The sequence below is a fragment of the Xanthobacter sp. SG618 genome (genome assembly GCF_012932745.1).
Classification (GTDB): domain Bacteria; phylum Pseudomonadota; class Alphaproteobacteria; order Rhizobiales; family Xanthobacteraceae; genus Xanthobacter; species Xanthobacter flavus.
In genome coordinates this window covers 169754-282256 of the sequence record NZ_JABBHL010000007.1, presented here as the reverse complement: position 1 = coordinate 282256, position 112503 = coordinate 169754, and the positions used below count along the sequence as shown (strand labels likewise).

Annotated in this window: 103 protein-coding genes, 3 tRNA genes and 1 pseudogene (1 of these 107 running past the window's edge); 39 read left to right on the top strand and 68 right to left on the bottom strand. The window is 68.8% G+C overall.

Going from position 1 to position 112503, the window contains the following annotated elements:
* Positions 1-686: the 5' portion of a 4-(cytidine 5'-diphospho)-2-C-methyl-D-erythritol kinase gene (locus tag FHT36_RS19295; RefSeq protein ID WP_169124095.1), read on the bottom strand. Its footprint begins 184 nt before the window's first position; the window shows 686 of its 870 coding nt (coding positions 1-686); it begins with the start codon at positions 684-686; its stop codon lies beyond the left edge, outside the window.
* A gap of 178 nt (positions 687-864) precedes the next feature.
* Here FHT36_RS19295 and FHT36_RS19290 point away from each other — a divergent pair, with 178 nt between their 5' ends.
* From FHT36_RS19290 to FHT36_RS19280, 3 genes are all read left to right on the top strand, one after another.
* A complete protein-coding gene (locus FHT36_RS19290) occupies positions 865-2604 on the top strand; it encodes a tetratricopeptide repeat protein (RefSeq protein WP_169124094.1) in 1740 nt (579 codons plus the stop codon).
* Between the two features lie 132 nt (positions 2605-2736).
* A complete protein-coding gene (locus tag FHT36_RS19285) occupies positions 2737-4434 on the top strand; it encodes a formate--tetrahydrofolate ligase (protein WP_169124093.1) in 1698 nt (565 codons plus the stop codon).
* Positions 4435-4521: 87 nt separating this feature from the next.
* Positions 4522-5694, top strand: coding sequence for an acetyl-CoA acetyltransferase (locus FHT36_RS19280; protein WP_169124092.1), 1173 nt, complete (start codon positions 4522-4524; stop codon positions 5692-5694).
* A 53-nt stretch (positions 5695-5747) separates the two neighbouring features.
* Here the strand turns inward: FHT36_RS19280 and FHT36_RS19275 are convergent, their stop codons facing one another.
* Entirely contained in the window at positions 5748-6503 is a 756-nt protein-coding gene (locus FHT36_RS19275) for a thioredoxin family protein (RefSeq protein WP_169124091.1), read from the bottom strand.
* 115 nt (positions 6504-6618) lie between these two features.
* A complete protein-coding gene (locus FHT36_RS19270; protein WP_169124090.1) occupies positions 6619-6996 on the bottom strand; it encodes a gamma-butyrobetaine hydroxylase-like domain-containing protein in 378 nt (125 codons plus the stop codon).
* 246 nt (positions 6997-7242) lie between these two features.
* On the opposite strand from FHT36_RS19270, the gene moaA reads away from it, so the two are divergent.
* Complete coding sequence (gene moaA / locus FHT36_RS19265) at positions 7243-8277, top strand: GTP 3',8-cyclase MoaA (protein WP_169124137.1); 1035 nt, start codon at positions 7243-7245, stop codon at positions 8275-8277.
* Between the two features lie 271 nt (positions 8278-8548).
* The gene (locus FHT36_RS19260) at positions 8549-9550 is read left to right on the top strand and encodes a DMT family transporter (protein ID WP_169124089.1); all 1002 of its coding nucleotides are present in this window, start codon (positions 8549-8551) and stop codon (positions 9548-9550) included.
* 33 nt (positions 9551-9583) lie between these two features.
* On the opposite strand, the gene FHT36_RS19255 is transcribed toward FHT36_RS19260, so the two are convergent.
* From FHT36_RS19255 to FHT36_RS19215, 9 genes are all read right to left on the bottom strand, one after another.
* Complete coding sequence (locus FHT36_RS19255; protein ID WP_169124088.1) at positions 9584-9769, bottom strand: hypothetical protein; 186 nt, start codon at positions 9767-9769, stop codon at positions 9584-9586.
* Positions 9770-9862: 93 nt separating this feature from the next.
* Positions 9863-10906, bottom strand: coding sequence for a sulfate/molybdate ABC transporter ATP-binding protein (locus FHT36_RS19250; RefSeq protein ID WP_169124087.1), 1044 nt, complete (start codon positions 10904-10906; stop codon positions 9863-9865).
* Positions 10903-11829 carry a sulfate ABC transporter permease subunit CysW gene (gene cysW, locus FHT36_RS19245; protein ID WP_169124086.1) on the bottom strand — a complete coding sequence of 309 codons (927 nt, stop codon included), beginning with the start codon at positions 11827-11829 and terminating at the stop codon, positions 10903-10905. Before cysW ends, FHT36_RS19250 begins: the two co-directional genes overlap by 4 nt.
* Entirely contained in the window at positions 11826-12680 is an 855-nt protein-coding gene (gene cysT / locus FHT36_RS19240) for a sulfate ABC transporter permease subunit CysT (RefSeq protein WP_169124085.1), read from the bottom strand. Before cysT ends, cysW begins: the two co-directional genes overlap by 4 nt.
* Before the next feature lie 111 nt (positions 12681-12791).
* Positions 12792-13808, bottom strand: a complete 1017-nt coding sequence (locus FHT36_RS19235; RefSeq protein WP_169124084.1) for a sulfate ABC transporter substrate-binding protein — start codon at positions 13806-13808, stop codon at positions 12792-12794.
* 115 nt (positions 13809-13923) lie between these two features.
* On the bottom strand, positions 13924-14634 hold the full coding sequence (locus tag FHT36_RS19230; RefSeq protein WP_169124083.1) for a phosphoadenylyl-sulfate reductase: 711 nt from the start codon (positions 14632-14634) through the stop codon (positions 13924-13926).
* A 6-nt stretch (positions 14635-14640) separates the two neighbouring features.
* Positions 14641-15153: a DUF934 domain-containing protein gene (locus tag FHT36_RS19225; protein ID WP_169124082.1), complete on the bottom strand. Its 513-nt coding sequence runs from the start codon at positions 15151-15153 to the stop codon at positions 14641-14643.
* Positions 15140-16792 (bottom strand): nitrite/sulfite reductase, encoded by a 1653-nt coding sequence (locus FHT36_RS19220; RefSeq protein ID WP_169124081.1) that lies wholly within the window; start codon positions 16790-16792, stop codon positions 15140-15142. Before FHT36_RS19220 ends, FHT36_RS19225 begins: the two co-directional genes overlap by 14 nt.
* Positions 16793-16852: 60 nt before the next feature.
* Entirely contained in the window at positions 16853-17179 is a 327-nt protein-coding gene (locus tag FHT36_RS19215; protein WP_169124080.1) for a DUF2849 domain-containing protein, read from the bottom strand.
* A gap of 270 nt (positions 17180-17449) precedes the next feature.
* Between FHT36_RS19215 and FHT36_RS19210 the strand changes: the two genes are divergently transcribed.
* The 3 genes from FHT36_RS19210 to FHT36_RS24910 all read left to right on the top strand — a co-directional run bounded on the left by FHT36_RS19210 (position 17450) and on the right by FHT36_RS24910 (position 19588).
* Positions 17450-18244: an enoyl-CoA hydratase/isomerase family protein gene (locus FHT36_RS19210; RefSeq protein ID WP_169124079.1), complete on the top strand. Its 795-nt coding sequence runs from the start codon at positions 17450-17452 to the stop codon at positions 18242-18244.
* Between the two features lie 82 nt (positions 18245-18326).
* Positions 18327-18899 (top strand): DUF1214 domain-containing protein, encoded by a 573-nt coding sequence (locus FHT36_RS19205; RefSeq protein ID WP_169124078.1) that lies wholly within the window; start codon positions 18327-18329, stop codon positions 18897-18899.
* A gap of 155 nt (positions 18900-19054) precedes the next feature.
* Positions 19055-19588, top strand: a complete 534-nt coding sequence (locus tag FHT36_RS24910) for a DUF1254 domain-containing protein (RefSeq protein WP_210257876.1) — start codon at positions 19055-19057, stop codon at positions 19586-19588.
* 18 nt (positions 19589-19606) lie between these two features.
* On the opposite strand, the gene FHT36_RS19195 is transcribed toward FHT36_RS24910, so the two are convergent.
* The 5 genes from FHT36_RS19195 to pdxY form a co-directional block, all read right to left on the bottom strand.
* Positions 19607-19807, bottom strand: a complete 201-nt coding sequence (locus FHT36_RS19195; protein ID WP_169123891.1) for a hypothetical protein — start codon at positions 19805-19807, stop codon at positions 19607-19609.
* Between the two features lie 142 nt (positions 19808-19949).
* Positions 19950-20684 carry an NUDIX hydrolase gene (locus FHT36_RS19190; protein WP_169124077.1) on the bottom strand — a complete coding sequence of 245 codons (735 nt, stop codon included), beginning with the start codon at positions 20682-20684 and terminating at the stop codon, positions 19950-19952.
* On the bottom strand, positions 20681-21775 hold the full coding sequence (locus tag FHT36_RS19185; protein WP_169124076.1) for an alkene reductase: 1095 nt from the start codon (positions 21773-21775) through the stop codon (positions 20681-20683). Before FHT36_RS19185 ends, FHT36_RS19190 begins: the two co-directional genes overlap by 4 nt.
* A gap of 180 nt (positions 21776-21955) precedes the next feature.
* Positions 21956-22861, bottom strand: coding sequence for a PhzF family phenazine biosynthesis protein (locus FHT36_RS19180; protein ID WP_024280518.1), 906 nt, complete (start codon positions 22859-22861; stop codon positions 21956-21958).
* Between the two features lie 73 nt (positions 22862-22934).
* Positions 22935-23783 (bottom strand): pyridoxal kinase PdxY, encoded by an 849-nt coding sequence (gene pdxY, locus FHT36_RS19175; RefSeq protein WP_169124075.1) that lies wholly within the window; start codon positions 23781-23783, stop codon positions 22935-22937.
* A gap of 258 nt (positions 23784-24041) precedes the next feature.
* Here pdxY and FHT36_RS19170 point away from each other — a divergent pair, with 258 nt between their 5' ends.
* Positions 24042-25013: a polysaccharide deacetylase family protein gene (locus FHT36_RS19170; RefSeq protein WP_169124074.1), complete on the top strand. Its 972-nt coding sequence runs from the start codon at positions 24042-24044 to the stop codon at positions 25011-25013.
* 354 nt (positions 25014-25367) lie between these two features.
* Positions 25368-26930, top strand: a complete 1563-nt coding sequence (locus tag FHT36_RS19165) for a 2-isopropylmalate synthase (RefSeq protein WP_169124073.1) — start codon at positions 25368-25370, stop codon at positions 26928-26930.
* Positions 26931-27020: 90 nt separating this feature from the next.
* Here the strand turns inward: FHT36_RS19165 and FHT36_RS19160 are convergent, their stop codons facing one another.
* A complete protein-coding gene (locus tag FHT36_RS19160) occupies positions 27021-29069 on the bottom strand; it encodes a DUF6600 domain-containing protein (protein WP_169123890.1) in 2049 nt (682 codons plus the stop codon).
* Positions 29070-29350: 281 nt separating this feature from the next.
* Between FHT36_RS19160 and FHT36_RS19155 the strand changes: the two genes are divergently transcribed.
* From FHT36_RS19155 to FHT36_RS19140, 4 genes are all read left to right on the top strand, one after another.
* A complete protein-coding gene (locus tag FHT36_RS19155) occupies positions 29351-30325 on the top strand; it encodes a tripartite tricarboxylate transporter substrate binding protein BugD (RefSeq protein ID WP_169124135.1) in 975 nt (324 codons plus the stop codon).
* Between the two features lie 210 nt (positions 30326-30535).
* Positions 30536-30997 (top strand): tripartite tricarboxylate transporter TctB family protein, encoded by a 462-nt coding sequence (locus tag FHT36_RS19150; protein ID WP_169124072.1) that lies wholly within the window; start codon positions 30536-30538, stop codon positions 30995-30997.
* Positions 30998-31007: 10 nt separating this feature from the next.
* Entirely contained in the window at positions 31008-32507 is a 1500-nt protein-coding gene (locus FHT36_RS19145; protein ID WP_169124071.1) for a tripartite tricarboxylate transporter permease, read from the top strand.
* A gap of 125 nt (positions 32508-32632) precedes the next feature.
* Positions 32633-32708 (top strand) — tRNA-Lys (locus FHT36_RS19140).
* 505 nt (positions 32709-33213) lie between these two features.
* On the opposite strand, the gene FHT36_RS19135 is transcribed toward FHT36_RS19140, so the two are convergent.
* From FHT36_RS19135 to FHT36_RS19120, 4 genes are all read right to left on the bottom strand, one after another.
* Positions 33214-33597 carry a lipopolysaccharide assembly protein LapB gene (locus tag FHT36_RS19135; protein ID WP_246702314.1) on the bottom strand — a complete coding sequence of 128 codons (384 nt, stop codon included), beginning with the start codon at positions 33595-33597 and terminating at the stop codon, positions 33214-33216.
* 71 nt (positions 33598-33668) lie between these two features.
* Complete coding sequence (locus FHT36_RS19130) at positions 33669-34454, bottom strand: ABC transporter ATP-binding protein (RefSeq protein ID WP_169124069.1); 786 nt, start codon at positions 34452-34454, stop codon at positions 33669-33671.
* A 20-nt stretch (positions 34455-34474) separates the two neighbouring features.
* Positions 34475-35326 (bottom strand): ABC transporter permease, encoded by an 852-nt coding sequence (locus FHT36_RS19125; protein WP_169124068.1) that lies wholly within the window; start codon positions 35324-35326, stop codon positions 34475-34477.
* Between the two features lie 86 nt (positions 35327-35412).
* Positions 35413-36516 (bottom strand): ABC transporter substrate-binding protein, encoded by a 1104-nt coding sequence (locus FHT36_RS19120; RefSeq protein ID WP_169124067.1) that lies wholly within the window; start codon positions 36514-36516, stop codon positions 35413-35415.
* Positions 36517-36744: 228 nt separating this feature from the next.
* On the opposite strand from FHT36_RS19120, the gene FHT36_RS19115 reads away from it, so the two are divergent.
* Together FHT36_RS19115 and FHT36_RS19110 are read left to right on the top strand one after the other, a co-directional pair.
* A complete protein-coding gene (locus FHT36_RS19115) occupies positions 36745-37530 on the top strand; it encodes a transporter substrate-binding domain-containing protein (RefSeq protein ID WP_246702327.1) in 786 nt (261 codons plus the stop codon).
* Between the two features lie 23 nt (positions 37531-37553).
* Positions 37554-38600 carry a cytochrome c peroxidase gene (locus tag FHT36_RS19110; RefSeq protein ID WP_348644514.1) on the top strand — a complete coding sequence of 349 codons (1047 nt, stop codon included), beginning with the start codon at positions 37554-37556 and terminating at the stop codon, positions 38598-38600.
* Positions 38601-38603: 3 nt separating this feature from the next.
* Here the strand turns inward: FHT36_RS19110 and FHT36_RS19105 are convergent, their stop codons facing one another.
* The 5 genes from FHT36_RS19105 to FHT36_RS19085 form a co-directional block, all read right to left on the bottom strand.
* Entirely contained in the window at positions 38604-39416 is an 813-nt protein-coding gene (locus FHT36_RS19105; RefSeq protein ID WP_169124064.1) for an ABC transporter ATP-binding protein, read from the bottom strand.
* Positions 39413-40237, bottom strand: coding sequence for an ABC transporter permease (locus tag FHT36_RS19100; RefSeq protein WP_169124063.1), 825 nt, complete (start codon positions 40235-40237; stop codon positions 39413-39415). The genes FHT36_RS19105 and FHT36_RS19100 overlap by 4 nt, the downstream gene beginning before the upstream one ends.
* Positions 40227-41108, bottom strand: a complete 882-nt coding sequence (locus FHT36_RS19095; RefSeq protein ID WP_169124062.1) for an ABC transporter permease — start codon at positions 41106-41108, stop codon at positions 40227-40229. Before FHT36_RS19095 ends, FHT36_RS19100 begins: the two co-directional genes overlap by 11 nt.
* A 244-nt stretch (positions 41109-41352) precedes the next feature.
* Positions 41353-42477 carry an ABC transporter substrate-binding protein gene (locus FHT36_RS19090; RefSeq protein ID WP_169124061.1) on the bottom strand — a complete coding sequence of 375 codons (1125 nt, stop codon included), beginning with the start codon at positions 42475-42477 and terminating at the stop codon, positions 41353-41355.
* A 73-nt stretch (positions 42478-42550) separates the two neighbouring features.
* Positions 42551-43519 (bottom strand): TauD/TfdA family dioxygenase, encoded by a 969-nt coding sequence (locus FHT36_RS19085; protein WP_169124060.1) that lies wholly within the window; start codon positions 43517-43519, stop codon positions 42551-42553.
* Positions 43520-43711: 192 nt separating this feature from the next.
* On the opposite strand from FHT36_RS19085, the gene FHT36_RS19080 reads away from it, so the two are divergent.
* Together FHT36_RS19080 and FHT36_RS19075 are read left to right on the top strand one after the other, a co-directional pair.
* Positions 43712-45337 carry an FAD-binding protein gene (locus FHT36_RS19080; RefSeq protein ID WP_169124059.1) on the top strand — a complete coding sequence of 542 codons (1626 nt, stop codon included), beginning with the start codon at positions 43712-43714 and terminating at the stop codon, positions 45335-45337.
* Complete coding sequence (locus FHT36_RS19075) at positions 45334-45657, top strand: ferredoxin family protein (RefSeq protein ID WP_169124058.1); 324 nt, start codon at positions 45334-45336, stop codon at positions 45655-45657. Before FHT36_RS19080 ends, FHT36_RS19075 begins: the two co-directional genes overlap by 4 nt.
* A 64-nt stretch (positions 45658-45721) precedes the next feature.
* On the opposite strand, the gene FHT36_RS19070 is transcribed toward FHT36_RS19075, so the two are convergent.
* The 6 genes from FHT36_RS19070 to FHT36_RS19045 all read right to left on the bottom strand — a co-directional run bounded on the left by FHT36_RS19070 (position 45722) and on the right by FHT36_RS19045 (position 50752).
* On the bottom strand, positions 45722-46549 hold the full coding sequence (locus tag FHT36_RS19070) for an ABC transporter permease (RefSeq protein ID WP_169124057.1): 828 nt from the start codon (positions 46547-46549) through the stop codon (positions 45722-45724).
* Complete coding sequence (locus tag FHT36_RS19065; protein ID WP_169124056.1) at positions 46546-47748, bottom strand: ABC transporter substrate-binding protein; 1203 nt, start codon at positions 47746-47748, stop codon at positions 46546-46548. Before FHT36_RS19065 ends, FHT36_RS19070 begins: the two co-directional genes overlap by 4 nt.
* 24 nt (positions 47749-47772) lie before the next feature.
* Positions 47773-48540, bottom strand: a complete 768-nt coding sequence (locus FHT36_RS19060) for an ABC transporter ATP-binding protein (protein WP_169124055.1) — start codon at positions 48538-48540, stop codon at positions 47773-47775.
* Complete coding sequence (locus tag FHT36_RS19055; protein ID WP_210257861.1) at positions 48537-49616, bottom strand: acyl-CoA dehydrogenase family protein; 1080 nt, start codon at positions 49614-49616, stop codon at positions 48537-48539. Before FHT36_RS19055 ends, FHT36_RS19060 begins: the two co-directional genes overlap by 4 nt.
* Positions 49613-50179 (bottom strand): carboxymuconolactone decarboxylase family protein, encoded by a 567-nt coding sequence (locus tag FHT36_RS19050; RefSeq protein ID WP_169124054.1) that lies wholly within the window; start codon positions 50177-50179, stop codon positions 49613-49615. Before FHT36_RS19050 ends, FHT36_RS19055 begins: the two co-directional genes overlap by 4 nt.
* 126 nt (positions 50180-50305) lie before the next feature.
* Positions 50306-50752, bottom strand: a complete 447-nt coding sequence (locus tag FHT36_RS19045; protein ID WP_169124053.1) for an Rrf2 family transcriptional regulator — start codon at positions 50750-50752, stop codon at positions 50306-50308.
* Between the two features lie 228 nt (positions 50753-50980).
* Here FHT36_RS19045 and FHT36_RS19040 point away from each other — a divergent pair, with 228 nt between their 5' ends.
* On the top strand, positions 50981-51238 hold the full coding sequence (locus FHT36_RS19040; RefSeq protein ID WP_169124052.1) for a hypothetical protein: 258 nt from the start codon (positions 50981-50983) through the stop codon (positions 51236-51238).
* Between the two features lie 157 nt (positions 51239-51395).
* Here FHT36_RS19040 and FHT36_RS19035 read toward each other — a convergent pair whose 3' ends face one another.
* Entirely contained in the window at positions 51396-53003 is a 1608-nt protein-coding gene (locus tag FHT36_RS19035; RefSeq protein WP_246702313.1) for an ABC transporter substrate-binding protein, read from the bottom strand.
* 128 nt (positions 53004-53131) lie between these two features.
* On the opposite strand from FHT36_RS19035, the gene FHT36_RS19030 reads away from it, so the two are divergent.
* Both FHT36_RS19030 and FHT36_RS19025 read left to right on the top strand, forming a co-directional pair.
* Entirely contained in the window at positions 53132-53959 is an 828-nt protein-coding gene (locus FHT36_RS19030; protein ID WP_169124050.1) for a class II aldolase/adducin family protein, read from the top strand.
* A gap of 58 nt (positions 53960-54017) precedes the next feature.
* On the top strand, positions 54018-55616 hold the full coding sequence (locus FHT36_RS19025) for a rhodanese-like domain-containing protein (protein WP_169124049.1): 1599 nt from the start codon (positions 54018-54020) through the stop codon (positions 55614-55616).
* A 30-nt stretch (positions 55617-55646) separates the two neighbouring features.
* Here the strand turns inward: FHT36_RS19025 and FHT36_RS19020 are convergent, their stop codons facing one another.
* The 14 genes from FHT36_RS19020 to FHT36_RS18955 form a co-directional block, all read right to left on the bottom strand.
* Entirely contained in the window at positions 55647-56393 is a 747-nt protein-coding gene (locus FHT36_RS19020; protein WP_169124048.1) for an SDR family oxidoreductase, read from the bottom strand.
* 54 nt (positions 56394-56447) lie between these two features.
* Positions 56448-58058: an ABC transporter substrate-binding protein gene (locus FHT36_RS19015; RefSeq protein WP_169124047.1), complete on the bottom strand. Its 1611-nt coding sequence runs from the start codon at positions 58056-58058 to the stop codon at positions 56448-56450.
* Positions 58059-58087: 29 nt separating this feature from the next.
* Positions 58088-59239 carry an LLM class flavin-dependent oxidoreductase gene (locus FHT36_RS19010; protein WP_169124046.1) on the bottom strand — a complete coding sequence of 384 codons (1152 nt, stop codon included), beginning with the start codon at positions 59237-59239 and terminating at the stop codon, positions 58088-58090.
* A gap of 49 nt (positions 59240-59288) precedes the next feature.
* Positions 59289-60299, bottom strand: coding sequence for an ABC transporter ATP-binding protein (locus FHT36_RS19005; RefSeq protein ID WP_169124045.1), 1011 nt, complete (start codon positions 60297-60299; stop codon positions 59289-59291).
* Positions 60296-61318 carry an ABC transporter ATP-binding protein gene (locus tag FHT36_RS19000; RefSeq protein WP_169124044.1) on the bottom strand — a complete coding sequence of 341 codons (1023 nt, stop codon included), beginning with the start codon at positions 61316-61318 and terminating at the stop codon, positions 60296-60298. The genes FHT36_RS19005 and FHT36_RS19000 overlap by 4 nt, the downstream gene beginning before the upstream one ends.
* Positions 61315-62232: an ABC transporter permease gene (locus tag FHT36_RS18995; RefSeq protein ID WP_169124043.1), complete on the bottom strand. Its 918-nt coding sequence runs from the start codon at positions 62230-62232 to the stop codon at positions 61315-61317. Before FHT36_RS18995 ends, FHT36_RS19000 begins: the two co-directional genes overlap by 4 nt.
* On the bottom strand, positions 62229-63230 hold the full coding sequence (locus FHT36_RS18990; protein ID WP_169124042.1) for an ABC transporter permease: 1002 nt from the start codon (positions 63228-63230) through the stop codon (positions 62229-62231). Before FHT36_RS18990 ends, FHT36_RS18995 begins: the two co-directional genes overlap by 4 nt.
* Before the next feature lies 1 nt (position 63231).
* A complete protein-coding gene (locus FHT36_RS18985; protein WP_169124041.1) occupies positions 63232-64845 on the bottom strand; it encodes an ABC transporter substrate-binding protein in 1614 nt (537 codons plus the stop codon).
* A gap of 62 nt (positions 64846-64907) precedes the next feature.
* Positions 64908-66149: an acyl-CoA dehydrogenase gene (locus FHT36_RS18980; protein WP_169124040.1), complete on the bottom strand. Its 1242-nt coding sequence runs from the start codon at positions 66147-66149 to the stop codon at positions 64908-64910.
* 413 nt (positions 66150-66562) lie between these two features.
* The gene (locus FHT36_RS18975; RefSeq protein WP_169124039.1) at positions 66563-68551 is read right to left on the bottom strand and encodes a family 2A encapsulin nanocompartment cargo protein cysteine desulfurase; all 1989 of its coding nucleotides are present in this window, start codon (positions 68549-68551) and stop codon (positions 66563-66565) included.
* Entirely contained in the window at positions 68526-69473 is a 948-nt protein-coding gene (locus FHT36_RS18970; protein ID WP_169124038.1) for a family 2A encapsulin nanocompartment shell protein, read from the bottom strand. The genes FHT36_RS18975 and FHT36_RS18970 overlap by 26 nt, the downstream gene beginning before the upstream one ends.
* Positions 69466-70578, bottom strand: a complete 1113-nt coding sequence (gene epsC, locus FHT36_RS18965; protein ID WP_348644512.1) for a serine O-acetyltransferase EpsC — start codon at positions 70576-70578, stop codon at positions 69466-69468. The genes FHT36_RS18970 and epsC overlap by 8 nt, the downstream gene beginning before the upstream one ends.
* Positions 70579-70699: 121 nt before the next feature.
* Positions 70700-72079, bottom strand: coding sequence for an LLM class flavin-dependent oxidoreductase (locus tag FHT36_RS18960; protein ID WP_169124037.1), 1380 nt, complete (start codon positions 72077-72079; stop codon positions 70700-70702).
* Between the two features lie 230 nt (positions 72080-72309).
* On the bottom strand, positions 72310-73758 hold the full coding sequence (locus tag FHT36_RS18955; protein WP_169124036.1) for an LLM class flavin-dependent oxidoreductase: 1449 nt from the start codon (positions 73756-73758) through the stop codon (positions 72310-72312).
* Positions 73759-73891: 133 nt separating this feature from the next.
* On the opposite strand from FHT36_RS18955, the gene FHT36_RS18950 reads away from it, so the two are divergent.
* Positions 73892-75529, top strand: a complete 1638-nt coding sequence (locus tag FHT36_RS18950) for a rhodanese-like domain-containing protein (protein ID WP_169124035.1) — start codon at positions 73892-73894, stop codon at positions 75527-75529.
* Positions 75530-75589: 60 nt separating this feature from the next.
* Here FHT36_RS18950 and FHT36_RS18945 read toward each other — a convergent pair whose 3' ends face one another.
* The 11 genes and pseudogenes from FHT36_RS18945 to FHT36_RS18895 form a co-directional block, all read right to left on the bottom strand.
* The gene (locus FHT36_RS18945; RefSeq protein WP_169124034.1) at positions 75590-76315 is read right to left on the bottom strand and encodes an SDR family NAD(P)-dependent oxidoreductase; all 726 of its coding nucleotides are present in this window, start codon (positions 76313-76315) and stop codon (positions 75590-75592) included.
* Positions 76316-76353: 38 nt separating this feature from the next.
* Positions 76354-77736 (bottom strand): MmgE/PrpD family protein, encoded by a 1383-nt coding sequence (locus tag FHT36_RS18940; RefSeq protein ID WP_169124033.1) that lies wholly within the window; start codon positions 77734-77736, stop codon positions 76354-76356.
* A gap of 17 nt (positions 77737-77753) precedes the next feature.
* Positions 77754-78773: a nitrate ABC transporter substrate-binding protein gene (locus tag FHT36_RS18935; RefSeq protein ID WP_169124032.1), complete on the bottom strand. Its 1020-nt coding sequence runs from the start codon at positions 78771-78773 to the stop codon at positions 77754-77756.
* Positions 78774-78797: 24 nt separating this feature from the next.
* Complete coding sequence (locus FHT36_RS18930) at positions 78798-79823, bottom strand: PhnD/SsuA/transferrin family substrate-binding protein (protein ID WP_210257860.1); 1026 nt, start codon at positions 79821-79823, stop codon at positions 78798-78800.
* Between the two features lie 34 nt (positions 79824-79857).
* Positions 79858-80583, bottom strand: coding sequence for an ABC transporter ATP-binding protein (locus FHT36_RS18925; RefSeq protein WP_203196329.1), 726 nt, complete (start codon positions 80581-80583; stop codon positions 79858-79860).
* A 58-nt stretch (positions 80584-80641) separates the two neighbouring features.
* On the bottom strand, positions 80642-81532 hold the full coding sequence (locus FHT36_RS18920) for an ABC transporter permease (protein ID WP_169124029.1): 891 nt from the start codon (positions 81530-81532) through the stop codon (positions 80642-80644).
* A gap of 40 nt (positions 81533-81572) precedes the next feature.
* Positions 81573-83030 carry an FAD-dependent oxidoreductase gene (locus tag FHT36_RS18915; RefSeq protein ID WP_169124028.1) on the bottom strand — a complete coding sequence of 486 codons (1458 nt, stop codon included), beginning with the start codon at positions 83028-83030 and terminating at the stop codon, positions 81573-81575.
* 29 nt (positions 83031-83059) lie between these two features.
* On the bottom strand, positions 83060-84301 hold the full coding sequence (locus tag FHT36_RS18910; protein ID WP_169124027.1) for an acyl-CoA dehydrogenase family protein: 1242 nt from the start codon (positions 84299-84301) through the stop codon (positions 83060-83062).
* 31 nt (positions 84302-84332) lie between these two features.
* Positions 84333-85685, bottom strand: a complete 1353-nt coding sequence (locus FHT36_RS18905; RefSeq protein ID WP_169124026.1) for an LLM class flavin-dependent oxidoreductase — start codon at positions 85683-85685, stop codon at positions 84333-84335.
* A 187-nt stretch (positions 85686-85872) separates the two neighbouring features.
* A pseudogene (locus FHT36_RS18900) lies at positions 85873-86254 on the bottom strand (DUF932 domain-containing protein); the annotation flags it as partial.
* Positions 86255-86568: 314 nt separating this feature from the next.
* Positions 86569-86643 (bottom strand) — tRNA-Gly (locus FHT36_RS18895).
* Positions 86644-86773: 130 nt separating this feature from the next.
* Here FHT36_RS18895 and FHT36_RS18890 point away from each other — a divergent pair.
* Together FHT36_RS18890 and FHT36_RS18885 are read left to right on the top strand one after the other, a co-directional pair.
* A complete protein-coding gene (locus FHT36_RS18890) occupies positions 86774-88672 on the top strand; it encodes an aminopeptidase P family protein (RefSeq protein ID WP_169124025.1) in 1899 nt (632 codons plus the stop codon).
* Positions 88673-88799: 127 nt separating this feature from the next.
* Positions 88800-88952, top strand: coding sequence for a DUF3309 family protein (locus tag FHT36_RS18885; RefSeq protein WP_168460109.1), 153 nt, complete (start codon positions 88800-88802; stop codon positions 88950-88952).
* 207 nt (positions 88953-89159) lie between these two features.
* On the opposite strand, the gene FHT36_RS18880 is transcribed toward FHT36_RS18885, so the two are convergent.
* Entirely contained in the window at positions 89160-90515 is a 1356-nt protein-coding gene (locus tag FHT36_RS18880; protein WP_169124024.1) for an aspartate aminotransferase family protein, read from the bottom strand.
* A gap of 262 nt (positions 90516-90777) precedes the next feature.
* Between FHT36_RS18880 and FHT36_RS18875 the strand changes: the two genes are divergently transcribed.
* Together FHT36_RS18875 and FHT36_RS18870 are read left to right on the top strand one after the other, a co-directional pair.
* Positions 90778-92652, top strand: a complete 1875-nt coding sequence (locus FHT36_RS18875; RefSeq protein WP_169124023.1) for a tetratricopeptide repeat protein — start codon at positions 90778-90780, stop codon at positions 92650-92652.
* Positions 92653-92780: 128 nt separating this feature from the next.
* The gene (locus FHT36_RS18870) at positions 92781-94166 is read left to right on the top strand and encodes a sigma-54 dependent transcriptional regulator (RefSeq protein WP_169124022.1); all 1386 of its coding nucleotides are present in this window, start codon (positions 92781-92783) and stop codon (positions 94164-94166) included.
* A 6-nt stretch (positions 94167-94172) separates the two neighbouring features.
* On the opposite strand, the gene hslU is transcribed toward FHT36_RS18870, so the two are convergent.
* Genes hslU through FHT36_RS18855 form a run of 3 tightly spaced genes read right to left on the bottom strand, consistent with a single transcriptional unit; the run spans position 94173 to position 96914 of the window.
* A complete protein-coding gene (hslU, locus tag FHT36_RS18865; protein ID WP_169124021.1) occupies positions 94173-95480 on the bottom strand; it encodes an ATP-dependent protease ATPase subunit HslU in 1308 nt (435 codons plus the stop codon).
* A gap of 36 nt (positions 95481-95516) precedes the next feature.
* On the bottom strand, positions 95517-96062 hold the full coding sequence (gene hslV, locus FHT36_RS18860) for an ATP-dependent protease subunit HslV (protein ID WP_024280452.1): 546 nt from the start codon (positions 96060-96062) through the stop codon (positions 95517-95519).
* Positions 96063-96122: 60 nt separating this feature from the next.
* Positions 96123-96914, bottom strand: a complete 792-nt coding sequence (locus tag FHT36_RS18855) for an alpha/beta fold hydrolase (RefSeq protein WP_169124020.1) — start codon at positions 96912-96914, stop codon at positions 96123-96125.
* Between the two features lie 168 nt (positions 96915-97082).
* On the opposite strand from FHT36_RS18855, the gene hisB reads away from it, so the two are divergent.
* From hisB to FHT36_RS18815, 8 genes are all read left to right on the top strand, one after another.
* Complete coding sequence (gene hisB / locus FHT36_RS18850) at positions 97083-97676, top strand: imidazoleglycerol-phosphate dehydratase HisB (protein ID WP_169124019.1); 594 nt, start codon at positions 97083-97085, stop codon at positions 97674-97676.
* Positions 97677-97710: 34 nt separating this feature from the next.
* On the top strand, positions 97711-98196 hold the full coding sequence (locus tag FHT36_RS18845; protein WP_169124018.1) for a DUF2628 domain-containing protein: 486 nt from the start codon (positions 97711-97713) through the stop codon (positions 98194-98196).
* Between the two features lie 60 nt (positions 98197-98256).
* A complete protein-coding gene (gene hisH / locus FHT36_RS18840) occupies positions 98257-98856 on the top strand; it encodes an imidazole glycerol phosphate synthase subunit HisH (protein WP_246702325.1) in 600 nt (199 codons plus the stop codon).
* Positions 98844-99581, top strand: a complete 738-nt coding sequence (gene hisA / locus FHT36_RS18835; RefSeq protein WP_169124016.1) for a 1-(5-phosphoribosyl)-5-[(5-phosphoribosylamino)methylideneamino]imidazole-4-carboxamide isomerase — start codon at positions 98844-98846, stop codon at positions 99579-99581. Before hisH ends, hisA begins: the two co-directional genes overlap by 13 nt.
* 7 nt (positions 99582-99588) lie before the next feature.
* Positions 99589-100362: an imidazole glycerol phosphate synthase subunit HisF gene (gene hisF, locus FHT36_RS18830; RefSeq protein ID WP_169124015.1), complete on the top strand. Its 774-nt coding sequence runs from the start codon at positions 99589-99591 to the stop codon at positions 100360-100362.
* Between the two features lie 135 nt (positions 100363-100497).
* On the top strand, positions 100498-100824 hold the full coding sequence (locus FHT36_RS18825; protein WP_024280445.1) for a phosphoribosyl-ATP diphosphatase: 327 nt from the start codon (positions 100498-100500) through the stop codon (positions 100822-100824).
* A gap of 16 nt (positions 100825-100840) precedes the next feature.
* Positions 100841-101812 carry a type I pantothenate kinase gene (coaA, locus tag FHT36_RS18820; protein WP_169124014.1) on the top strand — a complete coding sequence of 324 codons (972 nt, stop codon included), beginning with the start codon at positions 100841-100843 and terminating at the stop codon, positions 101810-101812.
* 273 nt (positions 101813-102085) lie between these two features.
* On the top strand, positions 102086-103432 hold the full coding sequence (locus tag FHT36_RS18815; RefSeq protein WP_169124013.1) for a carbohydrate porin: 1347 nt from the start codon (positions 102086-102088) through the stop codon (positions 103430-103432).
* Between the two features lie 288 nt (positions 103433-103720).
* Here the strand turns inward: FHT36_RS18815 and FHT36_RS18810 are convergent, their stop codons facing one another.
* On the bottom strand, positions 103721-103870 hold the full coding sequence (locus FHT36_RS18810; RefSeq protein WP_169123889.1) for a hypothetical protein: 150 nt from the start codon (positions 103868-103870) through the stop codon (positions 103721-103723).
* Between the two features lie 158 nt (positions 103871-104028).
* Positions 104029-104105: transfer RNA gene (locus FHT36_RS18805), tRNA-Arg, on the bottom strand.
* Positions 104106-104324: 219 nt separating this feature from the next.
* Here FHT36_RS18805 and FHT36_RS18800 point away from each other — a divergent pair.
* The 5 genes from FHT36_RS18800 (at position 104325) to FHT36_RS18780 (ending at position 110019) form a co-directional block, all read left to right on the top strand.
* Positions 104325-105212, top strand: a complete 888-nt coding sequence (locus tag FHT36_RS18800) for a thermonuclease family protein (RefSeq protein ID WP_169124012.1) — start codon at positions 104325-104327, stop codon at positions 105210-105212.
* An 8-nt stretch (positions 105213-105220) separates the two neighbouring features.
* On the top strand, positions 105221-106783 hold the full coding sequence (locus FHT36_RS18795) for a M48 family metalloprotease (protein WP_169124011.1): 1563 nt from the start codon (positions 105221-105223) through the stop codon (positions 106781-106783).
* 102 nt (positions 106784-106885) lie between these two features.
* Entirely contained in the window at positions 106886-107410 is a 525-nt protein-coding gene (locus FHT36_RS18790; protein ID WP_024280440.1) for a universal stress protein, read from the top strand.
* 329 nt (positions 107411-107739) lie between these two features.
* Positions 107740-109458, top strand: coding sequence for a 30S ribosomal protein S1 (gene rpsA, locus FHT36_RS18785; RefSeq protein ID WP_169124010.1), 1719 nt, complete (start codon positions 107740-107742; stop codon positions 109456-109458).
* Positions 109459-109614: 156 nt separating this feature from the next.
* Positions 109615-110019 carry a hypothetical protein gene (locus FHT36_RS18780; protein WP_169124009.1) on the top strand — a complete coding sequence of 135 codons (405 nt, stop codon included), beginning with the start codon at positions 109615-109617 and terminating at the stop codon, positions 110017-110019.
* Between the two features lie 119 nt (positions 110020-110138).
* On the opposite strand, the gene FHT36_RS18775 is transcribed toward FHT36_RS18780, so the two are convergent.
* The 3 genes from FHT36_RS18775 to FHT36_RS18765 all read right to left on the bottom strand — a co-directional run bounded on the left by FHT36_RS18775 (position 110139) and on the right by FHT36_RS18765 (position 112483).
* Positions 110139-110891, bottom strand: coding sequence for a carbonic anhydrase (locus FHT36_RS18775; RefSeq protein WP_169124008.1), 753 nt, complete (start codon positions 110889-110891; stop codon positions 110139-110141).
* 165 nt (positions 110892-111056) lie between these two features.
* Positions 111057-111656 (bottom strand): thiamine phosphate synthase, encoded by a 600-nt coding sequence (locus FHT36_RS18770; RefSeq protein ID WP_348644519.1) that lies wholly within the window; start codon positions 111654-111656, stop codon positions 111057-111059.
* Between the two features lie 35 nt (positions 111657-111691).
* Positions 111692-112483, bottom strand: coding sequence for a thiazole synthase (locus tag FHT36_RS18765; RefSeq protein ID WP_169124007.1), 792 nt, complete (start codon positions 112481-112483; stop codon positions 111692-111694).
* Positions 112484-112503: the final 20 nt, after the last annotated feature.

Genomic DNA, 112503 nt, shown 5'->3' with positions numbered 1-112503 from the left:
GCCACGGCCACGGCCGGCGGCTCCAGATCGTTGGCTACGGCGGCGATGGCGGCCACCAGCTCCGCACGGCCAGAGGGGAGGACGGCGGGCAGGGATGGCCCGTCTAAAGCGACGCCGGGCGCAAGGCCAAGCTGGCGGAACACGGCGGCGGTGGGCACCGCCACCCCGCAATTCACCAGCACCCCGGCGAGCGGCGGCAAAGCAAGCGGCGGGGAGAGCACATCGCCGACGCCTTCCATCAGCCGGGCGCGCGGATCGAGGCACACCGGCACGTCGGATCCCGTGGCGCGAGCTGCGGCGAACAGGCGCGGGTCATCGGGGGCAAGGCCATTGAGGCGGCCCAGCAGCCGCAGTGCCGCTGCGGCATCGGACGAGCCGCCGCCGAGCCCCGCCGCCACCGGCAACCGCTTCTCCAGGAGGAACGCGCCGAGCCGCGCCCCCGGCACTTCGGCGGAAAAGGCGCGCGCGGCGCGCAGCACCAGATTGTCCGCATCCGGCCCTGCTGCCGCTGCGGTACGCCCTTTCACGGTCAGCGAGAGCGCGGCATCGGGCGTGAGCGAGAGCAGATCCGCAGCGCCGGAAAAGACCACGAGACTCGCGAGATCGTGAAACCCATCCGTGCGCCGTCCGATGATGCGCAAGGTCAGGTTGATCTTCGCCGGAGCGCGCGTCCGCAAGGTTTCCATGGGGCGGCTTATGCCGCGCCGCACACGCCGCCGCAACCGGCCCTTGGGAACACCGGTGATTCATGACTCCCACGTAACTTGCGGTGCCACAGGAAAGCCGCCATCCTCACGCCATCTCGCCCCGCTTGGATTTCGCGCGACAACGCCCGCAGGGCCCGGCTTTCAGGACAGATCATCGGTGACGACACGACGCCCCACCTTCTCCGCGGCCCTGGCGGCCGGCCTTGCTGCGGTGCTCACTCTGTCGCCGGGCCTCGCCCGGGCCGAGGCTGTGCCTGATTTCGATACCTCGCTCGCGGGCAACTATCTCGCCGCCCGGCTGGCCAGCACCGAGCGCGACCAGGACGCCGCCGTCGTCTATCTGCGCAACCTGATGAAGCTCGATGCGCGCAACGAGGAGATCCTGGAGCGGACCTTCTTCGCGATGCTCATGGACGGCCAGATCGACGACGCGATGAAGCTCGCCGACCGCCTGGTGAAGATCGACCGCACCCATCGCGTCGCCCGTCTCGCGCTCGCCGTCCGCTCCATCAAGAAGGGCCATTACCAGACCGCCCGCACCAACCTCGCGCTTTCGGTGCGCGGTCCCATCGGCGATCTCACCGCCACGCTGCTTGCCGCCTGGACCTTCTTCGGCTCCGGCAACACCAAGGGCGCGGTGGAGCTGATCGACCGCCTGGACGGGCCGGACTGGTACGCGCCCATGAAGGAGCTGCACGCCGGCCTCATCCTCGACGCCGCCGGGCAGAAGAAGGAGGCCGGACGCAGGCTTGAGGCGGCCATGAAGGCCGATCCCGGCTCCCTGCGCGCCATCGATGCCTATGCCCGCTGGGCCTCGCGCAATGACAATACCGAGGCGGCGCTCGCCGCCTATGCCGCGTTCGACAAGCAGCTGCCGAACCACCCCATCGTGCTCGCGGCCATCAAGGAACTGAAGGCCGGAAAGCAGCTGCCGCCGCTGGTGAAGACCGCGCAGGAGGGCTCCTCCGAGGTACTCTATGGCCTCGGCGCGACGCTCGGGCGGCAGGGGGGCGAGGATCTCGCCCTCGTCTATCTCCAGCTCGCCATCTGGCTCTATCCCGAGCACCCCTTCGCCAGCCTGACGCTGGCCGACCTCTACGAGCAGCTGAAGCAGCCGGCGAAGGCCATCGAGGTCTACGAGACCGTGCCCGATTCCTCGCCCCTGAAGCGCAACGCCCAGGTGCAGCTGGCGGTCAACCTGGACGCGACGGACCACTACAAGGAAGCCCGCGCCCAGCTGGAGAAGATGATCGCGGCCGATCCCAAGGACATCGAGGCCATCATCGCGCTCGGCAAGATCCAGCAGACGCGCAAGATGTTCTCCGAGTGCGCCGGCACCTATTCCAAGGCCATCGCCCTCATTCCCCAGCCCACGCGCGGCAACTGGGCCCTGTTCTACTTCCGCGGCGTGTGCAACGAGCGCTCGAAGAACTGGCCGGCCGCCGAGGCAGACCTGAAGAAGGCGCTGGAGCTCAATCCCGACCAGCCCCACGTGCTGAACTATCTCGGCTATTCGTGGGTGGACCAGGGCACCAACCTGGACCAGGGCCTCGACATGATCCGCAAGGCGGCCAAGCTGCGGCCTGATGACGGTCCCATCGTCGACAGCCTCGGCTGGGCCTATTACCGCCTCGGCCGCTACGACGATGCCGTGGTGCAGCTGGAGCGCGCCATCGAGCTGATGCCGCAGGACCCGGTCATCAACGACCATCTGGGCGACGCCTACTGGAAGGTGGGCCGCAAGCTCGAGGCGGGCTTCCAGTGGAACCACGCCCGCGACCTGAAGCCCGAGCCGGATGATCTCGCCAAGATCGTGCAGAAGATAAACAAGGGCCTCGATTCGGTCGACCAGCCGGCCCCGGTCCGCAAGGCCGAGGAGCAGCAGAAAGGCGGCTGAGGCCGCCTGAACCTCCGCAAAATGGCGCTGCGAGGCTTCCCGGAGCGCAAAAGCAAGGCAATTTTGCCCCGGCCCGCGCTTTTCAGCCGCGGGCCGAGCCGCTAGGGTCGGCGCCCGTTCGGGAACCAATCCATGCATGACAGAAGCGCTCGACCGCTCGATCCCACATCCGATGCGGCCATCGCCGCGAGCGTCACGCCGCGCCCCATAGAGGACGTGGCGGGGGACCTCGGCATTCCGGCGGATGCGCTCTATCGCTACGGCCCGCACAAGGGGAAGATCAGCCTCGATTTCGTGGCCGAGGCCGAATCGCGGCCGCGCGGCCAGCTGGTCCTCGTCACGGCCATCAATCCCACCCCGGCGGGGGAGGGGAAGACCACCACCACGATCGGCCTCGGCGACGCGCTTTCGCAGCTCGGCACCTCAACGGCCGTCTGCCTGCGCGAGCCCTCCCTCGGCCCGGTATTCGGCGCCAAGGGCGGCGCCACCGGCGGCGGGCGGGCGCAGATCATCCCCATGCAGGACATCAACCTGCATTTCACCGGCGACCTGCATGCCATCACCGCCGCGCACAACCTGCTGTCGGCGCTGATCGACAATCACATCCACTGGGGCAATGCCCTCGATCTCGACGCCCGGCGCATCAGCTGGCGGCGGGTGATGGACCTTAACGACCGGGCGCTGCGCCAGATCACGGTCGGTCTCGGCGGCCCCGCCAACGGCTATCCGCGCGAGGACGGCTTCGACATCACCGTGGCGAGCGAGGTGATGGCCATCCTGTGCCTCGCCGACAGCCTCTCCGATCTCGAGGCGCGCCTGTCGCGCATGGTGATCGGCCAGACCCGCGGCCGCCGCATGGTGCGCGCCGAGGAACTGGGCGGCGTCGGCGCCATGTTGGCGCTGCTCAAGGATGCGTTCCAGCCGAACCTGGTGCAGACGCTGGAGGGCACCCCGGCCCTCGTCCATGGCGGCCCGTTCGCCAACATCGCCCACGGCTGCAATTCGGTGATGGCGACGCGCACCGCCCTCGGCCTCGCCGATGTGGTGGTGACGGAAGCCGGCTTCGGCGCCGATCTCGGCGCGGAGAAGTTCCTCGACATCAAGTGCCGGCAGGCCGGGCTCGTGCCCTCGGCTGCGGTGGTGGTGGCGACGGTGCGCGCGCTGAAGATGCATGGCGGCGTCCCGCTCAAGGAGCTCGGCACGCCGGATGCGGCGGCGGTGACGCTCGGCTGCGGCAACCTCAAGCGGCACGTGGAGAACCTGAAGAAGTTCGACCTGCCGGTCGTAGTGGCGCTGAACCATTTCACCGGCGATACGCCGGAGGAACTGGAAGCTGTGCGCGCGGCGCTGGCGACCGAGGGCGTCGATGTCTTCCCGTGCGGGCACTGGGCCCGGGGCGGGGAGGGGGCGCTGGACCTCGCCCGCGCCGTCCTCGACCTTCTCGCCCGCCGGCCGAAGTTCGAATATCTCTATCCCTCCGAACTGCCGCTGAGGGACAAGATCGAGACCATCGCCCGCGAGATCTACCGGGCGGAGCGGGTCGATTTCTCCTCCGCCGCGACGGCGAAGCTCAAGGAATACGAGCTGGCGGGTTTCGGCGACCTGCCGGTGTGCATGGCGAAGACGCAATATTCCTTCTCCGCCGATCCCACCGCGCGCAACGCGCCCACCGGCCACACGCTGCCCATTCGCGAGGTGCGTCTGTCCGCCGGTGCCGGCTTCGTGGTGGCGCTCGCCGGCGACATCATGACCATGCCGGGCCTGCCCTCCGCGCCGGCCGCCCAGGACATCTTCGTCATGCCGGACGGCTTCATCGCCGGCCTGTCGTGAACCCAGCGCGGCGGTGGCATAAGGCGCCGCGCATCCCTATCTGAACGCCATCAAAACCAAAGCGGTGTCACGCCGCGGGAGACGAACATGGACAGCAAGGCCGCCATCGTAGGCTGGGCGCACTCGCCCTTCGGCAAGCTCGAGGATGCGGACACCGAGGCCCTGATGGGCCGGGTGGCCGGCGCCGCCATCGAGCATGCGGGCCTTTCCCCGCAGGACGTGGATTCGATCCACGTGGGCGTGTTCAACGCCGGCTTCCAGAAGCAGGATTTCCAGGGCGCCATGCCGGCCCTCTCCGTGCCGGAGCTCGCCCATGTGCCGGCGGTGCGCGTCGAGAACGCCTGCGCCACCGGCTCGGCCGCCATCCATTCCGCGCTCAACTACATCGAGAGCGGGCAGGGCCGCATCGCCCTCGTGGTCGGCGCCGAGAAGATGACGGCGAAGCCCACCGCCGAGGTGGGCGATATCCTGCTCAACGCCTCCTACCGCAAGGAAGAGGCGGACATCGAGGGCGGCTTTGCCGGCGTGTTCGGCCGCATCGCGCAGACCTATTTCCAGCGCTACGGCGACCGCTCGGAAGAGCTCGCGCGCATCGCCGCCAAGAACCACAAGAACGGCGTTTCCAATCCCTATGCGCAAATGCGCAAGGATTTCGGCTTCGAGTTCTGTAACACCATCTCGGAGAAGAACCCCTACGTCGCCGGCCCCCTGCGCCGCACCGACTGCTCGCTGGTGTCCGACGGCGCCGCGGCGCTGGTGATCGCCTCGGCCGACGTGGCGGAGACGCTTGGCCGCGCCGTCGCCTTCCGCGCCCGCGCCCATGTGAACGACATCCTGCCCCTGTCGCGCCGCGATCCCATCGCCTTCGAGGGCGCCCGCCGCGCCTGGGTCAAGGCGCTGGAGAAGGCCGGCCTGACACTCGACGACCTCAGCCTTGTCGAGACCCACGACTGCTTCACCGTGGCCGAACTGATCGAGTACGAGGCCATGGGCCTCGCCAAGCCCGGCGAAGGCTACAAGGTTGTGCGCGAGGGCATCACCGAGAAGACCGGCAAGCTGCCGGTGAACGCCTCGGGCGGCCTGAAGTCCAAGGGCCACCCCATCGGCGCCACCGGCGTCTCCATGCACGTCCTCTCCGCCATGCAGCTCATGGGCGAGGCCGGCGACATGCAGATCGACGGCGCCAAGGTGGCCGGCGTCTTCAACATGGGCGGCGCGGCCGTGGCGAACTACGTCTCCATCCTCGAACGGGTGAAGTGAGACGCAGCTTTCAGGTCTGACGAATGCGACGGGCGGCCTTGAGCCGCCCGTTTTCATTCGGTGGCGGCTGCGAGGATGGGGCCGCCGGAAGGCGCCTGCACCAGGATGGCGGTGCGCAAGCCCGGCGCCGCATCCGGCCTGAGGTAACGGGCGCGCGTGCCGGTCCAGGCGCCGAGCCGCTCCAGACGTCGCACCACGCGGGCATGGGGCAGGGTGCGGCCGGCATTCTCGCCGCGTCGGACGGGTACCTCGATGACGCCGGGTTCGTATTCCGCGAGCCAGACGTCCGCGGCCGCGGCGGGGGCGGTCCCGGGCCCCACCGCCACGTCATGCGCGCCGATGGTGACCTCGGGACCGACGACGGGACCCGCGGAGGAGATCGCCCGCTCGATGTCCGTCAGGCTGTAGCCGACGCGGCTGAGGCGGCCATTCACCACCATTTGAGGCGTAAACGGCCCACGCTCGCCCAGCATCGGCTCGTAGGTGTACTGGCGGGCCGTAAATTCCGGCTTGCCGAAGGTGTCGCGCCAGCCGAGCCGATCCCAGTATATCACGCTGAAGCTCAAGGCCAGCACGTCGGGCCGGCGGGTGAGGGCGATGAGGTTGGCATCCGCCGGCGGGCAGGAGGAGCAGCCCTGGCTGGTGAACAGCTCCACCACCGTGAGCTTCTGGCGCGGTTCGGCGGCGGCGGGGTCGACCGGAAGGGACGCCAGAATGGCCGCGCCTGCGGCGAAGGCAGACCATTTTGCGTGCGGTGGACGGCGCGGTTCGCGCGGGGGTGGCGAGGAGGCGGACGGGGTTTCGGCCATGGCGCGGGGCTCCTGCGGGATGCCGCCCGCATGAGGCTTCCACCGGGCGCTCCCGGTCCTCCTTCGTCCTGCGGCGCGCGCGGGTTACGCGCTCACGCCATCGTGCGGGCGGCTTTCACCCGCGCGCGAGCCCCTGCGCTTCCAGCGCCTTGAGATAGGCGCCGAACTTCTCCTCCTGGTGCACGCCGTAGCTGTAGAGCAGGTCCCAGGTGTAGAGGCCGGTGCCGTGGCCGTCGTCGAAGATGAGGCGGACGGCGTAGTTGCCCACCGGCTCCACCTGCGCGATGCGCACCTGCCGCTTGCCGGGCACCGTGATCTTCTCTTCCGGCTGGTGGCCCTGCACCTCGGCGGAGGGGCTTTCCACCCTCAGATACTCGGCGGGGAGGGTGAATTTTGCCCCGTCCTCGAAGGTGACGGAGAGCGTGTGGCGGTCATCGATGACGCGCAGCTCGGTTGGCCAGGGGGCGGCGGCGGGGGCAGACGCGGGAGCCATTTCGTGATGTCCTTTTTCGATCGGGCGAAAGGCCGAGCCTTTTGATTTCACACGGCATCGTGTTCGGGCGGCGACCCTATCCATCTCGCTCTTGCATACGATATATAGGGCGAGCGTCGAAGCCCGCCGTCTGCCGCATCCGGGGCGCTGGGCTGCCTCAAGACCGGCACAAGTCGGCGGACGGGGAAGGCGCGGGAGACGCAAGGCTGGTTCGGGAGTGGCGTGGTGAGTGATCTTCTCAGGGATCTGATCGACCGTCCGGGTGTCGCCGCCGCGCAGCAGGCCGGCCCGCTCGTGGACACGTTCGGCCGCGCCGTCACCTATCTGCGCGTCTCCGTCACCGATCGCTGCGACTTCCGCTGCGTCTATTGCATGTCCGAGCACATGACTTTCCTGCCCAAGCAGGATCTCCTGTCGCTCGAGGAGCTGGACCGTCTGTGCAGCGCCTTCGTGCTGCGCGGCGTGCGCAAGCTGCGCCTCACCGGCGGTGAGCCCCTGGTGCGGCGGGACGTGATGACCCTGTTCCGCAGCCTCTCCCGCCACATCGAAAGCGGCCGGCTGGACGAACTGACCGTCACCACCAACGGCTCGCAGCTCGCCCGCCATGCGGCCGACCTCGCCGCCTGCGGGGTGAAGCGCATCAACGTCTCCATCGACACGCTGGACCCGGCCAAGTTCCGCGCCATCACCCGCTGGGGCGATCTCGCCCGAGTGCTGGAAGGCGTGAAGGCGGCGCAGGCAGCCGGCATCCGGGTGAAGATCAACGCCGTCGCGCTCAAGGACGTGAACGAGCACGAGATCGCCTCCATGATGGAGTGGGCCCATGGCGAGGGCCACGACCTCTCTTTGATCGAGGTGATGCCCCTCGGCGAAGTGGGCGAGGAGCGGGTGGACCAGTATCTGCCGCTCTCCACCGTCCGCGAGCAGCTGGCCGAGCGCTTCACCCTCACGGACATCGCCTACCGCACCGGCGGCCCCGCCCGCTATGTGGAGGTGAAGGAGACCGGCGGGCGGCTCGGCTTCATCACGCCGCTGACGCACAATTTCTGCGAGGGCTGCAACCGGGTGCGCGTCACCTGCACCGGCACGCTCTATATGTGCCTCGGCCAGGAGGACGCCGCCGACCTGCGCGCGCCGCTGCGTGCCTCTGCCGATGATGCCCTGCTGCACCGGGCCATCGACGACGCCATCTTCCGCAAGCCCAAGGGCCATGACTTCGTGATCGACCGCAAGACCCGCCAGCCGGCGGTCGGGCGGCACATGAGCACCACTGGCGGCTGAAGCGGGGCGGCTTGGGCTGCCGAGAATGAGGCGAAGACGTGGCCGCGCCATGCCGCAGGCGAGGGGCTTACGCGCGAGAGCCGGCGCAAAGCGCAGGGCGTCTTTACCCGAAATCAGCTACATCTGGTCGAGAAGATAAATCAACGGCCTGAAGCCGGTTTTGGGGCGCGCCCCGCCGCCCGCCATCTACGAGGTTTGACGTGAGACTGCACCGGGATTGCGCCGGCGCCATCGTTCGTTCCCTTCGCCTGTCCGGCGCGGGAGCGAGGGCATGAGCATCCAAGCCGCCGCGCAGCGCCCTGCCGCCCACCTGCCGGTCTCGGCGGTGAAGGGCCTCATCGCCATGGTCGGTTCCATGGCCCTGTTCATCACCAACGACACCTTCATGAAGCTGGCGCTGCGCGAGGTGCCCCTCAGCGAGGGCCTCGGCCTGCGCACCGCGATGGTGAGCTTCCTGTTCCTCGGGCTGATCGTGGCCTCGGGTGATCTCCTCGCGCTGCGCTACATGTTCCGGCGCAGCGTGATCGTGCGCTCGTCGCTCGATACCTTCACCACCTTCCTCTACATCGCCGCGCTGGCGGTGATGCCCATCGCCTCCACCACCACCATCTACATGGCGACGCCGCTCATCACGACGGCCCTCGCCGTGCCGCTGCTCGGCGAGAAGGTGGGCTGGCGCAGCTGGTCGGCCATCATCGTCGGCTTCTGCGGGGCGGTGATCGTGACGCGGCCGGACCCCGCCACGTTCAGCCTCATCGCCCTGTTGCCGCTCATCGCTGCCTTCACCGGCGCGGCGCGCGACATCTCCACCCGCAGCATCGGGCCGGAGATTCCCGGATCGGTGGTGGGCCTCACCGGAACGCTGGCCTTCTGCCTCGCCGCCGCGCTGCTCGCGCCGTTCGAGAGCTGGCAGGTGCCGTCCACGACGGTGCTGGCCTATCTCGTGGCGTCGGCGGTGTCGTTCGGCGGCGGCACGCTGCTGCTGGTCTTCGCCTTCCGCAACGCGCCCATCTCGTCCCTCTCGCCGATGCGCTACCTCCTCGTGTTCGGGGCGCTCATCTCCGGCTATCTCGTGTTCGGCGATCTGCCGGATGCCTGGACCAGCATCGGCATGCTGCTGGTGGTGGGGGCGGGCCTCTATGCCATCCAGCGCGAGCATGCGAAGAGCCGCGCCGCGCGGCGGGCAGCGCGCGACGACCGGAACACGGGTGCCGTCGGCCTCGCCACGGGCACCTGCCCGCCAGCCGCGGCGTGTGCGCCCTCTCGGGACTGAGATCAGATCGGGATGGGATGACGGCGGGGCGTGTCAGCCCCGCGGGCGATATTCGCCCGTGGCGGGATCGCGCTCCAGCCGCACCGTCTTCAGGTCGCCGGCCTCCGCCTTGCGGCGGCGGTCCAAGGCCTCGTTGACCCGACGCGTCTCGGACGAGATCAGCTTGGCGAGCGCCACGGCGCCCATGGCACCCAGGGCAACGACAACGAACGGCGGCACGGCGGCAAACTCCGGTCAGCGGAGCGCGATGGCGCGCCCCATGCACGGTAGGTCAGCACGCCGTGATGGCGAAAACGTGCCGCGGCCGCCTGCTCAGGCGGCGAACACCTTGTAGCGGCGCGGCTTGAGGCCGACTTGGGTGCCCGGGGCGAGATCCTGGCCGTGGGGCACGGCGGCTTCCACCACCACCGGACCGGAGCTGCCGTTGAGTTCCACGTCGGCCCGCCGCGTCGGGCCGAAGGTGCGCACGGAGAGCACCTTGCCGGAGATGGCGGTGGAGGAGGGGTCGGCGAGATCCACATCATGCGGCCGGGCGAGAATGCGGGCCGGCCCGTCGGCCACGCCCTGCGGATCGAGCCCCAGCGGACGGCCGCCGAGATAGAGCGCGCCGCCCTTCACCTCGCCGGGGAGCGCGATGGTCTCGCCGATGAAGTCATGGACGAAGGCGGTGGCCGGATTGTCGTAGACCTCGCCGGGGGAGCCCACCTGCTCGATTTTGCCGTGGCCCATCACCACCACGCGATCGGCCAGCTCCAGCGCCTCTTCCTGATCGTGGGTGACGAGCACGGAGGTGACGGGCAGTTCCTCGTGCAGGTGGCGCAGCCAGCGGCGCAGTTCCTTGCGGACCTTGGCGTCGAGGGCGCCGAAGGGCTCGTCCAGCAGCAGCACCTTGGGGGAGATGGCGAGCGCGCGGGCGAGCGCCACGCGCTGGCGCTGGCCGCCGGAAAGCTGGGCGGGATAGCGCTCGGCCAGCCAGTCGATCTGCACGAGATGCAGCAGCTCGTTGACCTTCGCGCGGATGGCCGCCTCGGGCAGCTTGTCCGCGCCCCGGCGCACGCGCAGGCCGAACGCTACGTTCTCGAACACGTTCATGTGCCGGAACAAAGCGTAGTGCTGGAACACGAAGCCCACGTTGCGCTCGCGCACGGAGCGGGAGAGCGCATCCTCCCCATCGAACCGGACTTCGCCGGAATCGGGCCATTCGAGGCCGGCGATGATGCGCAGGAGCGTGGTCTTGCCCGAGCCCGAGGGGCCGAGCAGGGCGACCAGCTCGCCGGTGCGGATGGTGAGGCTCACATTGTCGAGCGCGGCGAAGGTCTTGAAGCGCTTGGTGACGCCGACGACGTCGATGGTCATCTGTCTTCCTCGGCGAGGCGGTGTTCGAGAATGGTCTTGGCGATCAGCGTGACGAGCGCCAGCAGCGCCAGCAGGGACGCCACCGCGAAGGAGGCGACGAACTGGTATTCGTTATAGAGGATCTCGATGTGCAGCGGCATGGTGTTGGTGAGCCCGCGAACGTGGCCGGAGACCACCGACACGGCACCGAATTCGCCCATGGCGCGTGCGTTGCAGAGCAGCACGCCGTAGAGCAGCGCCCATTTCACGTTGGGCAGCGTCACCCGAAAGAAGGTGGAGAGGCCCGAGGCGCCGAGCGAGATGGCCGCCTCTTCCTCCGCCGTGCCCTGCTCCTGCATCAGCGGGATCAGTTCGCGCGCCACGAAGGGGAAGGTGACGAAGATGGTGGCGAGCACGATGCCCGGCAGGGCGAAGATGATCTTGATGTCCCACGCCTGCAGGTAGGCGGCGAACAGGCCCTGCGAGCCGAACAGCAGCACGTAGATGAGGCCCGCCACCACCGGCGAGACCGAGAAGGGCAGGTCGATGAGGGTGATGAGCAGGCTCTTGCCGGGAAACTCGAACTTGGCGATGGACCACGCCGCCACCAGCCCGAACAGCAGGTTCGCCACCACCGAGATGGCCGCGACGATGAGGGTGAGCTGGATGGAGGCCAAAGCATCCGGCGAGACGAGCGCCGCCACATAGGCCTGCCAGCCGCGCTTGAAGGCTTCGTAGAACACCGTCACCAGCGGCAGGCCGATGAACAGGCCGACGAAGGCGAGGGCGATCACCGTCAGGATGATGCGCACGCCCCGCGGCTCCGTGCGTACCGGCCGGCCGCGGTGCGCCGCATAGGTGTGCGACTGCTCCAGCGCCGAGGGCAGGCCCTCGCTCGCGCCGTGGGCAATGGGATGACCGGGCGTCTGGTCGAGGGCGTTCATCCGTGCTTGCTCCCGCGCAGCTCCGCCCAGCGCTGGAGGCGGTTGATGATGAGCAGCAGGACGAAGGAGGCCACCAGCATCACCGTCGCGATGGCAGTGGCGTCCGCATAGCGGAACTCCTCCAGCCGGATGACGATGAGCAGCGGGGCGATCTCGGACACGCCGGGCAGATTGCCGGCAATGAAGATGACGGAGCCGTATTCACCCACCGCCCGCGCGAAGGCGAGGGCGAAGCCGGTGAGCAGCGCCGGCCACACCGAGGGCAGCACGACGCGCACGAGGGCCTGCGTTCGCGTGGCGCCGAGGCTGGCGGCGGCGTCTTCCAGCTCCTGATCGAGGTCCGCCAGCACGGGCTGCACGGTCCGCACAACGAAGGGCAAGCCGATGAAGACGAGGGCGACGAGGATGCCGAGAGGCGTGAACGACACCTGGATGCCCAGCGGCGCGAGCAGCGAGCCGACCCAGCCGTTCTCGGCATAGAGCGAGGTCAGCGCGATGCCGGCCACCGCCGTGGGCAGCGCGAAGGGGATGTCGATGAGCGCATCGACGATCTTCTTGCCGGGGAAGTCGTAGCGCACCAGCACCCACACCACGATGGCGCCGAACACCATGTTGATGAGCGCGGCGCCGAAGGCGAGGCCGAACGACACTTGCAGCGCATGGAGCGTGCGCGTCGCCGTGACGATGGTGATGAAGCGCTCCAGCGACAGTTCGCTCGTCTTGATGAACAGCGCCGACAGCGGCAGCAGGACGATGAGCCCCAGCCACGTCAAGGTGAGGCCCAGCGTGAGGCCAAAGCCGGGGATCACGCTCGGCTGCCGGAATGTGAGGCGGGACGGTGAGGCGCTCATGGAAGGTTTATAGTCCGGCGACGCTTCTGCGTCGCTCGCTCTAAAGGCCGCGGCCACCGCCATCAGGAAGGCTCCCGAGGGCGGCGGCCGCAGGATGGATGGACGGCAGGATCAGTTGCCGGTGATCTGGTCGAACACGCCGCCGTCGGCGAAGTGGGTCTTCTGCGCCTTCTGCCAGCCGCCGAAGACCTGATCGATGGTGAAGAGGTCGACCTTGGCGAACTTGTCCTTGTACTTGGCCGCCACCTGCTCGTCGCGGGGACGGTAATAGTTCTTCGCCGCGATCTCCTGGCCGATGGGGGTGTAGAGGAACTTCAGATAGGCTTCCGAGATGGCGCGGGTGCCCTTCTTGTCCACCACCTTGTCCACCACCGCCACCGGCGGCTCGGCGAGGATGGAGACGGAGGGGGTCACGATGTCGAACTTGTCGGGGCCGAGCTCGTTCACCGAGAGATAGGCCTCGTTCTCCCAGGCGATGAGCACGTCGCCGATGTTGCGCTCGACGAAAGTGACGGTGGCGCCGCGGGCGCCGGTGTCGAGCACGGGGGCGTTCTTGTAGAGCGCCTTCACGAAGTCCTTGGCCTTGGCCTCGTCGCCGCCGTTCTTCTTCAGCGCGTAGCCCCAGGCGCCGAGATAGTTCCAGCGGGCGCCGCCGGAGGTCTTCGGATTGGGGGTGACCACCTTGATGCCGGGCTTCACCAGATCGTCCCAATCCTTGATGCCCTTGGGGTTCCCCTTGCGGACCAGGAAGACGATGGTGGAGGTGTAGGGCGAAGCATTATCGGGCAGGCGCTTCTGCCAGTCGGCGGCGAGGTAGCCCTTCTCGGCGATGGCATCGATGTCATAGGCGAGGGCGAGCGTCACCACGTCGGCCTCGAGGCCGTCGATGACGGAGCGCGCCTGCTTGCCCGAACCGCCATGGGACTGGTTGATCTTCACGGTGTCGCCGGGGTGCGCCTTCGCCCACTCGGCCGCGAACGCCTTGTTGACGTCCACATACAGCTCGCGGGTCGGGTCGTAGGAGACGTTCAGCAGCGTGATGTCGGCGGCGGCGACAGCGCCGGCCGAAAGTGCGAGCGCCGTGGCGGCGGCAATGCCCGTGCGCAGGAACGTGCGGCGAGACGACATGGGAAGACCTCCGGCAAATTCGTTCGTCATTCAGAATAATCGTTCGATGAAACGAACGATTGCATCAGCCCGACGCTCGGTCAACCCATATATCATAAATTCGATGGAATTAAATCTAAATCCCGTCCCCGAAATGGATACCGCATTCGGTCTTGGCCTTGCCGCGCCAGCGGCCGGCGCGCGGGTCTTCGCCGGGCTGGACGCGGGAGGTGCAGGGCATGCAGCCGATGGAGGCGAAGCCGTGCTTTTCCAACGGGTGCCGAGGCAGGCCGTGGGCGTCCATGTAGCCGACAAGTTCATCCCGGCCCATGGCGGCGAGGGGATTGAACTTCACCCGCTCCCCGTCCTGCTCCACCAGCGCGATGGCGGTGCGGGTGGAGGCCTGGTAGCGCTTGCGGCCGTTGAACCACGCGCCGTAGGGGGCGAGGGCGCGGGCCAGCGGCTCCACCTTGCGCAGGGCGCAGCAGGCGTCCGCATTGTCGGACCACAGGCCGCGCTCCGGATCGCGCGCGGCCAAAGCTGCGGGATCGGGCGAGAAGGTCTGCACGTTGGTGAGGCCGAGATGGCCAGCCAGCGTGTCGCGATAGGCCAGCGTCTCCTCGAACAGGTGGCCGGTATCGAGGAAGAGGATCGGCGTTGCCGGATCCACTTGGGCGATCATGTGCAGGAGCACGGCCGATTCGGTGCCGAAGGAGGACACGGCGGCGATGCGGCCGGGAAAGGCCGCGAGGCCGGCGGCGATCACGTCCAGCGGGGAGGCGTTCTCCAGCCGCGCGTTCAGCGCGTCGAGATCGAGGCGGGGAGCGGCCCGCTCAAGAGCGTTCATCTCAGGTCATCCCTCCACGGGCGCAACGCCCGCATGCGCGACCCGCACGTCCCGGGCCGTGGCCCGTCCGTCGCCGGTCGGCTGGTAGAAGTGGGAATAGGTGGCGAGGGCCTTGTTGAAGGCCTCGGCATCCGCCGCCTTCTCGAAGGCGAAGGCATCGAAGCCGGCGCGCGCCATCATCAGCGCCTGGTCGCGCAGCACGTTGCCCACCGCCCGCAGCTCGCCCTTGAAGCCGTAGCGCTCGCGCAGCAGGCGGGCCTGGCTGTAGGCGCGGCCGTCGCGGAACTTGGGGAAGGTCAGCGCCACCACGGAGAGGCGGGAAAGGTAGGGCTTCAGCTCCGCCACGTCCCTGGCGTTGGGCCAGAGGACGCCGATCTCGTCGTTGCGCGCGACGAGGGCCTCAGCCTCCTTCAGGAAGCGCTCGGCGGTGACCAGCACCGGCCCGTCGGGCAGGGCCGCGTCGTCGGCGACGGCGGTGAAGATGTCCTCGGCGGGCGCGCCGTTCTTAACGAGGGGCATAGGCGCGCTCCTTGAAGGGGTCGGTGCCGAGCCGCTGGACCGCGGCGATGAAGGTTTCGGCGGGCGAGGTGCGCAGGTCGAGATAGGTCTCAACCAGTCGCTCCACCACGTCCACCACCTCGCCCTCGGACACGGCCGGGCCGATCAGCTCGCCGATGCGGGCCTTGGAATTGCCCTTGCCGCCGAGGGTGATCTGGAAGAACTCCTCGTCCTTCTTCTCCACCCCGAGGATGCCGATGTGGCCCACATGGTGGTGGCCGCAGGCATTGATGCAGCCGGAAATGTTGAGGTGCAGCCGGCCGATGTCGGCGATACGCGCGTCGTCCGCGAACCGTTCGGTGAGCTTCTGCGCGACGGGAATGGAGCGCGCATTTGCCAGCGAGCAATAATCGAGGCCAGGGCAAGCGATGATGTCGGAGATGAGCCCGACATTGGGGGTAGCGACGCCGATGGCCTTCAGCTTCGCCCACAGGGCCGGAATATCCATCTGGCGCACATAGGGCAGGGTGAGGTTCTGCTCGTGGGCGACGCGAATCTCGCCATAGGCATATTCGTCGGCGAGGTCGGCGATGGCGTCCATCTGGTCGGCGGTCGCGTCGCCGGGCGGGGCGCCCACGGGCTTCAGCGACAGGGTGACGATGGCGTGGCCCTTCGCCTTGTGCGGGGCGACGGAATTGGCGTGCCAGCGGGCAAAGTCGGGATCGGCCAGCGCCGTGGCCAGCACGGCGGGGGCGTCTTCCAGATCTTCCAGCGCGGGGTTGAGGAAGCGGTCGCGGATGGCGTCGAGCGCCGCCTTGTCCAGCTTCAGCGCGCCGTCGCGGATCTCGGCCCATTCTGCCTCAACCTTCTGCGCGAAGGCCTCGGCGCCCATCTCGTGCACCTGGATCTTGATGCGCGCCTTGTAGATGTTGTCGCGCCGGCCGCCGAGATTGTAGGTGCGCAGGATCGCTTCCAGATAGGAGAGCAGGTCCTCCTCCGGCAGGAAGTCGCGGATGGTCTTGCCGATATAGGGCGAGCGGCCGAGACCGCCGCCCACCATCACCTCGAAGCCGGTCTTGCCGTCGCGCTTGTGCAGGCGCAGGCCCACGTCATGCACGCGGATCGCGGCCCGGTCGTGTTTGGCGGCGGTAATGGCGATCTTGAACTTGCGCGGCAGGTAGGTGAATTCCGGGTGCAGCGTCGACCACTGGCGGATCACCTCGGCATAGAGGCGCGGGTCCTCCACCTCGTCGGCGGCGGCGCCGGCCCAGGGGTCCGTGGTGGTGTTGCGGATGCAGTTGCCGGAGGTCTGGATGCCGTGGATGCCCACCTCGGCGAGGTCGGCCATGGCATCCGGCAGCTCGGCGAGCTTGATCCAGTTGAACTGGATGTTCTGCCGCGTGGTGAAATGGCCGTAGCCCCGGTCATACTTGCGGGCCACCGCCGCCAGCGCGCGCAACTGGCGCGCGGAGAGGGTGCCGTAGGGGATGCACACCCGGAGCATGTAGGCGTGGAGCTGCAAATAGACGCCGTTCATGAGGCGGAGCGGCTTGAACTCCTCCTCGTTCAGCTCGCCCGCGAGGCGGCGTTCCACCTGATCGCGGAACTCGACGACGCGCTCCTGAAGAAAGGCGCGATCGAACTCGTCATAGACATACATGATGGGGCTCGGGGCTCGATATCGGCAGATGCGGGCGGCAGGCGCGACGGGACGCCGGCCTCAGGCGGCCGCGGAGGCGCCGGCTGGTAGCGCGACGGTGGGGCCGCTCACACGGATGCGCTCACGCAGGTTCGCGGGCTCCGGCGTGCCGTTCGCACCGATGCGCACCGGGGCGGGGTAGGCGCCCACGGCGGTGTTCTCGTCGCCATGGGCGATGTCGAGCAGTCGCAGCACGTCCTCGCTGGTGGAGCCCACGGCCGCCGCGCCGATGCTGTCGGTCCAGCCGCCGGCGGGGCTCAGCCACACCACCGCGCCATCGGCGAGCCGATTGGCGGTGACGACGGTGGGGCCGGCGATCTTCAGCTTGCGCTGCAAAGGCGAGGTCATGGCGAGCTCCGTACGCCCATATTCCCAACTCACAGCGGGAGAGCGCTAATTATCCAGAAAACTTATGTCTTAATCTAAATTACCGCGTTTTGATGCGCAATAGGGAAATAACCCACACACGACATTGTAAAATCGACTGAATTAGTAGACTTAAAAGGTGGCGGGATCCGCGCCTCCGGGGCCGCTTGCTGCGCGCGGTTACCTTTGGCAGCTTGGCGCGCCGGCCCGCGTCCCTCGCGGCCTGACCACAGAAGCACCCGAGGAACGCCCATGACCCCCGAGAACAGCCCTGTCCGCCTCGACATCGCGGACGGGATCGCCCGCATCCGGTTCAACCGTCCGCACGTGTTGAATGCGCTGGACGAGGCCTCGGTGCTGGCCCTCGCGGCCGCCGTGGACAAGGTGAGCCGGGACGAGACCGTGCGCGCGGTGGTGCTCTCGGGCGAGGGACGGGCGTTCCTCGCCGGCGGCGACGTTGCCCGATTCCATGCGGCGGGGCCGGATGCGCCCAAGGTGGTGAGCGCCATCATCGATCCATTCCATCACGCGATCCTGGCTTTGGCCGCCATGCCGGCGCCGGTGATCGCCAGCCTGCACGGCGCGGTGGCCGGAGCGGGCGTCTCGGTGGCGCTGGCGGCGGACCTTGCCATCGCCGCCGACGACATGAAGATGACCCTCGCCTACACCCGCATCGGCACCTCGCCGGATGGCTCCTCCACCTTCTCGCTGCCGCGTGTGGTGGGGCTGCGCAAGGCCATGGAGATCGCGCTTCTCTCCGATACCGTGGAGGCCGACGAGGCGCTGCGGCTCGGGCTCGTGAACAAGGTGGTGCCTGCGGCCGAGCTCGCGGCGGAGACGGACAAGCTGGCGAAGCGCCTCGCCGAGGGACCGACTCTGGCCTATGGCCGCATCAAGCACCTGCTGCGTTCCTCCTTCGGCCACAGCCTGTCCGAGCAACTGAATGCCGAGCGTGACGCCTTCATCGCCAGCGCCCGCACCGAGGATTTCGCCGCCGGCGCGAAGGCCTTCGTGCAGAAGACGCCGCCCCGCTTCGAGGGAAAGTGAGGCCACGGGGGCCCTCCCGGCGCCGGCTTTTGCCCGCGCCGGCTTTGTGGGCTAGATAGAGGCGGATAGCTTCGGACCTCCCGTGCGCCTACTGCCGCTCGCCTTCACGCTTCTTATCGCCACCATACTCGGGCTGGGCGTCACATGGTTTTCCGTGACCCACTCGCGGGGGCTGGACAACGTGCGCGTGGGCTCCTGGGAAGGCTGGCCGCGGTCCGGCACCTCCAAGGCCGACCCCTATGCCCGCGCCTTCGTGGCGCGCTCGGGGGAATTGCCGCTGGAGCTGGCCGACGGTCTTCTCTTCCTCGCCACGACGGATGATGCCGGCAACCCGCTGGACGGGCGCTGCGAGACGCGCATCGTCGGCGTGCTGCCGCAGGCGCGGCTGTGGACGCTCACCATCACAGACCAGGACGGCAATCTCATTCCCAACGATGCCGGGCGCTTCGGCTTCACCAGCGCCGAGGTGGTCTATCGCGATAACGGCGCCATCGATGTGCGCCTCTCTCCCCGCGCGCGTACCGGCAACTGGTTGCCCACCGGCGCCCGGCCCCGGCTGAAAGTGGCGCTCCGGCTCTATGACGCGCCCTTCTCCTTCACCTCGGGCGCGGATGCCGCTGTGCTGCCCCGCATCACGCGGGAGGCCTGCCTGTGACCACCCTCGATGACCTGCGCGGGGAGGCGTCCGAGGTCGCGGCACGCGGCGGGCGGCTCGCGGGACGGCTTTGGAGCCGGTTCTTCGCGCGGCTGCCGCGTCCGCACGTGGCGCGGCCCCGCTTCGTGCGCCCGCGCTTGGGCACGCCGGGGCAGTTGCTGCTGTTCATCGCCTTTTCGGTGGTGCTGGGGGCCATCGCCCACATCGTGTCCATCTTGGCCATGCCGGCGCTGGCGGAGCGCAATGCCTATGCGCGGCTCTCCGAGCTGATGGATTCCAATGTGCTGACCCTGCTGCCGGACCCGACGCCGCTGGAGCAGACCCTGCCCATGACGGACCCGGCCTTCATCTCGGCCATCTGCCTCTATGATCTGTCGGGGGCGCCGCTGAAGGTGCGCGTGCCGGCGACCGCCGACTACACCTCGGTCTCCTTCTACACCTCGGAAGCGCTCGCCTTCTACGCGCTGAGCGACCAGGCGGCGGGCAAGGTGATCGAGCTGGATCTGATGACCAGCAAGCAAAAGGCGGCTTTGCCGGAAGACGAGGAAATCACCGCCGCCGACCGGCTGGTGATCGAATCCCCCTCGCGGGAGGGCATCGTGGCGGTGCGCGCCTTCGTGCGCGAGCGCGGGATGCGGGAACTCGTGCGCCGGCAACTCGAGGCGGCGACCTGCACGCCCTCGAACTGAACGCGCGTTCGCCTGAAATCAATGGCTGCGGCACGGCCGGAAAACGGCTTCCGCCTCGGGCGTCGGCCCGGGCAGGGCCGAAACATGCCGTTCGATCCGCACCACCGGCAGGATGACGATCTCCGCCCCTTCCGGCCGGCTTGCGCCGCGATCCGCACGGGACGATCCGCGCCGCGCCGGCTGGCGGGCCGTATCGGGAAACGCAATGACCGTGTTCATGCCCCTGATCCTCCGTCGAGAGCCGTGATCACAACGTCACTGTGGTCCTTATGGTTGCGTGAAGCTTAACGTTTGGTGAACCGGACGTTAATGCCGTGGGCGGACGAAGCTCCCGTTAGGGCACCGCCTGCGCTGTGCGCCCTCAGTTCCCCGCCCAGCGCCAGCGCATGTAGTCCACCGCGAAGGGAGCCATGGCGGGGGCGAGGTCGGCTTCGCTCTTCACCACCGCCACATCAGCGAGTTCCGGCTCTGCTTCCGCCGCGAGGAAAGTGCGGATGCGGGCGGCGAGGTCTTCGGCCGGGGCATCGAACACGAGGCGGCCCATGAGGGCCACGCGCGGCCCGTCGAACAGGCCGGTGAAGCCGTCGTCGCGCAAGATGTCGGCGGGCAGGAGCCCGGTCTCCTCGGTCAGCTCGCGCAGCATGGAAGCGTGAAGGTCCACGCGGTTGTCAGGCGTGATGTCGGACGGGTCGGGCGTGCCGCCGGGAAAATAGATGCGGCCGGCCGAGGCCGTATGCGGCCCCATGACACCCAGCACGAAGCCACCATCCGAGCCTTCGATGGCGGCGAGGGCGAAGGCGTTGACCATGCCCTCGTCCTTCCAGCCTTCGTCGCGCCAGAAGGTGAAGGCGGCGAAATCCGTTTGGCGGAAGGCGCCGGAGAGCACTCCGTCTGTGAAGTCATGGCGGGCGAGGAGCAGGATCGGCCCGTTCCACAGATGCGGATTGTCCGCCGCCCGGCGGGCGAAATGCGCCTCGATCTCGCCCCGGCGCGGCGCCATCTCGCTCCAGCCGCCCGGCTCGAAGGCAAGGCCGAGCCGATGGACCGGCACGATGCGCCGGTCCACGGTCCAGTCCTGGCCCCAGCCGCCGCTCACGCGGCGGCGTCCTTCAGGGTCGGGTAGTCGATATAGCCTTTGGCGCCGCCGCCATAGAGCGTGTCGCGGTCCAGCTCGTTGAGCGGCGCGTTGCGCTGCAGGCGTTCCACGAGATCGGGGTTGGAGATGAACGGCTTACCGAAGGCCACGAGGTCCGCCTTGCCTTCCGCCAGCACGGCGTTGGCGAGGGCGAGGTCGTAGCCGTTGTTCACCATCCAGGCGCCGCTGTAGCGCTTGCGCAGCTCCTCGAAGGAGAAGTCCGGCGCCACGTCGCGCGGACCACCGGTCGCGCCTTCCACCACGTGGATATAGACGGGGTGGCGCTTTTCCAGCTCGTCGATCACGTGGTTGAAGAGCGCCTGCGGATGGCTCTCGGTGATGCCGTTGGCCGGCGAGACCGGCGAGAGGCGCAGGCCGGTGCGGGCGGCGCCGATCTCGGCGATCACCGCGTCCATCACCTCCAGCAGGAAGCGGCTGCGGTTCTCGATGGAACCGCCATAGGCGTCCGTGCGCTGGTTGGACCCGTCCTTCAGGAACTGGTCGATGAGGTAGCCGTTGGCGCCGTGCACCTCGACGCCGTCAAAGCCGGCCTTGATGGCGTTGGCGGCGGCGCGGCGGTAATCCTCGACGATGCCGGGGATCTCGGACAGCTCCAGCGCGCGCGGCGCGGAGGTCTCGGCGAAGCCGTTGTTCACGAAGGTCTTGGTGGCGGCGGTGAGCGCGGAAGGGGCCACCGGCGCGCCGCCGTTCGGCTGCAGCGAGGTGTGGGAGACGCGTCCCACATGCCAGAGCTGGATGAAAATGCGCCCGCCCTTGGCGTGCACCGCGTCCGTAACCTTCTTCCAGCCTTCGACCTGGGCGTCGGAATAGATGCCGGGCGTGTCCTGATAGCCCTGGCCCTGCTGGGAGATCTGCGAGGCCTCGGTGATGAGGAGGCCGGCATCGGCCCGCAGGGCGTAATATTGCGGCGCGAGGTCGCTCGGCACGAAGCCGGCGGCGGCGCGGTTGCGCGTGAGGGGCGCCATGACGATGCGGTTCGGCAGCGTCAGCTCGCTGAGGCGGAAGGGTTCGAATAGGGACGTCGCGCTCATGAAAGGAATCCTCTGGCGTGGGGCCGGGAGTGCTGCGATGCGGCAGACATAGGCGTGATCACGCCACTGCCAAGCCCGGCCGCACGCGAAAGCAGGCTGGAATCCGGCTCACGAGCGTGAGTTGTTTCAATGCCACCTATTGGCTGCGCTCAAGTGTGGCGCCTTACCCATTGGCATCTTTCAAATATGCAGCACGCCCTCGGCGATCACCACCGCCCCGCCGCCGATGGTGGCGCCGGTGACCTGACCGCCCTTCACGGTGAAGCCGAGATCGACCCGGCTCGGCCGGCCCATCTCGAAGCCCTGGTCGATGCGCACCTTGTGGTGGCCGTCCACCCGGTTCTCGGCGTCCAGCAGCACCCAGGGGAAGGCGGCGGCGGCGGAGCCGGTGGCCGGGTCTTCCTCCGTGCCGAGGCCGGGGGAGAACATGCGGGCGCGGAAGTCCGCGTCGCCTTCCTCGTCCAGCGTGTAAAGGTAGAGCGCCTCGCCGAAGCCGCCGAGGGAGGCGATAAAGGCCGCCTCGTCCGGCCGCGCGCGGGCGAGCGCCGTGAGGTCGGCCAGCGGCACGAACAGGAAGGGCACGCCGGCATTGGCGACGATGGGCCGGTGGGCGTCGAAGCCGATGTCACCCTCGTCGAGGTTCAGCGCCTCGGCGCAGGCGGCGCGGGAGATGTTCACCTCCTCGATCTCGCCCTTGCGCGGCGCGGTGAACACGGCCGATCCCTTGCGCGCGCCAGCCGGCGTGGCGCCCTGCGTCGTCACCTCGCAGGTGATGGTGCCGATGGTCTCCTCGATGCGCAGGGTGCCCGTGGCGAGCTTGTCCTCCAGCGCAAGGAGCACGGCGGCGCCGACGGTGGGATGGCCGGCGAACGGCATTTCGTGGGCGACGGTGAAGATGCGGATGCGGGCGCGGTTCGCCTTGTTCTTCGGCGGCAGCACGAACACCGTTTCGGAGACGTTGAACTCCCGCGCGATCTGCTGCATGGCCGCGTCGTCGAGCCCCTGGGCATCGAGCACCACGGCGAGCGGATTGCCGCCGAAAGGGCGGGTGGTGAACACGTCCAGGGTCACATACCGGCGCGGCATCTCAGCTCTCGAACGCTACAAGAGCACCCGCGCCCCCACGCCGGCCTCTTTACTTGCTTGCCACAATTTAGCCTCAGATCGACGAGGCCGGGAAGAGCCGGGAAGGGGTAACGAACTCCTCCTGCGCTTCCACCAGCAGCAATTCCCGAGACTGTGCTTTTTCGGTCCGCGACAGCACCCCGTAAATGGAGGATGCGGCAAGGGAAACCGCCTGCGCGGTGGAGCCCGTGCGCAGCACGTGGAAGAAGAACAAAGCGGCGATGGCGTCGCCCGCGCCGTTGAGCGAGAGCGCGAGGCGCGGCGTGCGCACCAGGAACCGACCATCCGGGCCGGAGGCGAGAAGGTCGATCGAATCGGGCGGCGTCTCCCCCACATGCAGGCTGGTGACGAGGATCACCTTCGGCCCCAGCGCGTGTAGCGCGTCGCAGGCGGCGATGGCCTCCGGGAGCGTCGTGCAGGTGCGGCCGGTGAGCAGCTCCAGCTCGAACTGGTTGGGGGTGATGACATCGGCCGCGGGCACCGCCTTCTCGCGCATGAATTCCGGGATGCCCGGGCGCACGAAGATGCCGCGGCCCACGTCGCCGATCACCGGGTCGCAGCAATAGGCGGCGTTGCGGTTCGCCGCCCGCACCCGCTCGACCGCATCGAGGATGGCGGCGCCGATATCGGCCGAGCCCATGTAGCCGGAGAGCACGCCGTCGCAGCGCGACAGCACCCCGCGCTCGGCGATGCCCTCCACCAGATCGCCGATCACGGACGCCTCGAACACCTGCCCCCGCCACGCGCCGTAGCCGGTGTGGTTGGAGAACTGCACGGTGTTGATGGGCCACACCTCCACACCCAGACGCTGCAGCGGGAATACGGCGGAAGCGTTGCCCACATGGCCGTAGGCGACGTGCGACTGGATGGAGAGGATGTTCATGGGACGTCCCGGATCAGGGGGCCATCGGCCCGCCCTCGCCGCGTACTCCGTCAGGCCGTCTGCATTCAAATGGATTCTGTTGATCGGCCGTCACGCGATGCTGATGGGAGCCGCGGGCCGCCATTCGCGCGGCGCCCATGTTTCCCTGCGCAACAGCAAGTGACCGCAACCGAGCCGTGCGGCCACTGGAAATGCGCCGCGCGCAGGGCTAAGCCGGTGCGCCGCCGCCCGATGGCGACGCTTTGTGCCGGTGACGCCTTGCCCTCGATCCGACTGCCGCTTTGTTCGCTTTTTGCCGCGCTCCTGCTCGCCGGCCTCTGTGCGCCTGCGCTCGCCGCCGGCCCGGCCTGCTATCCGCCCCAGGCGCTGGCGGCGAAGCCGGGCGAAGAGATCGTGCGGCCGCACTCCGGCGGGCCGGGTCAGCTGCCGGACATCTCGGTGCCCGCCTCGGCGCCGGTGCCGGCGGCGCTGCGCGGCTCCATCCGCCGGGTGGACCTGCCGCCGGGGGTGAAGATGGTCGCCCTCACCTTCGACCTCTGCGAGGCCTCCAGCGAGACCTCGGGCTATGACGGCGCGATCGTCGACTATCTGAGGTCCGAGGGCGTTGCCGCCACCTTCTTCGCCGGCGGCAAGTGGATGGTCAGCCATCCCGAGCGTGGCGGGCAGCTCACGGCCGATCCCGGCTTCGAGATGGGCAACCACACCTGGTCCCATGCCAATCTCACCGTGAAGACGGGGGAAGCCATGCGCCGGCAGGTGGACGATGCCGACATCGGCCTCGCCCTCGGCCGCGAGCAGGCGGAGGCGAAGGGCTGCATGCTGCCCAAGCCCCAGGCCGTCAGCCTGTTCCGCTTCCCCTATGGCTCGTGCAGCGCCGAATCCCTGAACTATGTGAACGACACCGGCCACCTCGCCATCCAGTGGGACGTGGATTCCGGCGATCCCGCCTTCATCGGTGCCAAGGGCATGGCCGACGACATGCTCCGGGGCATCAAGCCCGGCTCCATCGTGCTCATGCACGCCAATGGCCGCGGCAAGCACACCGCCGAGGCGCTGAAGATCCTCATCCCCGCGCTGCGCGCCAAGGGCTACCGTTTTGCCACCGTGGGCCAGCTGCTCGCCGCCGGCACGCCGGTGATCGCCCAGACCTGCTATTCCCTGAAGCCCGGCGACACCCGCATCTATGACGAGGCTGCCCGCACGGGAAAACGCATCCTGCCGGTGCAATAGGGGAGGGGATGCCTGCGGACGGCATCCCACCTCACCCCACACCCCTTGCTTCAGCCGCTTCCTTCGGCTATGAGCACCTTCCCGTACTCGTGAGCGAAGAGCAGAGCGCCCCGTGTCGTCCCGCACGACCAAGACCGCCGCCTCTCAGCCCCGGACCATCAAGGTTCCGGGCAACGCTCTTATTCTGCGCGCGCTTCTTCTCCTTAGCCGCCCCTGAGGGCCGGCCGGGCTTGCGCCTGGGCACTCAGGGGAAACGCCGCCGCCGGGCCTGAAGACCCGGCGCCTGTTTTCGGCTTATGATCCGGACAACATGCCCCCAGACGGGCCGCGCCGGATGCGAGAAGGACCGTTCCCATGACTGCCAGCAACACCGTCGGCGCCAACGACCGCGTCATCATCTTCGACACCACCCTGCGTGACGGCGAACAGTGCCCCGGCGCCTCCATGACCTTCGAGGAGAAGCTCGAAGTGGCCGAGGTGCTGGACGAGATGGGCGTGGACGTGATCGAGGCCGGCTTCCCCATCGCCTCCATCGGTGATTTCGAGAGCGTGGCGGAGATCGCCCGCCGCACCAAGAATGCCACCATCGCCGGCCTCTCCCGCGCCGCCCTGAACGACATCGACCGCTGCGCCGAGGCGGTGAAGCACGCCCGCCGCGGGCGCATCCACACCTTCCTGTCCACCTCGCCGGTGCACATGAAGTACAAGCTCCAGAAGGAGCCGCATGAGGTGTTGGAGATGGTGGTGGCCTCGGTCACCCGCGCCCGCAACCACGTGGAGGACGTGGAGTGGTCGTCCGAGGACGGCACCCGCACCGAGATCGACTTCCTGTGCCGGTGCGTGGAGGCCGCCATCAAGGCCGGCGCGACCACCATCAACATCCCCGACACGGTCGGCTACACCACCCCCGGCGAATATGAGGCGCTCTTCCGCACCGTACGCGAGCGCGTGCCCAATTCGGACAAGGCCATCTTCTCCGTCCATTGCCACAACGACCTCGGCATGGCGGTGGCCAATTCGCTGGCCGGCCTCGCCGGCGGCGCGCGGCAGATCGAATGCACGATCAACGGCATCGGCGAGCGGGCGGGCAACGCCGCGCTCGAAGAGATCGTGATGGCCATCGACACCCGCTCGGACGTATTGCCCTATCGCACCGGCATCAATTCCAAGATGCTCACCCGCGTGTCCAAGCTGGTCTCGGCGGTGACATCCTTCCCGGTGCAGTACAACAAGGCCATCGTCGGCCGGAACGCCTTCGCCCATGAGAGTGGCATCCATCAGGATGGAATGCTGAAGCATACCCAGACCTACGAGATCATGACGCCCGAGAGCGTCGGCGTCTCCAAGACCTCGCTGGTGATGGGCAAGCATTCCGGCCGCGCCGCCTTCCGCGACAAGCTCAAGGCTATGGGCTACGAACTGGGCGAGAACGCGCTCAACGATGCGTTCACCCGCTTCAAGGACTTGGCCGACCGCAAGAAGGTGGTCTACGACGAGGACATCGAGGCGCTGGTGGATCAGGAGATCGCGGTCTCCCACGATCGCATCAAGCTCCTGTCCCTGTCGGTCATCGCCGGCACCCACGGCCCGCAGCGCGCCACCATGCGCGTCGAGGTGGACGGCCGCGTCATCACCGAGGAGGCCGAGGGCAACGGCCCGGTGGATGCCACCTTCAACGCCATCAAGGCTTTGGTGCCGCATCAGGCCAAGCTCGACCTCTATCAGGTCCACGCCGTCACTGAGGGCACCGATGCGCAGGCCGAGGTGTCCGTGCGGCTCGAGGAGAACGGCAAGTCGGTGACCGCCCGCGCCGCCAATCCCGACACGCTGGTGGCCTCCGCGCAGGCCTACATCACCGCGCTGAACAAGCTGCAGATGAAGCGCCAGAGCATGAACGCCCAGAGCGCTGCCAGCTGAGCGCCGCTAGCTGAGCGCGGTGGGCTGAGGTCTACCGCTCGTCAAAAAGAAAGAAGGCCGCCCCGTGGGGCGGCCTTTTTCGTTGCGGGATCAGTTGCGGCCCGGTCCGTCGCCGGGAGCCCCGGCGGTACCGCCGGGGGCTGCTGCGCCGCCCGGCCGGGCGGCCGGAGTCGCAGGACCGGGGCGTGCGGCACCGGCGGCGGCTCCGCCCGGCGTCGGGCCCGGCTGGGCGCGCTCGCGGGCCGCAGGGGCGGCGGGCTCGCGCGCCGGGCCATCGCCCTGCGCCCGGTTGGCCGGCCGCTCAGCCGGCGCTGCGCGCTGGGGCGCGGGACGGTCGGGGGCAGCGCGGTCGGGCGTGGCCGCCCGATCCACGGGGCGGGGCTGATCGCGGCTGGGGCGCTCCGGCCGCTCCCGGTCGGCGCGCGGGGAGGGGGCGTTCTTCGGCTGGTCCATCTGTCCGGGAGACGGGCGATCCTCGCGGCCTCGATCCGGATTGGTAGGCACGGCAGGGCGGTTCGGCGCACCGCTCTGCTCCGGACGCGCATTGCCATCAGGCCTCGGCTGCGCGGGGGTGGCCGGCCGGTTGGGCGGCGTTTCCGGCTGGCGGCCCTGATCGGGCTGGGCCTGCCTGTCCTGACGCTCGGCAGGGCTCGCCGGCGACGCCGCATCCGGCTGACGGGCGCGGTCCGGCTCGGCCTGACGCTCGCTGCGCTCAGGCTGGCCGCTGCGCGGCGTGTCAGGACGCGCCGCATTGGGCGGCGTGCGGTCCGGCGGCGTGGTCGGCGCATCGGGATTGCGCTGCGGGGTGCCCGGCGGCGTACCGGGCGCACCGGGACGCGCGGCGTCGCCGGCACCGGGCGGCGGCACGTTCGGCGTGCCGGGGCGAGCGCCGGGGGCGCCGGGCCGGTTGTCGTCGGTGGCGCGGGCGGGCAGGGTGTTGGGCCGCTCCTGCCGGATCTTGTCGATCACCTGCTGAGCCCGCTCCTGGCGCTGCTCCACGCGCTGCTGCAGCTTCTCGTTGCGCGCCTTGATGGCTTCGAGGCGCTTCTCCTGCATCTCGCCCGCGTTGCGGTTCGCCTCCTCCACAGTCTTCTGGATGCGGTCGCGCTGACGCTCGCGCAGCTGGTCAATCTCCCGCTCATAGGCGCGGTTGTTGCCCGACCAGCGCTGCTCGCGCAGCTGGCGCCGCTGGCTATCGTCGATGACCGAGAGCAAAGCGGCGGACGGCGCGGCCAGCCCCGGCACCCGCTCACCCACATAGTTGCGTACCAGGATTCGTCGGTCCTGCGGCAGCTCGCGCTCGAAGCGCGGCGGCGGGGGAACGCGGTTCGCGCGGGCGACGCGCGGGCCGTAAATGCCCACATAGCCGCCGCGATCGACGAACTCGTCCCGGTAATTGTCCACGAAGACAACCCGGCGGGAGGGGATGCCGCCTTCGATCACGCTCGCATAGTCGTTGCGGTCGACGAAGCGGGTCGTCACCACCCCGTCGCGATAGAGCGGCTGGTAGACGCGCGGATTGTCCCGCGACAGCCACACGGCGATCTGCGCGATGGGCGCCACATGCAGCGCCAGCTCCGGCGCGGCGAGGTATCGGTTTTCGACGAAGACCCAGCTTTCCGCCACCGGCGGGTCCATCACGCGGGGGGCGCCATAGGCATAGCCTCGGGAATCGGGTGCGATGGGCGCCCAGCCGGTCTTGCCGCCGCCGCTGCGCCACGTCACCCAGGCCGGTGCCCAGGTGTCGCCGGGCACCCAGAACCAGCCATAGGCCTGCTCATAGCCCCAGCGGCCGTAATGGTAGGTGGCCCAGGCGAACGGCTCGGCCGAATCCCAGTACCAGCCATAATCGTCCGTCCAGAGCCAGCGGCCCTCCTGATAGGGCCGCCACGAGGCGTCGAGGCCGGAGGGCACGAAGACGTAGTCGTAGTCGGGATGGCGCACCCAGCTGCCGTGCTCCGCCAGCGGCGCGTAGAAGACGTTGACGTCCACCCGCTCGCGGCCGGTCTGCTGCGGCTGGCCCTGGGTCCGTTTCTGCGCCTGCTGCGCGGTTGCCGGCGTCGCAACGGCGAGCGAAGCGACGGCGGGAACCGCGAGCGCGAGCGCCGCGCTGGACAGCAAAGCCCGACTGAGGGGCAAGGGCGAGATTCTCATAACATCTCCTTTGGGGGTCTTGTCATGAGAACCGGCTAGGCCCCCGCTGGTTCCTTGCGGAAAACGCCGGGAAAAACCCTGCTTTGCCAAAAGCTTGCGCGATCCGGCGTGGCTGTAGTACGGCCGGAAGGTGGCAGCTTGGGCATGCGGGTGGTGCCAGGCTGCCGGCGACGCTGCGGCACTTCGGGCTTGACGTAACGGCCGTCGCGACTTTCAAAAGGATTCAGAAGGGGTCGCTGAAGGATCCCCGGAGGAGGACAATGCCCATGCGAATGCTCTCGGCCGCCCTCGCGCTTGCCGCGGCGATTGGTTTTTCGGCGGCAGCGACGGCGCAGGACTACCCCACGCGGCCGATCACCATGGTGGTTCCGTTTGCGGCCGGCGGCCCGACCGACACGGTGGCGCGTCTCGTCGCCGAATCCATGTCGAAGACGCTGGGCCAGCAGGTCATCGTGGAGAATGTCGGCGGAGCCGGCGGCACCCGCGGCGCGGGCCAGGTGGCGAAGGCCGCGCCCGACGGCTACACTATCCTGCTCCACCATATCGGCCAGGCCACCGCGGCGACGCTCTACCGCAAGCTGCCCTACAATCCCGCGACCGACTTCGAGGCCGTGGGCCTCGTCACCGCCGTGCCCATGACCATGATCGGCAAGCCCGGCTTCGCCCCCAAGACCATGGCCGAGGCCGTCGACTTCGTGAAGGCGAACAAGGACAAGGTCACCTACGGCAATGCCGGCGTCGGCTCCGCCTCGCATCTGTGCGGCATGCTGTTCATGTCCTCGATCGGCACGCAGATGACCACCGTTCCCTATCAGGGCACGGGTCCGGCCATGAACGATCTGGTCGGCGGCCAGATCGACCTCATGTGCGACCAGACCACCAACACCACCGGCCAGATCAAGGGCGGCAAGGTGAAGGCCTATGCGGTCACCACCAAGGACCATGTGAAGTCGCTGCCCGACCTGCCGACCATGCAGGAAAGCGGCCTCAAGGACTTCGAGGTGGCGGTGTGGCACGGCATCTATGCCCCCAAGGGCACGCCCAAGGCCATCGTCGACAAGCTGAACGCCGCCCTCGACGTCGCCCTGAACGATCCCAAGGTCGTCGCCCGCTTCGCCGACCTCGGCACTGAGCCGGAGCCCAAGGATCGCCGCAGCCCGGCCTTCCACAAGGATTTCGTCATCGCCGAGATCGCCAAGTGGAAGCCGGTGATCCAGAGCGCCGGCGTCTACGCCGACTGATCTCCGCTCCCGGTGAGATCGCGCGTCGTGGCCGGACCTCCGGCCCGACGCCCCAGCTGATATCGGTAGGGGTCGCGCCCGCGTCTGCGCGCTCCTGAGACTGCGCGCCCTTACGAAAACACCCGCGTGGCCGGAGCCAGCCGCGCGGGCAGTCACACAGCAGGCCATTTGTCAGAGCGCAACCAATACGCGCCGGCATCGAGGGGGGACATGAACATCATCCGCAATCCGAAGGACGTCCTCTCGGGGCTCCTTTTCATCGCCCTCGGGCTGCTGTTCGGCTGGCAGACGCAGGAGCTGCCCATGGGCACGGCGGTGCGCATGGGACCGGGCTATTTCCCGCTCCTGCTCTCGGCCCTCCTCGGCCTGCTCGGGCTCATCATCCTCATCAACGGCCTGCGCTTTCCCGGCGAGATGCCGAGCGGCATCGCCTGGCGGGCCCTGCTCATCATCACCGGTGCGTTGGTGTTCTTCGGCTTCGGCGTGCGGCCCCTCGGCTTCCTGCCCGCCCTCGGCGTCTCCGTGTTCGTCTCGGCGCTGGCTTCGCGCCTGTTCACCTTCAGGACGGCGCTGCTGAACACCGCGGTGATGGTGGTGTTCGCCTGGGCCGTCTTCATCAAGGGTCTCGGCCTGCCGCTGCCGCTGCTCGGCCCGTGGCTCGGCGGATATTGAGGAGGCGCGCGTGGACCTTCTCGACAACCTCGCCCTCGGCTTCTCCGTCGCGCTGTCGCTGCAGAATATCTTCTACTGCTTCGTCGGCGCGCTGCTCGGCACGCTGATCGGCGTTTTGCCGGGCCTCGGCCCGGTGGCGACGATCGCCATGCTGCTGCCGCTCACCTTCGGCCTGCCGCCGGTCTCCGCTCTCATCATGCTCGCCGGCATCTATTACGGCGCGCAATATGGCGGCTCCACCACCGCCATCCTCATCAACCTGCCGGGCGAATCCTCCTCGGTGGTCACCGCCATCGACGGCCACCAGATGGCCCGCAAGGGCCGGGCCGGCGCGGCGCTCGCCACGGCGGCGCTGGGCTCCTTCTTCGCCGGTTCTGTGGCCACCCTGCTGCTCGCCTTGTTCGCGCCGCCGCTCGCCAACCTCGCGCTGCAGTTCGGGCCGCCGGAATATTTCTCGCTGATGGTGCTCGGCCTCATCGCCTCGGTGACGCTGGCCTCGGGCTCGGTGGTCAAGGCCATCGCCATGATCGTGCTCGGGCTGATCCTGGGCCTCTCCGGCCAGGACATCTACACCGGCACGCCGCGCTTCACCTTCGATCTGCCCGAGCTCTCCGACGGGTTCGATTTCGTGGCACTGGCCATGGGCATGTTCGGCATCAGCGAGATCATCCGCAACCTCGAGGACGAGCACCAGCGCTCGCTCGTCGCGGCCAAGGTGAAGAGCCTGATGCTCACGAAGGAGGAGTTCAAGCGCATCATCGCCCCGGTGCTGCGCGGCACCGCGCTCGGCTCCTTCCTCGGCATCCTGCCGGGCGGCGGGGCCATGCTCTCCTCCTTCGCCTCCTATTCCATCGAGAAGAAGCTTTCGCGCCATCCGCAGGAGTTCGGGCGCGGCGCCATCGAGGGCGTGGCCGGACCTGAGAGCGCCAACAATGCCGGCGCGCAGACCTCCTTCATCCCCATGCTGACGCTGGGCATCCCCTCCAACCCGGTGATGGCGCTGATGATCGGCGCACTCATCATCCAGGGCATCACGCCCGGCCCCAACGTGGTGACGGAGAAGCCCGACCTGTTCTGGGGCGTCATCGCCTCCATGTGGGTGGGCAATTTCATGCTGGTGCTGCTCAACCTGCCGCTCATCGGCATGTGGGTGAAGCTGCTCACCGTGCCGTACCACGTGATGTTCCCGGCCATCATCGCCTTCTGCTGCATCGGCGTGTACAGCGTGAACAACAACGTGTTCGACGTGTACACCATGGCCCTGTTCGGCCTGCTCGGCTACGCGCTGGTGAAGCTCGATTGCGAGCCCGCGCCGCTGCTGCTGGGCTTCGTCATCGGCCCCATGCTGGAAGAGTATCTGCGCCGGGCCATGCTGATCTCCCGCGGCGATCCCACCGTGTTCGTCACCCGCCCCATCTCGGCCGTGCTGCTGCTGCTCGCACTGGCCGCTCTGGTGGTGGTGCTGCTGCCCTCGGTGCAGAAGGGCCGCGAGGAGGCCTTCAAGGAGTAAATCCCCAAGCGACGACGCGGCGGCGGCAAGACCTGTGGAAATCTTCGCCGCCGCGCCACCCCAGCCCCTTGCCAGCCCGAAACTCATTTGCTACACGAACGCCTCCTTCGGGGGCCACCCCGGACGGGCGCATAGCTCAGTTGGTAGAGCAGCTGACTCTTAATCAGCGGGTCCTAGGTTCGAGCCCTAGTGCGCCCACCATCAAATCCCGGATTTGGGTGGATTTTACGGTTTCAGTTTTAGAGGCTGAAACGGATTTCGCATTAGCTTGCGAATGGGCTGAATTGCCCGCGATCCCCGACAACGATTTTTCCATGGGAATGCGCTCACGCGAGCGCAGGCGATCATCTACGCATCACAGGGCGTGGTTGACGGGCGCGCCGGTGTCGGTGGGAAGCCGCGCTCGGCCCTGCAGATGAGTAAGTCAGTTGTAGTTCGAGATAACGCCATGGCCGAGGGCGTATTCAGCCGGATTAGGCGCTAAGGTTGGGGTCAAAGGTTTCGGCGTGGGGCGCGCCAGTCGCAGGAATTTCGGGAGACGGATCAGGGAGTGCCGCAGGCAGAATCGTGACACGGCGGAGCGGAGTCGCGTTCCATCGGCCAGCCAGCTGAAGCGGTTGGGAGTATGAGAGCACCACGCTGCGTGTGCACCTCGGCCTGCCGCGCCCGCCCGATCGCTTTTTCCCGGACGCCTGAGCGATGTCCCTCAGGAATTGCGTCCGGCTGCAACGAGCGCCTTGCGAAGCTTGTCATGCTCCTCGCAGCCCGATGGGAAGCACAGGAGGCGCAGGAGTTCGAGGTTCTTTTCGGCGCCCTTGAAGTCGCCGATGGCGGTGAACAGCTCCCCCTGATACTCGATCGCCGGACGGTGCACCGGATCGTAGAACAGGGCTTCCTTGTACCAGCGTGCCGCCGCGTCGTAGCGCTTGAGATTGCGGTTGGCGAAGCCGAGCAGGTTGTAGAGGTCGGCGTGGCGCACCGTGGCTGTGAGCGGTTCGAGCAGGGCCAGCGCCCGCTCGTAGTCACCGGCATAGAGCGCGGCGCGGCTCTCCGAGAGGTCCGGCAGGTCGGTGGACGGCGCCGTGTCCATGGCCCGCGCCGGGCCCGCAGCGGCCAGGATCGTCAGCGCTAGCAGGGCTGCGGCGAAACGTATTCCGGTCTTCATGCGGCGCGGGTGGCGGTCTTGCCGCCATCCTCTCCCATGGCTGTGAGGATACGCCGCTTGAGGGCCACGAAGGCCGGGTCCGCGCGATCGCGCGGGAAGGGAAGGTCGATATCCAGCGTCTCGACGATGCGTCCGGGCTTGGCGGCCATCACCACGACCTTGTTGCTGAGGAAGACGGCCTCCTCCACATCGTGAGTGACGAGGATCATGGTGACGCCCTCGACCTCCCAGATGCGTTGGATCTCGTCCTGAAGATGGATGCGGGTGAGGGCGTCGAGGGCCCCCAGCGGCTCATCCAGCAGCAGGATTTCCGGGCGGCTGGCGAGGCCCCGTGCAATGGCGGCGCGCTGCGCCATGCCGCCCGAAAGCTCATGCGGATAAGCCTTCTCGAAGCCGGAAAGACCCACCAGCGCGATATGCTCGCGCATGGCAAGGTCCTTCTCCGCCCGCGTCCAGCCGGAGTTTTCCAGGCTCAGGCCGATGTTCTGCTCCAGCGTCAGCCACGGCAGCAGACGATGGTCCTGGAAGACGATGCCACGGCTGAGCGCGGTGCCGACGATGCGCTTGTCGTTCAGCTCGATCTCGCCTTTGTAGTCATCATCGAGGCCGATGATGAGCCGCAGCAGGGTGGACTTGCCGCAGCCCGAAGGGCCGACAATGGTGACGAAGGCGCCGGGCTCCACGTCCAGGTTCACGCGCGACAGCACGTTCACCAGCGGGCGGCCGGGGAGCGAATAGGTCTTGGAAACGTTGCGGATGGTGAGGTGTCCGGGCGTGGCCATGGCTTTTCCTTTCGTCCGGCTCAGCCGTCGTAGCCCTGCTTCCACTTCAGCACGCGCTTCTGCGCGAGGAACATGGAGCGGTCGATGGCGAAGCCCACGAGGCCGATGATGACCATGCAGACAAGCAACTGGTCGGTGAGCAGCAGGCCCTGGGCGCGGAAGATGAGGAAGCCGAGGCCCTCAAGGCCGGAAAGCCCCTCCGCCACCACCACGAGGGCCCAGGCGAGGCCCGCCGCATAGCGCAGCGACACCATGATGGATGGCATGGCGGCAGGCAGGATCACCTTGCGGATGAGCTGCCAGCGGGTGAGCGTGAGCACCTTGGCGAGCTCGATATAGTTTTTCTCCACGTTGCGGATGCCCTGCAACGTATTGAGGAACACTGGGAAGAAGACGGACTTGGCGATGACTAGGATCTTCGCCGGCGCGCCGATGCCGAGCCAGAGCACGATGAGCGGCAGCCAGGCGATGCCCGGGATATGGCGGATCGTATCGAAGGTGGGGCCGAAGAATTCCTCGACCTTGCGCGACAGCCCGGCGGCGATGCCGAGCAGGAGTGCGGCGGCTGACCCATAGATGAAGGCCTGCCCGACGATGTTGATGGAGGCGAGGAAGTCGAAAGCCAGCTTCTGCTTGGTCAGCATCTTCCAGAATGCCGTCACAACCGTGAGGGGGGCGGGCAGAAAGACCGGATCGATCCATTTGTAAGTCGCCGCCGTCTGCCACAGGACCAGGATGATGAAAGGCAGAATGAAGCCGGTGAGGTTGGGCAACCGAAGCCCGCGCCGCCCGGGGGCTTCGGCGTGCGCCGGCAGGTCCACGGTGGCCGCTTCGACCGCCGCGGCCTCGATGGTGTCGGATGTGTGGGACATGCTGAGGCATCCGGCTGGAAACGAGAGGAACTAAGGACGTCGCCGCCGGGATTGGGTCCCGGCGGTTGAGTTCAGGCCGGATCCGATCAGTTGTAGATCGAGTATTCGCCGCCGGCGAAGAAGCGCCCGTCGATGAAGGCGTCGATCTGTGCCTCGGTGAGGCTGCGTTCGGCGAGAATGTCGTCGCCGTTTGCCACGTACCAAGCCTGGAAATTCTTGATGGCGTTGCGGGCGCGGTCGGCATTGGGCTCGCCGGCCATGAACTCCCATTCGCCCGCATGGTTGATCTGGAACTTCGCCACTTCAACGGGCACGCGGGTCTTGTCGGCGACGATCTGGGCCGCCTCGTCCACATGGTCATAGGTCCACTCGCGGGTGCGTTCGCGTGCGGCGAGGAAGGCTTTGACCACCTGCGGATACTTGTTCACGAAATCGCGGCGGGCGAAGTAGGTGACGCGGCCGGCATTGTTCACATAGACGCCGTCGTCGGGCGAACGGCCGATCACCTTCAGCTTGCCGGAGAGCCAGGCCCCGGCGAACGCCCCGGCGGCGAGGTGCGCCGTGGTCGCGTCGGTGGCGCCGGTGAGGACGGACGTGATGGCAACCGCCGAATTGTCGATGGACGTGTAGCGGATCCGGCCCTGCTTATCTCGGGAATCGAACGGCAGGCCAGCCTTGGTCGTCATCTCGAACGGCGAAGACCAATAGCAGGAGATGCGGCTCGATCCGAACTTCTTGCCGTCGAGATCGGCCACCGAATTGATCTTGTCGTTGTCGGCGCGGGCCAGAATGGGCGCGCGATACCGGTTGGAGGGCTCGGACGCCCAGATGACCACGCCGTCGAGGCCATTCGCGCGGTGCACGGTGGCCGGATAGATCATGCGCTGGGCGATGGCGATGGCGCCGTTGTTCACCGCCGCGGATTCGGCGCCCACGAGGTCGGCGCCGCCGGAGGCGATGAGGTTCACCTTCTTGACGCCGATTCGATCGAACTCGTCTTTGAAGATGCCTTTCTCCTGCGCGATCACCGTCCAGGGCGTCAGCTGCAGGTTGATGGCGGTCAGCGGCTCGTCGGCGCGGGCGGCCGGGCTGCCGCCGGAGAGCGAGGTCGCCAGAAGGGCGGATGCGGCAAGCGCGGAGAAGGCGAGGGCGCGGCCGGTCCGGGATGTCGGCAGGGATAGGCGGGGCATGAATCTCTCCCGAAGGATGGTGAGCGGGGCAGGGCGGCGATCGCGGGCACCGCTTGCAATTTTGATATAATCGAGTGATTTTATAGAAAATATCAAGCGATGTTTTGCTCCCAGCGGGCGGCGCCCGCACTCCGCTCGCCCTCGATCCAATCATTTCAAGGGATTGCCAAGCCAATGGCCCGGCTCCACCGGCCTCCTCTGTTCCTCGCGGCGATATTCGTGGCGGCGATGGCCGGCGCGCTCGCCGCCACCTTGCTCCTTCTCGCGCCGCGGGGCGCGGATGCCCACGCGAACACCCAGGTAGGCGGGACGCTGCGCATCGGCATCGGCTGGCTGCCGCCTCCGGAGACGCCGGACATGCGGCTATACGCCGAGGAAGGATTCGATCTGGACATCGCGGCCGAGATCGCGCGGGGAATGGGTGTCCGTCCGGAACTCGTCCTCGTGGCGCCGGATGACGCTGCGCAGGCGCTTGCCGCCGGGGAGGTCGATCTCGTGGTGGCCCGCGCCGGGGCTGGAGATGGGCTGAGACGGGGTGCCCGGATTGTCGAGACGGGTTTTGAATCCGGCCTGAGCATCGCCATGCGGTCGGACCGTCCGCTCGCGTCCTGGGCCGATCTGAAGGGCCGTGTGGTCTGCGCCTCGGAGGCCAACCGCCACGGTCGCGACCTCGCCCAACGCCTTGGCGCAACAGTGAAAGTCGAGCGTGCTCCGGCTGTTGCGCTGATGCAGGTGCGGACCGGCGAATGCGATGCTGCCATCCACGATCGCGTGCTGCTCGACCCCTTGTTCACCAAGCTCTCGTGGCAGAAGTTCTCCGCCACCCTGCCGGCCGTGGAGCCTACGTCCCTGGTGGTCGCCGTCTCACCAGGAAATGCTGATCTGGCTCAAGCGGTTGCGGGGGCGCTCAGGGATGGGACGAGCCCGGAGCGCTGGCGGCAGCGGCGGGAGAAATGGGCGTCTACCGTCTCGTTCGAAGTGTATCGCGACCAGGTGGCGGCGGACTGCCATTGAGGTCCGCTCGCGCCCTTTGTCCCGTGCTGCTGGTGGCGCTAACCCTTGCCGGTACAGGATTTTCCAAGGCGGAGGAGCGGGGCGGGGAACTGCGGGCGGCCTACGCCGGAGCGCCGGCCTCATGGCCGCGTCCGGACATCGATGCCGCTGTGGCCTTTGTGGAGATGGGGGTACCGCCGCTGCCAGAGTCTCCTGGACCCAAGGCCGTGCTGGGGGCGAAGCTATTCGCCGACCCCCGGCTGTCGGAGGACGGGCAAGTCGCCTGTGCGTCATGTCACGGTCCGGCGCATGGATTCAGCGTGCCCGAGCGGGTGGGGCGTGGTATCGGGGGCGCATGGGGACGGAGAAATCCGCCTTCATTGCAATTGGTTGCGACCCGCTCCCGGTTCGACTGGGATGGCCGGGGCAGCGACCTCTCCGCCCGCGTCCTCGCGCCTTTGAGCGACCCCACGGAGATGGGACGGGACCTTACTTCGGCCCTCGCCCGTATCGCCGGGACCGAGCTGGAGGGGGAGTTCCGGGGGGTCTTTGGAGCGGAGGGGTTGACCGCGCGGGCCCTGGCGGAAGCCCTCGTTGCCTACCTGAATACTATCGACACCCCCACCCGGTTCGACCGCTTCATCGAGGGCGATCACACCGCCCTGAACGACACCGAACTCGCCGGCCTGCACCTCTTTCGCACCAAGGCCCGGTGCATGAATTGTCATTTCGGGCCAATGCTTTCCGATGGCCTGTTCCACAATCTGCGGCTCTCCTTCTTCGGCGAGCCGGTGCAGGATCTCGGGCGGTTCGAAGCGACTGACAGTCGAGACGATGTCGGTAGGTTCAGGACCCCGTTTCTACGGCATATCGGTGCCAGTCAGCCCTATATGCACAACGGACTGTTTCCGACCCTCGCCGGCGTGGTCAATTTCTACGATCGCGGAGGGGGCGAGGTATGGGCGCGGAACGCGGAGGAGGCGGCCCGTCCTCTCTACCGGGACGCCGTCCGCCTCTCCCCCCACATCCGCCCCCTGGGCCTGACCGAGGCGGAGAAGGCGGCGCTGGTCGCCTTCCTCAACGCGCTCTGATCGTCACCGCGCCCGCCCCTCGCCCAGGGAGACGCCGAGCAGCTCCAGCACCCGATCGCGCAGGGCGACGAAGGCGGGGCTGGAGCGGTCGGCCCGGGCCTCTTCCGGCACCTCCAGCACGGCGGCGATGCGGCCGGGGCGGGGGTGGAGGACGACGATGCGGTGGCCGAGGAAAACGGCCTCGTCCACGTCGTGGGTGACAAGCACGGCGGTGGCGCCCTCATGGGCGACGATGCGCTTCAGCTCGCCCTGCAGGCGCAGGCGGGTGAGGGCGTCGAGGGCGCCCAGGGGCTCGTCCAGCAGCAGGAAGCGGGGGCGGTTGGCCAGCGCCCGGGCGATGGCGACGCGCTGGGCCATGCCGCCGGAGAGCTGGGCCGGATAAGCCTTGGCGAAGGCCTCCAGCCCCACCAGCTCCAGATGCTCCGCCACCGACCGCCGCCGCGCCGCCGCATCGAGCCCCGAATGCAGCAGGGCCGCGCCCACATTGCCCTCCACCGTAAGCCACGGCAGCAGGCGGTGCTCCTGAAAGACGATGGAGCGCTCCGGCCCCGGCCCCTCGACCGGCTGGCCATCGAGGTGGATGTCTCCCGCATAATCGAGATCGAGGCCGAGGATGAGCCGCAGCAAAGTGGACTTCCCGCAGCCGGAAGCGCCGACGATGCTCACGAAGCTGCCCGCCTCCACCGAAAGCGAGATGTCGGAGAGCACCTCCACCGCCTTGCCGTCCACCACGAAGGCCTTGCTCACATGGCGGATGTCGAGGGCAGGCAAAGCGGTGGCGGCGGACGGCGCGGGGGCCGAGAAAGGAGCATTCATCGGTTGTTCCAGCGGATCAGGAGGCCTTCGGCGCGCTCGGCCAGAGTGTTGAAGCCGAGGCCGATGAGGCCGAAGAGGAGGATGACGAGGAAGAGGAGGTCGATCTCGAAAAGCTGGCTGCCCTCGTTCAGCCGCCCGCCGAGGCCGGGCGAGATGTTGAGAAACAGCTCCGAGCCCACGGTGGCGAGCCAGGCGTAGATGAGCGCGCCGTGGAGGCCGGTGAAGATCATCGGCAAGGCATGGGGCAGCGCGACGAGCCGCATGTAGTTCCAGCGGTTCAGCAGCAGCACGTCGGAAAGCTCGCGATAGGTGGCGGGCACGAGACTGATGCCCCGCCATGTGCCGATGACCACCGGCTGGAAGGCGGCGACCGCGATGAAGGTGATCTTGCCCGTGTCGCCACCGCCGAACCACATGGCGAGCAGCGGCACCCAGGCGAACAGCGCCGTCTGCCGCTGCGCCAGCACCGTGGGGCCAACGATGCGCCCGACCAGGGAGGAGGCGCCCAGCAGCGCCCCCAGCGCGAGACCCGCCGCGACGCCGATGACGAGGCCGGAGAGATTGCGCCGCAGGGTCTCGTGGAGATCGTGCAGCAGCGTGCCCGCCGTGACCTCGCGGATGAGGCGCTGCACCACCGCGAGCGGGGAGGGCAGGTATTTGGCCGGCACCCAGCCGAAGTGATGGGTGGCGAACCACAAAGCGAGCAGGGCCGCGAACGCCGTCCATGGGCGCCAGTCGATCCGGCGCGTGGCGCTCCGCAGGGCGGTGCCGGCGCGGGCCTCGGCGGGCAGGGTGGTGGCGGCAGCGGCATCAATGGACATCGCGCGTTCCCCGCTTCCACGGCTGGGCCCGGCGTTCCACCCAGCGCAAACCGAGGTCCATGGCGAGGCCGGCGAGGGCCACCACGATCATGGCGATGATGACGAGATCGAGCTGGAACAGCTGCCGGCCCCAGGTCATCAGATATCCCAGCCCCTCGAACGAGGCGAACAGCTCGGCCAGCACCAGCGTCTGCCACGCATTGGCGAGCCCCTCGCGCAGGCCGGCGAAGATGGAGGGCACCGCGCCCGGCAGCACCACGAGGCGCAGCGTGTCGCGCGTGTTGAAGTGCAGCACGCGCCCGAGTTCCCGGAAGGCGGGCGAGACGTTCTCGATGCCGCGGGCCGTGCCGAGGATGATGGGGATCGCCGCCGACCAGCCGATGACCACGTATTTCAGAGGTTCGTCGATGCCCATGAACAAGGTGAGGAGGGGCATCCAGGCCAGCACGTTAACACGCGCCACCGCCTGCACCGGGGGATAGAGGAAGGCGCGCACGGTCGGCGAAAGCCCCGCCGCCGCGCCGAAGACGAGGCCGAACAGGGCACCAAGCCCGAAGCCGACAAGCACGCGGTGGGTGGAGACTTCCAGATGGGTGGCGAGCGAGCCGTCGGCGATGAGGCTGGATACGGTCTCATAGATGGTCGCCGGGGCGGGAAGGATCTGCTCCGGCACGAGGCCAAGGCGCGCCGCCCACCACCAGGCCACCAGCAAGGCGAAGGGAAAGGACAGGCCGAGCAGGACGGAGCCGAGGGGTGTCGGGCTGGCTGGGCCCCGCCTTCCAGTACGTCGTCGGGCTGCGGAAGCCGTCGCGGTGCCGGCGCGGGCGGATTGGTCGAAGGCCGGTTTGTCGAGCGTTTCTGCAAGGCTCATGCTGTGTCACCTTCCGTCTCTGCTGCGCGCCGAACGCCCGCCCGTGCCCATGTCCGTGCCCTTGTCGCCCCGCTCGCCGCTGGTCATCCCCCGCCTCGTGCGGGGGATCCATGGTGCGGCCGGGCGCCGTATTCGGCCTGAAACACTCGTTGCGGGGCCCGGTGGATGCCCCGGACGAGCCGGGGCATGACGGCGCTGATGGGGAGGCAGGGGCGCCTCATGACGCTCCCCAGTTCGACGCCCCCTAGTTCGACGCCTTCTGGTCGATGCTGCCGCGCGTCTCGATGTTTCCGCGCCCGTCGCGGGTGGACCAGAAGTCCTCCAGCTTCAGCGTCTTCAGCGCCGCGTTGAGATAGGTGCGGTCGAACCAGTGGTCGATGTCGGGATCGCCCTTGAGTAGGCCGTAATCCTTGGCGGCCTGGGCCTGTTCCTTGTAGCGGGCGACCACATAGTCATCGATCAGCGGATTGACGATGAGGGAGAGCCGTACACCGTCGAAGTTGGTGACGAAGGTTTCCTTGGGCAGGCCCGAGAGCGCCCAGGCCTCGAACGCCTCGTCCCGGTTCTGGTCCTGCGAGATGAAATGGGCGGCCTTGATGAAGGCCGTCACCACGCGCTGGGTGAGGTCCGGGTGGGCGGCCGCGAAGGCCTCGGTGACGAAATAGGAGGAATTGCGCCCCAGCGTCGGGTCGTCGCCCTTGGTGGTGTAGACGATCTTCACCACGCCCTTGGCCGCCAGCGGCAGATATTCCTGCCCGCCGAACACGGCATCCACATTGCCGGAGGTGAGGGCGGCGACAGCGGCGTTGGCGTCGAGATTGATGAAGCGCACGTCCTTTTCCGAAAGCCCGTGCAAGGCGAGGATGCGGTCAGTGGCGTTCTGCAGGTTTGTGCCCTTGAACAAGGCGACCTTCTTGCCTTTCACGTCCTCCACCTTGGTGATGGTGCTGTCGGTGGGCACGGCAAGGAAGATGGGGTTGTTGCGCCCTGTGGCGAAGATGAACTTGTGCTTCAGCCCCCGCGCCCGGCCGACAATGGCCGGCAGGTCACCCAGCAGGAAGAAATCGAGCTGGCCGGAGGCCACGGATTCATTCAGCGCGGGGCCCGCCCCGCGGAAGAAGGTCCATTCGATCTTCACGTCCTTGTCGTCGGCGAATTCCTTCTCGATCAGCTGGCGGGCGCGGGCATAGGTGGTCGCGTCGCCATAGGAATAGGGCCGCTGTTCCGCGCCGACGCCGGGATGGCCGAAGCGGATCACCGTCTCGGCCGCTGCGGGCGCGGCGAGGAGCGCGAGGCAGAACAGCGCCGACGCGGCGCGGGCCAAGGGACGCAGAACGGGGCGCAGAACCGGGCGCAGCAGGGCAGACATCGGTCTCGAACTCCTGAAAGGGGCCAGAAGACATGCCGGCGGCGGGGCCTGCCGCCCGCCGGCATGCGCGGGATCAGGCGGCGCGGTCGGCCGGCTTGTCGAAGCGGTTGCGGGTGACGCTGGTGCGCCCGTCCACGCTCACCGGCACCTCGCCATCCACGGTCACGCGACGCACGACGCGATGGGCGTCGCCATAGTCGTTGACCGCGTAGTGCTGGGTGGAGCGGTTGTCCCAGACCGCCACGTCGCCGGCCCTCCAGCGCCAGCGCACGGTGTTCTCCGGCGCGGTGATGTGGCTCTGGAACAGGTCGTAGAGCTTCTGGCTGTCGCCCTTGTTGAGGCCGACGAAGCGCTGCACGAAATTGCCGAGCACCAGCGAGCGCTCGCCCGTCTCGGGATGCACCCGCACCACCGGATGGTCGGTCTCGAAGACGGTCTTCGTGAAATTGCGGTCGAACTGGCGGCGGTCGTCGTCGGTCGCGTGGGGGCGCACGGCGGCATAGTCGTAGGCGTTGGAATGGGTCGCCCACAGGCTGTCCGCCAGCTGGCGCAGCGGTTCGGGCAGGCGATCGTAGACGGCGGCGGTGTTGGACCACACGGTGTCGCCGCCCGCCGCCGGAATCACCACGCCGCGCAGCACGGAGATCTTCGGATAGGCGTCCACGAAGGTCACGTCGGTGTGCCACTGGTCGGCCCGGCCGGCGCCCTGGCCGCTGTCGCGCTCGCCGGTGCGGCGGGTGTCCAGTTCAAGCACCGAGGAGGTGCCGGCGAGCGCCCCGATGGTCGGATGCGGCACAAGCCCGCCGAAGCGCGCGCCGAAGGCCTCCTGCGCCGCGTCGTCGAGATGGTGCTGGTCGCGGAAGAACAGCGCCTTGTGCTTCAGCAGCAGGCGGTGGATCTCGTCGAACAGCGGCTGCGGCAGGTCGCCGGCGAGGCGCACGTTGCGGATCTCGACGCCGATGCGCCCGGAGAGCGGGAGGATGTCGCTCTCGGGAATGGCGGGCTCCGGTGTGTTGGGAAGGGTGCTGATCGAAGCGCTCATGGGGCCTCCTGACAGGCTGCGGCGGACGAAGCGGCCGCGCGTTTCCCGGCGGCCGAGGGACATTAATCTTGATATTTTCAAGTAAGTCTATAAACTAAATTAACATTATATCCACGTTATTTGGCGCCGCCTGCGCTTCGGCTCCGTGCGACAGCGTGGCGGCCGGCGTTCGCGAGGGCTTCGGGAGGCATCATGGGCTTTTCATCTTCCGCCCCGTCCGGGCTCCACCTCACCTGCGACGCGCTCGTGCTCGGCGGCGGCCCGGCCGGCACCTGGGCGGCCTTCGAGGCGGCGCGGACGGGCGCGCGGGTGGTGCTGGCGGACAAGGGCTTCTGCGGCACGTCCGGCGCCACCGCCCCGTCCGGCACCTCCATCTGGTATGTCGAACCGGACCCGAAGCTGCGCGCCGCCGCCATCGTCAGCCGCGAGGCGCTGGGCGGCTTCCTCGCCGATCGCGCATGGTCGGCCCGGGTGCTGGAGACCACCCACGCGGCGCTGCATGAACTCGGCGCGCGCGGCTATCCCTTTCCGCTGGACGGCGCGGGCAATCCCATCCGCGTCTCGCTGCAGGGGCCGGAATATATGCGCCTCATGCGCAAGCTGGCGAAGGGCGCGGGCGTGCGCATCCTCGATCACTCCCCGGCGCTGGAACTGCTGGTGGACGAGGCCGGTGCGGTGGCCGGCGCCCGCGGCATCCGCCGGCAGCAGGGGGATGGCTGGCAGGTGGATGCCGGCGCGGTGGTGATCGCCACCGGCGGCTGCGCCTTCCTCTCCCGCGCGCTCGGCTGCACCGCGCTCACCGGCGACGGCCACCTGATGGCGGCGGAAGCCGGCGCGGACTTTTCCGGCATGGAATTCTCCAACGCCTATGCCATCGCGGCGGACTTCGCCTCGGTCACCAAGACCCTGTTCTTCAAGTGGGCGACCTTCACCGACGAGGCCGGAGAGGTGATTCCCGGCGCCGCCTCCAACGGCGGGCGCTCGGTCATCGCGCGCCATCTGCAGAAGGGCCGGGTGTTCGCAAGGCTCGACCGCGCCGACGCGGCCATGCAGGCCAACATGCGCGCGGCACAGCCCAATTTCTTCCTGCCGTTCGACCGCATGGGCATCAACCCGTTCCGGGACCGCTTCCCCATCACGCTCCACCTCGAAGGCACCGTGCGCGGCACCGGCGGGCTGCGCATCGTCGACGAGACCTGCGCGACCCGCGTGCCCGGCCTCTATGCGGCGGGGGACGCGGCGACGCGCGAATTGATCTGCGGAGGATTCACCGGCGGCGGCAGCCACAATGCCGCCTGGGCGGTCTCGTCCGGGCGTTGGGCCGGCCGCGCCGCCGCGGACTTCGGCCGCCGCGCCCCGAGCGGGCGCGTGCGCCGGGGCGCCGGCACCGCGGGGCTGCGGGACGCCGGCGCCCGCCCCTTCGATCCCGCCGAGGCGGCACGCACCGTGGTGGGAGAGGTCCATCCCTTCGATCGCAACTATTTCCGCACGGAGGAGGGCCTGACCCGCTCCCTCGACCGTCTCGACAGTCAGTGGGCGCGCCTGACCGCCTCCGCTCCGGCGGATGGCATCAACGTGCTGCGCGCTCGCGAGGCGGCGGCCATGACGGCGGTGGCGCGCTGGATGTACCGCAGCGCGCTCGCCCGCACCGAGAGCCGGGGGATGCACCGCCGGGTCGACCATGCGGCCGCCGACCCGGCACAGCGCCACCTTCTCACCGCGGCAGGTCTCGCCGAGGTGTCCGTCTCCCACCGGCCGGCCCCGCCCCTTGCGGCGGATGCCGCGGAGCAGCGCTCAGGCGAAGGGATCGCGGCATGATCGAGCTCATCAGCGCCGCCCGCTGCACCGGCTGCAACATCTGCGTCGCCGCGTGCCCCACCAACGTGTTCGCGCCGTCCCTGTCCGGCCCGCCGGTGATCGCCCGGCAGGCGGATTGCCAGACCTGCTTCATGTGCGAACTCTATTGCCCGGAGGATGCGCTCTACGTGGCGCCCACCGCCGGGGCGCCCCTCGGCCTCGCCAGCGAGGCGGATGCGCCGCTCCCCCTCGGCACCTATCGCGCCGCCATCGGCTGGACCCCCGCCACCGCTGCCAACCGCTCGGTGGACGCCATGCACGCGGTGCTCTCGGCGAAGTAGCGGGTGACGGCTCGGTTTGGCTTCCCTTCAACCGAGCCTTCCCCTGCGCGAGCCGTCCTGCGGCTCAGGCCCAGCGGCGGCAGAGCGCCCGGGCGAGGGCGTCGAGGGCGAAGCCGAGCACGCCGATGAGCAGCACCATGGCCATCAGCTCGGAATAGGCCAGCCGGTCGCGTGTATCGAGGATGAAATAACCGAGCCCGGCGGAGACGCCCAGCATCTCGCACGGAACCAGCACGATCCAGAGGATGCCGATGGCGAGGCGCACGCCGGTCAGGATGTGGCCCGTCACCCCCGGCAGGATCACCCGCGAGAGCATCTCCCACCGTGTCGCGGCGAGGCTGCGCGCCAGCAGCAGCCAGCGCGGGTCCAGCTGGCGCACGCCGGCAGCGGTGGACAGGAGGATCGGCCACACGGCGGCGAAGGCCAGCAGGAAATAGATGGGCCGGTCGCCCACGCCGAACACCATCACCGCCAGCGGCATCCATGAGAGCGGCGAGATCATGCGCAGGAACTGGAAGGCCGGCGTGGTCGCCGCTTCCAGCGCGCCGAATGTACCCACCGCGAGCCCCAGCGGCACGCCGATGGCCAGCGCGAAGCCGAGGCCGATGAAGATGCGCCGGAGGCTCACATAGACATGGATCGGCAGGTCCGAATGCAGCAGCAGGCCGCCGAGGCTGGCGAAGGCGCTCGCCGGCGAGAAGCGCCGCGCGAAGCTGCCGGGGGCGGCCAGCACATCCGTGCCGAGCCACCACAGGGCCAGGAGGACGAGCAGGCCGGCGATGCCGAGCAGCGGCCGCGAAAGTCCGCCGCCCCGCGCGGCGCTTTTCGGGCGCGCGCCGGTCGTCGGATCGGCCCCGGCGGTGAAAGACCTCTGCTGCGGCTCCGCATTCAAGGCGCGATCACCTCGGTGCGGGTAAAGGTGTCGGGGAAGCCGAACGCCGGCAGGCCGCCGTTGGCCGCCAGCGCAACCTTGACGAAGCGGTCGTCCACCAGCTGCTTCGCGGCCGTCGCGGGGTCGAGCTTGGCGAGGAAGGCACCGTCGCCCTCGATCAACGTGCCCTTGAGGCGCCGGACCAGTTCCTCGGTGTAGCTCGGGAACGGATAGGGCTGGAAGTCGATGCGCTTCTCCTTCCAATCGGCATGGCGGATGGCGCCGGACTTCAGATAGGCCTCGGTGTCGGCCTCGGGCGGGGAGAGCACCTTGTCGAGCACCGCCTGGGCATGGGGCGTGTAGCGGTTCGGCCCTTCCTTGGAGAGGAGGCGCGCGGTCTCGGCGCGGTTGGCGCGGGTCCACAGCTGCGCCTTCACGATGGCATTCACCACCTTCTGCGACCACTCCGGCCGCCCGTCGAGATCGCGCTCGTGCATGAACACCACGCAGCAGGCGTGATCCTTCCACACGTCGCCGGTGAAGCGGAGAATTTTGCCGATGCCCTGCGTTTCCGCCACCGCGTTGAACGGCTCGGCGACGATGTAGCCGGCCACCTGACGGGTGGCGAGGGCGGGCGGCATGTCGGCGGGCGCCATCACCACGAGATTGACCTCGTTGGCGGCGGGCGTGCCGGTCTTCTTGGTCACGGGGATGAGGCCGTTTTCGCGCAGCAGGTTCTGCACCACCACATTGTGGATGGAGTACCAGAACGGAACCGCCACGGTCTTTCCGCCCAGATCGGCCACGCTCGAAATGTCGGGGCTGACGGTGAGAGCCGAGCCGCTCACGTGGTTCCAGGCCACGACGCGCGCCGGGGCACCGGAGCCGAAGCGCGCCCAGACGGTCATGGGCGAGAGCAGGTGGATGACGTTCACCTGACCGGAGATGAAGGCCTCGATCACCTGCGCCCAGCTGCGCAGCAGGACGGGCTTTTCCGCCTTCAGGCCCTCCGCCTCGAACAGGCCATTGGCATGGGCGACCAGCAGCGGCGTGGCATCGGTGATGGGCAGGTAGCCGATGCGCACCGGGGCGTCCGGCTCCTGTGCGCGGGCTTCGGCGGCACGGAGCAAAGGCAGGGCGCCGGCGGCGGTGAAAAGGGCGGACAGCTTCAGCATCTCGCGGCGGGAAAAGCCGCCGCGGGGAAGGCAGGCGATGCACATGGTGGGTCTCCTCGTCGGCGGGCGTCAGTGGCGGCGGACGGCGCCACGCAGCGCCTTCAGAATGTCGATGCGCAGGGCGCCGAGGGTCGCGACCTCGTCCCGGCGCGGGCGGGGCAGGTCCAGGGTCCAGCTGGCGACCTGCCGGGCCGGCGCGCCGCCGATGAGCACCACCCGGTCGGCGACCAGCAACGCCTCGTCGATGTCGTGGGTGACGAGCAGGGCGGCCGTGCCGAAATCGGCCACCACCTTCAGCAGCAGGTCCTGCATCTCGGCCCGGGTCACCTCGTCGAGGGCGCCGAAGGGCTCGTCGAGCAGCAGCACCTGCGGCTTGCGGGCGAGGCAGCGGGCGAGCGCGGTGCGCTGGGCCATGCCGCCGGACAAGGCGGAGGGCGGCAGGTGGCGGGCGTGGCCGAGCCCCACTTCGGCGATGGCGGCATCGACGCGGCTGCGGCGCTCCGCCGGAGACACCGGGGGCTGGCGCTTGAAATCCAACCCGAAGGCGACGTTGGCCTCCAGCGTTAGCCACGGCAGCAGGCAGGGGTCCTGAAAGGCGACGGCGAGGCGCGGATGCACGTCCTCCAGCACGGTGCCGCCCATGCGGACGGTGCCGGCGCTGGGCCGCTGGAGCCCGCCGAGGACGCGCAGCAGGCTCGATTTGCCGGCCCCGCTGGGGCCGAGGATGGCCACCACTTCTCCCGGCTGGATGGCGAGGTCGAACCCTTCCAGCACGGGCGCGGGCGCGCCGGGATAGCTGAGCGCGATGCCCTCAGCCGACAGGACCGGAACGCTCATGCCGCGCTCTGGCGCTGTGCCGCCAGCGCCGTCTTCAGCTGCACGAGGCTGGGCGTGATGACGGGCACGAAGGCCGCCTCCCGCCAGCGGCGGGCGAAAGCGGCACCGGCGGCGGTGAGATAGGCCCGCCCGCCCGTCGCCTGCAATTCGAGGCCGATGGCTTCCGCCACGATCTCGGCGAGGGCGATGCGGATGCGGAACAGGGCCGCCGGCTGGGTCTCGAAGGCCCCCGTCTCCAGCCCCTCAGCCAGCGCGCGCTCTTGAACGCGCAGCGCGGCGGCGAGCGCGGCGAGCGGCTCGGCGAGGATGTGGCGGCCTGCGCCCGCAGCTTCCCGCGCCGCTGCGATGGACCGGCGCGCGAGGCCGATGGACATGCCGCACTGGAAGGAGAGGAAGGCCGGGCGCACCTTGGGCAGCCAGGCGTGGGCATCCGCCGCGATCACGCGATCCGGATCGATGCGAACGCCCGTGAGCGCGACCGCCGCCGTGTTGGTGGCGCGCAGGCCGATGAGGTCGAGGTCGGCCGAGCGTTCGATGCCCGCATCCTCCGCGGCGAGGGACGCGACGAACGCGCCGGGACGGTCCGCATGGGCGACCGCGGCGGCGAGATGGAAGGCATGGGGCGCGAGGTTCGTGACCCACGGCAACCTGCCGTCGAGCCGGAAGCCGTCGCCCTCGCGGTGCGCCGTCACCTGAAGGTCTTCCAGCCCGGCGAGGAACTTCATGGCATTGGACAGCCCCGTCGCGCCGGCCACGCGCCCGTGCAGCAGATCCGGCAAGAGTCGCCCGGCCAGGGCCGTGTTGGGGCTCTGGAGCAGATATTCCACATAGGTCCGATGGCCCCAGAAGACGAAGCCGGCGGCCAGCGAATGCGCGGAGACGTCGGCGATGGCTTCCACCACGTCGATGGAGCGCCCGCCCACGCCGCCGGCCGCCTCCGGCACGCCGATGGCGAAGACGTTGGCGGCAGCGAGGCGCGGCAGGACATCGTCGGCGGCGCTCACATCGGCATCGAGCCGAGGGGCATTGTCCTCCAGCCAGGTGGCGAGCGAAGAATCGAGCGCGTCCGCCATCATGCGGCGCTCTCGCGGGGCGCGTCCCAGCGGAACGGCTCGAGCTGCGGATTGAGGGGCGGGGCGCCCAGATTGTTGGCGAAGTTGCAGAGGGTGGCGAGGCTCACCCCCAGCACCACCTCCAGCGCCGCCTTGTCGTCGAAGCCGGCGGCGCGGAAATCGGCGAGGTCGGCATCCTCCACCCGGCCACGGCTGGCGATGACGGCCTTGGTGAAGCGGGCCACCGCCTCCAGCCGCGCATCCGGCACATGCCCCCGCTCGCGCAGCGCGGCGATGATGGCGGGGTCGAGCCCCGCCTTGGTGACGATGGCCGTATGGCCGGCGACGCAGAAGCCGCAGCCATGCTCCGCCGCCGCGGTGATCTGCACCGCCTCGCGCTCCGCGAGGGAAAGGGAGCCGCGGGCGTTGATGCCGGAAACGGTCAGATAGGTCTCGAGCGCGGTGGGTGCATTGGCGAGGACGCGCAGGAGATTCGGCAAGAAGCCGTTGCGTGCCTCTGCCGCCGCCAGCAGGTCCTTCGCCTCAGCGGGCGCATCATTCAACGAGCGAAGGGGCAGGCGCGACATGGGACTCTCCTAATTTCGAGTCAGTTTATGTATTTTGTTCTGATGCGCAATATGGCGGCGTTATGCCCACGATATGTGCAGAAGCGCTGGCGCAGCCCAGCCAATCGCAGGGCGGCCTAGGCGCCCTCAGATGTAGTCGACGAAGGCCTGGAGCCGGTCGCCGGAAATATCGCGCAGGTCGGCGAGGGAGCAGTCGTCCATCACCTCACGGATGGCGGCGTAGGCCTTCGCCATCAGCAGGCGGATGGTGCAGTTCGGGCCATCGCAGTCAGGGCAGGGCTGGTAATCCGTGCTGCCGACGCAGGGCAGGGGCGCGAGCGGGCCGTCGAGGGCGCGGATGAGGGCGCCCACATTGATCTGGTCCGCCCCCCGCGCCAGCCGATAGCCGCCGCTCTTGCCCTTGCGGCTCAGGAGGAATCCGGCGTGGCGCATCTCGCCGAGGATCACGTCCAGGAATTTCTTCGGGATGTGGTTGGCGTCGGCGATCTCGGCCACCTGAAGCGCCTTGCCTTCGGGCTGGTGCGCGAGAAAGACCGCGGCCTTGAGGCCATACTTGCCCTTCTTGGTCAGCATGGCGCTCAGGCGGCCCGCGCGAGTGGGCCAGGAAGGTTCGGGAGATCCCAGGTGCGGATCGGCTCGATCATGACGCGCTCCAGCGAGGAAAAAACGCAGCGGCCCTGCTGCGACGCATTTTATAATTGATCGAATCGATAGAATAAGTAAATTTAAAACACGTCGCCTCACCGGCCTCCCCCTTCAGGCGGGAATGCCGGAGCGGCGTGTAAGGCCCGGAGGGCGATCATGGCCGACGCAGACAGATCGAGCGACCCATCAAGCATCCCGGCTTCCGCCGGCATCCTCGTCTTGTCCGTAGCCGGCCGGCGTGCCGGGCTCGCCTCGCGCCATTCCGAGGGCTTTCTATTTCACGCCTGCGATCATCTGTTCAACGACATCGACGGCCGCCTGTTCGCCTCCATCGGCGACATGCGGATCGCCGCGCGCTGCCTCGCCTCTCTCGAACGGCTGAGCCCGCGCGCGCTCAGGCCCTGGCCCGGGTGACCTCTCCCGCCGGGTTTCCGCCGCCGGGGTTCCTGGTCCCGGCGAGATGGTCCGGCATCCGGCGGCCCCCTGCGGCCGCTGTTTCCAGAGTTCTCCCGCAACTTATCCCCGGGGGTCTATCGACCCGCCGGGGATTTTTTCGTTCTGCCTGCCGCTTCTATTCGGCGAGCCAGATGCCCTTCAGCGAGGACATGGCCCCGTCCGGCCGCACCGAAACGCCGCGGACGTTGGTGTTGTAGACGGTGAACTGCTTCAGCTCGAGCAGCGGCAGCACTGGCAGGTCGCGCTGCACGCGGCGCTGCAACTCGTGGAACAGCGCCACGCGCTGCTCGGGATCAGCGGCGCTCTTGATGCCCTCGATCACCTTGTCCGTGCCGGGGTCCGCATAGCCGGACGCATTGGTCCAGGGGATGCCGGGCGCGATGGATTTCGACCAGAACTGCCGCAGCAGCCCCAGCTCCGGATCGATGAACACGGAGAACTGCCCCGTGTTGATGTCGAAGTCATATGAGCCATAGACGCGCCGCACGAAGGCGCCGAGATCCTGCGAGCGCACATTCACCTCGACGCCCACGCGCTTCAGGTTCTGGCGGATGTATTCGGCGGTCTTGCGGAAATTCTCGTTGAAGGGCTGGAAGTCCTGATTGATGGAAAAGCGCACGCCATTGGCGCCGCGCTTGTAGCCGGCCTCGTCCAGAAGCCGCTCGGCCTCCTTGGGGTCGAAGGCGTAGGTCGGAACGTCCGCGGTGTAGAAAGCCTTGGTGAAGGAGGGGATCGGCCCGGTGGCCGGGGTCACGAGGCCGAACCATACGGTGTCGGCGAGCCCCTGCCGGTCGATGGCATGGGCGAAGGCGCGCCGCACGCGGATGTCGGCCAGGATCGGGTTCCTGAGGTTGAATTCGAGGAAATAGTATTTGGCGTTCCACTCGTAGCCGCGCGATTCCACCTTGAGGTTGTGCAGCTTGCGCACCCGCTCGATGTCGGCGAACGGCACGGGATCGAAGGCGGCATAGCCCACATCGCCGATCTCGATCGCCGCCGCCCGCGCGCCGCCGTCCGGGATGAAGCGGTAGATCACCCGGTCGAGATAGGGCTTGCCGGCATCCCAAGAGTCCGCATTGCGCACCAGCTCGATGGCCTCGCCCTTGGTCCAGGACTTGAACTTGAAAGGCCCGGTGCCGACCGGCTCGACATTGTGCGGGTTCTTCAGGATGTCGGTGTTTTCATAGAGATGCTTCGGCAGCACCTGCCCCTCCCAGGCGTTGAGCGCCGACAGCACGACGAGGGAAGGGGCGCGAAAGCGGAAGATGGCGGTATAGGCGTCGGGCGTCTCCACATCCTCCAGCTCGGCGAAGGTGAGGCGGCCGCGCGAATGCACCTTCTTCCAGATCTCCAGCGCGCTGAAGCGCACGTCCGCCGACGTGAAGGGGGCGCCGTCGTGCCACTTCACGCCGTGCCTGAGATGGAAGGTGAGGGTCAGCTTGTCCGGCGAGATCTCCCAGCTTTCCGCCAGCGCCGGCTTCAGCCCGAGATTGTCGTCATAGGCGACGAGGCCGTCATAGATGTTCACCGAGACGGCGCCGTTGGAGAACTGGTTGTTCACGGTGGTGGTCAGCACCGTCGGCTCGGGCTGGATGATGGTGACGAGCGTGCCGCCGTGCTTCGGCGTCCCTTCGGACGGGCCTGTCTGGGCGAGGACCATTGCGGGAAGCAAGCCGATGACAGCAGCAGCGACGGAGAACAGCTTGAGGGCACCTGAGCGCATGACCCTGCCTTGTGGATGGGGGAGGAGAGACCGGCCGGTGCCGCGCGCCATTCTGCCGAGCGGACCTTCCAAGAGGCCGATTGTCATGATACTGATTTTGTCTATCGAAATTATCAATAAGAAATTCCATGCCCGCTTCCGCACGCTCCCCCGTCGCCGCGCAACGCGTTGCCACGCCCCAATTTTCCCCTGAGGAACAGGCCGCCCGCGAGGATCTGGCGGCGGCCCATCGGCTTGCCGTCTGGCATGGCTTCGACCAGGGCATCTACAATCACCTCACCGTCGCGGTGCCGGGGCGGGACGATGCGTTCCTGCTGCCGCCGTTCGGCCTGCACTGGTCGGAGGTGACGGCGAGCGGGCTGCTCACCGTGGGCTATGACGGGCGGCTGATCGCCGGCGAGGGAGAGATCCAGCGCTCGGCCTATTGCATCCATGCGCCGATCCATCGCCTGCACCCCGAGCATCAGGTGGTGCTGCACACCCACATGCCCTACGCGACCGCGCTGACCCGGCTGGAAGACAACCGGCTGTTGCCGGTGGGCCAGACCGAGATCCTGCTCATCGACGAGATCGTCTATGACGACGCCTATACCGGCCTTGCCCGCGAGCCGGAGGAGGGCGAGCGGCTGGCGGCCTTGCTGGGGCCGGACAAGAAGATCCTGTTCCTCGCCCATCACGGCGTCATCGTCACCGGCCGCACCACGGCGGAGGCCTATGACCGGCTGTTCGCGCTGGAACGCGCCTGCCAGGTGCAGCTCTACGCTCTGTGGACCGGCCGCCCGCTGAAGCAGGTGCCGGCGCCCCTCGTGGAGAAGGCGCAGGCCCAGTATCGCGCCGGGCTGTTGCAGGCGGGCCAGAAGACCGCCGCGCCCGGCCAGAAGCCCCACGGCGCGGAGCTGCATTTCGCCGCCTTGCGCCGCCTGCTCGACCGGCGCGAGCCGGACTATCGCGACTGATCGTCCCCGCGAACCCTTCCCGCATCTCGCGCCGACCGGCGCCCCCAGGAACCTGCCGATGACCTTTTCCGCCGTCACGCCGTCCGCCGCTGTCCGCCTCCTGTCCCCTCACGACGTGCAGGCGGCGCTGCGCAGCACCGGGGAGATCGCCTTCCTCGACGTGCGCGAGGAGGGCCAGTTCGGCGAGGGCCACCCCTTCTTCGCCGTCAACGCGCCCTACAGCCGGCTGGAGCTGGACATCGGCGCGCTGGTTCCGCGGCTCGCCACCCCGGTCGTTCTGCTGGACGATGGCGACGGCCTCGCGGTGAAGGCGGCGCAGCGGCTGGCGGCGCTGGGCTACAGCGACCTTGCCGCGGTGGAGGGCGGCGTCGCGGCGTGGGTGGCGGCCGGCTACGAGGTCTACAAGAGCGTCAACAGCCGCCTGAAGGCTTTCGCCGAGGTGGTGGAGCATGCCTTCCATACCCCGGCCATCGAGGCCGCCGAACTCGCCCGCTTGAAGGACGAGGGCGCGGACCTCGTGATCCTCGACAGCCGCACCCCCGAGGAATTCGCGCGCTTCCATGTGCCCGGCGCCATCAGCTGCCCGGGGGCGGAACTGGTGGAGAAGTTCGATGCCTTCGTCCGTGCGCCGGAGCAGCTGGTGGTCGTCTCCTGCGCCGGGCGCACGCGGGGCATCGTCGGTGCGCAGAGCCTGATCGATGCGCAGGTGCCCAATCGCGTGGTAGCGCTGAAGGGCGGCACGCAGGGCTGGCGCCTCGCCGGGCTGGCGCTGGAATCCGGTGTCGTCCCCATTGCGCCGGTGCCGGACATCGCGGCCGCGCGCGCCCGCGCCGAAGCCGTCCGCACGCGGTTCGGCGTGCCCCTGGTGGATGCCGTGACCCTCGCCCGCTGGCGCGGCGCGGAGGCGGTTGCGCGCACCACCTTCCTCTTCGACCTGCGGGATGCCGCCGACCGCACCGCTCTGCCGGTGCCGGGCGCGGTGCCGGCACCAGGCGGGCAACTGGTGCAGTCGCTCGACAAATGGGTGGGCGTGCAGCACGCGCGCATCGTGCTGATCGACGCCGATGGCGTCCGCGCGCGCCTCACCGCCCACTGGCTGATCCAGCTCGGCGAGGATGTGCACGTGTTCGATGGAAAGCCGGACGACATTGCCGGGGGCGTCGAAGCGTCGAAGGCGGCGATCCCGGCCGCTCCCCGCGTGTCCCCCCAGGAGGCGGCGGACTTGGTGAAGGACGGCGCGCGGGCGCTTTCGCTCGATGCCAGCGCGGCCTATCGCGCGGGCCATGCGGTCGGGGCATTGTGGACCATCCGGCCGCGCCTTGCGGCGCTCCCTGCGGACGTGCTGGCGGCGCCGGCCCTCGTCCTGTTCGCCGCCGATCCCGGCGTTGCCGATCTCGCCGCGCTCGATCTTTCCGGCCTCACCGCGGCGCGGATCGCCGTGGTGGAAGGAGGCCTTGCGGCGTGGCGGGCGGCGGGCCTGCCGCTGGCGGCCAGCCCTTCCAGCCCGCCGGATGCCGAGCGCATCGATTATCTGTTCTGGGCCCATGACCGGCACGACGGCAATCCGGACGCCATGCGCACTTATCTCGGCTGGGAGGAGCAGCTTCCCGCACAGGTGGCGGCGGAAGGCGGCGCCGGTTTCCGGCTGGTGGTGTGAGGGGTATCGCTCGCGGCGGCGAAGGCCCACTCACGCGGCGAGGTGGCCGCCGTCGATGTCGAGCACGGTGCCGGTGGAAAAGGGGTTGGTGAGGAGATAGAGGATGGCCTGCGCCACCTCCTCCGGCCGCCCCGGCCGCCCGGCGGGAATGGCCGCGGCGACTTTCGCCAGCGTCGCCGCCCGCTCCGGCCCGCCATGGCCGGGGGTGTCGATATAGCCCGGCGAAACCGCATTCACGCGGATGGGCGCCAGCGAGACGGCCAGGCTGCGCGCCAGCGCCTCGACGGCGCCGTTGATGGCGGCGGGGAATGCCATGGTGCCGATGCCCCGGCGGCTGGAGATGCCCGACACCAGCACGATGGAGCCGCCCGCCCGGATCAGCGGCGCGCCGGAGCGCACCGCATTCACCTGACCCCAGAACTTGGAATCGAAGGAGGCGCGGGCCTCATTGAGGTCCGCCTCCAGAAGCGGCTTGCGCACCACATGCGCCGCCGTCGTGACGAGGTGGTCGAACGGCCCTATTTGCCCGAAGAAGCGCGCCACCGCTTCGGCATCGGCGATGTCGAGGCTGGCGCCGGACGCCCTGGCGCCGGGTGCCTTGGCGCCCAGACGCTCCACCGCACCGGCGACACGCGCCGCGTCCCGGCTCGCCACCACCACCTCGGCCCCCTCCGCCACCGCCGCCTCGGCCGTGGCAAAGCCGATGCCCTTGGTGCCGCCGATGACGATGACGCGCCGTGCGGCGAGGGCGGAGTTGCGCGGCGGAACCTGAGACATGACGCATCCCTTGTGGCGGCTTGGACAGGGTTGGGGACAGGTGGATGCCCGGTGTCAGCCCCGCACGGCTCCGGGCGCCGGCTCCAGCCAGGCATCCGCGAAGGAGGAATAGACCCCGATGGGGCCGACATTCACGCCCTTCAGCCGGCTCGACCACACCCGGAACTGCTTCAGCTCCAAGAGGGAGATGGAGGGCAGCTCGGTCTGGACGATCAGCTGGAACTCGCCGAGCAGCGCCTTGCGCTTCTGCGGGTCCGGCTCCACCGCCGCGGCTTCGAGCAGGGCATCCACCTTGGGGTTGGAATAGCCGGAGGCGTTGGACCACGCCGACCCCGGCCGGATGGTCTGCGACCAGAAGCGGCGCTGCACGCCGATCTGCGGGTCCGCGAAGGCGGCGTAATAGGCGTTCAGCGTGTCGAAGTCGTATTCGGTGTAGATCTTCCGCAGGAAGGTCGGCAGATCGTAGTTCAGCAGCTCCACCTCGATGCCGACCTTCTTCAGCTGCTGGCGGATGAACTCGCCCGAGCGCTTGAAGTCGTCGCCATAGGGGATGCTGACGTGGTTGAAGCGCAGCCGCACGCCGTCCGGCCCGCGCTTGAGGCCGGCCTCGTCGAGCAGCGCCTCGGCCTTCTTCGGATCATAGTCGTACTGCGGAAGCCCGGTGGCCGCGAAGGCTGTCTGGAACGCGGGCACCGGGCCAGTGGCGGGCTCGGCGAAGCCGTACCAGACGGTTCGCGCCAGCGCCTTCTTGTCGATGGCGAGGGCGATGGCCCGGCGCACCCGCACATCCTGGAACTGGGGTCGGCGCATGTTGAAGTCGAGGAAGAAGACCGGCGCCACCGCCTCCCAGCCGCGTGTTTCCACCACGAGGTCCGGCCGCTTGGCGAGCCGCTCCACGTCCGAGAGGGGCACCGGGCTGAGCGGCACATATTGCGCCTCGCCGGTTTCCAACGCCGCGGCGCGGGCGCCGGCATCGGGCACGAAGCGGAAGGTGAGCCGGTCCAGATAGGGCTTGCCGGCGTCCCAATAGTTCGGGTTGCGCTCCAGCGTCACGTGGCTGCCGCGCACCCATTCCTTGAAGATGAAGGGACCCGTGCCAATGGGCTTCGTGTTCCAGGGATTGGTGAGCGGATCGGTGCCCTCATAGAGGTGCTTCGGCAGGATCTGCGTCTCGCTGGAATTGAGCGCGGCCCAGATCACCGGAGAGGGCTTCGCCAGCCGCAGGATGACGGTGTGGTCGTCGGGCGTCTCGATGTCCTGAAGCTGCGAATAGGTGCCGATGCCGCGCGGGTGGGTCTTCTTCACCACCTCCAGGATCGAATACTTCACGTCGGCGGCAGTGAAGGGCACGCCGTCGTGCCAGGTCACGCCCTTGCGCAGGCGGAAGGTGATGGAGCGGCCGTCGGGCGCCTGCTCGTAGCTCTCGGCGAGCTGCGGACGCGGCGCGCCCGTCCCGTCATAGGTCACGAGCCCATCGTACACGTTGATGGCGATGACGATGGTGGGGTTGGACACCGTGAGCCCGAGGGTCTGCGGCTCCGGCACCACGATGGAGACGAGGTGCCCGCCGCGGACGGGCGAACCGTCCGCAGCGCGCGCCATCGGCACGGCCGCAAGGGAGGCGCCGGCCGCAGCAAGGCGCAGGATGTCGCGACGGTTCAGCATGGGCAGCCTCCGTTTCGGTCGTGTGGGGATCAGATGCGCAGCCCGGCCTGCTTCAGCAGCGGCAGCACCGCTTCGCCGAAGAAATCGAGGTCTGGCTTGAAGTCGAAGAAGGCGAGCTGCACGCCGTCGATGCCGGCCTGCTTCAGGCGGATGAGCTTGTCCGCCACCTGCTCGGGCGAGCCGATGATCTGGATGTTGCCGCCGAGCACCCGGTGCTCGCCCTTGTGGTTCTTCCAGGCCTGGCTGTCGCCGGCGGCGTGGTGGGCGAGGAAGCCCTGCACCGCCCCGGTATCGGCATGGGCGAGGATCGCGGCGTGATATTCCTTCGCCTCCTGCTCGGTCGGCCGGCAGACGATCATGGGGTTGATGATGGCGCGCACCTCGCGCCCGGCAGCCTTGGCGCGGGCCTTGAGGTTCGCCACGTGGTCCGGCAACGCGGCGAGCGCCGCCTCGATCTCCGCCCCGGCCGGGCTGGTGATGAAGACGAGGTCGGAATGCTGGGCGGCATAGTCGAAGCCGGCGGGCGAACCGGTGGCGTTGACGAGGATCGGCCGGCCGTATTTGGGACGGGGCGAGACGTAAGCCTCCTCCAGCTTCCAGAATTCGCCGTCGATGGTGACGTTCTCGCTGGAGGCCCACAGCCGCTCGACGATGCCGATGAACTCGGCCGCCCGCGCATAGCGCGCGTCATGCTCGATCTGCGTGGTACCGAACATCTTCGGCTCGCGCGGGGCGTAGCCGGTGACCATGTTGATGCCGAAGCGCCCGCCCGAAATGTGGTCCAGCGTCGCCGCGAACTTGGCGAGGTGCAGCGGGTGCCACGGCCCGTAGAGGATGTGGATGGTGGAGATGAGGATGATCCGCTTCGTCACCGAGGACAGGGCCGCCACGGTGACGAACGGGTCAATGGCCTGCTCGCGATACTTCAGTTCCCCGCCATAGCCGTCCTTGCCGATCCACTGGGCGAGGCCGAAGGCGAGGTCGAAGCCCAGCTCCTCGGCCTTGAGGGTGAGCGCCTTGTTGTAGTCGAATGTCCAGTCGGTGGTGCGCGGCAGGGTCGAGGGCGACCAGCCTCCGCTCTGGATCGGCAGGAACAGGCCGAGCAGCAGCGGCTGCTTCAGCGCCTGCGCGAGGGGGCTGTCGGGATAGTCCGCGGGCGAGATGGTGATGCGTGCGGTCATGGTCGGGTCTCCGGATCGGCGCGGATGCGCCGGACGGGCAGGCAGGGGGTCAGGCCGGCTGCAACACAGCGCCGGCGGTCGGCTCGGCCACGGCGCCGGGCGCGAGATGGCAGGCCACGAGGTGGCCGTCGCCCGCATCGTTGAGGGCCGGCGCATCGATGGCGCAGCGGCCGACGGCGATGGGGCATCGGGTGTGGAAGCGGCAGCCCTTGGGCGGCGCGAAGGGGCTCGGCAGGTCGCCGCCCACAATTGTCTTGTCGGCGATGCGGCTGGCGCCGGGGTCCATGCGCGGCAGCGCCTCGATGAGCGCGCGGGTGTAGGGATGGAGGGGCGCGCGCCACAGCGTCTCGCGCGGGGCAAGCTCGACGATGCGGCCCAGATACATGATGGCCACCCGGTCGGCGATGTGCTCCACCACCGAGAGATCGTGGCTGATGAAGAGATAGGCGACGGAGGTTTCGCGCTGCACCTTGCGCAGCAGGTTCAGCACCTGCGCCTGCAGCGATACGTCCAGCGCCGACACCGGCTCGTCGCAGACGATCACCGCCGGATCGAGGGCGAGCGCGCGGGCGATGCCGATGCGCTGGCGCTGGCCGCCGGAGAATTCGTGCGGCAGCCGGTCGATGAATTCCGGCCTCAGCCCCACCGCCTCCATAAGGCTCGCCACCCGGGCGCGCCGCTCGGCCTTGCCGCGCACGCCATTGAGCTTGAGCGGGGTTTCCAGGATGGTGCCGGCCCGCTGGCGGGGGTCGAGGGCGCCCATGGGGTCCTGAAACACCATCTGCACCTTGGGCCGGAGCGCCCGCCGCGCGCGGGCGGTGAGCCCGGTGATGTCGTGCCCCTCCACCTTCAGCGCGCCGGACGTGGGCTCGACCAGTTGCACGATGGCCTTGGCGAGGGAGGACTTGCCGCAGCCGGATTCCCCCACCAGCCCCAGCGTCTCACCGGGGCAGATGGCGAAGGAAACCCCGTCCACCGCCGAGAGGGGACCCCGGCCGGTGCGGTAGGAGACCACGAGGTCGCGCACTTCCAAAGCGGGCGTCTCAACGGGCGCGCTCATGCCGGCACGCCTTCCAGAAGCGGCGCGCGGGGCCTTTCCCCCGCCAGGCGACCAAGGTGGAGGCAGGCGACGCTGCCGCCACCGCCCACGCCTTCCAGAACCGGCTGGAGCCGCGCGCAGGCCTCGTCCGCATGGGCGCAGCGCGGCGCGAAGGCGCAGCCGGGCGGCAGGTCGGCGAGGGAGGGCACGATGCCGGGGATTTCGTCCAGCAGCTCGCGCCGAAGGCCCGGCGTGGGGCGGGCGCGCATCAAGGCGCGGGTGTAGGGATGGAGAGGACGGGCGAACAGGTCGGCCACCGGCCGCTCCTCCACCTTCCGGCCGGCATACATCACCAGCACGCGGTCCGCCGTCTCCGCCACCACGCCGAGGTCGTGGCTGATGAGCAGGAGGCTCATGCCGAACTCCTTCTGGAGCGAGACGATGAGCTTCAGGATCTGCGCCTGCACGGTGACATCGAGGGCGGTGGTGGGCTCGTCGGCGATCAGCAGGCGCGGATTGGCGGCGATGGCGATGGCGATCATCACGCGCTGGCGCATGCCGCCGGAAAAATGGTGCGGATAGTCGTCCGCCCGACGATGGGGCTCGGGAATGCGGACGAGGTCGAGCAGTTCCACCGCGCGCCGGTGGAGGGCGGGGCCGCGCAGGCTCGTGTGGCGCTTCAGGCTCTCGATGATCTGGTCGGCCACCGTGCGCACCGGGTTCAGCGCGGAGAGCGGATCCTGAAAGATCATGGCGATGCGGTTGCCGCGCACGTCACGCATGGCGCGCTCGGAGAGGGCCAGCAGGTCGGTGCCCTCGAACCGCACATGGCTTCCGGAAATCTCCGCCGGCGGCGACCGGAGCAGGCGCAGCAGCGCCATGGCCGTCACCGACTTGCCGCAGCCACTCTCGCCGACGATGGCGAGCGTCTCGCCGGCCGCGATGTCGAAGGAGAGGCGATCCACCGCCGTCAGCCGGCCGGCCGGGGTGCGGAAGCGGACAGTGAGGTCTTTGACGTCGAGAAGGGCAGGGCGCGTCATGTCAGCGACACCCGCGGGTTGAGCACGTCGTTGAGGCCGTTGCCGAGCAGGTTCAGCGCCATGACGGTGAGCGAGATGGCAAGGCCGGGCAATGCGGTCATGTACCAGGCGGTGCGCAGCACCTCGCGGCCGGAGCCGATCATGCTGCCCCAGGAGATGAGGTTGGGATCGCCGAGGCCGAGGAAGGAGAGCGCCGCCTCCGTGAGGATGGCGGAGGCGACGAGGATCGAGCCCGCCACCACCACCGGCGAGATGGCATTGGGCAGGATATGGGTGAGGATGATGCGGAAATGCCCCATGCCCATCACCCGCGCCGCCTGCACGAATTCCGCATCACGCAGCCGCAACGCCTCCGCCCGCACCAGCCGGGCGACCTGCGGCCAGGAGGTGACGGCAATGCCGAGCACGATGGACGAGACCGAGGGCGTGAGGATCGCCACCACCACCACCACGAACACGAGCGGCGGCATGGTCTGGAACACTTCGGTGATACGGGTGAGCACCTGGTCCACCCAGCCACCGAAATAACCCGACAGCGCCCCGAACACGACGCCCAGCGCCACGGCGAGCCCCGCCGCCGCAAGGCCGACCGCCAGCGAGACACGCGCCGCATAGACGAGGCCGATGAGGATGTCCCGGCCCAGCATGTCGGTGCCGAGGGGGTATTCCGCCGAGGTGAAGGGCCAGATGAACGGTCGGGCCACCATGTCCAGCGGATCACCGGGGAAGATCTGCCCCGCGAACAACGCGGCGCCGGCCACCAAGGCGAGGCCGATGCTGCCGGCAAGGGCGGTGCGGCTGCGCAGGAAGCGATAGCCGAAGGAGGAGGTGCGCACCGCGCGGCGGGGCTTCGGCGCGGCGGGGGCCGAAGGCGCGGCGGCGCGGGGAAGGATGTCGGTGGCGTCGAGGCTCATCGCACGTCGATCCTCGGGTCGAGCAGGGCGTAGACGAGATCGGTCGCGAGGTTCGAGACGATCACCAGGAAGGAGGAGAAGAACAGCACCCCCAAGAGCAGGTTGATGTCGCGCTGGAACACCGCATCGAAGGCGAGCCGGCCCATGCCGGGCCAGGCAAACACGGTTTCGATCACCACCGAGCCCGAGAGCAGCGTGCCCAGCTGCAGGCCGGTCATGGTGACGATGGGCAGGAGCGCATTGCGCAGCACGTGGCGCACGGCGATGGGCAAAGGGGCGATGCCCTTGGCGCGGGCGGTGCGCACGAAGTCCAGTTCCTGCACTTCCAGCATGGCCGAGCGGGTGAGGCGCGTGTAGATGGCGATGTAGAAGAAGGCCAGCGACAGCACCGGTAGCACCATGTGCAGCGCCACGTCGCCGACCGCCGCAAGCCCGGTATGGACCTGCTGCAGGTCGCGCATGCCGCCGGCCGGCAGCCAGCGCAGCTCCACCGAGAACAGCACGATCAGCATCAGCCCCACCCAGAAGAGGGGCGTGGCAAAGCCGATAGTGGAGAAGGCGGAGAGCACCCCGTCCGGCCAGCGCCCGCGCCATTGCGCGCTGATGGCGCCGAACAGGATGCCGAGCGCCACCGCCAGCACGAGGCTGGAGAGCATGAGCAGCGCGGTGTTGGGCGCGCGGGTCAATATGAGGTCCAGCACCGGCATGGAATTGCGGAACGAATAGCCGAGATTGAGCTGGAACAGCTGGCCCATGTATTTGAGGAACTGCACCAGCAGCGGCTCGTCGAGCCCGAACTGCTGGCGCAGCATGGCCATGTATTCGGGCGTCGCGGAGCCCGCCTCCCCGGCCATCACCTCGGCGAGGTCGCCGGGGGCGAGGCGAAGGAAGAAGAAGTTCAGCACCACGATGGCAAGGATGGTGGGCACCACCTGCACCACGCGCAGGCCGAAATAGCGTAGCACCCGCCCCTCGGGCAGCTGAAGGGCGCGCGCCATCTCAGGCCCCCACCCACACGGTCTTCAGCGACTGGTAGCCGCCGAACGGGGCGAGATCGATGCCGGAGAGCTTCGCCGAATAGGCGCGGTAGAAGGTGAGCTCCAGCAGATTTACGGAGGGCAGCTTCACTTGCGCGAGGCGCTGCAATTCGCGGATGTCGGCGTTGCGCTTCTCGACATTGCCCTCGGTCTGGATGCGCTCGATGACCGCGTCGATCTCCGGATCGGCGATCCCCGAGGCGTTGGAGGAGGGCGTGCCCTTCTTGATCGCCTGGCTCCAGTAGCGACGCTGCACGCCGATCTGCGGATCAGGATAGGCGGAATACCAGGCGCTGTGGGTGTCGAAATCGTATTCGGTGAAAACCACCTTGATGTAGGTGGGCAGATCGTAGTTGCGCAGCGTGACGTCCACGCCGATGCGCTTCAGCGCCTGTTTGAAGTATTCGCCCGCCCGCCGGTAATCCTCGCCATAGGCGGAGGGGATGTGGTCGATGCGCAGGCGTACGCCGTCCGCACCTTTCTTCAGCCCGGCGGCATCCAGCAGGGCTTCGGCCTTGGCGATGTTGTAGTCGTATTGCGGAAGGTCGGTCGCGAAGAACTGGGTCTGGTAGCTCGGCACGGGCCCGGCGGCGGGCTTGGCGAGGCCGTAGAACACGGTTTCCGCCAGCGCTTTGCGGTTCAACGCGTGGGCAAAGGCTTGCCGCACCCTTATGTCGCCGAACGGCTCACGGCGCAGGTTGAAATCGAAGAAATACATGGGCGCCGGCCCCTCGAAGCCGCGCGTCTCCACCACCAGATCCTTGGACGCCTTGATGCGCGCCACGTCCGAAAGCGGCACGGGATTGAGGGGGATGTATTGCGCCTCTCCGGTTTCCAACGCCGCCGCGCGGGAGGCAGGATCGCGGATGATGCGGAACACCACCCGGTCGAGATACGGCCGGCCTTTGTCCCAATAGTTCGGGTTGCGCTCCAGAACGATGCGCTCGCCCTTGACCCACTCTTTGAAGACGAAGGCGCCGGTGCCGATGGGCTTGCCGTTCAGGGGATTGGTGAGGGGGTTGGTGCCCTCATACAGATGCTTGGGCAGGATCTGCGTCTCGGTGCCGTTGAAGGCCGCCCACACCACCGGCGAGGGGCGCGAGAAGCGCAGAACTGCCGTGTATGGATCGGGCGTGTCCACGGCGGTGAGATTGGCGAACACCGCATTGCCGCGCGGGTGCACCTTCTTCGTCACTTCGAGGAGGGAATAGGCGACGTCCGCCGAGGTGAAGGGCGTGCCGTCATGCCAGGTCACGTCGTTGCGGAGGCGGAAGGTGATGACGGTGCCGTCCGCCGAGGTTTCCCAGGATGTGGCGAGGCTCGGCTTGAGCTTGAAGCCCTCGTCATACTCCACGAGCCCGTCGAAGATGTTGGCCGAGACCGCCACCGCCGGCGCGGAGATGGTGAGGCCGGCGACGAGGCCGGCCGGCTCGGGATCGAGCACGGCAACGAGCGTGCCCCCGGTGGCCGGGGCTGCGCCCGCTCGGCGCGCGGCTGCCGGCAGGAGGAGGGAGGCTCCGGCGCCCGCAAGGAGCGTGCGACGGGACAAGGCAAGGGTCTCGAACGGGGACGTCATCGGGTCTTCGGGTCTCGGATGGGCGTTGGGCGCTGAGGGGCCGGATCACGCCGGCCCCTGGCTCAGAAGAAGCTGGAGGGCGGCAGGGGCGTGCCGTCGATGGCGTGGAGGCCGAGGAGCCGCGCCTTGTAGGAGCGCGGATTGTGCGAGGCGAGGGTGCGGGCATTGCGCCAGTGGCGGTCCAGATTGACCGCGCGGTGGGCCGCCGAGGCGCCGCCCACGTCGAACAGCTGGCTGGCCGAGCGCAGGGTGAGATCGTCGATGATGACCTTGGCCCGCGCCGCCTTGAGCGCCGCCCCGTGGGCCGCCGCGTTCACCTCTTCCGAGGACGCGCCGGACGCGCGCAGCGCATCGGCGACATCGAGCGCTTCGGCGGTGGCGAGCACCAGCGCTTCCGCCGCATAGGCCGCCGCGGAAATCTCGCCCAGCGCCTGCTGGAGGATGGGATCTTCCGTGGCGACGGGCGTCGGCGCGAAGAAATAGGTGTGCTTGCGGCTCTTGAGCAGCGCCGTCGCATCCCGCAGCACGGCGGCGAGGATGCCGGCATTGACCGTGGTGAGGTAGAGCTGGGGCAGGGTGCTGGAATAGGCGGTGCCGTAGCCGACGCCCGTGCCGTCCGGCACCACTTCATCCGGCTCGACGCGCACGTCGTTGAAGATGGTGGTGCCCGAACCAGTGAGGCGCTGGCCGATGCCGTCCCAGTCATCGACGATCTCGATGCCCTCGCGCTTCACCGGCAGAATGAGGGAGGCGTTGCCGCCCTCCGGCGTCGCCACCCGCACCAGCACCAGGTCGGAGAAGATGGTGCCGGTGGAATAGTATTTGCGGCCGCTGATGCGCCAGCCGTCGCCGTCCGGGCGCAGGACGGTGGCGAAGGGGGAGCCGCCCACCACCTTGGCGTCGCTCTCCGTATTGGCGAGGCCGACGATGGCGCCATCCGCCACGGCACGCTGCCAGCCTTCCTCGGCGGCGTTGCGCGGGTTGCGGGCGTAGCGCTCCACGAAGGTGAAGTGATTGCGCAGGATGTGCGCGACATTCGCGTCCGCTGCGGCAAGGCGCAGGACCACGCCGAACAGTTCGCGGAACGATGCGCCGGCTCCGCCCGCCTCCACTCGAAGCCTAAGCGCGCCGAGCTTCGCCGCGCGGATGAGCGCCAGCGGCTCATGCGGCAGGATGCGCTCATATTCGCGCTGGGCCGCACCCTCCGCGATGGTGCCGAACAGGGCATCCAGCGCCGGCGCATCCGGGCGAAGCGGTTCGCCATAAGGGGTCGCGGCGGAAGACGGGACGACGATTTCATTCATGGCTGGGTCCCAAGTGGCGGGTCCGACGGAATGGAGCGTTGGAAAGGGCCGGAGGGGCACCCGGCGCGCTTCGAGCGGAGCGCTTCGCAGGTCAGGCTCAGCACTGGGAATCCTGGTCCGGCGGCACGCGCCAGCGAAGAGATGTCAGCATATCTCTTAAATATAGTTTGTCGATCTTTTTAATGTAATTAAATGCCCACGAGTTGGACGTGGAATGGCCGTGCGGCCCTGCACGGGGCATCGGCTCGATGGCCGAGCGGACGAGAAATCCCCGTCTGCGGTCTTTGGCGAAGCAAGGGATGCTTGCGGGCAGGCGTGCCTGGAGCCGCAGAAGTGCGGCTGAAGTCTCAACGTTCGTTGGGCTTGGCGCCGGGGATCTCCCGCCCCGGCGCTGCGACCGGGGCGGGGAGGGGTCAGAGCCGGTAGCCGCGGCTGCTCTGGATGCGCTTGAGTGCGGTTTCCAGCGCGTCCACGTCGTCGGTCGTGTTGTAGAAGGCGAGGGAGGGCCGCACCGTGCTCTCCAGCCCGAACCGGCGGAGGATGGGCTGGGCACAATGGTGGCCGGCCCGCACAGCGATTCCCTCGCGGTCGAGCGCCGCGCCCACGTCCTGCGTGCGGCAGCCATCGAGCACGAAGGAGAACACGCTCGCCTTGTCCGCCGCCCTGCCGACGAGCTTCAGGCCGGGCACGGTCAGAAGCCGCTGCGTCGCGTAGACCAGCAGCTCATGCTCGTAGCGGGCGATCACCTCCATGCCGATGCTTTCGACATAGTCGATGGCCGCACCGAGGCCCACCGCATCGGCGATGTTGCCGGTGCCGGCCTCGAACCGCTCGGGCGGACCATTGTAGATGGTCTTCTCGAAGGTCACGTCGGCGATCATATTGCCGCCGCCCTGCCACGGCGGCAGATGGGCGAGCACATCCTTCTTGCCGTAGACCACGCCGATGCCGGTGGGGCCGAACACCTTGTGGCCGGAGAAGACGAAGAAGTCGGCGTCCAGCGCCTGCACGTCCACCGCCATGTGAGAGACGGACTGCGCCCCGTCCACCAGCGTACAGACGCCGTGGCGGTGGGCGATGGCCACCATCTCCTTCACCGGTACCACCGTGCCCAGCGCGTTGGACACCTGCGCCAGCGCGACGATGCGGGTGCGGGGATTGAGCAGCTTCTCGTATTCCTCGAGGATCACCTGCCCCGTGTCGTCCACCGGCGCGACGCGCAGCCGCGCGCCCTTCTCGGCGGCGAGCTGCTGCCATGGCACGATGTTGGCGTGATGCTCCAGATGGGTGACGACGATCTCGTCGCCCTCCTTCACATGCCGCCGGCCATAGGTCTGGGCGACGAGGTTGATGCCCTCGGTGGCCCCGCGCACGAAGATGATGTCCTTCACCGACCCGGCATTGAGGAAGCGCCGCACCTTCTCGCGGGCTGCCTCATAGGCGTCGGTCGCCCGCGCCGCGAGGGCGTGGGCGGCACGGTGGATGTTGGAATTCTCGTGCTCGTAGAAGTGCGTCAGGCGGTCGATGACCGCCTGCGGTTTCTGCGTGGTCGCGGCATTGTCGAGCCAGATCAGCGGCTTGCCATGCACGCTCTGCTGCAGGATCGGGAAGTCCCGCTTGATCGCGTGGGGATCGAACGGGCGCGTCTGCGGGCCGAGGTCCGGTACAAGCTCCGGGCTGAGCGCCGAGGAGATCCCGCCGAAGTCCGGGGCCTGCGCCGACGCGGCCGGAAGGCCGGCGGGTGCTGGCGCTGCCGGCACTTTGGGTTCCGCCGGCAGGGATGCAGAGGCGGGCACGGGCGAGTGGGCGCGCGCCTCGTCCAGGAAGTAGAGACCGCCCGCCTCTCCGCCGAAATCCCCCGGCGCCGTGGAAGGCGCGGGCGGACGCCGGCTGTCGAGCGCGATGACGCTGCCGAGGCCTGCCGGCACCTGCCCGGCGCTGAAGCCGCTGGCGAGACCCGGAAGCGACAGTGCGGGCGAGCCGCCCGGCTGGGGCACGCCGGGAAGGCCGGGAACGGCCACCGCCGCCGGGGCGGGCGGGGCCGGGATGTTCGGCGTCGGCACCACCGAGGGGATGGTGACGGGCGGCAGGTCCGGCGCGGCGAAGGGCGGCCGCGACGGCGCATGCTGGGCCACGAGGGTGGTCGCGGGCAGGCCCGGCACATCGGCCGGGCTTGGCGGTGCGGAGGGCAGCGTCACCAGATGCGGCGCCGCCTCGGGTGCGGCAGACGCCGGCCCCGCCTGGAAAAAGGCGTTGGCGATCTGCTGCAGCACCTGCGGGTCGGGCCAGCCCGGCGGCGGGGACCCCGGCGCAGCGTTTGCCGCCGCGCCGAAATCGTCCGGGCCGAAATCCGCCGCCCCTTCGGGCACCCCCGGCTCAGGCGTAGGTGTCAGGATAGGCATGATACTTGCCGACCTCGACATCGGTGAGCACCGCCAGCGCATCGTGCGTGAGCACGGCGGCCGAGCAGTAGAGCGAGACCAGATAGGAGGCGATGGCCTTGCGGTTGATGCCCATGAAGCGGACCGAGAGGCTGGGCGCCACCTCGCCGGGAACGCCCGGCTGGAACAGGCCGATGACGCCCTGCTTCTTCTCGCCGGTGCGCAGCAGCAGGATGTTGGTCTTGCCGTTCTCGTCCACATAGAGCTTGTCGGACGGCACCAGCGGCAGGCCCCGCCAGGTGAGGAACGGGGTGCCGAACAGCGTCACCGTGGGCGGCGGCACGCCGCGGCGGGTGCATTCGCGGCCGAAGGCGGCGATGGCGCGCGGGTGCGCGAGGAAGAAGGCCGGCTCCTTCCACACCTTGGTGATGAGCTCGTCGAGATCGTCCGGCGTCGGCGCGCCGGTGCGGGTGGCAATCTTCTGCGAGGGCGCCGCGTTGGTCAGAAGGCCGTACTCGGCATTGTTGATGAGCTCGGCCTCCTGCTTCTCCTTCACCTTCTCGATGAGGAGGCGCAGCTGCTCCTGGATCTGGTCGTAGGGGTGGGAATAGAGGTCCGAGACGCGGGTCTGCACGTCGAGGATGGTGGTCACCGCATTGAGGGAATATTCCCGCGGCGCCTCGTCATAGTCCACGAAGGTCTCCGGCAGGTCCGGGTCCTGGTCGCGGCGGGGCGAGCATTCCACGTCGGCGGCGATCTCGCCGTTGGCTTCCTTGACGCGGTTGAGGCGGTAGATGCCGGCTTCCACCGGCGTCCACGGCAGGAAGGAAACGAGCCAGCGCGGCGTGATGCCGGACCATTGCGCGCGGGTCTTCGTGGCATTGGCGAGCTGCCGGGCGGCGGCCTCGTTCAATGTCCTTCTGATGGCAGGCTCTTCAGTCATTCGGGTTCCCCGTTGAAAGGCTGGTGTGGCGCGCCCCGTTGCTCGCGGGCGATCGGGGCGCGGGGTCTCCCGCGCCGCCCACCGAGCGGTTCTGCGCCTGCGTGAGATGGCTGCCCGGCGGCACCGAATGGGTGAGCCAGACATTGCCGCCGATGGTCGATCCACGGCCGATGGTGATGCGCCCGAGCACGGTGGCGCCGGAATAGATCACCACGTCGTCCTCGATGATGGGATGACGCGGCGCGCCCTTGATGATGGCGCCCGAGGCGTCCGTCGGGAAATTGCGCGCGCCCAGCGTCACCGCCTGATAGAGGCGCACCCGCTCGCCGATGATGGTGGTCTCGCCGATGACGACGCCGGTGCCGTGATCGATGAAGAAGCTGCCGCCGATGGCGGCGCCGGGGTGGATGTCGATGCCGGTGCGCGAATGGGCGATGTCGGAGATGAGGCGGGCGAGGAAGCCGGCGCCGAGCCCGTAGAGGGCGTGGGCGATGCGGTGGTGCACCACCGCCGTGAGCCCGGGATAGACCAGCAGGATCTCGGCGAAGCCCGTGGCCGCCGGATCGTTCTCATAGGCCGCGCGGATGTCGCTGACGAGGAGCGCGCGGATCTCCGGCAATTGCTGGGCGAAGGCGCGGACGATGTCGATGGCGTCGCGCTCGAACACCGCCTCGGAGCGCGCCTCCCGGGTGGAGAAGGGCAGGCTGCGCCGGGTCTGCTCCGCGAGGGTGGTGAGCGCGTCGTTGAGGGTGGCGCCGACGAAATAGTCGATGGTCTCGGCGGCGAGCCCCGGCGGTCCGTAATGGGCCGGGAAGAGCGCCGCCGCGAGCCCCTGGAGTGCGGAAACGATGGCCTCGCGGGAGGGCGGCGGGCGCAGCAGGCCGCGATGGCGGATATTGTGTTGCACATCCCGCGACAGCTTCAGCGCCGCGACCACCGGGGCGAGGTTCCAGCCCGAGGGTGGAGCGCTGCCGCCCGCGCCCCCATCGCTCCGCTCGCCATCGTGGAACGCGACGCCGCCGACCGGTTCGGCACGATCGAACACGCCGTAGCCATTGCGTATCTGGCCTTCTCGTATCTGGCCGTCGCGTCCCTTGGCCGTCACCGGATGCCCCCTCTTGCGCGCCGATGCACCATGGATGACACGGCCAAGCTGTATTGTCCAGTTAATCACGCGAATTAATAGACATTAGCCGGGCGACAGATGGCGCGCCGCTTTTGGCCCCTCACGCGGCCGCGCTGAGCCTGCGATAGGCGGCGCCGGCATGGGTCTCCTTCAGCCGGTCGGAGCCGGAGAGCTTTCCGCGCAGGGTGCCGGTCGCGTAGTCCTGCTTGTAGAGGCCCCGGCGTTGCAACTCCGGCACCAGCAGGTCCACCACGTCGGTGAAGGTGTCCGGAAAGAAGGCGTGGGAGAGGTTGAATCCGTCCACGTCCGCCGCCGCCACCCAGGCTTCCAGCTCGTCGGCGATGTCGGCCGGCGTGCCGGCGAAGAGCGGGCCGCGCCCGCCGATGCCGTTGTGGGCGATGATCTCGCGCAGCGTCCACACCCGGCTGGGCTCCGCCACCGTGAAGGTCTCGAGCAGCGACTGCACGGCATTCTCCTTGACTTCGCTGAGGGTCAGCGGCGCGTCGAGGTCGAAGGCGGAAAAATCGATGCCGGTCCAGCCGGAGAACAGCGCCAACACACCGTCGGGGTCGGTGTAGCGGCGATAGTCGGCGAGCTTGTCCTCCGCCTCCGCCCGGCTGCGGGCGGGGATGGCGGTGGCGAGGGTGAAGACGGCAATGTCGCGCGGATCGCGCCCCAGCGCCGCCGCCCGCGCCCGGATGTCGGAGATGCCCGGTGCGATGCTCGCCGGGGTCGGCCCGCCCACGAACACCGCCTCCGCGTGCCGCGCCGCGAACGCCCGCCCGCGCGGCGAGGCGCCGGCCTGGAACAGATAGGGCGTGCGCTGGAGCGAGGGCTCGGTGAGGTGGATGGTGTCGATGTCGAAGTGCCGGCCTTCATGCCGCACGCGGTGGACCCTGGAGGGATCGGCGAAGGTGCCGGAGGCGCGGTCGCGCACCACGGCGGCGTCCTCCCACGAGCCTTCCCACAGCTTGTAGGCGACCTCGAGGAATTCGTCGGCGCGATCATAGCGCGTGTCGTGGGCGATCACCTTCTCGCGCCCCACCGCCCGGGCGCCGCTGTCCGAATAGCCGGTCACGATGTTCCAGCCGATGCGACCCTGCGTGAAATGGTCCAGCGAGGAGAAGCGCCGGGCGAGCACGGCGGGCAACTCGTGGCTGGTGGAGGCGGTGATGCCGAAGCCCAGGTCCTTCGTCTCGTGGGCAAGGGCGGACACCAGCATCAGCGGATCGAGCTTGGGGAATTGTGCGCCGGAGCGGATCGCCGCGTCCGCGTTGCCACCATAGACGTCATGCACGCCGATGCCGTCGGCGATGAACAAAGCATCGAACTTGCCGCGCTCCAGCACCTTGGCGAGGTCCACCCAGTAATCGAGCGTGTTGTAGTCGGCGCCCCGGCTCGCGGGGTGCGCCCACAGGCCGGGCGAGAGATGCACCGGGCTAAAGCCGATGAAGCCGTTGAGGCGGATCTGACGGGTCATGGCGGGCCTTTCCAGGGTCAGCGCTGGAGCAGAGACGCGAGGGTCGCGCCGAGCGAGACCTGTCGCAGGACGGGGGCCGTGGCTCCCGGTGCGCGGGGCGCCGTGCTCAGGCGTAGATCATTGCGGGGTGCCGGAGCCGGCGCGGCCCGGCTTTCACCGGGGCAGACGGCTCCGAACATGAGGGCCATGGCCCCGAAGGCATCGGCGGACATGCGCGTTCTCCCAGGAGGTCAGACCGCCGCGCGCGCGTCGGCGACGGGTGCAGCGGCGGGGCGGAAGGCGGCGGCGGGGTGGCTCTGCGGAAGGCGGCTGCGGCCGGGGCCATAGAGCTTCTCGCGGAGCGTGCCGGCGACGTAATCGGCCTTGAAGCGGCCGCGCCGGCGCAGCTCGGGCACCACCAGCGCGCCGAAATCCGCATAGCCGCCGGGCGTCACCGCGTAGCTGAGATTGAGGCCGTCCACGTCGGTGGCCTCCACCCAGGCCTCGATTTGGTCCGCCACCTGCGTGGCAGAGCCGATGAAGACCGGGCCGCGCCCGCCGATGGCGTTGTGCTCGGCGAGTTCGCGCACTGTCCACACCCGGTTCGGATCGGCGATGGAGAAGGCTTCCAGCGCGGAGACGAGCCCCTGCGAGCGGTCGTCGAAACGGATGGGGGCGTCCAGATCGTGCTTGGAGAAATCGATGCCGGTCCAGCCCGAGAACAGGATCAGCGCCGCCTCGGGATTGAGGAAGCGGCGGTAGCTCTCCAGCTTCTCCCGCGCCTCTTCCTCCGTGGCACCGACGATGGTGGTGGCCATGGAGAAGAACAGGATTTCCTTCGGGTCGCGTCCCAGCGCGGCGGCGCGGGCGCGGGTGTCGGCCACCACAGGCGCGATGACGTTGGGCGTCGGCCCGCTCACGAAGATGCATTCCGCATGGCGGGCGGCGAAGGCCCGGCCACGGGTGGAGGCGCCGGCCTGGAACAGCACGGGCGTGCGCTGGGGCGACGGCTCGGAGAGGTGGATCGCCTCCACCTGGAAATGCTGGCCGCGATGGACGATGGGGCGCACCTTCGCCGGATCGGCGAAGACGCGGTTCGCGCGGTCGCGCACCGCCGCGTCGTCATCCCAGCTGCCTTCCCAGAGGGCGTAGACGGCATCGAGATATTCGTCGGCGATGTCGTAGCGCGCATCGTGGGGTGTCAGCGCCTTCTCGCCCACGGCGCGGGAGCCGGAGCTGGTGTGGCCGGTGACGATGTTCCAGCCGATGCGCCCCTTGGTGAGGTGGTCGAGCGTCGACATGCGGCGGGCGAAGGGGTAGGGCGGCTCGTAGAGCGCATTGCTGGTGATGCCGAAGCCGAGATGCCGCGTCACCCGCGCCATGGCCGACACCGCCACGATGGGGTCGAGCTTGGGGATTTGCGCGCCCACCTTCAGCGCCGCATGGTAGGAGCCGCCATAGACGTCGTTGGAGGCCATGCTGTCGGCGACGAACAGCGCGTCGAAGCCGCCGTCCTCCAGCGTGCGGGCAAGGTCGGTCCAGTAGCCGAGCGTCGTGTAGTCGAGCGACCGGTCTTCCGGATGCCGCCACAGGCCGGGCGAGTGATGCACCGGCGTCGCCATGGCGAAGGCGTTGACGCGGATTTCCTTCTTTGAACCGGCGGCGGGGCCGGTGCTGTCCGGGGCGGGCGTCTGCGGCATGGGTCGGTTTCCGGTTCCGTTCGGGCGGCGTGACCGCAGAAAATCAGCACCTCTTATGTTAGTCAATAAATTCAATTGAATTTATAGAAAAATACAGAAAGGATGGCTGCCCACCCCTTCCCGGAGACCGCCCATGACCGCGACCGCCGCGCTCCAGACCCCGCCCGTAGCACCGGCGGAGCCCTACCAACTCATCACCGTCGAAGATTTGCGAAACCGTCTGGCCGGCGGCGGAGAAGTCGCGCTGGTGGATGCCCGCGAGGAGGGCGTGCGCTCCCGCGACGGGCACATCCTCCAGTCCGTTCCGCTGCCTTTGAGCCAGATCGAGCTGCGCGCCGCCGCCCTGCTGCCGCGGTTCGGCGCGCCGGTGGTGGTGACGGATTCCGGCGTCGGTGACCTTGCCACACGCGCGGCGCGCAGGCTGTCCGAACTCGGCTATTCCGATGTGTCCGTGCTGGATGGCGGCGTCGCGGCCTGGGAGGCGGCGGGGGGCATCGCCTATACCGGCTCCAACGTGCTCTCCAAGGCATTCGGCGAATTCGTGGAGCACGCCTATGGCACGCCCCGCCTGCCGGCCCGCGAGGTCAAGGAGCGTCTCGATCGCGGCGAGGACATCGTGATCCTCGACGGACGCACCTTCCAGGAATTCGAGAATTTTCACATCCCCGGCGCCCATGCGGTGCCCAACGCGGAGCTGCCGTTCCGCGTCCATGGCCTCGTGCCCTCCGACGAGACACTGGTGGTGGTGAACTGCGCGGGCCGCACCCGCTCCATCATCGGCGCGCAGGCGCTCATCAATGCCGGCATCCCCAACACCGTGGTGGCGCTGGAGAACGGCACCATGGCGTGGCTGTTCGAGGGCTACGACCTCGCCCATGGCGACCGCGCGGAAGTGCCCGCCCCAGGTCCCGCCGAGCTGGAGAAGGCACGCGCCAGCGTCGGCCGCCTCACCCGGCGCTTCGGCATCCGCACGCTGGATCGCGAGGGTCTTGCCCGCTTCGAGGCGGAGCGCGACGCCCGCACCCTCTATGTGCTGGATGTGCGCACCCGTGCAGAATACGAGGCGGGCCATTTGCCCGGTTCGCTCTGGGCAGAAGGCGGCCAGTTGGTGCAGGCCACCGATCGCTGGGTGGGCACCCGCAACGCCCGCATCGTGCTGGTGGACGACGCCGACGGCGTGCGCGCCGCCATCACCGCCTCGTGGCTCATCCAGCTCGGTGTTGGCGAGGTCTATGTGCTCGGTCTCGATGCCTCCGACCGGCTGGAGCAGGGGCCGGAGCCGCAGGTCGTGCTCGGGCGCGCGCCCACCGTGGCGGTGACGCAGGTGGCGGGGCTCGAGCGGCTCATCGCGAAGGACGCGGTGGTGGTGCTCGATCTCGACACGAGTCTGGCCTATGCGGCCGGCCACATTCCCGGAGCCCGCTTCGCCGTGCGCGCCCGCCTGCCGGAGGGGCTGGACACGCTGCCGCCTCGGCCGCTGGTCCTCACCTCGTCGGATGGCAAGCTCGCGGCGCTGGCGGCGGTGGAGCTGGCGGGGTCCGGCCGGCAGGTCTCGGTGCTGGAGGGCGGAACGGCGGCGTGGAAGGCCATCGGCCTGCCGCTGGAGACCGGCGAGACCGCTTTGCTCCATGCCGCCGATGACGTGTGGCGTTCGCCCTATCAGGAAGCCGGCGACCGCCATGCCGCCTTCCGCCGCTATCTCGACTGGGAGATCGACCTGATCCGCCAGATCGAGCGCGACGACACCATCGCCTTCAAGGTCTATCCCTGACGCGAGAAGGCCGCCGGACCACGATCCGGCGGCCTTCTGCATTTTTGCGGCGCAATCGGATCAGGCGAGGGCGCGGCCGCCACCATCCACGAACAGGTTCGAGCCGGTGATGTAGCGCGCCTCGTCGGACAGAAGGAACGCCACCGCGTCGGCCACGTCCGTGGGAAGGCCGGGGCCGGGGAGGGCGGTGTCGGGCGGCGCGCCGGTCCCGGCGGCGTTCAGCGCATCCAGCCGGGGGGACTTGATGGGGCCGGGCGACACCGCATTCACCCGCACGCCCTGCGGCCCGTAGACCGTGCCCAGACCCCGCACCAGCAGGATCAGCGCCGCGTTCACGCTGGAGCCCGGCAGATGCTGCGGCGAAGGCTCGATGCCGCCGCGCCCGCTCAGCACCACCACGCTCCCCTTGCCGGAAGCGATGAGATGCGGCAGCGCCGCGCGCACCACGCGCACGGTGCCGAGCAGCTTGGCGTCGATCACCTTCAGCCAGTCGGCATCAGCGAGCTTCAGGAAGTCGCCGAAGATGGGCAGGTTGGTGGAGGTCACCACCCCGTCCAGCCGGCCGAAGCGCTTCACGATCTCTGCCGCGGCGGCATCGACGGCGGCGGCATCGGTGATGTCCACGGCGAGCGGCACGATGCGCTCCGCCGACGGCAGAGTCTCAAACCGCCGGCCGGAGGCGATGACGGTCGCGCCCTGCGCGGCCAGCGTCTCGGCGCTGGCCCGGCCAAGGGCGCCGCCGGCGCCGGTGATCCAGATGACCCGGTCCTTGAAATCATGCGCCATGGAGGCCTCGTGCGAAGTGACGTGAAAAGGGTCGCCGCTCACAGCACCTGGTCGAAGAGGGTGGAAATATCATCCACCCCCTCCAACCGGTGGATGCGCTGCACCAGCGCCTCGATGCGGGCCGGCGGCAGCGCATTGCGGCCATAGCCGAAGGCCGCGACCAGCTTGGCGTGGATCTCGTCCTCGCTCAGCGGCGCCTCGGAGCTGCCGGGCACGGCCTCCACGCGATGATGCAGGCGACGGCCGTCGTGGGTCTCGATGGTGACATCCGCGGGGGCGAAGGTGCCGGTGCGGCTCTCGTCCACCCGCACGGACAGACGCTCCACCAGCGGCCGGATCGCGGGGTCGAGCACCGCCGCCGGCTCGATGTCGGCGAGGCCGAAGCCGCCGCGCGCGAGGACAGCGGCGACGCCGTAGCGCACGTTGAACTGGCCCGTCACCTGCGGATTGGCCTCGGGCGCGAAGGCGCCGCCCACGAGGCGCGCCATATAGGGCGTCAGCACGATCTCGCCCCGCGCCACATCTTCACCGGTGATACCATGGCGGGCGACGATCTCCAGTGCCGCGGCCAGCGCTGCATGGCTGCATCCGCAGGCGGGAAAGCGCTTGAGCGCGGTCTCATCCACCAGGAAGCGCCGGCCGAGGCCGTCCAGCACCTCTTCCGGCCGTCCCTCCTCAAACAAAGCGAACAGGCCGAACGGCCCTTCGAAGGCGGCGCGCGGGCCGGTGGTGCCGAGCGCCGCGAGATCGGCGGAAATGATGCCGTCGCGTGCGGCGAAGGCCGATTGCAGGCGCTTGGTGAGGCGCTGCTCCACGTGGCTCTGCTGGGTCCCGCCTGCGTGGCACAAGGCGATGCCGAGGGCATTGTGGGTGCGGTCCGCATCCAGCCCGCGCAGGCGGGCGGCGGCGAGCGCGGCGCCGAACACGCCGGCGATGGAGGTGTGGAAGAAGCCCCGGTTGGTGCGCGTCGCTGCCGCCAGCCGCACCACCAATTCGTTGCCGACGGTGAGGGCGGCGAGAAGCTCGCGCCCGTTGCGACGCTGCTGCTCGGCGACGGCGAGCGCGGCGGGCGCCACGATGATGTCGGCATGGACGAATCCGGCGAGGCTGTCGAAATCAAGCGCCGCAGCGAGCGTACCATTGTAGAAGGCGGCGGCGGAGGGCTCCCGCCGGGTCTCGCCCTCACCCCACAGGCTGGCATGGCCCGGCGCGCCGCGCAGCGCGAGCGCCCGCGCCGCATTGACGCCGGCCGCATCCGCCGCCGCCCAGGCAACCGCCAGCGTATCGAGCAGCACGCGCTTGGTGGTGGCGATGGTGCGCGCGGGGATGTCGTCGAACCGGATGCGCTGGGTCGCCTGCACCACGGCGGCAGTGACGTCGGCACGCACCGCGGCCGCCTTCGGGCTGACGGAGACGTTCATGGTCCCTCCGGCGCCGTTCAGTTCACGGCGGCGTTGAAGGTGGTGTTGAACTCGGACGAGACATCGATAGCGCGTGGAATGGCGCCGGCCTCCAGCAGCGCATCGGCGATCTTCTGCTCGCGGCGGATCAGCTCGGCATCGATGGGGCGCAGCCGGGCCTTGCCGAACTCCACGTAATAGCGGGCGCGGGCGGGGCTCTGCTTCACCCTGTCGATGTAGATGCGCTCGGCCGCATCCAGATTGTCCGCATACCAGGCAAAATAGCGCGCCAACCGGCCGACGAAATCCTGCAGTACGGCGCGGCGGACGGGATCGGCGATGGCGTCCGTGCGGGCGGCGAACACGCCGAGCGCGGGAATGTCCAGATCGTCGCTGGTGAGCACGATCCGCGCCTGGCCCTTCTCCACTGCCTCGCCCACCAGCGCGCCGAGGCCGGAATAGACGTCCACATGGTCGGCATTGAAGGCGGTGGCGGCGGCATTGCCATCGCCGAACTGGATGGGATCGATGTCGGCGGTGGTGAGGCCGCCGGCCCGGCGGGCGAGGAGATACTGCACATAGTTGAGGCCGCCGAAATTGAAGCCCCATTTAAGGCCCTTCAGCTCGGCCGCCGTCTTGGCCCCGGTGCGGGTGCGCACGGCGGTGACGATGCGCGGATAGCGCGCGTCAAGATTACGCCAGCCGGCGATGATCTGGAGGGGCGGCCCGCCCGCCCAGCCATCGGCGGACCTGCCCTGCTCGATGATGAGCGAGGTGTCGCCGAGATGGGCGAGGTCGATGGCCTTCGAATAGGTGGCGGTGAGCTGCGCGGCGGGGCCGGGCAGCACGACCCATTCCACCTTGTAGGGCGCCCCCTCGAACACGCCCGAGGCGCGGGCCAGCTCGGGCAGGGTCGAGTCCTGATAGCCGACCTTGAGACTGGCATCCGCCGCGCCCGCCCGACCGGCACCCAGGCCGGGGAGGAGGAGCGCGCCGGTGGCGGCGAGAAGGGTTCGCCGCGAGAGCCGGCCGACGGCGGGTGGAGGAGAGGCTGCCATGTGTCGTCTCCCGTTCCGCGCCACTCAGTTGCCGCCGACGGTGGAGGAATTGAAGCCGCGGTAGAACTCAACGTTCACGTTGATCTTCTTCGGGATGCCGCCCGCCTCGGTGAGGATGTCGGCGATCTTCTGCTCGCGGGCGACCAGCTTGTCGTCGAGGGGCTGGAAAGTGGCCTTCTGGTAGAGGGTGGTGAGCTTCGCCCGCGCCGGGGTCTGCTTCACCTTCTCCTCATAGAGCTTCTGCACCTCGTCTAGATGGTCCGCATACCAGGTCCAGTGGGTGCGCACGCGGGCAAGGAAATCGGCCAGGGCGGCGCGCTTGGCCGGATCCTTCAGCACGTCGCCGCGGGCGGTGAAGACGTTGAGGGCGGGGATCTCCAGCTCGTCGCTGGTGATGAGGACGCGGGCCGTGCCCTTTTCGATGGATTCACCCACGGGCGCGATGGAGCCGGAAAAGGCGTCCACCCGGCCGGAGTTGAAGGCGGCGGCGCTGGCGTTCTGGTCGCCGAGCTGCACCGCCTCGTAATCCTTCGGCGTGAGCCCCGCCTTCAGGCCGGTGAGCACATATTGCAGATAGTTGAAGCCGCCGAAATTGTACGACCACTTCTTGCCGCGCAGGTCGGCCAGCGTGTCAATCTTCGCATCCGTGCGCACCACGGTGACGATGGGCGGATACTTGCCGTCATTGGCGCGCCAGCCGGCGATGATCTGCAGCGGAGGATTGCCCTCCACCCACTCGTCCTTGGCCTTGCCCTGCTCGATGATGAGCGAGGTGTCGCCCATGTGGCCCACATCGATGTTCTTGGAATAGAGCGCCGAGAGCTGCGCCGCCGGGCCGGGCAGGATCACCCATTCCACGTCATAGGGCGCGCCCTCGAGCACCTTGGAAGTGGTGACGGTGGAGGGCACGGTGAGGTCCTGGTAGCCGATCAGCAGCTTTACGCGCTCCTCAGCGGACGCGGCGGACGCGGCTGAGGCGGCAAGGAAGGCGGCGAAGGCGGCGCCGGCGGCAAGCAGATGGCGGCGAGTGGGACGCGGGGAAGAGGTCACGGGGAAAGGCTCCAACTCTAAACTGGGGAAGGGGTCAGGCGTGGCCGCCGGCCTCGGGGGAGGCGACGCCCAGCTCGGCGAGGAGTCGGGCGCGCAGCGCGGTGAAGCCGGCGTCGCCACGTTTGCGCGGACGTTCCAGCGGCACGCGGGCATCGAAGCGGATGCCGCCGCCGGACAGGACGATCACCCGGTCGGACATGAGGATGGCCTCGTCCACATCGTGGGTGACGAGCACCACCGCCGGCAGGTGGCGTCGCCAGAGCTGGGCGACGAGATCGTGCATGCGGATGCGGGTGAGGGCATCGAGCGCGGCGAAGGGTTCGTCGAGCAGCAGGAGGTTCGGTTCGCCGGCCAGAGCGCGGGCGAGTGCCACGCGCTGCGCCTCGCCGCCGGACAGCGTCTTGGGCCACACGTCCACGTGGCGGCCGAGGCCCACCTCCTCCAGCGCGGCGGCGGCGAGGCGGCGGGTGACGCGGTTCTGCACATGGCCGAGCACCACGTTCTGCCAGACGCGCTTGGCGGGCACGAGCCGCGGCTCCTGGAATACCACGGAGCGGGCGGAGGCGACTTCCACGCGTCCGCCATCGGCCCGGTCGAGCCCGGCGAGGATGCGCAGGAGCGTCGTCTTGCCGGTGCCGGAGGGACCGAGCAAGGAGACAAACTCGCCGCGTCGGACCTCGAGGTCGATGCCGTCCAGCACCGCGCGGGAGCCGAACACCCGGCGCACGCCTTCGAGGCGTACTGCCACGGGCTGGGCCAGCGTTTTGGGAGCGGCGAGGTCGAGGCCGGCGAGGGCGACGGCTTCGGTGGGAGAGGAGCTATGCAAGGACAAGGCTGGGCCTCCAGGGCAGTGCGAGGCGTTCCACAACACGCATCACGAGGTCGATGGCGATGCCGAGCAGGGCGTAGACGATGATGCCGGCGATGATGATGTCGGTGCGCTGGTTCTGGTTGGCGTTGATGAGGATGAAGCCGATGCCCGAGCGCGCGTTGATCTGCTCCGCCGCCACCAGAGCCAGCAGCGACACGCCGGCGGCGAAACGCAGCCCGACGAGGATGGAGGGCAAAGCGGTGGGGATGATGACGCGGGTGGCGATCCGTCCGTGGGAGAGGCCGAACACCCGCGCCGCCTCGATCAGCTTCTGGTCCACCCCGCGCACGCCGGAATAGGTGTTGAGATAGACCGGGAAGATGGTGGCGCCGAAGATGAGCGCGATCTTCGCCTGCTCGCCGATGCCGAACCAGATGATGAAGAGCGGGATCATGGCGATGAACGGGATGGTCCGCAGCATCTGCAAGGGCGCGTCGAACAGCTCCTCGCCCACCCGCCACAGGCCGGCGAAGAGGCCCAGCACCAGCCCGACGCTCGCCCCCAGCGCCAGACCCGTCAACGCGCGGGCGAGGGAGGCGGAAATGGCGGCCTGGAGTTCGCCGGTGCGGATCAGCTCCGCATAGGCGGCGATGATCTCGGCCGGGGAGGGCAGCACCTCCGGCGCGACGAGGCCGAAGTTGGAACTTGCCTGCCAGACGGCGAGCAGCAAAGCCGGCACCAGCGCGCGGGAGGCGAAGCGTGCGCTCGTGCTGAAGCGCGAGCGGGCGAGCGTCTGCCCGGCACGCGGGCTCAGGTCCACCAGATCGAGCTTGACGCCCCGAGGCGGTTGTTCGGCGCCGGAGGCGAGGAAGCTGGGCGCGGGCTGCTGGACGGTCATCTCGGTTTCCCGGAGCGAATGGATGAGGGCAGGTGGCGGCTCATTCGGCGGCGGCCAAAGCGTCGCCGGCGGCGAGGGCGCCGGCATAGAGGTCGCGCGGCAGGTCGTCGGTGCCCACCGGGGCGAGGAAGCGGGCGAGGTGCTTCGCGCGGTCGGCGACGAACAGGTCGCGGCCGATGGCGGCCACCGCGCGCGGGATGTTGTGGCGCAGGCTCGCAATGTCGCCCACCGGGCGCCCGGTGCTGGTCATGGCCGAGAAGGCGAGGAAGTGGATGTCGGCGAGGAAGGGCGCAGCGCCCGGCTCGCTTTCCACCAGCTCGAAGGCCGGGCCGAGATAGGGCGCGCTGGCGAGCGCGGCGTCGGCCTCGTCCACCGCCACCTTGTCCGACCAGCGGGCGATTGAGTGAGCGAAATCGGCGAAGGGCGGGTAGAGGCGCGCATCGGCCTGATAGCCGGTGCCGAGCAGGATGAAATCGGCGTCGAAGGTCGCACCCGAATTGAGCGTGATGCGCACGCCGTCCCCGTGGGGCGCGGCCGCGTTCCAGCCGGCGTCGAGGTGGATGCGGAAGTTGGCATGGGCCACCGCCCGCTTCACCGCCGCCGGTGGCGGGAAGGAGGCGCGGCGGCGGAAATGGGCCATCACCGCCCAGCGGTCGGCATCTGGCAGCGCATGGAAATGCTCCCACGCGCCGAAGAAGCCGAACGGCTTCATGGCCGAGCCGCGGGCAAGGTCTGCGCCGCGCGAAAACAGGTCCACCGCCCCCGCGCCGGCCTCCAGCAGCGCGCCCGCCGCATCGAAGGCGGAGGCCGCTGAGCCGAGGATGGCGACGCGCCGGCCGGCAAGGGCCTTCGGGTCGAAGGCGTGGGTGTGGGCGTAGAGATGGCCGGGCAGGTTCGCCACCACATCGGGAATGAAGGGCCCGCCCGAGCCGGCGATGCCGGTGGCGAGCACCAGCTTGCGGGTGGTCTCGGTGAAGGTCTTCCCCTCCGCCGTGAAGTGGAGCCGCAGGCGCCCCTCCTGCGGCTCCACCCGCGCCAGGGTGACGCCATTGCGCACCTCGACGGCGGACGCCGAGCGGAACCACGCCGCATAGTCCGCCCAGATCTCGCGCGGCACGGTCGGCAGCGCGGCATAGGCCTCGACCCCATAGGCCGCCTCGTACCAGGCCTGGAAGGAGAGGCCGGGCAGGCCCAGCTCCGGACCCGGCGGCACCTTGGGGGTGCGCAGGATGGTCATGCGCGCGGGGCCGCGCCAGATGCCTTCATGGCCGGCCCGCGCGGCATCGACGACGCTGACGCGGCCGATGCCGGCGCGCCGGAGGCCGAAGGCGGCGGAAAGGCCGCTCTGGCCGGCGCCCACCACCACCACATTGTGGTCGATGCCCTCGGCCGGAGGCACCCAGTCCGTGCCGGTCTCGCCGATGCGGGCGAGATCGGCCTGAGCCTGCGCGGCCAAGCGGGCGAGGGCGTTGATGTCGGGGGTGGCGGGCGTGGTCATGGTCTTGTCCCGTGACGGAGGAGGAGCGGTCAGCCGGCCTTGGCGGCGATGCCGTCGCCGACGCGGTAGGGGCCGGGGGGCCAGGTGCCGTTCACCGCGAAGTCGCCGACGATGCGCTCGCGGTAGACGCGCGGATTGTGGGAGGAGAGGGTGCGGGCGTTGCGCCAGTGCCGGTCGAGGCCCACGCCGCGCCGCGCCGAGGAGGCGCCCAGCGCGTCGAACAAATGGGAGGTGGCATCGAGGATGAGGGAGGTCACCACCGTGACGCCCTGGTTCACCTCGAGGTCCGCCACGGCCACCGAGACGTCCTGTCCCTCGGAGGTTTCCCGCTCGCGGGTGTCATAGGCCCGCTGCAGCGCCTCGGCCGCCTTGAGCACCACCGCGCCGGCCCCGTAGGCGCTGGCGCGCACCTTGCCGACGATCTGGAGGATCTGCGGATCGGCGCCCGCGCGGTCGGCATTGCCGTGGCTGAACACGCGCTTGCGCACCGAGACGAGCCGCGCCACGTCGCCCGCCGCCGCGCGGCCGATGCCGGCGAGGGTGGCGAGGTGGACCAGCTGGTAGAAGGCGACCGAATAGCGGAAGCGCTTGCGCTGCGGATTGATGAGGTCGTCGGAGAGGGTGACGTTGTCGAACTTGGCCGTGCCCGAGGCGGTGAGCTGCTGGCCGAAGCCGTCCCAGTCGTCGACGATGCTCACGCCGGGCGCGCCGGTGGGCACCTGGGCGAGGATGAAATTGCCCTCCTCGTCCTCGGCGCCGAGATTGATCCAGTCGGCGAAGAGGGAGCCGGTGGTGTAGAATTTCTGGCCGTCGAGGCGCAGCCGGTCGCCGTCGCGCACGATGCGGGTGTTGAAGTGGCCGACCGCATTGTCCGCTCCCTCGGTGAAGCCGCTGCCCGAGGTCTGCTTGGCCGCGATGCGCTTCACCCAGCGGTCGCGATAGTCCTTGAAGGGCGAGTTCAGCACCTCCTCGGTGAAGCCGAAATGGGCGCGCAGCGCATTGGTGACGTTGCTGTCCGCCTCGGACAGTTCGATCAGCAGGTTGAACAGCTCGGGCAAGGTGGCGCCGAAGCCGCCTTCGTCCTTGGGCAGGCGCAGGGTGGTGAAGCCGGCCTCCTTCAGGGCGGCGATCTCGGCGCGGGGCAGGCGGTGGGTCTGCTCGCGCTCCACCGCGCTGTCGCGGATATCGCGGAAGATGGGGCGGAACCGGCTGGCGAGTTCCTCGTAGCGGTCGGTGGGGCCGGCGCCCCAGGCGTCTTCGATCTGGCTCATGGACGGATGGATCCTCGGGATGATGGGCAGCTCAGCGGCCGGCGGCGACACGCGGCGCGGAGACCGCCGTGCCGGGGGCGAAGCGGCTGGCGGGGCGGGGCAGGCCGAAATGCTCCCGCAGCGTCCGGCCGGAATAATGGGTGCGGAACAGCCCGCGCTTGCGCAGCAGCGGCACCACGTGATCGACGAAGACTTCGAGGCCCTCGGGCAGCACGTCGGGCATCAGGTTGAAGCCGTCCACGGCGCCGGCGGTGAACCAGGCCTCGATGTCGTCGGCGATGGCTTCCGGCGTGCCGACGATGACCCGGTGGCCGGTGGAGCCGCCGAAGCGGCGGATGAGCTGGCGCACGGTGAGCTTCTCGCGGTCGGCCGCGCCCACCAGTGCGTCGAAGAAGGTCTGCATCCCGTCCAGCGGGCGCGCCACCTCAGGCAGCGGGCCGTCGAGGTCGAGGGAGGAGGGGTCCACCTTGAGGATGCCGGCAACGCGGCGCAGCCCGTAATCGCCGGGGGTGAGCGCCCACAATTCCTCCTCGCGGCGGCGCGCCTCGGCCTCGGTGGAGCCGATGATGGTGGCGAGGCCGGGCAGGATCACGATGTCGTCGCCGCTGCGGCCGAAGGTGCGGGCCTGGGTGCGCACCGAGCCCGAGAAGGCGAGGGCTTCTTCCAGCGTGTGGGCGACGGAGAAGATGGCTTCCGCATGCCGCGCGGCGAGGCGGATGCCGTCCGCCGATCCGCCCGCCTGCACCAGCACCGGCCGGCCCTGCACCGAGCGCGGCACGTTGAGCGGCCCGCGCACCGAAAAGTGCCGGCCGCGATGCTCGATGGGGTGGACCTTGGCGGTGTCGATGAATCGGCCGGTAGCCTTGTCGCCGATGAAGGCGTCGTCCTCCCAGCTGTCCCACAGAGCCGTCACCACGTCGGCGAATTCGTCGGCCCGCTCGTAGCGATTGGCGTGGGCCTCCAGCTCGTCGGTGCCGAAATTGCGCGCGGCTGAGGCATCGGCGGTGGTGACGATGTTCCAGCCCACACGGCCATTGCTGGCGATGTCGAGGGAGGCGAAGCGGCGGGCGAGATTGTAGGGGTCGTTGAAGCTGGTGGAGGCGGTGCCGATCAGGCCCAGATGCTCGGTGGCGGCGGCGACGTGCGCCAGCACAATGGTCGGCTCCAGCGCCTGGAAGGGGCGCAGGTCCGGCCGGTCGGAGAAGGCCGGCACGTCGGCGAGGAAGATGGCGTCGAAGGTGCCGCGCTCGGCGATCTGGGCGACCTTCACATAATGGGCGATGTCGGCATAGGCGCGGGGATCGGACGACGGCGCACGCCAGGCCGAGCTGTAGAAGCCGGCATTGAGGGTGTTGACGTTCAGGTGCAGCTGGCGCGGGGCCATGGCGTCTCTCCCGAAGGGCGGAGACCGGCCGGGGACTCACGTTGGAAACGGGGCCGGCCAATCGGTGCCGGCTACTCTACGATCACAAATGAGTTTGTCTATAAATTTAATGGAAATATCGTGCAGGCCGGGCCAGATGCACCGCCGGCCGCACCCGGGCCGGCGGTGCGGGCCGTTCAGGGCGCGGGGTATACCCGTCGAGTACACCGGGGACCTTCCAGAGGGTGTCGCCGGTGCCATTGCCGGCGATGCGTCGCACAGCGTCCACCAGTTCATGATCATAGATGCGGCCGTAGTCAGGGCCGGTCACGGCCCGGAGTTCAACCCGGCCGTCTTCCACCTCCAGTGTCTTCACCTGCTCGGCGCGGTGGGCAAGCATGCCATGCTGCAGGTTGATGCCGGCCTAGGGGACTGGGAGCTGACGCCTCAGACAGGGACAGATAGCGCTCGTCCGCCGGGCGGGAGAACCACTCGGATGACACTCGGCCGATCCGGTCGCCGCGGCTCGCGTCGACCCTGTACCCGCCCGCCGCATCGCGGTGTCCTGCGAGAACCTGAACCTCGGTCATGGGACCAAACTCCATGACGGTCGCCGAAAGCTTCTCTCCCGGCCCTCAACCCGTCATGGCAAACCCGGCCAGCCTCTCGCTCTCGACGGACGACGGGGTGCGTTCCGCAAGCGGTGGGAGGCATGCCGAACAGCCGTGCCGCCCGTTCCGGGCTGGCGCCGACCGGCCAGGCAGGACGGTCGCCTACGCGGGAGCGCACCACGGCTTTCCCTGCCGCGCTTACCGCCGGCTTACCGAGAGAGTCGATCTGCGACCGGACAGCACAAAACGCCCCGCAGGGCGTTTGCAAGCCATCTGATTGTCTTGAGAGAAACTGGAGCGGGCGATGGGAATCGAACCCACGACATACAGCTTGGGAAGCTGTCGTTCTACCACTGAACTACGCCCGCGCAGGCGCCGACCATAATCGGATGCGGGGTTGCCCATCAAGGGCGTTTCGCGAAATACCCACTGCGTTGCCGTGGTGCGGCCGGGCTCCTATGGTCGGCGGGATTTCAACGATTGCCCGGCGCACCGCCCATGACGTCCCCGTCTTCTGCCCATTCCCCTATTCATCCCGCATCCCACGGCCATCCCCCGTTCAAGGCGCACTTCCAGACCTTCGACGATCTCGCCGATGGCGCCGAGGGGCCGGCGCGGTTGGCGGCGCTGCGGGCGGAGCTCGCGCGCCTCGGCTTCGACGGTTATGTGATCCCGCGCGCGGACGCCCATCAGAACGAATATGTGCCGGCCTGCGAGGAGCGGCTTGCCTACCTCACCGGCTTCACCGGCTCGGCCGGCACCTGCGTGGTGCTGCCGACGGAGGCCGCATTGTTCGTGGACGGGCGCTACACCCTCCAGGCCCCCGCGCAGGTGGACGAGACGGCCTTCACCGTTGTGCCGCTGTCGCAGACGCGGCCGGACAAGTGGATCGAAGACCATCTGCCGCGTGGCGCTCGGCTGGGCTTCGACCCGTGGCGCACCACCATCGACGGCCGCGAGCGGCTGGTGAAGGCGGTGGCGGCGGCGGGTGGCATCCTCGCGCCGCTTGAGGCCGATCCGTTCGATCCCATCTGGCCCGACCGGCCGGCGCCGCCCCGCGAGCCGGTGCGCCTGCTCGACCTCTCCGTCGCCGGCGAGGACACCGCCACCAAGCTCCGGCGGGTGCAGGAGAAGCTCGCCGAGGAGAAGTTGGACGGCGTGCTCGTCTCCGATCCGCACGGGGCGGCCTGGCTGTTCAACATGCGCGGCGGGGACGTGGCGCACACGCCGCTGCCGCTCGCCTGGTGCATCGTGCCGCGCGAGGGGCTGCCCGATCTTTTCCTCGAGGCGCTGAAGCTCTCCCATGAGGTGCGCGCGGCCCTCGCCGGCCACGCCCGCCTGCACGGCGTGGGCGACCTCGACCGCGTGCTCGCCGCTTTCGCCAAGGGGGAGAATGGCAACGGCAAGGGCCGGCGCATCCGCGTTGATCAGGCCACCGCACCCGTTCGCCTCGCCACGCTCATCGAGACATCAGGCGGCCTCGCCGACAAGGGCGCCGACCCCATCTCCCTCATCAAGGCCTCGAAGAACCCGGCCGAGATCGCGGGAATGCGCGCGGCCCATGTGCGCGACGGCGCGGCGCTGGTGCGCTTCCTCGCCTGGTTCGACCGGGAGGCGCCCACCGGCAAATTGACCGAGATCGACGCGGTGGAGGCGCTGGAGACCTTCCGCCGCGCCACGGGCTGTCTCACCGACATCTCCTTCCCGACCATTGCGGGGGCGGGGGAGAACGGCGCCATCGTGCATTATCGGGTCACCCGCAAGACCAACCGGGCGATCCATCCGGGCGAGCTGTTCCTCCTCGATTCCGGCGCGCAATATCCGGATGGCACCACGGACATCACCCGCACCCTCGCCGTCGGCACGCCGACGCAGGACATGCGCCGCCACTACACGCTGGTGCTGAAGGGCCATCTGGCCCTCACCCGCGCGGTGTTTCCCAAGGGGATCACGGGGGCCCAGCTCGATCCGCTGGCGCGGCAGTTCCTGTGGGAGAACGGGCTCGATTTCGATCACGGCACCGGTCATGGCGTCGGCGCGGGGCTCTCCGTGCATGAGGGGCCGGCGCGCATCTCGCAGCTCGGCCATCTGGCGCTGGCCGTGGGGATGATCCTCTCCAACGAACCGGGCTTCTATCGCACCGGCGCCTATGGCATCCGCATCGAGAACCTGATCCTCGTGGAGGACCGCCCGGTGGAGGCGGGCGAGCGGCCGTGCTTCGGCTTCTCGACCCTCACGCTGGTGCCCTACGATCGGCGGCTGATCGATCTGCGTCTCCTCACCGGCACCGAGCGGGCGCAGGTGGATGCCTATCACGCCGAGGTCCGCGCGACCCTCGCGCCGCTGGTGGACGAAGGCAGCGTCGACTGGCTCGCCGGAGCCACGGCGCCGCTCTAGGCGTCGGCCGGATCGCCCGCAGAGTGTCGGGCGGTCCGCCACAAGACAAGGAACTGCAAGGCCTCGTGCGCGTTACCAGATGCGCGAGGTGGAGCGTGGCTCCACCCGACAGAATGGGAGGCCGCCGATGTCCACGATCCTCATCATCATTCTCGTGCTGCTGCTCGTCGGCGCGCTGCCGACATGGGGCTACAGCTCCGGGTGGGGGTATGGACCCGGCGGTATCGTGGGTGTGCTTCTGATCATCGTGATCGTACTGGCACTCACAGGGCGGCTCTAGTCCTGCGGCCGGCTCTAGCTTCGGCCTGAGCCGGCCACGCCTGCGGCGCGACGCGCCCTAAACCTCAATCCGCACTGTCTCCGACCCCGAGACCGCGAATGTGCGGCTCGCGAGCTTGACGCCCCTGCTTCGCGGCCGTGCGCACCTGGCCGTCGGCCGCACTCACATGCGGACCGGCGGCCAGGTTGTGTCCGGAGGCGTCCGGCGTCAAGCGGTCTTCTCGATCACCCGTCCGAGCTTCTCGACGAGTTCGCCCACCTGATCCTTCGAGATGATGAGGGGCGGGGTGATGACGAGCGTGTCGCCGGCGATGCGCATCATGAAGCCTTCTTCGTGGAAGGCCTTTTCCAGCGCCTCGTAGCCGCGCAGTCCGGGCGAGCCGGCGCGCGGGGCCAAGTCCACCGCGCCGGTGATGCCCACGGTGCGGATGTCGAGCACGCCTGGCTTGTCCTTCAGCGACATCACCGCATCGGCGAAGAAGGGCTCCAGCGCCAGCGCGTGGGTGAAGGTGTTTTCCTTCGCGTAGAGGTCGAGCGTTGCGAGGCCGGCGGCGCAGGCGAGCGGATGCGCCGAGTAGGTGTAGCCGTGGAACAGCTCCACCATGTGCTCCGGCCCCTTCATGAATGCGTCGTGGATGGGCTTGCGGGCGATCACGCCGCCCATGGGCACGGCGCCGGCCGTGATGCCCTTGGCGAAGCAGATCATGTCCGGGATCACGCCGTAGCGCTCGGCGGCGAAGGCGTAGCCGAGGCGTCCGTAGCCGGTGATGACCTCATCGAAGATCAGCAGGATGCCATACTTGTCGCAGATCTCGCGCAGGCGCTTGAGATAGCCCTTCGGCGCCGGCAGCACGCCGGTGGAGCCGCCCATGGGCTCGACGATGACGGCGGCGATGGTGGAGGCGTCATGCAGGCCGACGATGCGCTCCAGCTCGTCGGCGAAATGCGCGCCATATTCCGGCTCGCCCTTGGAGAAGGCCTGATTCTCCCGGTCGTAGGTGGTGCGCAGGTGATCGACGCCCGCGAGCATGGTGCCGAAGGTGCGGCGGTTCGCCACCATGCCGCCCACCGAAATGCCGCCGAAGCCGACGCCGTGATAGCCGCGCTCGCGGCCGATGAGGCGAGTACGGGTGCCCTGGCCGATGGTCTGCTGGTAGGCGAGGGCGATCTTCAGCGCTGTGTCCACCGCCTCGGAGCCCGAGTTGCAGAAGAACACATGGTCGAGGTCGCCGGGCGCGAGGTCGGCGATCTTGGTGGCGAGGCGGAACGCGCTCGGGTGGCCGTACTGGAAGGTCGGGCCGAAATCCATTTCGGCGGCACCGGCACGGATGGCCTCCACGATGGGCTCGCGATTGTGGCCGGGATTGACGCACCACAGGCCGGCGCAGCCGTCGAGGATCGGGCGGCCTTCAGGCGTGTAATAGTGCATGTCCTTGGCGCGGGACACGAGCCGCGGCCGCTTCTTGAATGACCGGTTGGAGGTAAACGGCATCCAGAAGGCTTCGAGGTCGTTCGGAACGCTGTCCGCGCGCACGCCGTCCGTCACCAGATCGTCCAGAGCCATGATGGTCCTCTCTCGCGCCGACTTCAGGGCGCAATTTGCAACGCGGCAGCGCGCACAATGGGGGTCGCGCGCCTCCGGCACCTGCCGGCCGGCGGCCTCGGGGTGCGGTCGCGTCGCGGCAAGGCTAGCAGTCCGCACCGCTGGTGGGAACCGGCTGGTGGAAGCTTGCCGCAGGGAGCGGTCCCACCATGATCCCGCCCTCTTGCTTGTGCATGGGTTCTGATCGACAAAGATCATGACCGTAGGTTAGGACGGTATCGTGGTGAGCAGCGCTGCAGACGCAGGCGAAGAGAGCGCGGTGGAAGCCGGCGTGGAAGGCGTGGCCGATACGGTCGATGCCTCTGCCGGCGTGCGCGCCGCCCTCGACCGCGTGCTGGCCTCGGCCGATTTCGCCTCCTCGCCCCGCCTCGCCGCCTTTCTGCGGTTCGTGGTCGAATCGACGCTGGACGGTCGCGCCGACGCGCTGAAGGGCTACACCATCGCGGTCGAGGCTCTGGGCCGTCCACCGTCCTTCGATCCCCAGTCCGATCCTATCGTCCGGGTGGAGGCGACCCGGCTGCGACGCGCGCTGGAGCGGTATTACGCGACCGTTGGTGCCGACGATCCCGTTGTCATCGACGTCCCCAAGGGCGGCTATGTGCCCCAGTTCCGCGTCCGCGGGCCGGATGATGCGGCGCTGGCCGACCCCGACGCATCTGCCGTGCTGCCGGGATCGACCGAGGTCCCCGCCGAGATCGTCCGCCCCCGCCGGCTGCTGCCGGCCCTGGCGGCGGGGCTCGCGGTGGTGGTGACGGCGGGCGTGGGCCTCGCTCTGTGGGGCACGGAAATCAAGGTGCCGCGGGATGCGGCGTCCGCTGCCGCGACGGCGGACCGCATCCGGCTTCCGCTGGTCGAGGTCCGCACCTTCGAGGCGTCCGGCGAAGGGGCGCCGTCCATCACCGAGCTGCGCGCCATCGAGGAGCGGATGCGCGACGCCTTCGCCCGCTTCGATTTCACCCAGGTGCGCGCCGCTGGCGCCGACATCCATGAGGGCGCGGTCGCCGAAGCCTGTGCGGCCAAGGTGCCACGCTCGGTCTTCTCTCTCGCCGGCCTCGCCGAAGGCCGGCCGGACGGCACCTTCTCCCTCGCCGTGCGTCTCACCGACCGCTGCGACGGCTCCATCGTCTGGTCGACCATGCTGGACGGCCTGTCCGGCGCCGGAAAGCTCGCGGAGAGCGAGCAGCGCGTGATCCATGACGTCGCCGTCGCGGTGATGGAAGGCTATGGCGTGGTGCAGGTTCGCGCGCGGGCGCAGGCGCTCGCCCGGGCTCCCGCCTCCGGCTATGGCTGCGTGGCCGCCGCCGCCGCCCAGAGGCGCAGCGACAGCCAGGAGACGCGGCCGGAAATGAAGGCCGAGACCCGGCAGGAGACGCGCGGCATCAATGTGGACGAGTGCCTCGCCGAGCTCACCCGTCGCGACCCCGCCTTCGCTTTGGGCCACGCGGTGCGCGCCGAGACCCAGCTCCAGCGCACCCTGCATGACGACACCCCGGCCCCCTCGGAGGCCGAGCTTGAGGTGATGCTGGACGAGGCCGAGCGCGCCGTGGAGCTGGCCCCCGCCAGTGCCTATGCCGCCCGCGCGCTTGCTCTGGTGCAGCTTTTCGCCGGCGAGCCGGACGAGGCGGTAACGACGGCCGAGCGTGCGCTGCGCCTCAATCCGCTCGATTTCGACGTGGCGGCGACGGTGGGCGTGGTGTTCATCGGCGCCGGGCGGATCGCGGAGGGCGAGGCCCTGCTCGCCAATGCCCGCCGGGAGGGTGCCGTGGCGACGCCGTTCCGCGATTCCTATCTGGCGCTCGCCGCCTTCCTGCGGGGCGACCTGATCGCGGCGCAGGCCATGCTGCCCCAGCTGACATTGCATCCGACGGTGGAAAACCGCATCGCGCTCGCCCTCAGCCTTCACGCCCTCGGGCGCCACAGCGAGGAGCGGGACGTGGTCAACCTGATGGTGCATCAGGCGTCCGATGGCGCCGATGGCGTGCGCCGGCTGGTGACGCGCCTGTTGCCGTCCAAGGATCACGCCTCGCGCGCGCTCGCGGCGCTGGAGAGCGCGGGCCTCTCCGCCGAGGCAGGCGTGGGCAAGCCGCCGCGGGGTTGAACGGCGCGCCAGCGTGACCGGGCGGGCGGAAGCCACACATCGAGAATGGGTTGTGCGGGCGGCAAGGCTTCCTTTACGCTGTCCGGCGTCTACTTCCAGGGATGTTCTTTGCCCGCGATCCACATTCCATGTCCCAGTTTTCCATCGCCCGACGCACCGGCGGGCCCACCCGCCTGCTGATCTGCGATCCCGATCCGGCCGTGCGCGCCACGGTTCGGGCGGCGCTGGCGCGTCGCGATTCCCTCGACATGATCGAGGCGGCCGACGTCGCCGGCGCGCTGGCGCTTCTGCCCCGCTGCACCTCTGCCCTCGTCGGCACCGTTGATCCGGAAGATGCCGTGCGCCGCATCCGCGCCAGCGGATTTGTCGGCACGCTGGTCGTGGCGCTGAGCGAAAGCTCGGTGACCGATGCCGTCGCCGCCATGCGGGCAGGGGCCGACGATGTGGTCCAGAAGCCGCTCGTGGTCGAGGAGGTGATGGATCGCCTGCTGGCCGCGACTCCGGCGCGCCGCCCCGAGCGCCGCCGCCGGGCGGCCCGTCCCCTGCCGCGCGGGGGTGATTTCTGTGGTCTCTACGGGCGCTCGACGGCCATGCAGGCGGTCTACGCCCAGATCGAGCGCCTCGCCGCCTCGCGCGCGGCGGTGTTCGTGACCGGCGAGAGCGGCACCGGCAAGGATCTGGTAGCTGCGGCGGTCCATGCCGCATCATCGCGGCGTGATGCGCCGTTCGTCGCGCTCAACTGCGCCGTCATTCCCGCCGAGCTGATGGAAGTCGCCCTGTTCGGCCGCGAGGACGCCGGCGCCATGGACCGCGCCCAGAGCGGCACGCTCCACCTGGACGAGATCACGCAGATGGAGCCGGCCTGCCAGGCCCGGCTGATGCACTTCGTCGAGACGGGGCGGTTCAGCCCCGTGGGCGAGGTGGCGGAGCGGGAGGCGGACGTGCGCCTCGTCTGCGCCACCAGCCGGGACCCGCTGGAGGAGGTGCGCGCCGGCCGCCTGCGGGAAGATCTCTATTACCGCCTGGCGGTGCTGCCGCTGGCGCTGCCGCCGCTGCGGGCACGCGGCGACGACGTGCTGCTTCTGGCGGAGACCTTCCTCGCCCGTTTCGCGGGAGAAGAGGGCCGGCCCATGCCGCGCTTCACGCCCGAGGTGGTGGAGGCGCTGCGCGCCCGTCGCTTCCCCGGCAATGTACGCGAACTGCAGAACCTGATGCGGCAGGTGGTGATCCTGAGCGAAGGCGGCACCATTCCGCCCGGTCTTTTGGCCGAGCCAGCCGCGCCCGAGGCGGACACCCCCGGCCGCAGCCCCGAAGTGTTCATCCAGGGCTGGTCCGAGGGCCATGCGTGGCACGGCCGGGTCGAGCCACTGGCGGTGATCGAGCGGCGCGCCATCGAGGCGGCCATTGCCGCCTTCGACGGCAACATCTCGCTCGCCGCCGCCGCCCTCGATCTCAGCCCCTCGACCCTCTACCGCAAGAAACTGGCCTGGGGCGAGCGCACGCGGCTGTCGTGAGCCGCCTCAGAGGATGAAGCGGCTGAGATCGGCGTTCTTCGCGAGGTCCGCGACGCGCGAGCGCACATACTCCGCATCCACCACCACCGTCTCGCCGGAGCGGTCGGGCGCGGAGAAGGACAGGTCGTCGAGCACGCGCTCGATCACCGTCTGCAGGCGACGGGCGCCGATGTTCTCCACATTGGAGTTCACCTCCACCGCGGCATCGGCGATGGCCTCCACCGCATCCGCCGTCACGTCCAGCGTCACGCCTTCCGTCCCCATGAGCGCCACCGACTGCTTGACGAGGCTCGCCTCGGTCTCGGTGAGGATGCGCACGAAGTCGGCGCGGGTCAGCGCCTCCAGCTCCACCCGGATGGGCAGGCGGCCCTGAAGCTCCGGCAGCAGGTCCGACGGCTTGGACACGTGGAAGGCACCGGAGGCGATGAACAGGATATGGTCGGTCTTCACCGAGCCGTGCTTGGTGGAGACGGTGGTGCCCTCGATCAGCGGCAGCAAATCGCGCTGCACGCCCTCGCGGGAGACGTCCGCACCCGAGCGGCCCTCGCGCCCGGCGATCTTGTCGATCTCGTCGAGAAAGACGATGCCGTTGTTCTCGACGGCGTGGATCGCCTCCTGGGTGATGGCCTCCTGATCGATCAGCTTGTCCGCCTCTTCGGTGAGAAGAAGGGGATGGGCCTCCTTCACCGTGACGCGGCGCGGCTTGGAGCGGCCGCCGAAGGCCTTGCCCAGCATGTCGCCCAGCGAGATGGCGCCCATCTGCGCGCCCGGCATGCCGGGAATCTCGAACATGGGCATGCCCTGCTGGCCCTGCGCTACCTCGATCTCGACTTCCTTGTCGTCGAGCTCGCCGGCGCGCAGGCGCTTGCGGAAGGCGTCGCGGGTGGCCTGCGAGGCGGTGGCGCCGACGAGGGCGTCGAGCACGCGGTTCTCGGCGTTGAGGTGGGCTTTCGCCTGCACGTCCTTGCGCTTGGCATCGCGGGTCAGGCCGATGCCGACCTCCACGAGATCGCGCACGATCTGCTCCACGTCGCGGCCCACATAGCCGACCTCGGTGAACTTGGTGGCCTCGACCTTCAGGAAGGGCGCGCCGGCAAGCCGAGCGAGCCGGCGGGAAATCTCGGTCTTGCCGACGCCGGTTGGGCCGATCATCAGGATGTTCTTGGGCAGAACCTCCTCGCGCAGCCTCTCGTCGAGCTGCTGCCGGCGCCAGCGGTTGCGCAGGGCGATGGCCACCGCGCGCTTGGCCTTGCCCTGGCCGACAATATGGCGGTCAAGCTCGGAGACGATCTCACGGGGGGAAAAGTCGCTCATGGAATCAGCTGTCCTTATCGCGGGGTGCGGGGCTGCTCAGGACCCGATGGTTTCCACGACGATGTTCCGGTTGGTGTAGACGCAGATGTCGGCCGCGATCTCCAGCGAGCGGCGCACGATCGCCTCCGGATCCTCCTCGCGATCAAGGAGCGCGCGCGCGGCCGCGAGGGCATACATGCCGCCCGAGCCGATGCCCGCCACGCCCGCATCCGGCTCCAGCACGTCGCCGGTGCCGGTGAGGACGAGGGAGACCGAGGCGTCGGCCACGATCATCATGGCCTCCAGCCGGCGCAGATAGCGGTCGGTCCGCCAGTCCTTGGCGAGTTCCACGGCGGCGCGCTGCAGCTGGCCGGGATACTGCTCCAGCTTCGCTTCCAGCCGCTCGAACAGGGTGAAGGCGTCGGCCGTGGCGCCGGCAAAGCCGCCGATCACGTCGCCCCGGCCCAGCCGGCGCACCTTGCGCGCATTGGCCTTGAGCACGGTTTGGCCGAGCGTGACCTGCCCGTCGCCGGCGATGGCGACGCGGTTGCCCTTGCGGACGGTGACGATGGTGGTGCCATAAATGGTATCAGGGGAATGCATGAAGTGCTCCGCTTGGAGCTTACTTATGCGCTTCCGCGGCTGACGCAACTCGCCTCCCGTTCAGCTTCCGTTGAGGAAGGCGCGCACGGTGGTGCAGAAGTTCTCCGGCGCCTCCACCATGGGGCAGTGGCCGCTGTCGATGATCTCGTCGAGCTTCGCGCCGGGAATGCCGTTCGCCACCTCGCGCACCATGGCCGGGGAGAACACGCGGTCGTCGTCGCAATAGATGGCGAGGGTGGGCGCGGTGATCGTGCCGATGCGGGCGAGGCTGTCGAAGCCGACGCAGACTCCCACCTGGCGGATGAAGGCGTCCTTCTCCTGGTAGAGGCCTGCGTCCAGCGACTGCTGAACCGCCGCAAAAAGCGGGATCTTGTTCAGGGTGCGCATGCCGAGCACGAAGGTGGTGAGCGCTGCGCCGAACGTCAGCTCGTTGTCGAGCTGGAGCCGCAGCTCCTTGAACAGCCGCATGATTTCGGTGGTGTAGAGATCATTGCGGGCGATGGTGTTGGACAGCACCAGCCGGTTCACCCGCTTCGGCGCGGCGATGGCCAGCTCCTGCGCGATCATGCCGCCCATGGAATGGCCGATGACGTGCGCTTTCTCGAAGCCCGCGGCATCCAGCACGGCGAGGGCGTCGCGGGCCATGTCGGCGGCGGTGTAGGCGGCCTTGGCCCGTTGGCTCTTGCCGATGTCCCGGTTGTCGAACTCGATGAGGGTGAAGCCCGTCAGCAGCGGGCGCGACAGGGCCCAGAAGGAGCGCTCGGCCGAAAGGCCGGAGATGATGAGCAGGGGCGGGCCTTCGCCGCTGACCTGATACGCAAGCTCCAGCCCGTCATTGTGCGTCGTCGGCATCGGCGATCCCCGTCGGGTTGACGGGTGCGCTATGCCATAGATGGCGCGTCCGCGCGAGGCGGGTGACGCTGGGAAAGGCGGAGCATTCCGTCGCGCGCGCTGTCATTTCATCGCCATATGGCGTTGCAGCGAGGTTGCTGATAGAAGCCGCAGCCTTGGAGGAGTTCCATGCGCAAGGCCGAAATCGTCCGCGAGACCAAGGAGACCCGCGTCACGCTCGCCGTCGACCTCGACGGGACGGGGCGGACCAGCGTGTCCACCGGTGTCGGCTTCCTTGACCACATGCTGGACCTGCTCGGCCGTCACGCTCGTTTTGATCTGGATATCAAGGCGGTGGGCGACCTCCACATCGATTTCCACCACACCACCGAGGATGTGGGCATCGTCCTCGGCCAGGCGGTGAGGAAGGCGCTCGGCGACATGCGCGGCATCACGCGCTATGCCGACGTGCTCCTGCCCATGGACGAGACGCTCACCCGCGTCGCCATCGACATTTCCGGCCGTCCGTTCCTGGTCTTCCGCACCGAGTTCGCGGCGCAGAAGATCGGCGAGTTCGACACCGAGCTGGTGCGGGAATTCTTCCAGGCCTTCGCCTCCAATGCCGGCGTCACCCTGCATGTGGAGACGTTGTACGGGGTGAATGCCCACCACATCGCGGAAAGCTGCTTCAAGGGCCTCGCCCGGGTGCTGCGCGCTGCGGTGGCGGTGGACCCGGCGGCGGCGGGGGAGATTCCCTCCACCAAGGGCGCCCTGGGCACCTGAGGCGGGCAGAGACGAGGCAGGAGACGAGGCAGCCATGGCCAGCTGGACCGTTCTGACCCGCAGCGTCCCCGGCGACACCGCCGAGCAGGCGGCGGGGCGCACCGTGTTCGTGCGCGAGAAATTCTCCTGGGTGACGCTGTTCTTCGCCCCCATCGTGCTGCTGCGCTTCCGCCTGTGGCTGGTGTTCGCCGCCTATGTGGCGGTGACGGTCGTCATGGGCCTCGCGGAAGTGTGGGCCGGCGTCGCCGATGGGGTCGGCAACGCGGTGATGATCGGCTTCCACGTCCTCCTCGCTTTGGAACTGCCGCGCCTGCGGCAGCGCAAGCTGGAACGCCTGGGTTATGAGGAGGCCGCCGTGGTGGTCGCCGCCGACCGGGACGAGGCGGAACACCGCTTTTTCGGGGAATGGGACGGACTGTTCCCGGCGCCGCGCGCCGCCTCCGCCCTTCCCGCCATCCGCCCGTCCTTCCCGGTTCCGGGCGGCACACCCGGCGTCATCGGCGCCTTTCCGGGAGCCTGAGGCGTGACCGTCGCCATCATCGACTATAATTCCGGCAACCTGCATTCCGCCGCCAAGGCCATGGAGCGCGCGGCGCAGAGCCTCGCCCATGATGCCGGCCAGACCGTCATCGTCACCAGCGACCCGGATGTGGTGCGCACCGCCGATCGCGTGGTGCTGCCGGGCGTCGGCGCCTTCGCCGACTGCCGCGCCGGGCTCGATGCCGTGCCGGGCATGGTGGAGGCCATGACCGAGGCGGTGAAGGGCAGGGGGCGTCCCTTCCTCGGCATCTGCGTGGGTCTCCAGCTTCTCGCCGAGCGCGGGCTGGAGCACGGCGTCACCGAGGGCCTCGGCTGGATCCGCGGCGAGGTGGACCGCATCACCCCCAACGATCCCACCCTCAAGATCCCTCACATGGGCTGGAACACGCTGGAAATCGCGCGCGAGCACCCGCTGCTCGCCGGCATTCCCACCGGCGCGTCCGGGCTCCATGCCTATTTCGTCCACTCCTACCACCTCAAGCCGGCGAATGGCATCGACCTCCTCGCCACCACCGACTATGGCGGCACCATCACCGCCGCGGTGGCGCGGGACAATGTCGCCGGCACCCAGTTCCATCCCGAGAAGAGCCAGACCCTCGGCCTCGCGCTCCTCGCCAATTTCCTGAAGTGGCATCCGTGATCCTCTTTCCGGCCATCGACCTCAAGGACGGCCTCGCCGTGCGCCTCGAACAGGGCGACATGGCGCGGGCCACCGTGTTCAACCGCGACCCTGCCGCCCAGGCGGAGGAGTTCGAGAACCTCGGCTTCCGCTACCTGCATCTCGTCGACCTCGACGGTGCCTTCGCCGGCAAGCCGGTGAATGCGGCTGCGGTGGACCGCATCCTCGAGACGGTCTCCATCCCCGTGCAGCTCGGCGGCGGCATCCGCGACATGCGCACGGTGGAAGGCTGGCTGGAAAAGGGCGTCACCCGCGTGATCCTCGGCACCGCCGCGGTGCGCGACCCGGACTTCGTGAAGGCGGCGGCGAAGGCCCATCCCGGCCGCATCGTGGTGGGCCTCGACGCCCGCGACGGGCGGGTCGCCGTGGAAGGCTGGGCGGAGACCTCGGACCTTGCGGCCGTGGACATCGCCCGCCGCTTCGAGGATGCCGGCGTCGCCGCCATCATCTACACCGACATCGCCCGCGACGGCCTGCTGAAGGGCCTGAACCTCGAGGCCACCATCGCGCTGGCCGAGGCCATCTCGCTGCCGGTGATCGCGTCCGGCGGCCTCGCCTCCCTCGCCGACATCGAGGGATTGCTGGCGCCGGGCGCGAAGAAGCTCGAAGGCGCCATTACCGGCCGGGCGCTCTATGATGGGCGGCTCGACCCGCGCGAGGCTCTCGCGCTGGTGGCGGGACGATAGGTGCGCCATGCTGAAGGTCCGCGTCATCCCCTGTCTCGACGTGAAGGACGGCCGCGTGGTGAAGGGCGTCCAGTTCGTGGACCTGCGCGACGCCGGTGACCCGGTGGAGGCCGCGCGCGCCTATGACGCCGCCGGGGCCGACGAACTCACCTTCCTCGACATCACCGCCAGCCACGAGAACCGCGGCACCATCCTCGACGTGGTGCGCCGCACCGCCGAGCAGTGCTTCATGCCCCTCACCGTGGGCGGCGGCGTGCGCACGGTGGACGATGTGCGCACCCTGCTGCACGCCGGGGCCGACAAGGTCTCCATCAACACCGCTGCCGTGAACCGCCGCGCCTTCGTGGGCGAGGCGGCGGAGAAGTTCGGCGAGCAGTGCATTGTCGTGGCCATCGACGCCAAGAAGGTGTCGCAGCCGGGCGAGGAGAACCGCTGGGAGATCTTCACCCATGGCGGACGCAACCCGACCGGCATCGACGCCATCCAGTATGCCCGCGAGGTGGTGGACCTCGGCGCCGGCGAAATCCTGCTCACCTCCATGGATCGCGACGGCACCGGCCAGGGCTTCGACTGCGCGCTGACCCGCGCGGTGGCGGATGCGGTGCATGTGCCGGTCATCGCCTCCGGCGGTGTCGGCATCCTCGATCATCTGGTGGAAGGCATCCGGGACGGGGGCGCCTCGGCGGTGCTCGCCGCCTCCATCTTCCACTTCGGCACCTTCACGGTGCGCGAGGCCAAGGACCGGCTGGCCGAGGCTGGTCTTCCGGTACGGCTCGACTGAGCCGCGCCGGGGGTGGCGATACCGCAGCGCTCCCGGTTAACCCGTTTTTCGCATTTTATTGATGCGAACCGCTCCCCAAGTCGCTGAAAATGCTTCAGTGCCTTCGTTCCTGACCCTTCCTGTGGGGCCGACCCGATGAGCGACAGCTTCTCCCTCGCCGATCTCGAAGCCATCGTCGCGGCGCGGGCCTCGGCGGACGCCGGCGCCTCCTACACCCGCTCCCTGCTCGACAAGGGCGTCGCCAAATGCGCCCAGAAGCTGGGCGAAGAGGCGGTGGAGACGGTGATCGCCGCCGTCTCCGGCAGCGAGAAGGACCTGGTGGGTGAGGCGAGCGACCTCCTCTACCACCTGATGGTGGTGCTCAAGGCCCGTGGCGTGAGCCTCGCCGACATCCATGCCGAGCTTGCGCGGAGGACCGCCCAGTCCGGTCTCGCCGAAAAAGCCGCCCGTCCCACCGCCTGACAGAGACATCGCGATCATGGACCGGCCCATCGACCCCGGCCTCTCCCCGTATCGCTCCTTCTCCCGCGAGGAGTGGGCGAAGCTGCGCCGCGACACGCCCATGACGTTGCGGCCGGACGAGATTGCGCGGCTGGAAGGCCTCGGCGTCCGCCTCTCCATGAAGGAGGTGGAGGAGATCTACCTCCCGCTGTCGCGCCTGCTCTCGCTCTATGTGGCGGCGACGCAGAAGCTCTACCGCGCCATGAGCCACTTCCTCGACCATCGGGAGGGCGAGGCCGCGGGCGAACAGAAGATGCCCTACATCATCGGTGTCGCCGGCTCGGTGGCGGTGGGCAAGTCCACCACCGCGCGCGTGCTGCAGGCGCTGCTCGCCCGCTGGCCCAACACGCCCAAGGTGGACCTCGTGACCACCGACGGCTTCCTCCTGCCCAACGCCATCCTCGAGCGCGAGGGGCTGATGGAGAAGAAGGGCTTTCCCGAGAGCTACGACGTCGCCCTGCTGCTGCGCTTCCTCACCGACATCAAGGCCGGCCGCCGGCCGGTGCGCGCGCCGCTCTACTCGCATTTCTTCTACGACGTGATGCCGGACCAGTATGTGGAGATCGACCGGCCGGACATCCTCATCGTGGAGGGGCTGAACGTGCTCCAGACCACGCGCCCGCCCAAGGACGGCAAGGCGATTCCCTTCGTTTCCGACTTCTTCGACTTCTCGGTCTATATCGACGGCGACGAGGACGTGATCGAGCGCTGGTATGTGGAGCGCTTCATGCGCCTGCGCGAGACCGCCTTCACCGACCCGCTCTCCTACTTCCACCGCTACTCGCAGCTCTCCGACGACGAGGCTCAGGCGACCGCACTGTCCATCTGGCGGCGGATCAACCTCGTCAATCTGCAGGATAACATCCTGCCCACCCGCCAGCGCGCCGACCTCATCCTGCGCAAGGCGGGCCGCCACGAAATAGCAGAGGTGAGTCTCAGGCGGCTGTGAAACGGTGCGCCCGGACGGGCGCGTGACGGACCGTTCGCCGTGATTCTGTCGGCATGAACCTGCGGTCCAGTGTCGAAGCTTGGCCGGAGTGGTAACGGAGCGGCGACCTCGTTGGTATTTAGCTCTTCTTTTCGTTCAGACAGGTCCGACAGGCGCGAAAACGTGCATTCTACGCAGGCGATTCTGCGTTTTCTGTAGGCTCTCTGGATGGGAATAGGGCGGATGAGGCGTCCGGAGCGATCTGAGGATCGACGTCGCCGGGCCTGCGGCCGGATGGTGCAGGCGCGGCTCGCTCTCATTCCCGCGCTCTTGATATCCGCCGCAACTCCGGGGCTCGCGGGCGATCTTGCGGCGGGCGGCACCGCGGCGTCCACCGTCGCACAGGACGATTTCCAGACCCGACCCTATTTCTTCGGGGATCTGGGACGGAGCCGGCTGAAGGAGCTGGGGATCGACATCTCCGGCGGGCTGGTCAACGAGACGGTTGGGAATCTTTCGGGCGGCACGCTGCAGACGGGCGCCAATGCGGGCCAGGCCTCTATCCAGGCCCTCTTCGACATGGAGAAGCTGGCCAACATCACCGGCGGCACGTTCGGCATCACGCTGGTGGGCCGTTGGGGCGACAACCTCGCGGAAGTCGCCAACATTCCGGCGCTGATGCTGCTGAACGAAGTCTATGGCCGCGGCAATATCGTTCGCCTCGTGGACTTCCACTACAATCAGGCCTTGTTCGACGGCGCCGTAGACATCAAGGTCGGCCGCCTCGCCGTCGGTGCCGATTTCGGCTTCGAGCGCTGCGACTTTATCAATCTGACCTTCTGCGGCTCGGTTCCGGGAAATATCGTCGGAAACTATATTTTCAACTGGCCGGTCAGCCAGTGGGGCGGTGTCCTGAAGGTCCATCTCACCGATGACCTGACATTTTCGGCCGCCGTCTACGACGAAAATCAGACCTACCTGTCGGTTCAGGCGAAATGGGCACTGCTGCCCAGCTGGCCGTCCGGTTCCGAGGGGGCGCTGGTGCCCCTGGAGCTGAAATGGACTCCGACGCTCTGGAATCTGTCGGGCACCTACAAGATCGGCGGATGGTTCGACACCGCGACAGCCGATAACGCCGTCACGAGCATCAACGGCCAGCCCCAGCTCATATCGGGGCTTCCCTATGCTCAGGACTATGGGCGCTACGGCTTCTATGTTTCCGTCATCCAGCAGCTGACGGGGAATGCCCAGGGGCCGAACCCGAAGCAGGGATTGTGGAGCTTCTTCAACTTCACCTATGCCGACCCGCGGACCTCCACCACGCTCTATCAGGTGGCATGGGGGCTTCAGCAGCACGGCACGTTCGTAGGCCGGCCCGACGACGAGATCGGCTTCGCCATCGGAACGACCGGCATCAATCCACGGCTCGCGACGGCGCAGACCGAGGCCAACTGGCTGGGTCTCGGCCCGGGCTACGTGCAGCACAACGAATATGTGCTGGAAGCCTATTACGGCTTCCAGGCAACGGGCTGGCTGAACTTGAAGGCCTCGTTGCAGTACGTCATCGATCCCGGCGGCTATTCCTCGCCGGTCAACGAAAACGCCTGGGTGGTGGGCCTGCGCACTACGGTGGCCTTCTGAGGGGCCGCCCGAACGTCATCAGTTCACGGCTGGGGGAACGGCCCCGACGGACGGTCATGCGGGGTCACGATCATTCTCGGGTTCGAGAGCTGGCACCCGCCGACAGCCGCCAGCACTACGGCCATGATCACCACGCGCCCGATCCTGCCCATTCTCGCCCCCAACCTAGCCTCTGCAACCATAGCGTTATGACCGTCGCGGAACATGCGACCAAGTAGCATGACGCAATGGCGCAGACCGTCAGCGGGATGTGGGCGCGGGAGGATGGGCATCCCGCGCACGACCCCGCTAGAAGCGCCACGCCAGGTTGGCCTGAACGGCATTCACCGTCACGCTGCCCGCAAACTGGCCGACATAGGCCATGCCGAGGCGGACCTGTACGCTGATGCGCAGGTCGGCGCCCACCTTCACCAGCGCGGTGTTCTGCGCCAGCGGCAATGCCGGCGACGGTGAAGTTCGGGACGCAACGTCTCATAGGTCGTCGACGAAGACGGCAGGGGTTCGGCGAGCGCGTTCCGCGCAAGGCTTCCGGCGCCCAGGCCCATAGCGACGAGCGCGAGCGCGCGAAAGTCATGTGGTTAAGTCATTGAAAAATATGGTGTCCCGGAAGGGATTCGAACCCCTGACCTGCGGTTTAGGAAACCGCTGCTCTATCCTGCTGAGCTACCGGGACACGCCCTCCTTCTAAATCGCGGCACGCCGGGAGGGAAGGGGCCGGATGGCGGCTTCCCCGTCCGAGGCGGGAGGCGGAGGCGGGCGTAAGGCGGCGTAAGGACAGTTGATCGGGCCGGCCTTCAATCCGGAGGGTGGTTGCCGCTATCGTCGTCGCATGACGCAGGGCCAATTATCAGCGCGCGCAGGGAGGTTGCACTACCCGCATTCATTGCGGGCGATGGCGCGTCTTCTGGCGGTGGGCGGTCTCGCCCTTGCCGGTGGGCTGGTCCTCGAAACCGTTTCTCCCGCTGACGCTCGCCCAGCGCAAAGGGCGGCCGTCCCGGCGGCGGTGGATTGCGCAGGCGGCGGGACGGAAGCGGCCGGGAGCGCCGCGCGCTGGAGCGATGCGGGGGCGCTGGCTCTCGCCGACGGCCGGAGCCTCGCGCCGGAAGGCGTCGCCTTGCCGACCCGCCTCTCGCCCGACCCGCAATTGGTCACGGTCGCGGCCGATGCGGCGGCTCAGGCGCTCGAGGGTTGCGCGGTTGCGCCCGTCTCGGCCACGCTCGATCGCCACGGCCGGCTTGCCGGGACCGCGCGGCTCGTCTGCCCGACGGCGGGGGAGGCCCGGGGGGAGGATCTTGCCATGGCGCTGGTTCGGGCTGGGGCAGGCTATGCGACTGCGGACGGGGATACCACGTGCATCGCCCAGCGCTTTTCGGCCGAGGCGGAGGCGCGCAGCGCCCGCCGGGGCATCTGGAGCCTCGCCACGGCGGTCGCCCCGGCCGGGGACGAGAAGGCCATGGAGGAACGGCGCGGCCTTTATTCCGTTACTGAAGGGCGGGTGCTCGCCGCCGGCGGACGTGACCGGATTTTTCTCAATTTCGGGGCAAGCTGGAAGCAAGATTTCACTGTCATGCTGACGAGGGAGGATTTCGCCACAATCTTGGGCGATAGGCTCGATCCTGCCATCTTGCGCGGAGCCCTTATCCAGGTAAGGGGCGTCGTCCGCGAAGAAGGTGGACCGGCCATGGCGCCGCGGCGGCGGGGCGAGGTGCTGCGCATCGAGGGCAAGGTCGAATCCCTGCCCGATGCACAGGCGCTGCCGTCGAGGCGCCGGGAGCGGTGAACGGATGCATGAGGTGCTGGGTGCGTGAGGCGCTGAGAGGGCAGGGTGCGGCGAGGCGGGTTCGGGCGGTAGCGCCTGCGCGCGCGCTTGACCGGCGCTCCGGCCTACGCGCGCTGCTCGCCTGTGCGGCCGTCGCCTTCCCCCTGTGGCTCACCGGATGCGCCGGCATCGACCTCGATCAGGTGAGCGTGCCGCTCGCCTCCACCAGCCCGGCGTCCGAATTTGCCGACATGTCGCCCAGCCAGCGGCGCGAGCATGAAAAGCTCGTGGCGAGCTATGGCGGCGCCTATGACGATCCCGAGCTGAAGGCGCTGATCCAGAAGGTGGTGGAGCGCCTCGTCGCGGCCTCCGAGCGGCCGGACCTGAAATATCGCGTCACCGTGCTGAACTCGCCGGCCATCAACGCCTTCGCCCTGCCGGACGGCTCGCTCTATGTGACCCGCGGCCTGCTGGCGCTGGCCAACGATACGTCCGAGCTGTCTTCCGTGCTCGCCCACGAGATGGCCCACGTCATCGCCCGCCATGCCACCATCCGCGAGGACCAGGTGAAGCAGGCGGTGCTGGTGAGCCGCGTCATCTCGGACGTGGTGAACGACCCCGATCTCGGCGCGCTCGCCATGCAGAAGAGCCGACGCACGCTGGCCTCGTTCAATCGCGGGCAGGAGCTGGAGGCGGACGCCATCGGCGTCGGCATCGCCGCGCGCGCCGGCTTCGATCCCTATGGCGCCTCGCGCTTCCTGACTGACATGGGCCGTTTCTCGGAGATGAAGAGCACGGCCTTCTCGGGCTCATCCTCGACCACGCCGGACATGGACTTCCTGTCGTCGCACCCGGCGACGCCCGAGCGCATTTCCATCGCCATCGCCAATGCCCGCCAATATGCGCCGGCGGCCGGGCCGTCGGACGGCGAGCGGGATCGCAGCGCGTATTTCAATGTCATCAACGGCATGGTCTTCGGCGACGATCCCAAGGAAGGCTTCGTCCGCGGTCGCAAGTTCCTGCATCCCAAGCTCGGCTTCACCTTCACCGCGCCGGAGGGCTTCTCGCTGGAGAACACCTCCCAGGCGGTGCTCGGCGCCACCCAGACTGGCCGCGAGGCGCTGCGGCTCGATGCCGTGCGCATCCCGGGCGATCAGTCCTTGGCGCAATATCTCTCCTCGGGCTGGATCGACGGGGTGGAGATCAACACGGTCGAATCGCTCACCGTGAACGGCTTCAGCGCCGCGACGGCGGTGGCGCGCGGCGATCAGTGGTCGTTCCGCATGTTCGCCATCCGCTTCGGCTCGGACGTCTACCGCCTGATCTTCGCCGCCCGCGAGCTGACGCCGGAGCTGGACAAGCAGTTCCGCGCCGCCGCCGACACCTTCCGCCGCGTCTCCTCCGGCGAGGCGGACACGGTGAAGCCGCTGCGCGTGCGCATCGTCCAGGTGGGGCTCGGCGACAATGTGGAGAAGATCGCCGGCAAGATGCAGGTCCCCGACCGCCCGGTGGAGCGCTTCCTCATCCTCAACGGACTCGATGCCAATGCCCGGCTGAAGTATGGCGAGAAGGTCAAGATCATCGCCGATTGAGCGGCGTGTGCCCCGCTTGCCGCTCCCGGCGATTTGATAGCGCGCAAGCCGCTTCACCGCCCGCCGCTGCTATGATCGCGGCTCTCGTTGCGGGAGGGAGCCATGTACAAGAAGATTCTCGTCGCCACCGACGGCTCGGCGCTGTCGGACCTTGCGGTCTCCCACGCGGTGGCGCTCGCCGCGGCGCTCCACGCGGCGCTTGTGATCGTCACGGCCAGCGAGCGCTTCCATCTCTTCAGCACCGAGGCCGACCAGATCGCCGACACGGAGGCCGAGTACCGGCGCCAGACCGGGCGAAAGGCCGAGGCCGTGCTCGCCCGCGCAGCGGACACCGCCGCCGCTGCCGGCGTCGAGGCGAAGCGGGTGCATGTGGAGGACGACCAGCCCTTCCACGGCATCATCTCCACCGCCGAAGCCGAGGGCTGTGACCTCATCGTGATGGCCTCCCACGGCCGCCGGGGCCTGTCCGCCGTGGTGCTGGGCAGCGAGACCACCAAGGTCCTCACCCACTCCGGCATTCCCGTGCTGGTGGTGCGGGAGGAGGTGGCGCCCGCCATCCAGGCCAGCCCCACCGGCGGCGTGGAATGGCCCGAGCCCAGCCCGGCCTTCTTCGCCCCCGGCCGCTGAACGCGCCTTCTCGACGGCCGGCCTCGCGCGAGCCCTTGCGCCAGCGGGGTTTTTGCCCTATGTGAGCCCGGTCCGTGGCCGCGCTCCCTCAAGCGGGGAGCCGCCCGGGTGGGCAGGGACCGGCGGTATACGCGGTCCTGATCGTCGGAGGCAGCCCGCCCTGGCTTTCTGTGAGCGCGCATCGACACTCAATTCATCGTCCGTGCCGCCCGGCCTTCGCGCCGGCCCGCCGCTTTTGCGGCGGCCGTTCGTCATTTCTTGAATGGCGGACATCCGAGCGGTTCGGGCCTCGCAACACGAGATGCCGGCGCAGCAAGTCTGGAGCGTGAATGTCCGCCGTAGAAACCACCCGTGAGGATTTTGCCGCCCTGCTCGACGAGAGCTTCGGCCGTGCCGATACCAATGAAGGTTCGGTGGTCAAGGGCATCGTGGTCGCCATCGAGAAGGATCTGGCGATCATCGATATCGGCCTGAAGACGGAAGGGCGCGTGGCCCTGCGCGAGTTCGCCGGCCCCGGCCGCGAGAACGCCATCAAGGTGGGTGACGAGGTCGAGGTCTATCTCGAGCGCGTCGAGAACGCCATGGGCGAAGCCGTCCTCTCGCGCGACAAGGCGCGCCGCGAGGAGAGCTGGGTCAAGCTCGAGAAGGCCTTCACGGCCAACGAGAAGGTCTTCGGCGTGATCTTCAACCAGGTGAAGGGCGGCTTCACCGTCGATCTCGACGGCGCCGTGGCCTTCCTGCCGCGCTCCCAGGTGGACATCCGCCCGATCCGCGACGTCGGCCCGCTGATGCACAACCAGCAGCCCTTCCAGATCCTCAAGATGGATCGTCGCCGCGGCAACATCGTCGTGTCCCGCCGCACCGTGCTGGAAGAGACCCGCGCCGAGCAGCGCCACGAGCTGGTGCAGAACCTCGAAGAGGGTCAGGCCATCGACGGCGTGGTCAAGAACATCACCGATTACGGTGCGTTCGTTGACCTCGGCGGCATCGACGGCCTGCTGCACGTCACCGACATCGCCTGGCGCCGCGTGAACCACCCGACCGAGGTGCTCAACATCGGCCAGACGGTGAAGGTCAAGATCATCAAGATCAACCACGAGACCCACCGCATCTCGCTCGGCATGAAGCAGCTTCTGGGCGATCCCTGGGAGGGCATCGAGGCCAAGTATCCGGTGGAGGCCCGCTTCAAGGGTCGCGTCACCAACATCACCGACTACGGCGCGTTCGTGGAGCTGGAGCCCGGCATCGAGGGCCTCATCCACGTCTCCGAGATGTCGTGGACCAAGAAGAACGTCCACCCCGGCAAGATCGTCTCCACCTCCCAGGAGGTCGAGGTTCAGGTGCTGGAAGTGGATTCGGCCAAGCGCCGCATCTCCCTCGGCCTCAAGCAGACCCTCCAGAACCCCTGGGAGGCCTTTGCCGAGAAGTATGCGCCCGGCGCCGTGGTGGAAGGCGAGGTCAAGAACAAGACCGAGTTCGGCCTGTTCCTCGGCCTCGACGGCGATGTGGACGGCATGGTCCACCTCTCCGACCTCGACTGGAACCGTCCGGGCGAGCAGGTGATCGACGAATACCGCAAGGGCGACATGGTGAAGGCCGTGGTGCTCGACGTGGACGTCGAGAAGGAGCGCATCTCCCTCGGCATCAAGCAGCTGGCCGGCGATCCCTTCGCCGACGCAGGCGAGGTGAAGAAGGGCGCTGTCGTGACCTGCGAAGTCACCGACGTGAAGGACGGCGGCATCGAGGTGAAGCTCACCGGCACCGACCTCTCCGCCTTCATCAAGCGCTCCGAGCTCGCTCGTGACCGCAACGACCAGCGCCCCGAGCGCTTCTCGGTCGGCGACAAGCTCGACGCCCGCGTCACCCTGTTCGACCGCAAGGCGCGCAAGGTGCAGGTCTCCATCAAGGCGATGGAGATCGCGGAAGAGCGTGAGGCCGTGGCCCAGTTCGGCTCGCAGGATTCGGGCGCTTCGCTCGGCGACATCCTGGGTGCCGCGCTGAAGCAGCGCGCCGCCGACGCCGCCGACGAGGCCGACAAGGAGGACTGATCGCCCCTCGCGATCGGACCATCCGCAAGAATGAAGGGCCGGTGCGTTGCACCGGCCCTTTTTTCAACCCATGCGCCATTCAGACGCCGCCGTGCGTTCTTGTGTCGGGATCAGCGCGGAAGTATCCAAGTCTGGTTTGTCAATGGGAGGTTTGCCATGAAGCGCAGGATGATTTCCCTCGGCGTCGTCGCCGCGGTCTCGCTCGCCGCCACGGGTTCGGCCTTCGCCCTCACCGGCAAGGAATTCCTGTCCAAGTACAACAAGGACAAGGACAACACCGTCGAGATCGTCGAGGCCATCGACCTCGGCACCAAGGTGTTCAAGGCCATCAATCCCGACAAGGACAAGACCCTCGAGGCCGCCGAGACCAAGGGCCGGTTGACCGACGAGGACTGGGCTGCCGTGAACAAGGACGGCGACAAGACGCTGGAGCTGGACGAGTGGCTCATCATCGTGCGCAAGCGTTTCAATGACGCCGACGCCAACAAGGACGGCAAGCTGACCGAGGCGGAGCTCGACGCTCCCGCCGGCCAGCAACTGCTTCTGCTCATCGCCAAGTGACGTGAGCTTGACGTGAGCTTGACTCACGCCTGACGCGGTCGGGGAGGGCGTGGCGTCCTCCCCCATGGAAAATACCTGGGCGCGCCGCCATGGCGGCGTCTCCCGTCCCTTGCTTCGTCTCAGTTGAGACGCAGCAGGAAACGCCGGTTCACCGCCTGCAGCGGGCGGGCGTTCATGGGGAAGATGGCGCGGAAGGCGTCGATGTCCGCCTGCGCCACTTCGATGGGCGCCCCGAACACGTTCCAGTCCACGATTTCCGAGCAGGGCGGGGTGGTCAGAGACCCCTCGTAGCGATAGGTGCCGCGGGCCGCCGGCAGGAAGCCGGCCGGATCGAGCGGGGCGGCCAGCGTCTTGTCCCCGGCCTTGCGCGGCGCGGCGGCCATGAGAGACGAGAAGGCGGCATTGGCCGCACCCGGCACCATGAAGACGCCGGCCACCAGAAGCCCGCCCTCAGGCGCCGCATGAACGAAATGCGCTTCCATGGCGGTGCGCTTGCCGTCGATCGCGTGCTCGCTCGGGGCGTGGAAGTGGAACTGCTTGAGCGCGTAGGTCTTGCCGCCCATGGTGGCGGTGCCGCCGTCGCCGGTCACGTCTGCCTGGATGGTGTGGCCGTTATTCACGACCTTGTAGGCGAACGGCTTCCACGCGAGCACAGGGCCGGCGCTCTCCGCCTTGACCGCGCCTTCGAGATTGATGGGCGACTGCTGGGTGCCCACCGAGCAGGCCGAGAAGCCCTTCTCCAGAGAGCCCCATTCCTGCGGGCCGCCGTGGCCCTCATAGGTCCAGTGCGCCCCCTCGTCCGCGCGGGCCGCGCTGGCGCAGACCGGGCAGGCGACAAGGCCCGAAAGCAGCGTGCGGCGGTTCATGGTCATAATGAGCCCCTTTCGGCGACGATGCCGCCTGGAGCGCCGTTCGGACGGTGCGCCCCTGATGCGTGGAAGACAGCTCTTCCGGCCAACACCGCGTTGTCCGGGAAAGGTCTGCCACGCCTAGCAGGCGCGCGTTCGCAGGGTGAGGGAAGTTCGATCCACAATGGATCAGGTCGGGCGATCCGCCATCGCTGCGATGAGCGAGATCACCTCGGATTCGGGGTGATCGGCCCGCATGACACCGCCCATGACGGCAATGCCGCGCGCGCCTGCGGCGATGCAGGTCGCTGCCGTTGTGGAATCGATTCCGGCGAGGGCGATCACCGGCACGGCGCTCGTGTGGGCGAAGGCGGACAGCCCTTCAAGCCCCAGCGCCGGCCCGTGTCCCGGCTTGGACCGGGTGAGGAAGACCGGGCTCGCCGTGATGTAGTCGAGCGCGGCCGGATCCGCAGCGGCGGCCTCCGCAAGGGTGTGGGTGGACAAGCCGATCAATGCCCCCGGCCCAAGATGTGCCCGCGCCGCCTTCGCGTCCCCGCCGCCGGAGAGTTGCACGCCGTCCGCGCCGGCGGCCAGCGCCAGCTCGGGGGAGCCATGCAGCGTCAGGCGGGCGCCGAAGGGCGTGGTTGCGGCGCGCAGGCGGGCGAAGAGGGCGATCTGCTCGGCGGCCGGCAGATCCTTCTCCCGCAGGCTTACCCATCTGCACCCGCCGGCGCAGGCCGCAGCCACCACGTCCGCCAGATCACCCCGCGCCAGCGTGCGGTCGGTGATGAGGAGCAGAGGCGGCGTCGGCAGAGCGGGCAGGGTCAGCTCCCGACCAGGCCGAACTCGGGGCTGGAGGCTTCCGCATGCAGCTTGCGCGGGATGCGGCCGGCGAGGCGCGCAAGGCGGCCGGCCTCCACCGCGTGGCGGAAGGAAGTCGCCATGCGCACCGGATCGAGCGCCTTGGAGACGGCGGTGTTGAGCAGCACCGCCGAGCAGCCCAGCTCCATGGCGAGCGCCGCGTCGGACGCCGTGCCGATGCCGGCGTCGAGCACGACCGGAACGGGCGAGCGGGAGCAGATCAGCTCGATCATGTGCGGGTTGGCGATGCCGAGCCCGGTGCCGATCATGGAGCCCAGCGGCATCACGGTCGCGGCGCCGAGATCGGCGAGCTTCTGGCAGGTGACGGGATCGTCATTGCAATAGGGCAGCACGACGAAGCCGCGGGAGACCAACTCCTCGGTGGCCTTCAGCAGCTCCTCCACATTGGGATAGAGCAGCTCGCGGTCGCCGATGACCTCCAGCTTCACCCAGTCCGTCTCCAGCGCCTCGCGCGCCAGCTCGGCGGTGAGCACGGCGTCCTTGGCGGTCTGGCATCCGGCGGTGTTGGGCAGGATGTGGACACGGCCGGTGAGGAGGTCCGTCAGGCTTTCCTCGTAGCCGGCGAGGCTGATGCGGCGGATGGAGGCCGTCGCCATCTCGCTGCCCGAAGCGGCGAGGGCATCGAGGAACACCTTCTGGTTGGGATAGCCCGCCGTGCCGAGGAACAGCCGCGAGGAGAAGGTGCGGCCGGCGATGACGAGGGGGTCGGCGTTGGGATTCTGGAACGCGGTCATGGTGTTTCTTCCCGGCGCCC

Coding starts and splice junctions, on each gene's coding strand:
- FHT36_RS18950 (WP_169124035.1), top strand. CDS start 73,892: ATGACCGCGACCGCCGCGCTCCAGACCCCGCCCGTAGCACCGGCGGAG.
- FHT36_RS19015 (WP_169124047.1), bottom strand. CDS start 58,058: ATGCTGAACCGTCGCGACATCCTGCGCCTTGCTGCGGCCGGCGCCTCC.
- FHT36_RS19120 (WP_169124067.1), bottom strand. CDS start 36,516: ATGCCCCGCCTATCCCTGCCGACATCCCGGACCGGCCGCGCCCTCGCC.
- FHT36_RS19165 (WP_169124073.1), top strand. CDS start 25,368: ATGACTGCCAGCAACACCGTCGGCGCCAACGACCGCGTCATCATCTTC.
- FHT36_RS19090 (WP_169124061.1), bottom strand. CDS start 42,477: ATGTCTGCCCTGCTGCGCCCGGTTCTGCGCCCCGTTCTGCGTCCCTTG.
- pdxY (WP_169124075.1), bottom strand. CDS start 23,783: ATGAACATCCTCTCCATCCAGTCGCACGTCGCCTACGGCCATGTGGGC.
- FHT36_RS18800 (WP_169124012.1), top strand. CDS start 104,325: ATGGCGCGTCTTCTGGCGGTGGGCGGTCTCGCCCTTGCCGGTGGGCTG.
- FHT36_RS18920 (WP_169124029.1), bottom strand. CDS start 81,532: ATGACCGTCCAGCAGCCCGCGCCCAGCTTCCTCGCCTCCGGCGCCGAA.
- FHT36_RS18980 (WP_169124040.1), bottom strand. CDS start 66,149: ATGAATGAAATCGTCGTCCCGTCTTCCGCCGCGACCCCTTATGGCGAA.
- FHT36_RS18815 (WP_169124013.1), top strand. CDS start 102,086: ATGGTGCAGGCGCGGCTCGCTCTCATTCCCGCGCTCTTGATATCCGCC.
- FHT36_RS19050 (WP_169124054.1), bottom strand. CDS start 50,179: ATGTCGCGCCTGCCCCTTCGCTCGTTGAATGATGCGCCCGCTGAGGCG.
- FHT36_RS19075 (WP_169124058.1), top strand. CDS start 45,334: ATGATCGAGCTCATCAGCGCCGCCCGCTGCACCGGCTGCAACATCTGC.
- cysT (WP_169124085.1), bottom strand. CDS start 12,680: ATGAGCGCCTCACCGTCCCGCCTCACATTCCGGCAGCCGAGCGTGATC.
- FHT36_RS18825 (WP_024280445.1), top strand. CDS start 100,498: ATGAGCGACAGCTTCTCCCTCGCCGATCTCGAAGCCATCGTCGCGGCG.
- FHT36_RS18940 (WP_169124033.1), bottom strand. CDS start 77,736: ATGAACGTCTCCGTCAGCCCGAAGGCGGCCGCGGTGCGTGCCGACGTC.
- FHT36_RS19020 (WP_169124048.1), bottom strand. CDS start 56,393: ATGTCTCAGGTTCCGCCGCGCAACTCCGCCCTCGCCGCACGGCGCGTC.
- FHT36_RS18985 (WP_169124041.1), bottom strand. CDS start 64,845: ATGACGTCCCCGTTCGAGACCCTTGCCTTGTCCCGTCGCACGCTCCTT.
- FHT36_RS18990 (WP_169124042.1), bottom strand. CDS start 63,230: ATGGCGCGCGCCCTTCAGCTGCCCGAGGGGCGGGTGCTACGCTATTTC.
- FHT36_RS19250 (WP_169124087.1), bottom strand. CDS start 10,906: ATGACCATCGACGTCGTCGGCGTCACCAAGCGCTTCAAGACCTTCGCC.
- FHT36_RS19080 (WP_169124059.1), top strand. CDS start 43,712: ATGGGCTTTTCATCTTCCGCCCCGTCCGGGCTCCACCTCACCTGCGAC.
- FHT36_RS19225 (WP_169124082.1), bottom strand. CDS start 15,153: ATGCCCCTCGTTAAGAACGGCGCGCCCGCCGAGGACATCTTCACCGCC.
- FHT36_RS19155 (WP_169124135.1), top strand. CDS start 29,351: ATGCGAATGCTCTCGGCCGCCCTCGCGCTTGCCGCGGCGATTGGTTTT.
- FHT36_RS19125 (WP_169124068.1), bottom strand. CDS start 35,326: ATGTCCCACACATCCGACACCATCGAGGCCGCGGCGGTCGAAGCGGCC.
- FHT36_RS19045 (WP_169124053.1), bottom strand. CDS start 50,752: ATGCTGACCAAGAAGGGCAAGTATGGCCTCAAGGCCGCGGTCTTTCTC.
- FHT36_RS18910 (WP_169124027.1), bottom strand. CDS start 84,301: ATGAGCCAGATCGAAGACGCCTGGGGCGCCGGCCCCACCGACCGCTAC.
- FHT36_RS19195 (WP_169123891.1), bottom strand. CDS start 19,807: ATGAACACGGTCATTGCGTTTCCCGATACGGCCCGCCAGCCGGCGCGG.
- FHT36_RS19030 (WP_169124050.1), top strand. CDS start 53,132: ATGCCCGCTTCCGCACGCTCCCCCGTCGCCGCGCAACGCGTTGCCACG.
- FHT36_RS19130 (WP_169124069.1), bottom strand. CDS start 34,454: ATGGCCACGCCCGGACACCTCACCATCCGCAACGTTTCCAAGACCTAT.
- FHT36_RS18890 (WP_169124025.1), top strand. CDS start 86,774: ATGACGTCCCCGTCTTCTGCCCATTCCCCTATTCATCCCGCATCCCAC.
- FHT36_RS19150 (WP_169124072.1), top strand. CDS start 30,536: ATGAACATCATCCGCAATCCGAAGGACGTCCTCTCGGGGCTCCTTTTC.
- FHT36_RS19230 (WP_169124083.1), bottom strand. CDS start 14,634: ATGAACGCTCTTGAGCGGGCCGCTCCCCGCCTCGATCTCGACGCGCTG.
- FHT36_RS19210 (WP_169124079.1), top strand. CDS start 17,450: ATGACCCCCGAGAACAGCCCTGTCCGCCTCGACATCGCGGACGGGATC.
- FHT36_RS19260 (WP_169124089.1), top strand. CDS start 8,549: ATGAGCATCCAAGCCGCCGCGCAGCGCCCTGCCGCCCACCTGCCGGTC.
- FHT36_RS19040 (WP_169124052.1), top strand. CDS start 50,981: ATGGCCGACGCAGACAGATCGAGCGACCCATCAAGCATCCCGGCTTCC.
- FHT36_RS18945 (WP_169124034.1), bottom strand. CDS start 76,315: ATGGCGCATGATTTCAAGGACCGGGTCATCTGGATCACCGGCGCCGGC.
- FHT36_RS19275 (WP_169124091.1), bottom strand. CDS start 6,503: ATGGCCGAAACCCCGTCCGCCTCCTCGCCACCCCCGCGCGAACCGCGC.
- FHT36_RS18845 (WP_169124018.1), top strand. CDS start 97,711: ATGGCCAGCTGGACCGTTCTGACCCGCAGCGTCCCCGGCGACACCGCC.
- FHT36_RS19065 (WP_169124056.1), bottom strand. CDS start 47,748: ATGTGCATCGCCTGCCTTCCCCGCGGCGGCTTTTCCCGCCGCGAGATG.
- FHT36_RS19115 (WP_246702327.1), top strand. CDS start 36,745: ATGGCCGGCGCGCTCGCCGCCACCTTGCTCCTTCTCGCGCCGCGGGGC.
- FHT36_RS18780 (WP_169124009.1), top strand. CDS start 109,615: ATGAAGCGCAGGATGATTTCCCTCGGCGTCGTCGCCGCGGTCTCGCTC.
- FHT36_RS18775 (WP_169124008.1), bottom strand. CDS start 110,891: ATGACCATGAACCGCCGCACGCTGCTTTCGGGCCTTGTCGCCTGCCCG.
- FHT36_RS19185 (WP_169124076.1), bottom strand. CDS start 21,775: ATGAGCGCGACGTCCCTATTCGAACCCTTCCGCCTCAGCGAGCTGACG.
- hisH (WP_246702325.1), top strand. CDS start 98,257: ATGGAGCGCGCGGCGCAGAGCCTCGCCCATGATGCCGGCCAGACCGTC.
- coaA (WP_169124014.1), top strand. CDS start 100,841: ATGGACCGGCCCATCGACCCCGGCCTCTCCCCGTATCGCTCCTTCTCC.
- FHT36_RS19025 (WP_169124049.1), top strand. CDS start 54,018: ATGACCTTTTCCGCCGTCACGCCGTCCGCCGCTGTCCGCCTCCTGTCC.
- FHT36_RS18975 (WP_169124039.1), bottom strand. CDS start 68,551: ATGCCTATCCTGACACCTACGCCTGAGCCGGGGGTGCCCGAAGGGGCG.
- FHT36_RS18855 (WP_169124020.1), bottom strand. CDS start 96,914: ATGCCGACGACGCACAATGACGGGCTGGAGCTTGCGTATCAGGTCAGC.
- FHT36_RS19100 (WP_169124063.1), bottom strand. CDS start 40,237: ATGTCCATTGATGCCGCTGCCGCCACCACCCTGCCCGCCGAGGCCCGC.
- FHT36_RS19235 (WP_169124084.1), bottom strand. CDS start 13,808: ATGTCGTCTCGCCGCACGTTCCTGCGCACGGGCATTGCCGCCGCCACG.
- FHT36_RS19010 (WP_169124046.1), bottom strand. CDS start 59,239: ATGACCGCACGCATCACCATCTCGCCCGCGGACTATCCCGACAGCCCC.
- FHT36_RS19180 (WP_024280518.1), bottom strand. CDS start 22,861: ATGCCGCGCCGGTATGTGACCCTGGACGTGTTCACCACCCGCCCTTTC.
- hisF (WP_169124015.1), top strand. CDS start 99,589: ATGCTGAAGGTCCGCGTCATCCCCTGTCTCGACGTGAAGGACGGCCGC.
- FHT36_RS19035 (WP_246702313.1), bottom strand. CDS start 53,003: ATGCGCTCAGGTGCCCTCAAGCTGTTCTCCGTCGCTGCTGCTGTCATC.
- FHT36_RS18955 (WP_169124036.1), bottom strand. CDS start 73,758: ATGCCGCAGACGCCCGCCCCGGACAGCACCGGCCCCGCCGCCGGTTCA.
- FHT36_RS19105 (WP_169124064.1), bottom strand. CDS start 39,416: ATGAATGCTCCTTTCTCGGCCCCCGCGCCGTCCGCCGCCACCGCTTTG.
- FHT36_RS18970 (WP_169124038.1), bottom strand. CDS start 69,473: ATGACTGAAGAGCCTGCCATCAGAAGGACATTGAACGAGGCCGCCGCC.
- FHT36_RS19220 (WP_169124081.1), bottom strand. CDS start 16,792: ATGTATGTCTATGACGAGTTCGATCGCGCCTTTCTTCAGGAGCGCGTC.
- cysW (WP_169124086.1), bottom strand. CDS start 11,829: ATGAACGCCCTCGACCAGACGCCCGGTCATCCCATTGCCCACGGCGCG.
- FHT36_RS18870 (WP_169124022.1), top strand. CDS start 92,781: ATGTCCCAGTTTTCCATCGCCCGACGCACCGGCGGGCCCACCCGCCTG.
- FHT36_RS19000 (WP_169124044.1), bottom strand. CDS start 61,318: ATGACGCGCCCTGCCCTTCTCGACGTCAAAGACCTCACTGTCCGCTTC.
- FHT36_RS18995 (WP_169124043.1), bottom strand. CDS start 62,232: ATGAGCCTCGACGCCACCGACATCCTTCCCCGCGCCGCCGCGCCTTCG.
- rpsA (WP_169124010.1), top strand. CDS start 107,740: ATGTCCGCCGTAGAAACCACCCGTGAGGATTTTGCCGCCCTGCTCGAC.
- FHT36_RS18885 (WP_168460109.1), top strand. CDS start 88,800: ATGTCCACGATCCTCATCATCATTCTCGTGCTGCTGCTCGTCGGCGCG.
- hslU (WP_169124021.1), bottom strand. CDS start 95,480: ATGAGCGACTTTTCCCCCCGTGAGATCGTCTCCGAGCTTGACCGCCAT.
- hslV (WP_024280452.1), bottom strand. CDS start 96,062: ATGCATTCCCCTGATACCATTTATGGCACCACCATCGTCACCGTCCGC.
- FHT36_RS19270 (WP_169124090.1), bottom strand. CDS start 6,996: ATGGCTCCCGCGTCTGCCCCCGCCGCCGCCCCCTGGCCAACCGAGCTG.
- FHT36_RS19215 (WP_169124080.1), bottom strand. CDS start 17,179: ATGACCTCGCCTTTGCAGCGCAAGCTGAAGATCGCCGGCCCCACCGTC.
- FHT36_RS19055 (WP_210257861.1), bottom strand. CDS start 49,616: ATGATGGCGGACGCGCTCGATTCTTCGCTCGCCACCTGGCTGGAGGAC.
- FHT36_RS19095 (WP_169124062.1), bottom strand. CDS start 41,108: ATGAGCCTTGCAGAAACGCTCGACAAACCGGCCTTCGACCAATCCGCC.
- FHT36_RS18905 (WP_169124026.1), bottom strand. CDS start 85,685: ATGGCCCCGCGCCAGCTGCACCTGAACGTCAACACCCTCAATGCCGGC.
- FHT36_RS18880 (WP_169124024.1), bottom strand. CDS start 90,515: ATGGCTCTGGACGATCTGGTGACGGACGGCGTGCGCGCGGACAGCGTT.
- FHT36_RS18795 (WP_169124011.1), top strand. CDS start 105,221: ATGAGGTGCTGGGTGCGTGAGGCGCTGAGAGGGCAGGGTGCGGCGAGG.
- FHT36_RS18935 (WP_169124032.1), bottom strand. CDS start 78,773: ATGGCAGCCTCTCCTCCACCCGCCGTCGGCCGGCTCTCGCGGCGAACC.
- hisB (WP_169124019.1), top strand. CDS start 97,083: ATGCGCAAGGCCGAAATCGTCCGCGAGACCAAGGAGACCCGCGTCACG.
- FHT36_RS19285 (WP_169124093.1), top strand. CDS start 2,737: ATGCATGACAGAAGCGCTCGACCGCTCGATCCCACATCCGATGCGGCC.
- FHT36_RS18790 (WP_024280440.1), top strand. CDS start 106,886: ATGTACAAGAAGATTCTCGTCGCCACCGACGGCTCGGCGCTGTCGGAC.
- FHT36_RS18765 (WP_169124007.1), bottom strand. CDS start 112,483: ATGACCGCGTTCCAGAATCCCAACGCCGACCCCCTCGTCATCGCCGGC.
- FHT36_RS19060 (WP_169124055.1), bottom strand. CDS start 48,540: ATGAGCGTTCCGGTCCTGTCGGCTGAGGGCATCGCGCTCAGCTATCCC.
- FHT36_RS19005 (WP_169124045.1), bottom strand. CDS start 60,299: ATGAGCGCGCCCGTTGAGACGCCCGCTTTGGAAGTGCGCGACCTCGTG.
- FHT36_RS19280 (WP_169124092.1), top strand. CDS start 4,522: ATGGACAGCAAGGCCGCCATCGTAGGCTGGGCGCACTCGCCCTTCGGC.
- FHT36_RS18960 (WP_169124037.1), bottom strand. CDS start 72,079: ATGACCCGTCAGATCCGCCTCAACGGCTTCATCGGCTTTAGCCCGGTG.
- FHT36_RS19085 (WP_169124060.1), bottom strand. CDS start 43,519: ATGAGCGCTTCGATCAGCACCCTTCCCAACACACCGGAGCCCGCCATT.
- FHT36_RS19135 (WP_246702314.1), bottom strand. CDS start 33,597: ATGGACACGGCGCCGTCCACCGACCTGCCGGACCTCTCGGAGAGCCGC.
- FHT36_RS18915 (WP_169124028.1), bottom strand. CDS start 83,030: ATGACCACGCCCGCCACCCCCGACATCAACGCCCTCGCCCGCTTGGCC.